The sequence below is a fragment of the Lelliottia wanjuensis genome (assembly GCF_030238365.1).
Lineage (GTDB): Bacteria > Pseudomonadota > Gammaproteobacteria > Enterobacterales > Enterobacteriaceae > Enterobacter > Enterobacter wanjuensis.
Genome location: NZ_JASSOT010000063.1, coordinates 340789 through 456131, shown reverse-complemented (window position 1 = coordinate 456131; position 115343 = coordinate 340789). Strand labels below are relative to the sequence as shown.

Annotated in this window: 109 protein-coding genes, 5 tRNA genes, 1 pseudogene and 1 other annotated feature (2 of these 116 only partly in view); of the genes and pseudogenes, 54 read left to right on the top strand and 61 right to left on the bottom strand. The window is 52.6% G+C overall.

The window, feature by feature from the left end:
• The 22 genes from cpsG to ugd all read left to right on the top strand — a co-directional run.
• Positions 1-479 carry the final stretch of a colanic acid biosynthesis phosphomannomutase CpsG gene (gene cpsG, locus QQF33_RS16055; RefSeq protein ID WP_285158141.1) on the top strand. It extends 892 nt beyond the left edge of the window, so only the last 479 of its 1371 coding nucleotides appear in the window; its start codon lies beyond the left edge, outside the window; its stop codon occupies positions 477-479.
• A 145-nt stretch (positions 480-624) separates the two neighbouring features.
• Positions 625-2019 carry an undecaprenyl-phosphate glucose phosphotransferase gene (wcaJ, locus tag QQF33_RS16050; RefSeq protein ID WP_285144112.1) on the top strand — a complete coding sequence of 465 codons (1395 nt, stop codon included), beginning with the start codon at positions 625-627 and terminating at the stop codon, positions 2017-2019.
• 1 nt (position 2020) lies between these two features.
• Positions 2021-3499, top strand: coding sequence for a colanic acid undecaprenyl disphosphate flippase WzxC (gene wzxC, locus QQF33_RS16045; protein ID WP_285158140.1), 1479 nt, complete (start codon positions 2021-2023; stop codon positions 3497-3499).
• 138 nt (positions 3500-3637) lie between these two features.
• Positions 3638-4918, top strand: a complete 1281-nt coding sequence (wcaK, locus tag QQF33_RS16040) for a colanic acid biosynthesis pyruvyl transferase WcaK (RefSeq protein ID WP_285144114.1) — start codon at positions 3638-3640, stop codon at positions 4916-4918.
• Positions 4915-6135, top strand: coding sequence for a colanic acid biosynthesis glycosyltransferase WcaL (gene wcaL, locus QQF33_RS16035; protein WP_285158139.1), 1221 nt, complete (start codon positions 4915-4917; stop codon positions 6133-6135). Before wcaK ends, wcaL begins: the two co-directional genes overlap by 4 nt.
• A gap of 11 nt (positions 6136-6146) precedes the next feature.
• Entirely contained in the window at positions 6147-7538 is a 1392-nt protein-coding gene (gene wcaM, locus QQF33_RS16030; RefSeq protein ID WP_285158138.1) for a colanic acid biosynthesis protein WcaM, read from the top strand.
• A 177-nt stretch (positions 7539-7715) separates the two neighbouring features.
• A complete protein-coding gene (gene galF / locus QQF33_RS16025) occupies positions 7716-8612 on the top strand; it encodes a GalU regulator GalF (protein ID WP_282493973.1) in 897 nt (298 codons plus the stop codon).
• 387 nt (positions 8613-8999) lie between these two features.
• Positions 9000-10085, top strand: coding sequence for a dTDP-glucose 4,6-dehydratase (gene rfbB / locus QQF33_RS16020; protein WP_285158137.1), 1086 nt, complete (start codon positions 9000-9002; stop codon positions 10083-10085).
• Complete coding sequence (gene rfbD, locus QQF33_RS16015) at positions 10085-10984, top strand: dTDP-4-dehydrorhamnose reductase (RefSeq protein WP_285144120.1); 900 nt, start codon at positions 10085-10087, stop codon at positions 10982-10984. The genes rfbB and rfbD overlap by 1 nt, the downstream gene beginning before the upstream one ends.
• Before the next feature lie 50 nt (positions 10985-11034).
• Positions 11035-11913, top strand: a complete 879-nt coding sequence (gene rfbA / locus QQF33_RS16010) for a glucose-1-phosphate thymidylyltransferase RfbA (RefSeq protein ID WP_285144361.1) — start codon at positions 11035-11037, stop codon at positions 11911-11913.
• Between the two features lie 42 nt (positions 11914-11955).
• Entirely contained in the window at positions 11956-12354 is a 399-nt protein-coding gene (locus tag QQF33_RS16005) for a sugar 3,4-ketoisomerase (RefSeq protein WP_285144121.1), read from the top strand.
• Positions 12351-12818 (top strand): acyltransferase, encoded by a 468-nt coding sequence (locus tag QQF33_RS16000; RefSeq protein ID WP_285144122.1) that lies wholly within the window; start codon positions 12351-12353, stop codon positions 12816-12818. Before QQF33_RS16005 ends, QQF33_RS16000 begins: the two co-directional genes overlap by 4 nt.
• The gene (locus QQF33_RS15995) at positions 12811-13914 is read left to right on the top strand and encodes a DegT/DnrJ/EryC1/StrS family aminotransferase (protein WP_285144123.1); all 1104 of its coding nucleotides are present in this window, start codon (positions 12811-12813) and stop codon (positions 13912-13914) included. Before QQF33_RS16000 ends, QQF33_RS15995 begins: the two co-directional genes overlap by 8 nt.
• A gap of 1 nt (position 13915) precedes the next feature.
• A complete protein-coding gene (locus QQF33_RS15990; protein ID WP_285144124.1) occupies positions 13916-15190 on the top strand; it encodes an O-antigen translocase in 1275 nt (424 codons plus the stop codon).
• A 4-nt stretch (positions 15191-15194) separates the two neighbouring features.
• The gene (locus QQF33_RS15985; protein WP_285144125.1) at positions 15195-16229 is read left to right on the top strand and encodes a glycosyltransferase; all 1035 of its coding nucleotides are present in this window, start codon (positions 15195-15197) and stop codon (positions 16227-16229) included.
• A 15-nt stretch (positions 16230-16244) separates the two neighbouring features.
• Complete coding sequence (gene rfbC, locus QQF33_RS15980) at positions 16245-16796, top strand: dTDP-4-dehydrorhamnose 3,5-epimerase (protein ID WP_285144126.1); 552 nt, start codon at positions 16245-16247, stop codon at positions 16794-16796.
• Positions 16797-16858: 62 nt separating this feature from the next.
• Positions 16859-17872 (top strand): EpsG family protein, encoded by a 1014-nt coding sequence (locus tag QQF33_RS15975; RefSeq protein ID WP_285144127.1) that lies wholly within the window; start codon positions 16859-16861, stop codon positions 17870-17872.
• A 4-nt stretch (positions 17873-17876) separates the two neighbouring features.
• A complete protein-coding gene (locus tag QQF33_RS15970; RefSeq protein WP_285144128.1) occupies positions 17877-18905 on the top strand; it encodes a glycosyltransferase in 1029 nt (342 codons plus the stop codon).
• Positions 18902-19783, top strand: coding sequence for a hypothetical protein (locus QQF33_RS15965; protein WP_285144130.1), 882 nt, complete (start codon positions 18902-18904; stop codon positions 19781-19783). Before QQF33_RS15970 ends, QQF33_RS15965 begins: the two co-directional genes overlap by 4 nt.
• Positions 19780-20541: a glycosyltransferase family 2 protein gene (locus QQF33_RS15960; RefSeq protein WP_285144131.1), complete on the top strand. Its 762-nt coding sequence runs from the start codon at positions 19780-19782 to the stop codon at positions 20539-20541. Before QQF33_RS15965 ends, QQF33_RS15960 begins: the two co-directional genes overlap by 4 nt.
• A gap of 142 nt (positions 20542-20683) precedes the next feature.
• On the top strand, positions 20684-22090 hold the full coding sequence (gene gndA, locus QQF33_RS15955; RefSeq protein ID WP_282493983.1) for an NADP-dependent phosphogluconate dehydrogenase: 1407 nt from the start codon (positions 20684-20686) through the stop codon (positions 22088-22090).
• Positions 22091-22342: 252 nt separating this feature from the next.
• A complete protein-coding gene (ugd, locus tag QQF33_RS15950; RefSeq protein WP_282493984.1) occupies positions 22343-23509 on the top strand; it encodes a UDP-glucose 6-dehydrogenase in 1167 nt (388 codons plus the stop codon).
• A 55-nt stretch (positions 23510-23564) separates the two neighbouring features.
• Here the strand turns inward: ugd and QQF33_RS15945 are convergent, their stop codons facing one another.
• Positions 23565-24569 carry an NAD-dependent epimerase gene (locus QQF33_RS15945; protein WP_285144132.1) on the bottom strand — a complete coding sequence of 335 codons (1005 nt, stop codon included), beginning with the start codon at positions 24567-24569 and terminating at the stop codon, positions 23565-23567.
• Between the two features lie 193 nt (positions 24570-24762).
• On the opposite strand from QQF33_RS15945, the gene wzzB reads away from it, so the two are divergent.
• On the top strand, positions 24763-25743 hold the full coding sequence (wzzB, locus tag QQF33_RS15940; RefSeq protein WP_285144133.1) for an LPS O-antigen chain length determinant protein WzzB: 981 nt from the start codon (positions 24763-24765) through the stop codon (positions 25741-25743).
• 39 nt (positions 25744-25782) lie between these two features.
• Here the strand turns inward: wzzB and hisIE are convergent, their stop codons facing one another.
• The 9 genes from hisIE to hisL form a co-directional block, all read right to left on the bottom strand.
• On the bottom strand, positions 25783-26394 hold the full coding sequence (gene hisIE / locus QQF33_RS15935; RefSeq protein ID WP_285144134.1) for a bifunctional phosphoribosyl-AMP cyclohydrolase/phosphoribosyl-ATP diphosphatase HisIE: 612 nt from the start codon (positions 26392-26394) through the stop codon (positions 25783-25785).
• The gene (gene hisF, locus QQF33_RS15930; RefSeq protein WP_285144135.1) at positions 26388-27164 is read right to left on the bottom strand and encodes an imidazole glycerol phosphate synthase subunit HisF; all 777 of its coding nucleotides are present in this window, start codon (positions 27162-27164) and stop codon (positions 26388-26390) included. Before hisF ends, hisIE begins: the two co-directional genes overlap by 7 nt.
• A complete protein-coding gene (gene hisA, locus QQF33_RS15925; protein WP_285144136.1) occupies positions 27146-27883 on the bottom strand; it encodes a 1-(5-phosphoribosyl)-5-[(5-phosphoribosylamino)methylideneamino]imidazole-4-carboxamide isomerase in 738 nt (245 codons plus the stop codon). The genes hisF and hisA overlap by 19 nt, the downstream gene beginning before the upstream one ends.
• Positions 27883-28473, bottom strand: coding sequence for an imidazole glycerol phosphate synthase subunit HisH (hisH, locus tag QQF33_RS15920; protein ID WP_282493993.1), 591 nt, complete (start codon positions 28471-28473; stop codon positions 27883-27885). Before hisH ends, hisA begins: the two co-directional genes overlap by 1 nt.
• Positions 28473-29540, bottom strand: coding sequence for a bifunctional histidinol-phosphatase/imidazoleglycerol-phosphate dehydratase HisB (gene hisB / locus QQF33_RS15915; protein WP_285144137.1), 1068 nt, complete (start codon positions 29538-29540; stop codon positions 28473-28475). Before hisB ends, hisH begins: the two co-directional genes overlap by 1 nt.
• Positions 29537-30598 (bottom strand): histidinol-phosphate transaminase, encoded by a 1062-nt coding sequence (hisC, locus tag QQF33_RS15910; RefSeq protein WP_285144138.1) that lies wholly within the window; start codon positions 30596-30598, stop codon positions 29537-29539. The genes hisB and hisC overlap by 4 nt, the downstream gene beginning before the upstream one ends.
• The gene (gene hisD / locus QQF33_RS15905; protein ID WP_285144139.1) at positions 30595-31899 is read right to left on the bottom strand and encodes a histidinol dehydrogenase; all 1305 of its coding nucleotides are present in this window, start codon (positions 31897-31899) and stop codon (positions 30595-30597) included. The genes hisC and hisD overlap by 4 nt, the downstream gene beginning before the upstream one ends.
• Before the next feature lie 97 nt (positions 31900-31996).
• The gene (gene hisG / locus QQF33_RS15900) at positions 31997-32896 is read right to left on the bottom strand and encodes an ATP phosphoribosyltransferase (protein ID WP_282494001.1); all 900 of its coding nucleotides are present in this window, start codon (positions 32894-32896) and stop codon (positions 31997-31999) included.
• Positions 32897-32931: 35 nt separating this feature from the next.
• Positions 32932-33055, bottom strand: a sequence feature (His leader region).
• Positions 33031-33081, bottom strand: a complete 51-nt coding sequence (gene hisL / locus QQF33_RS15895) for a his operon leader peptide (protein WP_099516347.1) — start codon at positions 33079-33081, stop codon at positions 33031-33033. Its footprint overlaps the feature before it by 25 nt.
• Before the next feature lie 175 nt (positions 33082-33256).
• On the opposite strand from hisL, the gene QQF33_RS15890 reads away from it, so the two are divergent.
• The 4 genes from QQF33_RS15890 to QQF33_RS15880 all read left to right on the top strand — a co-directional run bounded on the left by QQF33_RS15890 (position 33257) and on the right by QQF33_RS15880 (position 36684).
• Positions 33257-34081, top strand: coding sequence for an SDR family oxidoreductase (locus QQF33_RS15890; RefSeq protein WP_285144140.1), 825 nt, complete (start codon positions 33257-33259; stop codon positions 34079-34081).
• Positions 34082-34122: 41 nt separating this feature from the next.
• Positions 34123-35052 carry a LysR substrate-binding domain-containing protein gene (locus tag QQF33_RS15885; protein ID WP_282494005.1) on the top strand — a complete coding sequence of 310 codons (930 nt, stop codon included), beginning with the start codon at positions 34123-34125 and terminating at the stop codon, positions 35050-35052.
• 221 nt (positions 35053-35273) lie between these two features.
• Positions 35274-35336 carry a membrane protein YoeI gene (gene yoeI / locus QQF33_RS25795; protein ID WP_350315468.1) on the top strand — a complete coding sequence of 21 codons (63 nt, stop codon included), beginning with the start codon at positions 35274-35276 and terminating at the stop codon, positions 35334-35336.
• Positions 35326-36684 (top strand): APC family permease, encoded by a 1359-nt coding sequence (locus QQF33_RS15880; RefSeq protein ID WP_282494007.1) that lies wholly within the window; start codon positions 35326-35328, stop codon positions 36682-36684. The genes yoeI and QQF33_RS15880 overlap by 11 nt, the downstream gene beginning before the upstream one ends.
• A gap of 64 nt (positions 36685-36748) precedes the next feature.
• Here the strand turns inward: QQF33_RS15880 and sbcB are convergent, their stop codons facing one another.
• Positions 36749-38185, bottom strand: coding sequence for an exodeoxyribonuclease I (gene sbcB, locus QQF33_RS15875; protein ID WP_285158136.1), 1437 nt, complete (start codon positions 38183-38185; stop codon positions 36749-36751).
• A gap of 198 nt (positions 38186-38383) precedes the next feature.
• Here sbcB and dacD point away from each other — a divergent pair, with 198 nt between their 5' ends.
• The 4 genes from dacD to QQF33_RS15855 all read left to right on the top strand — a co-directional run bounded on the left by dacD (position 38384) and on the right by QQF33_RS15855 (position 41804).
• A complete protein-coding gene (gene dacD, locus QQF33_RS15870) occupies positions 38384-39550 on the top strand; it encodes a serine-type D-Ala-D-Ala carboxypeptidase DacD (RefSeq protein ID WP_285144142.1) in 1167 nt (388 codons plus the stop codon).
• Positions 39551-39670: 120 nt separating this feature from the next.
• Complete coding sequence (gene sbmC, locus QQF33_RS15865) at positions 39671-40144, top strand: DNA gyrase inhibitor SbmC (RefSeq protein ID WP_285149383.1); 474 nt, start codon at positions 39671-39673, stop codon at positions 40142-40144.
• A 98-nt stretch (positions 40145-40242) separates the two neighbouring features.
• Positions 40243-41301: an FUSC family protein gene (locus QQF33_RS15860; protein ID WP_285158135.1), complete on the top strand. Its 1059-nt coding sequence runs from the start codon at positions 40243-40245 to the stop codon at positions 41299-41301.
• 167 nt (positions 41302-41468) lie between these two features.
• Positions 41469-41804: a DUF496 family protein gene (locus QQF33_RS15855; RefSeq protein ID WP_095282548.1), complete on the top strand. Its 336-nt coding sequence runs from the start codon at positions 41469-41471 to the stop codon at positions 41802-41804.
• 78 nt (positions 41805-41882) lie between these two features.
• On the opposite strand, the gene QQF33_RS15850 is transcribed toward QQF33_RS15855, so the two are convergent.
• The gene (locus QQF33_RS15850; RefSeq protein WP_285158134.1) at positions 41883-42785 is read right to left on the bottom strand and encodes a DMT family transporter; all 903 of its coding nucleotides are present in this window, start codon (positions 42783-42785) and stop codon (positions 41883-41885) included.
• 304 nt (positions 42786-43089) lie between these two features.
• Positions 43090-43165: transfer RNA gene (locus QQF33_RS15845), tRNA-Asn, on the bottom strand.
• 21 nt (positions 43166-43186) lie between these two features.
• On the opposite strand from QQF33_RS15845, the pseudogene QQF33_RS25880 reads away from it, so the two are divergent.
• The 3 genes and pseudogenes from QQF33_RS25880 to QQF33_RS15835 all read left to right on the top strand — a co-directional run.
• Positions 43187-43267: pseudogene (locus QQF33_RS25880) on the top strand (hypothetical protein); the annotation flags it as partial.
• A gap of 54 nt (positions 43268-43321) precedes the next feature.
• A complete protein-coding gene (locus tag QQF33_RS15840; RefSeq protein ID WP_285158133.1) occupies positions 43322-44836 on the top strand; it encodes an EmmdR/YeeO family multidrug/toxin efflux MATE transporter in 1515 nt (504 codons plus the stop codon).
• A gap of 80 nt (positions 44837-44916) precedes the next feature.
• Positions 44917-44992, top strand: a tRNA-Asn gene (locus QQF33_RS15835).
• A gap of 107 nt (positions 44993-45099) precedes the next feature.
• Here the strand turns inward: QQF33_RS15835 and QQF33_RS15830 are convergent.
• The 3 genes from QQF33_RS15830 to shiA form a co-directional block, all read right to left on the bottom strand.
• Positions 45100-46875, bottom strand: a complete 1776-nt coding sequence (locus tag QQF33_RS15830) for an aminopeptidase P family protein (protein ID WP_285158132.1) — start codon at positions 46873-46875, stop codon at positions 45100-45102.
• Between the two features lie 18 nt (positions 46876-46893).
• Positions 46894-48348 carry an AMP nucleosidase gene (locus QQF33_RS15825; RefSeq protein WP_282494019.1) on the bottom strand — a complete coding sequence of 485 codons (1455 nt, stop codon included), beginning with the start codon at positions 48346-48348 and terminating at the stop codon, positions 46894-46896.
• 79 nt (positions 48349-48427) lie between these two features.
• A complete protein-coding gene (shiA, locus tag QQF33_RS15820; protein WP_285158131.1) occupies positions 48428-49738 on the bottom strand; it encodes a shikimate transporter in 1311 nt (436 codons plus the stop codon).
• A 224-nt stretch (positions 49739-49962) separates the two neighbouring features.
• Here shiA and pagP point away from each other — a divergent pair, with 224 nt between their 5' ends.
• On the top strand, positions 49963-50538 hold the full coding sequence (gene pagP, locus QQF33_RS15815; RefSeq protein WP_285158130.1) for a lipid IV(A) palmitoyltransferase PagP: 576 nt from the start codon (positions 49963-49965) through the stop codon (positions 50536-50538).
• A gap of 106 nt (positions 50539-50644) precedes the next feature.
• On the opposite strand, the gene QQF33_RS15810 is transcribed toward pagP, so the two are convergent.
• The 3 genes from QQF33_RS15810 to QQF33_RS15800 are packed head-to-tail and all read right to left on the bottom strand — an operon-like array spanning position 50645 to position 55754.
• The gene (locus QQF33_RS15810) at positions 50645-51568 is read right to left on the bottom strand and encodes an acyltransferase (protein WP_285158149.1); all 924 of its coding nucleotides are present in this window, start codon (positions 51566-51568) and stop codon (positions 50645-50647) included.
• Between the two features lie 38 nt (positions 51569-51606).
• Complete coding sequence (locus QQF33_RS15805; protein ID WP_285149391.1) at positions 51607-54669, bottom strand: efflux RND transporter permease subunit; 3063 nt, start codon at positions 54667-54669, stop codon at positions 51607-51609.
• Positions 54669-55754 (bottom strand): efflux RND transporter periplasmic adaptor subunit, encoded by a 1086-nt coding sequence (locus QQF33_RS15800; RefSeq protein WP_285158129.1) that lies wholly within the window; start codon positions 55752-55754, stop codon positions 54669-54671. The genes QQF33_RS15805 and QQF33_RS15800 overlap by 1 nt, the downstream gene beginning before the upstream one ends.
• Positions 55755-56291: 537 nt before the next feature.
• Here QQF33_RS15800 and QQF33_RS15795 point away from each other — a divergent pair.
• Positions 56292-56723: a universal stress protein gene (locus tag QQF33_RS15795; RefSeq protein WP_285158128.1), complete on the top strand. Its 432-nt coding sequence runs from the start codon at positions 56292-56294 to the stop codon at positions 56721-56723.
• A 42-nt stretch (positions 56724-56765) separates the two neighbouring features.
• A complete protein-coding gene (locus QQF33_RS15790) occupies positions 56766-59462 on the top strand; it encodes a cation-transporting P-type ATPase (RefSeq protein WP_282494025.1) in 2697 nt (898 codons plus the stop codon).
• A 92-nt stretch (positions 59463-59554) separates the two neighbouring features.
• Here QQF33_RS15790 and QQF33_RS15785 read toward each other — a convergent pair.
• Positions 59555-59630: transfer RNA gene (locus QQF33_RS15785), tRNA-Asn, on the bottom strand.
• 320 nt (positions 59631-59950) lie between these two features.
• Here QQF33_RS15785 and nac point away from each other — a divergent pair.
• The 3 genes from nac to QQF33_RS15770 all read left to right on the top strand — a co-directional run bounded on the left by nac (position 59951) and on the right by QQF33_RS15770 (position 62579).
• On the top strand, positions 59951-60868 hold the full coding sequence (nac, locus tag QQF33_RS15780) for a nitrogen assimilation transcriptional regulator NAC (protein WP_095282537.1): 918 nt from the start codon (positions 59951-59953) through the stop codon (positions 60866-60868).
• A gap of 96 nt (positions 60869-60964) precedes the next feature.
• Positions 60965-61915, top strand: a complete 951-nt coding sequence (gene cbl / locus QQF33_RS15775; protein WP_282494026.1) for an HTH-type transcriptional regulator Cbl — start codon at positions 60965-60967, stop codon at positions 61913-61915.
• A 124-nt stretch (positions 61916-62039) separates the two neighbouring features.
• Positions 62040-62579 carry a DUF2058 domain-containing protein gene (locus tag QQF33_RS15770; RefSeq protein WP_282494027.1) on the top strand — a complete coding sequence of 180 codons (540 nt, stop codon included), beginning with the start codon at positions 62040-62042 and terminating at the stop codon, positions 62577-62579.
• A 12-nt stretch (positions 62580-62591) separates the two neighbouring features.
• On the opposite strand, the gene QQF33_RS15765 is transcribed toward QQF33_RS15770, so the two are convergent.
• Entirely contained in the window at positions 62592-63275 is a 684-nt protein-coding gene (locus QQF33_RS15765; RefSeq protein WP_285149394.1) for an RluA family pseudouridine synthase, read from the bottom strand.
• A gap of 409 nt (positions 63276-63684) precedes the next feature.
• Between QQF33_RS15765 and QQF33_RS15760 the strand changes: the two genes are divergently transcribed.
• Positions 63685-63990 (top strand): hypothetical protein, encoded by a 306-nt coding sequence (locus tag QQF33_RS15760; protein ID WP_285158127.1) that lies wholly within the window; start codon positions 63685-63687, stop codon positions 63988-63990.
• Positions 63987-64493 (top strand): hypothetical protein, encoded by a 507-nt coding sequence (locus QQF33_RS15755; protein ID WP_285158126.1) that lies wholly within the window; start codon positions 63987-63989, stop codon positions 64491-64493. The genes QQF33_RS15760 and QQF33_RS15755 overlap by 4 nt, the downstream gene beginning before the upstream one ends.
• A gap of 44 nt (positions 64494-64537) precedes the next feature.
• Here QQF33_RS15755 and QQF33_RS15750 read toward each other — a convergent pair whose 3' ends face one another.
• From QQF33_RS15750 to mtfA, 12 genes are all read right to left on the bottom strand, one after another.
• Positions 64538-66289 (bottom strand): caspase family protein, encoded by a 1752-nt coding sequence (locus tag QQF33_RS15750; RefSeq protein ID WP_285158125.1) that lies wholly within the window; start codon positions 66287-66289, stop codon positions 64538-64540.
• 233 nt (positions 66290-66522) lie between these two features.
• Positions 66523-67488 (bottom strand): retron St85 family RNA-directed DNA polymerase, encoded by a 966-nt coding sequence (locus QQF33_RS15745; RefSeq protein ID WP_285158124.1) that lies wholly within the window; start codon positions 67486-67488, stop codon positions 66523-66525.
• Between the two features lie 12 nt (positions 67489-67500).
• On the bottom strand, positions 67501-68472 hold the full coding sequence (locus tag QQF33_RS15740; protein ID WP_285158123.1) for a retron St85 family effector protein: 972 nt from the start codon (positions 68470-68472) through the stop codon (positions 67501-67503).
• Between the two features lie 291 nt (positions 68473-68763).
• Complete coding sequence (locus QQF33_RS15735) at positions 68764-69636, bottom strand: integrase domain-containing protein (protein ID WP_285158122.1); 873 nt, start codon at positions 69634-69636, stop codon at positions 68764-68766.
• A gap of 800 nt (positions 69637-70436) precedes the next feature.
• The gene (locus QQF33_RS15730; RefSeq protein WP_285158148.1) at positions 70437-70634 is read right to left on the bottom strand and encodes a hypothetical protein; all 198 of its coding nucleotides are present in this window, start codon (positions 70632-70634) and stop codon (positions 70437-70439) included.
• Positions 70635-70659: 25 nt separating this feature from the next.
• Positions 70660-71337, bottom strand: a complete 678-nt coding sequence (locus QQF33_RS15725) for a hypothetical protein (RefSeq protein ID WP_285158121.1) — start codon at positions 71335-71337, stop codon at positions 70660-70662.
• An 88-nt stretch (positions 71338-71425) separates the two neighbouring features.
• Positions 71426-71473 carry an ash family protein gene (locus tag QQF33_RS25875; RefSeq protein ID WP_077942703.1) on the bottom strand — a complete coding sequence of 16 codons (48 nt, stop codon included), beginning with the start codon at positions 71471-71473 and terminating at the stop codon, positions 71426-71428.
• Between the two features lie 1285 nt (positions 71474-72758).
• Positions 72759-73265, bottom strand: coding sequence for a DUF2778 domain-containing protein (locus QQF33_RS15720; RefSeq protein WP_285158120.1), 507 nt, complete (start codon positions 73263-73265; stop codon positions 72759-72761).
• Between the two features lie 11 nt (positions 73266-73276).
• Complete coding sequence (locus QQF33_RS15715) at positions 73277-73768, bottom strand: Hcp family type VI secretion system effector (protein WP_285158119.1); 492 nt, start codon at positions 73766-73768, stop codon at positions 73277-73279.
• A 248-nt stretch (positions 73769-74016) separates the two neighbouring features.
• On the bottom strand, positions 74017-75267 hold the full coding sequence (locus tag QQF33_RS15710; protein ID WP_285158117.1) for a tyrosine-type recombinase/integrase: 1251 nt from the start codon (positions 75265-75267) through the stop codon (positions 74017-74019).
• A 165-nt stretch (positions 75268-75432) separates the two neighbouring features.
• A tRNA-Asn gene (locus QQF33_RS15705) sits at positions 75433-75508 on the bottom strand.
• 100 nt (positions 75509-75608) lie between these two features.
• A complete protein-coding gene (mtfA, locus tag QQF33_RS15700; protein ID WP_285144154.1) occupies positions 75609-76406 on the bottom strand; it encodes a DgsA anti-repressor MtfA in 798 nt (265 codons plus the stop codon).
• Between the two features lie 93 nt (positions 76407-76499).
• On the opposite strand from mtfA, the gene QQF33_RS15695 reads away from it, so the two are divergent.
• Positions 76500-76589: transfer RNA gene (locus QQF33_RS15695), tRNA-Ser, on the top strand.
• Between the two features lie 178 nt (positions 76590-76767).
• Here the strand turns inward: QQF33_RS15695 and QQF33_RS15690 are convergent.
• The 4 genes from QQF33_RS15690 to QQF33_RS15675 all read right to left on the bottom strand — a co-directional run bounded on the left by QQF33_RS15690 (position 76768) and on the right by QQF33_RS15675 (position 81429).
• On the bottom strand, positions 76768-77454 hold the full coding sequence (locus tag QQF33_RS15690) for a hypothetical protein (protein WP_285149395.1): 687 nt from the start codon (positions 77452-77454) through the stop codon (positions 76768-76770).
• The gene (locus QQF33_RS15685; protein WP_285149396.1) at positions 77451-78026 is read right to left on the bottom strand and encodes a hypothetical protein; all 576 of its coding nucleotides are present in this window, start codon (positions 78024-78026) and stop codon (positions 77451-77453) included. Before QQF33_RS15685 ends, QQF33_RS15690 begins: the two co-directional genes overlap by 4 nt.
• Positions 78027-78215: 189 nt before the next feature.
• Positions 78216-79865, bottom strand: a complete 1650-nt coding sequence (gene fumA, locus QQF33_RS15680; protein WP_285149397.1) for a class I fumarate hydratase FumA — start codon at positions 79863-79865, stop codon at positions 78216-78218.
• A 55-nt stretch (positions 79866-79920) separates the two neighbouring features.
• Positions 79921-81429, bottom strand: a complete 1509-nt coding sequence (locus QQF33_RS15675; protein ID WP_282495373.1) for an anion permease — start codon at positions 81427-81429, stop codon at positions 79921-79923.
• 615 nt (positions 81430-82044) lie between these two features.
• Between QQF33_RS15675 and QQF33_RS15670 the strand changes: the two genes are divergently transcribed.
• Together QQF33_RS15670 and QQF33_RS15665 are read left to right on the top strand one after the other, a co-directional pair.
• On the top strand, positions 82045-84822 hold the full coding sequence (locus QQF33_RS15670; protein WP_285158116.1) for a flavocytochrome c: 2778 nt from the start codon (positions 82045-82047) through the stop codon (positions 84820-84822).
• An 85-nt stretch (positions 84823-84907) separates the two neighbouring features.
• Positions 84908-85873 carry an FAD:protein FMN transferase gene (locus QQF33_RS15665; RefSeq protein ID WP_285158115.1) on the top strand — a complete coding sequence of 322 codons (966 nt, stop codon included), beginning with the start codon at positions 84908-84910 and terminating at the stop codon, positions 85871-85873.
• Here QQF33_RS15665 and dcuR read toward each other — a convergent pair.
• Complete coding sequence (gene dcuR, locus QQF33_RS15660; RefSeq protein WP_282495376.1) at positions 85854-86573, bottom strand: two-component system response regulator DcuR; 720 nt, start codon at positions 86571-86573, stop codon at positions 85854-85856. The genes QQF33_RS15665 and dcuR overlap by 20 nt on opposite strands.
• A complete protein-coding gene (locus QQF33_RS15655) occupies positions 86570-88186 on the bottom strand; it encodes a sensor histidine kinase (RefSeq protein WP_285158114.1) in 1617 nt (538 codons plus the stop codon). Before QQF33_RS15655 ends, dcuR begins: the two co-directional genes overlap by 4 nt.
• A 164-nt stretch (positions 88187-88350) precedes the next feature.
• Here QQF33_RS15655 and QQF33_RS15650 point away from each other — a divergent pair, with 164 nt between their 5' ends.
• From QQF33_RS15650 to QQF33_RS15630, 5 genes are all read left to right on the top strand, one after another.
• A complete protein-coding gene (locus tag QQF33_RS15650) occupies positions 88351-89214 on the top strand; it encodes an N-acetylmuramic acid 6-phosphate etherase (RefSeq protein ID WP_285149400.1) in 864 nt (287 codons plus the stop codon).
• A 212-nt stretch (positions 89215-89426) separates the two neighbouring features.
• Positions 89427-89696 carry a cell division protein DrpB gene (gene drpB / locus QQF33_RS15645; protein ID WP_285158113.1) on the top strand — a complete coding sequence of 90 codons (270 nt, stop codon included), beginning with the start codon at positions 89427-89429 and terminating at the stop codon, positions 89694-89696.
• Positions 89697-89744: 48 nt separating this feature from the next.
• On the top strand, positions 89745-90440 hold the full coding sequence (locus QQF33_RS15640) for a phosphohydrolase (RefSeq protein WP_285158111.1): 696 nt from the start codon (positions 89745-89747) through the stop codon (positions 90438-90440).
• Between the two features lie 49 nt (positions 90441-90489).
• A complete protein-coding gene (locus tag QQF33_RS15635; RefSeq protein ID WP_285158110.1) occupies positions 90490-91923 on the top strand; it encodes a DNA cytosine methyltransferase in 1434 nt (477 codons plus the stop codon).
• The gene (locus QQF33_RS15630; RefSeq protein WP_285149404.1) at positions 91904-92371 is read left to right on the top strand and encodes a very short patch repair endonuclease; all 468 of its coding nucleotides are present in this window, start codon (positions 91904-91906) and stop codon (positions 92369-92371) included. The genes QQF33_RS15635 and QQF33_RS15630 overlap by 20 nt, the downstream gene beginning before the upstream one ends.
• A 291-nt stretch (positions 92372-92662) precedes the next feature.
• Here QQF33_RS15630 and QQF33_RS15625 read toward each other — a convergent pair whose 3' ends face one another.
• The 7 genes from QQF33_RS15625 to yedA all read right to left on the bottom strand — a co-directional run bounded on the left by QQF33_RS15625 (position 92663) and on the right by yedA (position 101529).
• Positions 92663-94045, bottom strand: a complete 1383-nt coding sequence (locus QQF33_RS15625) for a hypothetical protein (RefSeq protein ID WP_285158109.1) — start codon at positions 94043-94045, stop codon at positions 92663-92665.
• The gene (locus QQF33_RS15620; RefSeq protein WP_285144168.1) at positions 94045-94302 is read right to left on the bottom strand and encodes a PAAR domain-containing protein; all 258 of its coding nucleotides are present in this window, start codon (positions 94300-94302) and stop codon (positions 94045-94047) included. Before QQF33_RS15620 ends, QQF33_RS15625 begins: the two co-directional genes overlap by 1 nt.
• Before the next feature lie 13 nt (positions 94303-94315).
• Positions 94316-95011, bottom strand: a complete 696-nt coding sequence (locus tag QQF33_RS15615; protein WP_285149407.1) for a T6SS immunity protein Tli3 family protein — start codon at positions 95009-95011, stop codon at positions 94316-94318.
• A 3-nt stretch (positions 95012-95014) separates the two neighbouring features.
• The gene (locus tag QQF33_RS15610; RefSeq protein ID WP_285149408.1) at positions 95015-95701 is read right to left on the bottom strand and encodes a T6SS immunity protein Tli3 family protein; all 687 of its coding nucleotides are present in this window, start codon (positions 95699-95701) and stop codon (positions 95015-95017) included.
• A 2-nt stretch (positions 95702-95703) separates the two neighbouring features.
• Positions 95704-97821 (bottom strand): T6SS effector phospholipase Tle3 domain-containing protein, encoded by a 2118-nt coding sequence (locus QQF33_RS15605; protein WP_285149410.1) that lies wholly within the window; start codon positions 97819-97821, stop codon positions 95704-95706.
• Positions 97818-100331, bottom strand: a complete 2514-nt coding sequence (locus QQF33_RS15600) for a type VI secretion system Vgr family protein (protein WP_285149412.1) — start codon at positions 100329-100331, stop codon at positions 97818-97820. The genes QQF33_RS15605 and QQF33_RS15600 overlap by 4 nt, the downstream gene beginning before the upstream one ends.
• Positions 100332-100614: 283 nt before the next feature.
• Positions 100615-101529, bottom strand: a complete 915-nt coding sequence (gene yedA / locus QQF33_RS15595; protein ID WP_285149414.1) for a drug/metabolite exporter YedA — start codon at positions 101527-101529, stop codon at positions 100615-100617.
• Between the two features lie 177 nt (positions 101530-101706).
• Between yedA and QQF33_RS15590 the strand changes: the two genes are divergently transcribed.
• The 3 genes from QQF33_RS15590 (at position 101707) to dgcQ (ending at position 104699) form a co-directional block, all read left to right on the top strand.
• Entirely contained in the window at positions 101707-102618 is a 912-nt protein-coding gene (locus QQF33_RS15590; RefSeq protein ID WP_285144174.1) for a DUF808 domain-containing protein, read from the top strand.
• 78 nt (positions 102619-102696) lie between these two features.
• The gene (locus QQF33_RS15585; RefSeq protein WP_282495385.1) at positions 102697-102879 is read left to right on the top strand and encodes a YodC family protein; all 183 of its coding nucleotides are present in this window, start codon (positions 102697-102699) and stop codon (positions 102877-102879) included.
• A 128-nt stretch (positions 102880-103007) separates the two neighbouring features.
• A complete protein-coding gene (gene dgcQ / locus QQF33_RS15580; RefSeq protein WP_285158108.1) occupies positions 103008-104699 on the top strand; it encodes a cellulose biosynthesis regulator diguanylate cyclase DgcQ in 1692 nt (563 codons plus the stop codon).
• Here the strand turns inward: dgcQ and QQF33_RS15575 are convergent.
• Positions 104666-105493 (bottom strand): mannosyl-3-phosphoglycerate phosphatase-related protein, encoded by an 828-nt coding sequence (locus QQF33_RS15575; protein ID WP_285144176.1) that lies wholly within the window; start codon positions 105491-105493, stop codon positions 104666-104668. The two genes, dgcQ and QQF33_RS15575, sit on opposite strands and share 34 nt — an antisense overlap.
• Before the next feature lie 292 nt (positions 105494-105785).
• Positions 105786-106013 carry a YodD family peroxide/acid resistance protein gene (gene yodD / locus QQF33_RS15570; protein WP_282495388.1) on the bottom strand — a complete coding sequence of 76 codons (228 nt, stop codon included), beginning with the start codon at positions 106011-106013 and terminating at the stop codon, positions 105786-105788.
• Between the two features lie 128 nt (positions 106014-106141).
• Between yodD and dsrB the strand changes: the two genes are divergently transcribed.
• Entirely contained in the window at positions 106142-106336 is a 195-nt protein-coding gene (dsrB, locus tag QQF33_RS15565; RefSeq protein ID WP_181826524.1) for a protein DsrB, read from the top strand.
• A gap of 92 nt (positions 106337-106428) precedes the next feature.
• On the opposite strand, the gene rcsA is transcribed toward dsrB, so the two are convergent.
• The 13 genes from rcsA to fliG all read right to left on the bottom strand — a co-directional run.
• Positions 106429-107052 carry a transcriptional regulator RcsA gene (gene rcsA / locus QQF33_RS15560; RefSeq protein WP_282495389.1) on the bottom strand — a complete coding sequence of 208 codons (624 nt, stop codon included), beginning with the start codon at positions 107050-107052 and terminating at the stop codon, positions 106429-106431.
• Positions 107053-107336: 284 nt separating this feature from the next.
• Positions 107337-108131, bottom strand: a complete 795-nt coding sequence (fliR, locus tag QQF33_RS15555; RefSeq protein WP_282495390.1) for a flagellar biosynthetic protein FliR — start codon at positions 108129-108131, stop codon at positions 107337-107339.
• An 8-nt stretch (positions 108132-108139) separates the two neighbouring features.
• On the bottom strand, positions 108140-108409 hold the full coding sequence (fliQ, locus tag QQF33_RS15550; protein WP_282495391.1) for a flagellar biosynthesis protein FliQ: 270 nt from the start codon (positions 108407-108409) through the stop codon (positions 108140-108142).
• 10 nt (positions 108410-108419) lie between these two features.
• Positions 108420-109157 carry a flagellar type III secretion system pore protein FliP gene (fliP, locus tag QQF33_RS15545; RefSeq protein WP_282495392.1) on the bottom strand — a complete coding sequence of 246 codons (738 nt, stop codon included), beginning with the start codon at positions 109155-109157 and terminating at the stop codon, positions 108420-108422.
• Positions 109157-109531 (bottom strand): flagellar biosynthetic protein FliO, encoded by a 375-nt coding sequence (fliO, locus tag QQF33_RS15540; protein WP_285158107.1) that lies wholly within the window; start codon positions 109529-109531, stop codon positions 109157-109159. The genes fliP and fliO overlap by 1 nt, the downstream gene beginning before the upstream one ends.
• A gap of 2 nt (positions 109532-109533) precedes the next feature.
• Positions 109534-109947: a flagellar motor switch protein FliN gene (gene fliN / locus QQF33_RS15535; RefSeq protein WP_282495394.1), complete on the bottom strand. Its 414-nt coding sequence runs from the start codon at positions 109945-109947 to the stop codon at positions 109534-109536.
• Entirely contained in the window at positions 109944-110948 is a 1005-nt protein-coding gene (gene fliM, locus QQF33_RS15530; protein WP_282495395.1) for a flagellar motor switch protein FliM, read from the bottom strand. Before fliM ends, fliN begins: the two co-directional genes overlap by 4 nt.
• 4 nt (positions 110949-110952) lie before the next feature.
• Positions 110953-111420, bottom strand: coding sequence for a flagellar basal body-associated protein FliL (gene fliL, locus QQF33_RS15525; protein WP_282495396.1), 468 nt, complete (start codon positions 111418-111420; stop codon positions 110953-110955).
• Positions 111421-111525: 105 nt separating this feature from the next.
• On the bottom strand, positions 111526-112749 hold the full coding sequence (fliK, locus tag QQF33_RS15520) for a flagellar hook length control protein FliK (protein WP_285158105.1): 1224 nt from the start codon (positions 112747-112749) through the stop codon (positions 111526-111528).
• A complete protein-coding gene (fliJ, locus tag QQF33_RS15515) occupies positions 112746-113189 on the bottom strand; it encodes a flagellar export protein FliJ (protein WP_282495398.1) in 444 nt (147 codons plus the stop codon). The genes fliK and fliJ overlap by 4 nt, the downstream gene beginning before the upstream one ends.
• Before the next feature lie 21 nt (positions 113190-113210).
• Positions 113211-114581 (bottom strand): flagellar protein export ATPase FliI, encoded by a 1371-nt coding sequence (gene fliI / locus QQF33_RS15510; RefSeq protein ID WP_282495399.1) that lies wholly within the window; start codon positions 114579-114581, stop codon positions 113211-113213.
• On the bottom strand, positions 114581-115294 hold the full coding sequence (gene fliH / locus QQF33_RS15505) for a flagellar assembly protein FliH (protein ID WP_282495400.1): 714 nt from the start codon (positions 115292-115294) through the stop codon (positions 114581-114583). Before fliH ends, fliI begins: the two co-directional genes overlap by 1 nt.
• A protein-coding gene (fliG, locus tag QQF33_RS15500) for a flagellar motor switch protein FliG (RefSeq protein ID WP_282495401.1) crosses the window boundary here: on the bottom strand, positions 115287-115343 show its end. 939 nt of this gene lie beyond the right edge of the window; the window shows 57 of its 996 coding nt (coding positions 940-996); its start codon lies beyond the right edge, outside the window; the stop codon is at positions 115287-115289. The genes fliH and fliG overlap by 8 nt, the downstream gene beginning before the upstream one ends.

Genomic DNA, 115343 nt, shown 5'->3' with positions numbered 1-115343 from the left:
GCGCCGCGGGCGGCACGCCGGTGATGTCGAAAACCGGTCACGCGTTCATCAAAGAGCGCATGCGCGAAGAAGACGCCATCTACGGCGGCGAAATGAGCGCCCACCACTATTTCCGCGATTTTGCCTACTGCGACAGCGGGATGATCCCGTGGCTGCTGGTGACGGAACTGCTGTGTCTGAAAGGGCAGACCCTGGGCGAACTGGTCCGCGACCGTATGGCGGCGTTCCCGGCGAGCGGCGAGATCAACAGCAAACTGGAACTACCCGCCGAGTCCATCGCCCGCGTGGAGCAACACTTTGCCCTGCACGCGCTGGAGATCGACCGCACGGACGGGATCAGCATGTCGTTCCCGCAGTGGCGCTTCAACCTGCGCTCGTCGAACACGGAGCCGGTGGTGCGCCTGAACGTGGAGTCGCGCGCCGACGTCCCGCTGATGGAGGCACGAACGCAGGACATTCTGGCGCTGTTGAAGGCGTAATGATATTTCGTCGCCCGTGACACTCCCCTCACCCCGGCCCTCTCCCCAGAGGGGCGAGGGGGAAAGACCGCACCGAGCGATCCCCTCTCCCCTCTGGGGAGAGGGTTAGGGTGAGGGGTTACGGGAAACTCAAACAGGAACAACGATGACAAATCTAAAAAAGCGCGAGCGAGCCAAAACGAATGCATCGTTAATCTCTATGGTGCAGCGTTTTTCTGACATCACCATCATGTTCGGTGGGCTGTGGGTCGTGTGTCAGCTAAGCAACCTGTCGTTTTTATACATGCACCTGTTGATGGCGCTGCTGGCGCTGGTGGTCTTTCAGATGATTGGCGGGATGACGGATTTTTACCGCTCTTACCGCGGCGTCAAAATGACCACCGAGCTGATGCTCCTCCTGCAAAACTGGACCTTGAGCCTGATCTTCAGCGCCGGGCTGGTGGCATTCAGCAGTGACTTCGATAACAGCCTCAAAACCTATCTGTGCTGGTATGCGTTAACCAGCGTCGGGATGGTGGTTTGCCGCTCCCTGATTCGTTTCTTCGCCGGGTGGCTGCGCAATCGCGGCTATAACAAGCGTTATGTGGCGGTGGCCGGGGATTTACCCGTGGGTCAGGCGCTGCTGAACAGTTTTCGCAAAGAGCCGTGGCTGGGCTTTGACGTGGTGGGGGTGTATCACGACGCCAAACCGGGCGGTGTGACCTCGGACTGGGCGGGCAACTACGAGCAGCTGATCGAAGATGCGCGCGCGGGCAAAATTCATAACGTCTATCTCGCCCTCAAGATGAGTGAAGAGTCCTGCATCAAATACCTGATGCGCGAACTCGCCGACACCACCTGCTCGGTGATCCTGATCCCTGACGTCTTTACCTTCAACATCCTGCACTCGCGGATTGAAGAGGTGAACGGCGTGCCGGTGGTGCCCCTGTACGACACGCCGCTCTCCGGGATTAACCGACTGCTGAAACGCGCGGAAGATATCGTCCTTTCTTCTCTGATTCTGCTGCTGATCTCCCCGGTGCTATGCGGGATTGCGCTGGCGGTCAAAATGACCTCGCCCGGCCCGATTATCTTCCGCCAGACCCGCTACGGGATGGACGGCAAGCCGATCATGGTGTGGAAGTTCCGCTCCATGAAGGTGATGGAAAACGACAGCGTCGTGACCCAGGCCACGCAGAACGATCCGCGCGTGACCCGCGTGGGGAACTTCCTGCGCCGCACATCTCTGGACGAACTGCCGCAGTTTATCAACGTGCTGACCGGCGGGATGTCGATTGTCGGGCCGCGTCCCCATGCGGTGGCGCATAACGAGCAGTACCGCGCGCTGATTGAAGGCTACATGCTGCGTCACAAAGTGAAGCCGGGCATTACCGGTTGGGCGCAGATCAACGGCTGGCGTGGGGAAACCGATACCCTGGAAAAAATGGAAAAACGCGTTGAGTTCGACCTGGAGTACATCCGCGAGTGGAGCGTCTGGTTCGATATCAAGATCGTGTTTCTGACGGTGTTCAAAGGTTTTGTCAACAAAGCGGCCTACTAACATGAGCTTACGTGAAAAAACCATCAGCGGGGCCAAGTGGTCGGCGATGGCAACCATCATCATCATTGGCCTCGGGCTGGTGCAGATGACGGTGCTGGCGCGCATTATTGATAACCATCAGTTTGGTTTGCTGACGGTGTCATTAGTGATTATCGCCCTGGCCGATACCCTGTCGGACTTCGGGATTGCCAACTCGATCATTCAGCGCAAAGAGATTAGCCATCTTGAACTCACCACTCTCTACTGGCTCAACGTCGGGCTGGGGATCGCGGTGTGCGTGGGGGTATTTTTGCTGAGCGATGTTATCGGCGATGTGCTGAATAACCCGGACCTCGCGCCGCTGATCCGCACGCTGTCGTTTGCCTTTGTGCTGATCCCCCACGGCCAGCAGTTCCGCGCCCTGATGCAAAAGGAGCTGGAGTTCAACAAAATCGGCATGATCGAGACCACTTCGGTGCTGGCCGGTTTTACCTTCACCGTCGTCAGCGCTCATTTCTGGCCGCTGGCGTTAACGGCGATCCTCGGGTATTTGGTCAACACCGCCGTGCGCACGCTGCTGTTCGGGTTCTTTGGCCGCAAGATTTACCGTCCAGGCCTGCATTTCTCGCTGGCGTCGGTCTCATCCAATCTGCGTTTTGGTGCCTGGCTGACCGCCGACAGCATCATTAACTACGTGAATACTAACCTCTCCACCCTGGTACTGGCGCGTATTCTCGGGGCGAGCGTCGCGGGGGGCTATAACCTGGCGTACAACGTGGCGGTTGTCCCGCCGATGAAGCTCAACCCAATCATCACCCGCGTGCTGTTTCCGGCGTTCGCCAAGATTCAGGACGACACGGAAAAGCTGCGCGTGAATTTCTACAAGCTGCTGTCGGTGGTGGGGATTATCAACTTCCCGGCGCTGCTCGGGCTGATGGTGGTCTCCAACAACTTTGTTCCGCTGGTGTTTGGCGAGAAGTGGAGCGGGATCATCCCGATTCTGCAGCTGCTGTGCGTGGTGGGCCTGCTGCGCTCCGTCGGCAATCCGATCGGGTCGCTGCTGATGGCGAAAGCGCGCGTCGATATCAGCTTCAAATTCAACGTGTTTAAAACCTTCCTGTTTATTCCGGCGATTATCGTCGGCGGCCAGACGGCGGGCGCGATTGGCGTGACGCTGGGCTTCCTGCTGGTGCAGATCGTCAACACAGTGCTGAGCTACTTCGTGATGATTAAACCGGTGCTGGGCTCCAGCTATCGTCAGTACATCCTGAGTTTGTGGCTGCCGTTCTACCTGTCGCTGCCGACGCTCGCGGTGAGCTACGGATTAGGGATTGTGCTCAACGGCCATCTGCCGCTGGGCGTACTGCTGGCGGTACAGATCGCCGCCGGGGCGCTGGCGTTTGGGGTGATGATTGTGCTGTCCCGCAATGCGCTGGTGGTGGAGATGAAGCGCCAGTTTTGTCGCAGCGAGAAGATGAAGACGTTGCTGAGGGCGGGGTGATTTTCCCCCTCACCCTAACCCTCTCCCAAAGGGAGAGGGGATAGTCCGTGCATTTTTCACCCTCTCCCTGTGGGAGAGGGCCGGGGTGAGGGCATCAGGCCGCACCTGTTATGTGAAGAACCCCTTTTAGAGGTCATTATGAAATTATTGATTCTGGGCAACCATACCTGCGGCAACCGTGGCGACAGCGCCATTCTGCGCGGTCTGCTGGATGCCATTAACACCCTTGAGCCTGAGACAGAAGTGGATGTGATGAGCCGCTACCCGGTGAGCTCATCGTGGTTACTCAATCGCCCGGTGATGGGCGATCCGCTCTACAGCCAGATGAAACAGCACAACACCGCGGCGGGCGTGGTGGGGCGCGTGAAGAAAGTGCTGCGTCGCCGCTATCAGCATCAGGTGCTGCTGTCGCGCGTGACCGACACCGGCAAGCTGCGCAATATCGCCATCGCGCAGGGCTTTACCGATTTTGTGCGCCTGCTGTCGGGCTACGACGCCATTATCCAGGTCGGCGGATCCTTCTTTGTCGATCTGTACGGCGTGCCGCAGTTTGAACATGCGCTCTGTACGTTCATGGCGAAAAAACCGCTGTTTATGATTGGTCACAGCGTCGGGCCGTTCCAGGATCCGCAGTTTAACCAGCTGGCAAACTATGTTTTTGGTCACTGCGACGCGCTGATTCTGCGGGAATCCGTGAGCCTCGATCTGATGAAACGCAGCGAAATTGATACGTCGAAAGTGGAACACGGCGTGGATACGGCCTGGCTGGTGGATCATCAGAATGACAACTTCGAGGCCAGCTACGCGGTTCAGCACTGGCTGAACGTGGCAGCAAAGCAGAAAACCGTCGCCATCACCCTGCGCGAACTGGCGCCATTTGATAAGCGTCTGGGAACCACCCAGGCCGCCTACGAACAGGCGTTTGCCGAAGTGGTGAATCGCGTGCTCGACAGCGGGTATCAGGTGCTGGCGCTCTCGACCTGTACCGGGATCGACAGCTATAACAAAGATGACCGCATGGTGGCGCTGAACCTGCGCAATCTGGTAAACGATCCGTCGCGGTATCACGTGGTGATGGACGAACTCAACGACCTGGAGATGGGCAAACTGCTTTCCGCCTGCGACCTGACGGTGGGCACGCGCCTGCACTCGGCGATTATCTCCATGAACTTTGGTACGCCAGCGATTGCCATCAACTACGAACACAAATCGGCGGGCATCATGCAGCAGCTCGGCATGCCAGAGATGGCGGTGGATATTCGCCATCTGCTCGACGGTTCTTTGGGCGCGATGGTCGGCGATACGCTGGGTCAGCTTCCGGAGGTCAACGAACGCCTGGCGCGCGCGGTGAAAGCGGAACGCGAAAACGGCATCAGCATGGTCAAATCCGTCCTCGACCGCATCGGGGAGGGCAAATGAAGGTTGGATTCTTCTTACTGAAATTCCCGCTCTCGTCTGAAACTTTTGTGCTCAACCAAATCACCGCGTTTATCGATATGGGATACGACGTGGAGATTGTCGCCCTGCAAAAGGGAGATACGCAGAATACCCATGCGGCCTGGACGCAGTACGATCTTGCGGCGAAAACCCGCTGGCTGCAGGATGAGCCGCAGGGCCGTCTTGCGAAGCTGCGCTACCGTGCAACCCGGACGCTGTGCGGGTTGCATCGTCCCTCGACCTGGCGGGCGCTGAATGTGTCGCGCTACGGCGCGGAGTCGCGCAACCTGATCCTCTCGTCGATTCGCGGGCAAACCGCGCGGCCATTTCGTGCCGATGTGTTTATCGCCCACTTTGGCCCGGCAGGCGTCACGGCGGCAAAGCTGCGCGAGCTGGGCGTTATTGAAGGCAAAATCGCGACCATTTTCCACGGGATCGACATCTCCAGCCATGAGGTGTTGAACCATTACACCGGTGAATATCAGCAGCTGTTTCGTCGCGGCGACATGATGCTGCCGATCAGCGACCTGTGGGCCGGACGGCTGAAAACCATGGGCTGTCCGTCCGACAAAATCACCGTGTCGCGAATGGGGGTGAACATGGAGCGCTTCACCCAGCGCCCTGTGAAAGTGCCGGGCAAACCGCTGCAGATCATCTCCGTGGCGCGTCTCACCGAGAAAAAAGGGCTGCACGTGGCGATCGAAGCCTGCCGTCAGCTCAAGTCGCGCGGGGTGGATTTCCACTATCGCATCCTCGGGATTGGCCCGTGGGAGCGCCGCCTGCGCACGCTGATCGAACAATATCAGCTCGAAGGCGTGGTGGAGATGCCGGGCTTTAAACCGAGCCACGAAGTCAAAGCCATGCTCGACGAAGCAGATGTGTTTTTACTGCCGTCCGTCACCGGCGCAGACGGCGATATGGAAGGGATCCCCGTTGCGCTAATGGAGGCGATGGCGGTCGGTATTCCGGTCGTGTCCACCGTGCACAGCGGTATTCCGGAGCTGATCGAGCCCGGCCATTCCGGCTGGCTGGTGCCGGAAAATAACGCCTCGGCGCTGGCCGACCAACTGGCGGCGTTCAGCGATATCGATCAGCAGGCGCTGGCCCCTGTGCTGCACAACGCGCGGCAAAAAGTCGAAACCGAATTTAATCAGCAGGTGATAAATCGTCAGTTAGCGAGCCTGTTACAAACGCTATAAGCCGAGGTGGTATGCTGAAAAAAATAACCCGACGCTCTTTCGTGACCTCCTGCTCTTTGCTGGCCGCGACGCCGCTGCTCACCTCCCGCCTTGCGCGGGCGGCGGGGGGCGGGACGGTCGACATTAGCCAGTATAATCGTAAGGACTGGATCGCGGCCTTTAAGCAGGCCTTCGTCGATGGCGACACGGTGGTGGTCCCGGCGGGACTCACCTGCGAGAACATCAACACCGGGATTTTTATTCCCGACGGCAAAACCTTGCTGATCCGCGGAGCGCTGACCGGAAACGGTCGCGGGCGTTTCGTGCTGCAGGAAGGCAGCAAAGTGATCGGCGAAGGGCAGGGCCGCACGGAAAATATCACCCTGGATGTGCGCGGTTCTGACTGTGTGATCCAGGGGCTGGCGATGAGCGGCTTTGGCCCGGTGACGCAGATTTACATCGGCGGTAAAAAACCGCGCGTCATGCGTAATCTGCTGATCGACAACATCAGCGTGTCGCAGGCCAACTACGCCATTCTGCGGCAGGGATTCCATAATCAGGTCGACGGGGCACGGATCACCAACAGCCGTTTCAGCCATCTGCAGGGCGATGCGATCGAGTGGAACGTGGCCATCAACGATCGCAATATCCTGATCTCCGACCACGTCATCGACAACATCAACTGCACCAACGGGAAGATTAACTGGGGGATCGGCATCGGCCTGGCCGGGAGTACGTACGATAACGACTACCCGGAAAAGCAGACCGTGAAGAACTTTGTGGTGGCGAACATCACCGGGAGTAACTGCCGCCAGCTGGTTCACGTCGAGAACGGTAAACACTTCATTATTCGTAACGTCAAAGCGAAAAACATCACTCCGGATTTCAGTAAGAAAGCGGGGATTGATAACGCGACGGTGGCGATATACGGCTGCGATAATTTTGTCATCGACAACGTCGAGATGGTCAACAGCGCCGGGATGCTGATCGGTTACGGGGTGATTAAGGGCGACTATCTGTCGATTCCGCAGAACTTCAGGCTCAACAACATCCACCTGGATAATCGTGAGCTGGCGTATAAACTGCGCGGCATTCAGATTTCGTCCGGCAATGCGACCTCATTTGTCGCCATCACCAACGTCGAGATGCAGCGTGCTACGCTTGAACTGCACAACAAACCGCAGCACCTGTTTTTGCGGAACATCAAAGTGATGCAGGAAGCGACCGTCGGACCCGCGCTGAAGATGAATTTTGACCTGCGCAAAGACGTGCGCGGCAAGTTTATGGCGAAAGACGAGACGTTGCTGTCGCTGGCAAACATCCACGCTGTGAATGAGAAAGGGCAGAGTTCGGTGGATATCGACCGGGTGGATCAGCAGGTGGTGAATGTGGAGAGGTTGAACTTCAAATTGCCCCACAGATAGGTTTTGCGCCAGCCATTTTGCGATTATTCTGGGGCAAAACTGTGACGTATTCGGACAACAACTACTGTATTTTGTGGGTCGAAAGCGTACCATCAGGTCCAGAATTACCGCAAAACATGCTGGCGAAAATAGGTTTAACAGCTATAATTCGGCAACCATTTTAAGGTGGAAGAAATAATGATTAATTTGAAAGCAGTCATTCCGGTAGCGGGTCTGGGCATGCATATGCTGCCAGCCACGAAGGCGATTCCAAAAGAAATGCTACCGATCGTCGACAAGCCGATGATTCAGTACATCGTTGACGAGATTGTTGCTGCAGGGATCAAAGAAATCGTTCTGGTGACCCATTCATCCAAGAATGCGGTAGAGAACCACTTCGACACCTCTTACGAACTCGAAGCGCTGCTTGAGCAGCGTGTTAAGCGTCAGCTTCTGGCCGAAGTGCAGTCTATCTGCCCGCCAGGGGTGACCATCATGAACGTTCGCCAGGCGCAGCCGCTGGGCCTGGGACACTCCATTCTTTGTGCTCGCCCTATCGTGGGTGACAACCCGTTTATCGTCGTGCTGCCAGATATCATTCTGGACAATGCGTCTGCCGATCCGCTGCGTTACAACCTGGCCGCTATGGTCGCGCGTTTCAATGAAACGGGCCGCAGCCAGGTGCTGGCAAAACGCATGAAAGGGGATCTGTCCGAGTACTCTGTGATTAAAACCAAAGAGCCGCTGGATTCAGAAGGGCAGGTGAGCCGTATCGTCGAGTTCATCGAAAAACCCGATCAGCCGCAGACTCTGGCTTCCGATCTGATGGCGGTGGGTCGCTACGTGCTGAACGCTGATATCTGGGCCGAACTGGAAAAAACAGAACCGGGTGCGTGGGAACGTATTCAGCTGACTGATGCAATCGCCGAGCTGGCGAAGAAACAGTCCGTTGATGCGATGCTGATGACCGGCGACAGCTACGACTGCGGTAAGAAAATGGGGTACATGCAGGCGTTCGTGAACTACGGGCTGCGTAACTTGAAGGAAGGGGCGAAGTTCCGGAAGAGCATTGAGAAGATGCTGACGAGCGAGTGATTCTTCAGTCCTGTTAAGCGCCACGAGCAAAGTAGCGGCAACCGTCATCCTGAGCGAAGCAGAATCCTCAAGATTGATAGTTGCCGTTTTTTGCTTTTAAAGTCCCAGAATTACAATGAGTTACCTGTTGTTTTTTTGGACTACTTGATAAGGATTTCTACTTGTTTCTGGGGGCGATAAGGACGACAATTAACGTTCTTCTGTGGTTATCCACTGGTTTTTTTACGTCCGAAAACTGACCGCAGAACACTCATTTTAAGCAATCGCTCAGTGCACTGGTAGCTGTTAAGCCAGGGGCGGTAGCGTGTCAATTTTCTGTTTTCGTCCCTATTATCCTGAATTCAGAACATCAATATCTCGATATATTCAATCTACGGAATAGCTAACGTGAAAATTCTTGTTACTGGCGGTGCCGGTTTTATCGGTTCAGCTGTAGTACGGCATATTATTAAAGATACCCAGGATGAAGTGGTCAATGTCGACAAATTGACCTATGCCGGTAACCTGGAATCCCTTGCTGAAGTGAGTGATAGCGAGCGTTATGCGTTTGAGCAGGCAGACATTTGCGACAAAGCGGCGATGGAGCGCATTTTTGCGGCTCATAAGCCTGATGCGGTGATGCATCTTGCGGCGGAAAGTCATGTGGATCGTTCTATCACTGGCCCGGCGGCGTTTATCGAAACGAATATCGTCGGCACTTATGTCCTGCTGGAGGCCGCTCGCGCCTACTGGTCAACGCTGAGTGATGAAGCCAAAGCCGCATTCCGCTTTCACCACATTTCGACTGACGAAGTGTATGGCGATCTGCCTCATCCTGACGAGCATCCGGCGTCAAGCGAACTACCACTGTTTACTGAAACAACCGCTTATGCGCCGAGCAGCCCGTATTCTGCTTCTAAGGCTTCGAGCGATCATCTGGTCCGCGCCTGGCTTCGCACCTATGGTTTCCCAACCATGGTGACCAACTGCTCTAACAACTACGGTCCATACCATTTCCCGGAAAAACTGATCCCGCTGGTTATCCTGAATGCTCTGGACGGTAAAGCACTGCCTATTTATGGCAAGGGCGACCAGATCCGCGACTGGCTGTATGTGGAAGATCATGCCCGCGCGCTCTATACCGTAGTCACTCAGGGTAAGCCTGGCGAAACTTACAACATCGGTGGTCATAACGAGAAGCAAAATCTCGATGTCGTTCATACCATCTGCGACCTTCTGGATGAAATCGTTCCTAAAGAAGGGTCATATCGCGATCAGATTACTTACGTCACAGACCGTCCGGGACATGACCGTCGTTATGCGATCGATGCCCATAAAATTGGCGAAGAGCTGGGCTGGGAACCGCAAGAGACGTTTGAGAGCGGGATCCGCAAAACAGTCGAATGGTATCTCAGCAACCAGGATTGGGTGAACAACGTGAAAAGTGGCGCCTACAAAACCTGGATTGAACAGAATTATGGAGAGCGTCAATAATGGATATTCTCCTGTTCGGCAAAACAGGGCAGGTGGGCTGGGAACTGCAACGCGCTCTGGCCCCGCTGGGTAATGTCATTGCACTGGATGTTCACTCTAAAGAGTATTGCGGTGATTTTAGCAATCCTGAAGGTATTGCTCAGACTGTGCGCGCAATTAAGCCTGATGTAATTGTTAATGCTGCCGCGCACACCGCAGTAGACAAGGCTGAATCCGAACAAGCATTTGCCCAGTTGCTCAACTCCACAAGCGTTGAAGCGATCGCGAAGGAAGCTGCAAAGATTGGTGCATGGGTAGTTCACTATTCTACCGATTATGTGTTCCCGGGTGACGGCGAAACACCGTGGCAGGAAAGTGATGCAACTGCACCGTTGAACGTATATGGTCAGACCAAACTGGATGGCGAAAAGGCGTTGCAGGCACACTGTGCTAAGCATCTGATTTTCCGCACCAGTTGGGTTTATGCTGGCAAAGGCAATAACTTCGCGAAAACGATGCTGCGTCTGGCGAAAGAGCGAGCAGAGCTGTCGGTGATCAACGACCAGGTGGGAGCTCCAACAGGGGCTGAACTGCTCGCCGACTGTACCGCTCATGCTATTCGCACTGCGCTGGTTAAGCCTGAGGTAGCAGGGCTTTATCATCTGGTAGCGTCTAACACGACAACCTGGTATGAGTATGCCGCGCTGGTGTTTGCTCAGGCGCGTGAGGCGGGTATCGAGCTGGCAATCGAAAAGCTGAACGCGGTTCCTACTTCGGCCTACCTGACTCCAGCAAAACGTCCTCAAAACTCGCGACTGAATACCGAAAAGTTCCAGCGTAACTTTGATCTGGTATTGCCGTCCTGGGAAGTTGGCGTGAAACGTATGCTCGCTGAGCTGTTTGCAGCTCAATCTATTTAAAAAATTTTAAATGCCCTTCAGAGGGCATTTTGCGTTTATAGAGAAAAATGATGACTACGCGTAAAGGTATTATTCTGGCTGGTGGTTCTGGCACTCGTCTTTATCCGGTAACGATGGCGGTAAGTAAGCAACTGCTGCCAATATATGACAAACCAATGATTTATTACCCGTTATCGACACTGATGCTGGCGGGGATTAAAGACATTCTAATCATCAGTACGCCACAAGATACACCGCGTTTTGAGCAATTGCTTGGCGACGGCAGCCAATGGGGACTTAACCTGCAATATAAGGTGCAGCCAAGCCCGGATGGCCTGGCACAAGCCTTTATTATTGGCGAAGAGTTTATCGGTGATGACAGCTGTGCGCTGGTGCTGGGTGATAATATTTTCTACGGCCACGACCTGCCAAAACAGCTTGAAGCTGCGCTGAACAAAGACGACGGAGCAACCGTGTTTGCCTATCACGTTAATGATCCTGAGCGTTATGGCGTGGTTGAGTTTGATAAGAGCGGTACCGCAATTAGTCTGGAAGAAAAACCGCTGGAACCGAAGAGCAATTATGCCGTGACTGGGCTTTATTTCTATGACAACGATGTTGTAGAAATGGCGAAAAATCTGAAGCCATCTGAACGTGGCGAGCTGGAAATTACTGATATTAACCGTATCTACCTGGAGCAGGGGCGTTTATCTGTTGCCATGATGGGGCGCGGTTATGCGTGGTTGGACACCGGCACGCACCAGAGCTTAATTGAAGCCAGTAACTTCATCGCGACAATTGAAGAGCGTCAAGGCCTTAAGGTATCTTGCCCGGAAGAAATTGCGTATCGCAAAGGGTTTATCGACGCAGAGCAGGTTAAAAAACTAGCGGAGCCACTTAAGAAAAACGCCTATGGTCAATATTTACTGAAAATGATTAAAGGTTACTAACTTCCGGCCTCGTGTAATTTAATATAAGAAATAGAGACATTCATGAAAATCGAACTAATTCCATTGCAACAACACGGGGACGAGCGTGGACTACTTATCGCCCTAGAGGAAGAACATAACATCCCGTTTCCTATTAAGCGTGTTTATTATATGTTTGATACTTTGCAGGGTATTCGCCGCGGATTTCATGCACATAAAAAAACAAGGCAATTAGCGATTGCAATAAAAGGCAGTTGTTCATTTCTTTTTGATGATGGGAAAGAGAAAAAAAATATCATTCTAAATGACCCAGCTCAAGGACTGATGATTGAGCCCTATGTTTGGCACGAAATGTATGATTTTAGTGATGACTGCATTTTGATGGTGCTGGCAGACGATGTTTATGATGAATCCGACTATATTAGGAACTATCAAGATTTCATTTCTCGAGTAATACTATGAAATTGCATAAATTTAGTGATGTGAAAAGCCAAAATATCGGTGAAGGAACATCGGTATGGCAATTTGTAGTCATAATGGATAACGCTGTTATAGGAAAAAACTGCAATATTTGTGCGAATTCCTTGATTGAAAATGATGTCGTCATTGGAGATAACGTAACAGTAAAAAGCGGTGTGTATATTTGGGATGGAGTCGTACTCGAAGATAATGTTTTCATTGGTCCATGCGTCGCTTTTACTAATGATAAAAGACCCAGGTCTAAAAAATATCCAGAAGCTTTCCTCAAGACGATAGTTAGGAATGGAGCTTCAATAGGAGCAAATGCAACAATTCTGCCTGGCATAGAAATTGGTGAAAAGGCCATTATCGGTGCAGGCAGTGTTGTCACAAAGAACGTTCCCGCCTATGCGGTAGTTGTTGGAAATCCTGCTAAAATAATCGAGTGGATTGAAAAAGATGAATAAAGTTGATTTTCTTGACCTTAAGAACATAAATTTAGCACATGAAAAAGAATTGAAAGATGCTTTTGAACGTGTACTTCATTCTGGTTGGTACATCATGGGACAGGAGTTGGCACAATTTGAAGAAAATTTTGCTGAATATTGTGGTGCTAAACATTGCATAGGTGTTGCCAATGGCCTAGACGCTCTCATTCTGGTTATTCGTGCCTGGAAAGAAATGGGGAAAATAAAAGAAGGGGATGAAGTTATTGTTCCAGCTAACACTTATATTGCTTCAGTTTTAGCTATTACTGAAAATAATTTGAAACCAGTTTTCGTAGAGCCAGACATTAATACCTATAATTTAGATCCTAAAAAAATAGAAGATGCTATTACTAGTAAAACTAGTGTGATTTTACCAGTGCATTTATATGGTCAAATTTGTAATATGTCAGAAATTAAAAAAATTGCTGACAAGTATGGTTTACTAATACTTGAAGATTCCGCTCAATCTCATGGTGCTTTACTCGAAGGAGTAAAATCTGGGGCATGGGGCGATGCATCTGGATTTAGTTTCTATCCTGGTAAAAATTTGGGGGCCATTGGTGATGCTGGTGCCATAACTACAAATGATCAAGAGCTTGACAAAGTACTTCGCGCATTAAGAAATTATGGCTCACATAAAAAATATCACAATATTACTTGTGGTGTTAATAGCCGATTGGATGAGTTGCAAGCAGCATTGCTGAATGTAAAGCTTAAATATTTAGATGCTGATACCCAAGCTCGAAAAGATATTGCAGAACGCTATATCAATGAAATCAGAAATAGTAAAATAATATTACCACAAGTTAATGATGTTGATGGCCATGTATGGCATTTATTCGTAGTTAGGAGTCAGGAACGTGATGGATTACAACGTTACCTTCAGGAACAGAATATTCAAACACTAATTCATTATCCTATTCCTCCGCATAAGCAAGAAGCTTATAAAGAATATAACAGCCTTACTTTACCTATTACTGAAATGATTCATAGCCAAGTTCTCTCGCTGCCAATTAGCCCAATCATGACCTTTGAACAAGTTAAAAAAGTTATTGATGCAATGAATGCATTTTAATATGAATAAATTCTTTAAAGTTACTTTATTCTCGGCTTTATACACGCTTTTAAAAATGGTTGCAGGGTTTATCATAGGGAAAATAGTTGCAGTTAATACTGGACCAACAGGAATAGCAACTTTAGGGCAATTACAGGGAATTGTTAATATATTAAACGGTATTGTCACAGCACCCGTTGGAAGTGGTGTTGTGAGATATACCGCTGTAAATAGAGATGAAGGTCTTGAATCTTGCGCGCCCTGGTGGCGCGCTTCAATTCGCGTATCTTTATGTATCTATATATTTTTATTGATAACAATATTGGTATGTTCTAAACAAATAGCGCAATATTTTTTTGGAAGCGAGTATTACAAATGGCTTATTGTTTTCGCTAGTGTTATTTTACCCTTGTCAATAATTAATACTTTTCTCGCCTCAATATTAAATGGGTTACAGAAATATAAAAAATATATTTTCTTAGGTATGCTTTCTGTTAGTCTTTCTACCTTAATGATTGTTGTGTTTGTCTTGAAGTTTTCCCTGTGGGGAGGATTGATCGCGACTTGTATGAATACATCTTTAGCAGGGATACTACTTCTCTTATTCTGCCGAAAAGAGATATGGTTCCGTTGGGGGCATTTTTTTGGAACAGCACACAATGAGAATTTAAAGGGAATATTAAATTTTTCACTTATGGCCTTTGTTACCGCAATATCAACGCCAGTAGCGCTTTTATTTGTGAGAAATATTTTAATTAGAGATACTGGATGGCAGGAAGCGGGAGAATGGCAAGCCGTTTGGAAAATATCGGAAGTGTATTTGAGTGTGATGACTATGGCGTTGAGTACTTACTTTCTTCCTCGTCTTGCATCTCTTAAGACAAGCTATAAAATAAAAAAAGAAGTAAACAGCTTAAGTGTTTATATCGTTATTGTAACTTTATGCATGTCCGCAATTGTTTACCTATTGCGTGATATTATCATAACTATACTATTTACATCAGATTTTAAAAACGCCCGCGATTTGTTCTTCTATCAGTTAATTGGAGATATATTAAAAATCTCTGGATTTTTGTACGCTTATCCAATGATAGCTCAAGGAAGAGTTAAAACATTTATTATTTCAGAAATTATTTTCGCTGTAAGTTTCGTGTGTTTGGTTGATGTATTTGTAAAGTATCATGGTGTTCAAGGCGCAAATTTAGGTTATATGTTTAATTATTGTGCCTATTTCATATTTGCTTTTATTTTCACTAATTATTTCAACGTGAAAATAGACCATAAATTTAATGGATGAAAGAATGAAAATCGCGATTCCCCTTTTAGGCTTTGGCCGTGCCGGAGGGCAGCGTGTTCTGTCCAGGCTTGCGAGTGAGCTATCCATTTTAGGCCATGATGTCTATATTTTTGTGCCTGGTGATGGAGTGGAACCATATTACCCTACTAGTGCGACAATTATAAACACAGTTAAGAAAAAATCGCGCTCAAAAATATTCAATCTGTTACATAATTACTTTAAACTATGGTTAGCAATAAAGGATAAAGATGTTGATGTTGTTATTGCCAATCATCACCTTACAGCTTATATAGTAGCTTTGCTGCCAAACAAGGTCCAAAAATATTACTACGTTCAAGCTTACGAAGTGGTATTTGGATATAATATAATTTCTAAAATGTTAGCTTACTTCACTTATTTGTTACCTTTGAAAAAAATCGTTAATAGCGAAACAATATTACCACCACCAATAAATAAATTTATAGGCGTCGTACCTGCTGGTATAGACATGGATATATTCTATCCTCGGGATAATGTTAGTTGCGATATTAAAACTATAGGTTTAGTTGGTCGAAAAGAACCTCATAAGGGAACCCGAGATATTATACAGGTGCTCTGTCGCTGGGGACAAAATAAAAATATCATAGTTAATATTGCCGTATATCTTTCTAACAGTGATAAAGCTCTTTTAGATAGGCATGGGATTGAATATCATTTTTATGAAATATCAAATGATACTCAGCTCGCTAATTTTTATAGACTAAATGAACTAGTTATTGCGACTGGTTTAGTTGAAGATGGTGCCTTCCATTATCCATGTGCGGAAGCAATGGCATGTGGTTGTTTAGTTATCTCTAATTACGCACCATTAACCTCGTCTTCGAGTCATTATAAGCTAGCAACTTTTGATCCCACAATCCTTGAGCAGAAGCTGAATAAATATATAGATGCTACTAGGTTTGATATAGATGCAGAATTGAAAGATAACCATAAAATAATATCAAATTATTCTTGGGAAATTGTTTCAAAGAAATTTAATTCCTATTTACATAAAATATAAGATGAAGGTAAATCTGTGAAAATCATCGCAACAACTATTAAAGATCTTATTTTATTAGAACCTCGCGTGTTTAATGATGAGAGAGGTTTTTTTATGGAAAGTTTTAATCAGGAGGCGTTTAACAATATTGTTGGTAAATCTATTAACTTTGTCCAAGACAATCACTCCAAATCAGTTCATGGTGTGCTTCGTGGAATGCATTACCAGATAAATCCATATTCTCAAGGAAAATTAGTAAGGTGTGTTGCTGGAGAGGTTTTTGACGTGGCAGTTGATTTACGTAAAAACTCCCCGACGTTTAAGCATTCATACGGGACCTTACTTACCTCTGAAAATAAACGGCAGCTTTGGATCCCTGAAGGTTTTGCTCACGGTTTTTTAGTTTTGAGTGAAACTGCAGAATTTTTGTATAAAACTACCAATTACTATTCTCCTGATTCAGAGCGATGCATCAAGTGGAATGATCCTGAAATAAATATTGAATGGCCAGAATTAGCTAAAATAACAGTTTCAGAGAAGGATCAGAATGGAATGAGCTTTTCAGACTTATATGATGAATTTTATTAACATAGAGCTTAAATTTTTCTTTCACAAAATAATGTAATGTGAATTTATTTATTGAGCCAATAATGAATACAACAAGATCAACTCAACACAATAGTAAACTGCAACTATTTGTGCTCTGCGCAGTATCACTGCTTTTATTTTTGATCGCTGGTTTTAGGCCAATAGGCATTGACAATGATTCATTGACATACCAAGCTGAAATCTTAGCCTTTCATAAAGGCACCAGTGAAATTAAAGAACCCATATTTCTTCTTTTTTGCTATATCAATGATATATTCTTTAATGAGAGCGTACGAAGCGTTTTTGTCATGTATGCTTTGTTTGCTGTTTTTTTGAAAACATATGCCATTGCAAAGTATTCTACGAATATCCTTTTATCATTGCTGGTTTATGCGGGGATGTTTTTCATTCTGCATGACATGACTCAAATTAGAGTTGGGCTGGCATCTGCATTCTTCCTTCTCTCGTTACCCGATCTGATTCAAGGTAACAAAAAAAAGTTTCTTATTAAGATATTTGCTGCATGTATATGTCATCTTAGTGCTATTATTCTTTTGCCGCTGGTTTTGTTATCATCAAAAAAAATAAATTTTACAGTCTTATTTTTTTCACCAATGCTTATGCTAGCTATAGTATTAGCTATTGGTGACATGAATCCCATCTTAATATCCCTCTTTAGATATTTACCAGAACCACTTTCAACTAAAGCAATTTCTTATATCATTGGTGTGCAAGAATTTGGTCGATTTGATGCAGTAAATATATTTAGTAAGTTTACTCTTTCTGCCTTTTTCTTCTTTACTTTATATTTATTTTCATTAGTTAGACATAATAAATTGAATTCTGATGATATTATATATTTAAAACTTTTCAGTATAATGCTGTCTGTGTTTTATCTGTTTTCTTCAGTACCTGTACTCGCTTCGCGTTCTTTTGAGTTATTTGCAGTATCTTTCATATTATCTTTTCCTGCTATCGCATCAAAATTTAAACCCGCATGGGTTCTGTGTGCTTTTATATCCCTCTGGGTATGTTTGTATTGCTATTTAGTGAATTTAAAATTAATTGGAATGTAGAGTTATGAATGATATTAGAACATTAATAGTATTACTGAACTGGAATGGCTCTTTAGATACGCTGGATTGCTGTGAGAGTCTAAATCAAATTCATCGGGTTTCTCAAGGTTCTACAGATGTTTTGATTGTTGATAATAACTCAACTGAACAATCACTCAAAGAGTTACGTGATGGATTAGAACTAAAGTTTGGACATGCTCATCAATATGAAATATCGTCTTACTTGAAAGAAGAATATTCATTATATGAAATATTGTCGTATGGGAAATTTTCTTTATTTTGCTCGAGAATTAATCATGGATTCTCTCGCGGATGTAACATTGGGGCGAGATATGCCCTTGAGCAAAATTATGAATATATTTTATTTCTGAATAACGATACAATTGTTGAACCAAATTTCTTAGAACCACTATTTAATAGTGTTGAAAATTCTGACGCAGTCATTCCGCAAATTCGTTATCATCATGACAAAAACCTTATATGGAATTGCGGAGGGTCTATATCAAAATTTGGATCTAGAAAATACAATTACGCTAAACAAAATATCCGAAACATAACATTCCCAGCCAATATTTTTCCTGTTTCATTTGCTACTGGTTGTTGCATTCTATTTAGAACTAAATATTTTAATGAAATAGGTTTATTCAGCGAGAAATTTTTTTTTGGGGAAGAGGATATCGAATTAGCCCTTCGATTGCTAAAAAGAAAAGCAAAAGTGCTGTGCAACATAGACTCGATAATTTATCACAAGGTAGGTGCCAGCTTACAAGGGAATCCAGAAAAATTGTTGCGAAAAGCGTACATTCACTATTTGAATCGTTTTGTAAATATGAAAATGCATTTGGGGAAGTTGTGGTATTTATGGCTAATACCTTCTACATTGAAAGTTTTTCTGAATTTGTTAGTGATTAATAAAGCCACGATTAGCACTTCTATAATATTTATTAAAGCTTTGCTTTTAGATTCGTTTTCACTCTGGGAAGTTAATAAAGATAAATTTGAGTCCATACTAAAATGTGGCATAAAAAAATGACAAAAAAAATATTACGCAGAATATATTTACTGACAAATTCATTTATTTTGACTGTTGTATTTTTCTTTAAAGCCTGTTTGTCGCGAGAAAACTTAGCAAACGGTAATAAAAACTTTATCATCTCTATGACCACCTTTGGATGGCGTTATAATTTTGTATTCCTGACTATTGAAAGCATATTGTCTCAAGACACAAAACCTTCAAATATTTATCTTTGGGTATACAAAGATGATAAGCCATCGTTTGTTGCAAAATGGTTCTTAACCAGGCAATTAAATCGCGGGCTTGTTATAAAATATGTTGATAGGGATGTGAGGTCTTATAAAAAATTATCTTATGTTTTGAGTGACACTGATTGTAATTTTAAGTACGTTGTAACAGCTGATGATGATGTATTTTATCCAAAAAAATGGTTAAGGAGTTTCGTCGAGAATCCTAATGTCAGCTCGCACATACTCTGTAATAGAGGACGAGTTATTACCTTTAAGCAATCAAGCGAAGCTCCAGTGATTTATAAAGAATGGCCTCTTGCATCAACGAGCGATAATTTAAATAATTGCATACTACCAACAGGTGTTTCTGGAATTTCATATCCTCTTGCTGCTCTTGATGCTAGGATATCAGACTTTGATGCTATCGAAAATTTATGTCCTTACGCTGATGATATATGGTACAAGCTATTAACTACCGCAAATGGCTATAACTCGTTAATTATTGATGATAAAGTTATCCATTTTACTCCTGTCATTACATCATTGACTAAAGGTTTAGAAAAATTGAATGTCAATGGGGACTTAAATACTACACAATTTACTAATTCCTTAAAATATTTCAATCTTAAAAAAAATGCATTCGAAGTGAGTAATTATAAGTTATGAATGAATTAATTTCTATTATAATGCCCAGCTTTAACTCCGCAAAAACCATTGGTGATACTATAGACAGTATAGTAGGACAGTCTTACACTAATTGGGAGTTATTAATCACGGACGATTGTTCAACTGATGAAACGATTGATATTGTCAAACGATATGCTAAAAAAGATTCGCGAATTAAGTTGTTTTGTAATGCTGTGAATTCTGGCGCGGCAGTAAGTAGAAATAATTCGATTGAGAATTCTGCTGGAGATTACTTGGCGTTCCTTGATAGTGATGACCGTTGGTTACCTAATAAACTTAATGATCAATTAACGTTCATGATATCCTATCCGGAAAGAGATTTTACCTTTACAGCATATGAGCTTATAGATATATCAAGTACTAAAATTGGAAAAATTGTTGATGCTCAGGGAGACAATCTTTCATTTGACTATTCTGATATGTTGCGAAAAAAAGCAACTCTAGGTTGTTCTACTGTGATGTTTAGAAAGATGGCATTTCCTGATTATAAAATGCCATTAATCCGTACAGGACAAGATTATGCATTATGGCTAAAGTTGCTTAAAACAGGTAAAAAAGCATACTTAATTAATAAGGTATTAACGCAATATCGTATATTACCTAACTCAATATCTCGGAATAAATTTAAAAAATGCAAACGGCAATGGCAAATTTATAGAAGCATAGAGAAACTGAATATCTATCAATCTTCAGTTTCGTTTGCCCATTATGCTTGGAGAGCTATTTTTAGACGATAAGCCTTGGCATCGTCTATTATTGATTGTTTTACCTTCTTTACGAACAGGTACAACTATTCAATTATGCCTAACATGAGTTAACATGAACGACACATTCAAGCCGCGCATATGTCGCGGTGACCACACCTGACAGGAGTATGTAATGTCCAAACAACAGATCGGCGTTGTCGGTATGGCAGTGATGGGGCGCAACCTGGCGCTCAACATCGAAAGCCGTGGTTATACCGTCTCCGTTTTCAACCGTTCCCGTGAAAAAACCGAAGAAGTGATTGCCGAGAACCCTGGCAAGAAGCTGGTTCCCTTCTATACGGTGCAGGAGTTTGTTGAATCCCTGGAAACGCCGCGTCGTATCCTGTTAATGGTGAAAGCAGGCGCTGGCACTGATGCTGCCATCGATTCCCTGAAGCCGTATCTGGATAAAGGCGACATCATCATTGATGGCGGCAATACCTTCTTCCACGACACCATTCGTCGTAACCGTGAACTCTCTGCTGAAGGTTTCAACTTCATCGGTACCGGTGTGTCCGGCGGTGAAGAGGGCGCCCTGAAAGGCCCATCCATCATGCCTGGCGGTCAGAAAGAAGCCTACGAGCTGGTAGCTCCGATCCTGACTAAAATCGCCGCTGTTGCTGAAGATGGCGAGCCGTGCGTGACCTATATCGGTCCGGATGGTGCGGGTCATTACGTGAAAATGGTTCACAACGGTATCGAATACGGCGACATGCAGCTGATTGCTGAAGCCTATTCTCTGCTGAAAGGCGGCCTGAATCTGTCCAACGAAGAGCTGGCGCAGACCTTCACCGAGTGGAACACCGGCGAGCTCAACAGCTACCTGATCGACATCACCAAAGACATCTTCACCAAGAAAGACGAAGAGGGTAAATACCTGGTTGATGTGATTCTGGACGAAGCGGCCAACAAAGGTACCGGGAAATGGACCAGCCAGAGCTCTCTGGATCTCGGTGAGCCGCTGTCTCTGATTACGGAATCCGTGTTCGCACGCTACATCTCTTCTCTGAAAGAGCAGCGCGTTGCCGCATCGAAAGTGCTGTCAGGCCCGCAGGCTAAACCTGCCGGTGACAAAGCGGAGTTCATCGAGAAAGTCCGTCGTGCACTGTACCTGGGTAAAATCGTCTCCTACGCACAGGGCTTCTCTCAGCTGCGTGCCGCGTCTGACGAAAACAACTGGGATCTGAACTACGGCGAGATCGCCAAGATCTTCCGCGCAGGCTGCATCATCCGTGCTCAGTTCCTGCAGAAAATCACTGATGCATATGCACAGAATGCAGATATCGCGAACCTGCTGCTGGCACCGTACTTCAAGCAAATTGCTGACGATTACCAGCAGGCGCTGCGTGATGTTGTGGCTTACGCGGTTCAGAATGGTATTCCGGTTCCAACCTTCTCTGCCGCTGTGGCCTACTACGATAGCTACCGCGCAGCGGTGCTCCCTGCCAACCTGATTCAGGCGCAGCGTGACTACTTCGGCGCGCATACTTATAAGCGTACCGATAAAGAAGGTGTGTTCCACACCGAATGGCTGGATTAATCTGATTTAAGTCAGTCTGATAGCAAGGCCCGGTTATTGTTACCGGGCTTTTTTATGGCCTCTTTCCCCGTGTCTTCTCGCTTTGTACAGCCTCCTGCGGAAATTGCAGAATAATTCACGCTTTTATCCCGCTCCGCTAGCAAGGGCTTTGCCTTGACAGTACATAAACATAAGAGGTAAAAACCTCAACAGTTGTTTACTGCGGTGGCGCTGTAAGGCCTCCTGACACTCATACTTGAAGAAGTTGAACGAATGAAAATTACAATCTCCGGAACAGGCTATGTCGGTCTCTCAAACGGTATTCTGATCGCGCAAAACCACGAAGTGGTCGCGCTGGATATCGTGCAGGCCAAAGTGGATATGCTTAACCAGAAGATCTCTCCGATTGCCGATAAAGAGATCGAGGAATACCTGGCCACTAAGCCGCTTAACTTCCGCGCCACAACTGATAAAGAAGATGCTTATCGCGGTGCAGATTATGTGATTATCGCCACCCCAACGGATTACGATCCTAAAACGAACTACTTCAACACCTCCAGCGTCGAGGCCGTCATCAAAGATGTTGTCGCTCTCAACCCAAGCGCGGTGATGATCATCAAATCAACTATCCCGGTCGGCTTCACCCAGTCGATTAAAGAAAAACTGGGCATTGATAACGTGATCTTCTCTCCAGAATTCCTGCGTGAGGGCAAGGCGCTTTACGACAACCTGTATCCATCGCGTATTGTTATTGGTGAGCGTTCCGAACGTGCGGAGCGCTTTGCGGCGCTGTTGCAGGAGGGGGCGATTAAGAAAGATATTGATGTGCTGTTCACCGATACCACTGAAGCTGAGGCCATCAAGCTTTTCGCCAATACCTATCTGGCGATGCGTGTTGCCTTCTTCAACGAACTGGACAGCTACGCAGAAAGTCTGGGCCTCAACACCAAACAGATTATCGAAGGTGTTTGCCTGGATCCGCGTATCGGAAATCACTATAACAATCCGTCCTTCGGCTACGGCGGTTACTGCCTGCCAAAAGACACCAAACAGCTGCTGGCAAACTACCAGGCTGTTCCGAACAACCTGATTTCCGCGATTGTTGAAGCCAACCGCACGCGCAAAGACTTTATCTCTGACTCCATTCTGGCGCGCCAGCCAAAAGTCGTGGGTGTGTATCGTCTCATCATGAAGAGTGGTTCAGATAACTTCCGCGCGTCCTCTATCCAGGGGATTATGAAGCGTATCAAGGCGAAGGGTGTTCAGGTCATCATCTTTGAACCGGCGATGAAAGAAGATGAGTTCTTCCACTCGCGCGTGATTCGCGATCTCGATGCCTTTAAGCAAGAAGCCGACGTGATTATTTCAAACCGTATGGCGGAAGAGCTGGCGGATGTGGCGGACAAAGTCTATACCCGCGATCTGTTCGGAAGTGATTAAGCTTTCTTGTTAAGCTCATTAAGAAAATGCCCGGCGATGCCGGGCATTGTCGTTTTTAGGCCTTGTAGAAATCGCGGTACCAGTCGACGAAATTCTTCACACCTTCTTTAACGGAAGTCTGAGGTTTAAAACCAATCACCTCATACAGCGCTTTGGTATCTGCGCTGGTTTCCAGTACATCACCCGGCTGAATCGGCATCATGTTTTTTTCTGCTTCGATGCCTAACGCTTCTTCCAGCGCCGTGATGTAATCCATCAGTTCAACAGGCGAGCTGTTGCCGATGTTGTAGACGCGATACGGAGCGGAGCTGGTTGCTGGTGAGCCTGTTTCCACGGTCCAGTTGGCGTCGGCCTGAGGGATAACATCCTGCAGACGGATAATGGCTTCGGCGATGTCATCGATGTAGGTGAAATCGCGCTTCATCTTGCCGTAGTTGTACACGTCAATGCTTTTGCCTTCGAGCATCGCTTTGGTGAACTTGAACAGCGCCATATCCGGACGGCCCCACGGTCCATACACCGTAAAGAAACGCAGGCCAGTTGTTGGCAGATTATAGAGATGCGAGTAGGTGTGCGACATCAGCTCGTTGGCTTTCTTGGTCGCTGCGTACAGGGACACCGGGTGGTCTACGGAATCGTCGGTGGAGAAGGGCATTTTGCGATTCAGGCCGTAAACAGAGCTGGAAGAGGCATACAGCAGGTGCTGAACTTTGTTATGGCGGCAGCCTTCGAGCACGTTCAGATGACCGACAAGGTTCGCGTCCGCGTAAGCATGTGGGTTTTCCAGCGAGTAGCGCACGCCAGCCTGGGCGGCCAGGTGGATCACACGGTCAAACTTCTCGTCGGCAAACAGCGAGGCCATCCCTTCACGATCGGCCAGATCGAGTTTGTGGAAAGTGAAATTCCCGGATGTCAGCAGATCCAGCCGCGCCTGTTTCAGATTCACATCGTAATAGTCATTGAGATTGTCAATCCCGACAACCACGTGCCCGGCGTCCAGAAGTCGCTTGCTGACGTTGGAGCCGATAAAACCTGCTGCACCGGTGACCAGAAATTTCATATTCATCCTCTGTATAATCAAAAAATCGCTTTCTGTTTAGCCTAAAACCTATGACGCACATCATACCCCTAAGCGCTAAGTAAGCAAAACTTCGCCAGTCAGCAGATAACTCACAGGATTCTTATAGAAAAATTGCCAACAAGCGATACACTAGCTAAATAATATTTTTGTCTATTCTTTCGTTAAGGATTGTATGTCCCAGTACAGCAATAATGAGGTCAGCAGTCGAAATGACCCGGAGCAGATTGATTTAATTGATTTAGTGATGCAATTGTGGCGTGGGAAGTGGACGATTGCTGCATTTGTTGCCGTCGCGATTGTGCTTGCTGGTGTTTATGTTGCTACTGCGAAAGAGAAATGGACCTCTACCGCGATCATCACTCAGCCTGATGCCGCGCAAATTGCCACCTATACTAACGCCCTGAACATTCTTTATGGTTCTGCCGCACCGTCGATGAACGATACTCAGTTGCGCGTCATCGGGCGCTTTAACTCCGCATTCTCAGCGTTGGCTCAATCCCTGGATAATCAGGAAGCACCTGAAAAGCTGACCATTGATGCCGCGGTAAAAGGGCAACCTTTACCTTTAAATGTCACCTATGTGGGCGAGTCGGCTGAAGCCGCACAAAAACAGCTGGCGCAGTACATTCAACAGATTGATGAGCAGACGGCGAAAGAGCTGGATATTGACCTTAAAGACAATATCAAACAGCAGATTACTACGCTGAATGACTCCCTGGAAAACCAGGAGAAAGTTTCTCAGGAGCAAAAAGATCTGCGTATCAAGCAAATCACTGAAGCGCTGAAATTTGCCCAGGCGGCAAAAATCACCGCTCCACAGATTCAGCAAACGCAGGATGTTACTCAGGACACCATGTTCCTGTTGGGTAGCGAAGCGCTGAGCTCGATGATTCAAAACGAGTCCACACGTCCGCTGGTCTTCTCTGGGGCCTATTACCAGACCAAACAGAACTTGCTGGATATTCAGAATCTGAATGTTGATCCGGCCACCATCCATGCCTATCGCTATGTGATGAAGCCCAATCTCCCTATCCGTCGCGACAGCCCGAAGAAAGCGATTACGCTGATTCTGGCCGTGCTGCTGGGCGGGATTATCGGTTCCGGTGTGGTGTTGGGGCGTAACGCGCTGCGTAACTACAAGCCAAGAGCCTGATCGTCAGACAAAAAAAGACCGGGTCTCCCCGGTCTTTTTTTATTTGTGCCTCTTACGCAAATTCTCAATCACCGCCGTTAAATCCAGCTCCTGATCCTGGAGCAACACCAGCAGGTGATACATCAAATCCGACGCCTCATTGGTCAGCTCATCGCGATCGTGCACCGTCGCGGCCAGCGCCGTTTCAACGCCTTCTTCACCGACTTTCTGCGCGATACGCTTGGTCCCACTCGCGTACAGTTTCGCGGTGTATGAGCTCTCCGGGTCAGCGGTTTTGCGCTCTGCCAGTAGTTGTTCGAGCTGATACAGGAACAGCCACTGGTGGCTCGCGTCGCCGAAACAGCTGCTGGTACCGAGGTGGCAGGTTGGCCCGATCGGGTTTGCCAGCACCAGTAGGGTGTCGTTATCACAGTCAGGGGTAACGCTCACGACATTGAGGAAATGGCCGGACGATTCGCCCTTAGTCCACAGGCGCTGTTTAGTGCGCGAGAAAAAGGTCACTTTCCCGCTTTCAAGCGTTGTGTTCAGCGCATCCTGGTTCATATACCCCAGCATCAGCACTTCGCCGGAAACCGCATGTTGCACAACCACCGGCAATAATCCGTCCGTTTTTTCCCAGTCCAGCTGCGCCCGTTGTTGTTCAGTTAACATACCCTAATCTCCACGCCCTGATTGACCAGGAACGTTTTTAACTCGCCAATATTAATAATCTGCTTGTGGAACACGGAGGCGGCCAGCGCCCCGTCGACATCCGCGTCGCGGAAGGCTTCCAGAAAGTGTTCCATGGTTCCCGCGCCGCCGGAGGCAATCATCGGCACGCGGCATACGGCGCGCACTTTTTTCAGCTGCTCCAGATCATAGCCGTTACGCACGCCGTCCTGATTCATCATGTTCAGTACGATTTCACCCGCGCCGCGTTTTTGCACTTCCTGCACCCAGTCCAGGGTCTCCCATTGGGTGACGCGGGTGCGGTTTTCGTCGCCGGTATATTGATTGACGTGATACTTGCCGGTGGCGGCGTCATACCAGGTATCAATCCCGACCACAATGCACTGCACGCCAAAGCGATCCGCCAGGCGGGTAATCAGCTCGGGGTCCGCCAGGGCAGGGGAGTTGATGGAGATCTTGTCCGCGCCGAAGGAGAGGATCTGCGCGGCGTCTTCCGCCGATTTAATCCCGCCCGCCACGCAAAATGGAATATCAATCACTTCCGCCACGCGCTCGACCCAACTCTTATCCACCACGCGACCATCGCTGGAGGCGGTGATATCGTAAAACACCAGTTCGTCGGCGCCTTCGTCAGCGTAGCGTTTAGCCAGCGGCACGATATCGCCGATGATTTCGTGATTGCGGAACTGCACGCCTTTCACCACCTGGCCGTCGCGCACGTCCAGACACGGGATTATCCGTTTTGCCAGCATTGAATCGCCTCCGTCACAGTAAACTTCTCTTCCAGTAAAGCGCGTCCGACAATCACGCCGCGCACGCCAGTCCCGCGCAGGGCGGCGATATCCGCCAAATCACCAATGCCGCCCGAGGACTGGAACGCCACCTGCGGGTAACGGTCGCACACTTCCTGATACAGCGAGACGTTAGAGCCCGCCAGCGTGCCGTCGCGGGAGATATCCGTACACAGCACATGTTTCAGCCCGACGGGGAGGTAGATCTCGACCAGCTCTTCCAGCGTTACGCCAGAGTTTTCCTGCCAGCCGCTGACCGCCACCTGCTTATTGCCTTGCTCGTCAATGCGCACGTCAAGTGCCAGCACCAGCGCGTCGGCGCCAAAGCGGCGGAACCAGCCTTTGACCTGTTCCGGGTCTTTCACCGCCGTCGAGCCGACCACCACGCGCGCCACGCCCGCTTCCAGCAGGGCGGCAACATCCTCTTCCGTGCGCACACCGCCGCCAACCTGTACCGGAACGTTCACGCCCGCAACCAGGGTTTTCAGCAGGGATATTTGACGTTTCGCCGGGTCTTTTGCCCCCGTGAGATCGACCAGGTGCAACACTTCTGCGCCCTGGGCTGCATAATCCTGCAAACGCGGCAGCGGGTCGCTACCGTAATCGCGCTGCTGGCCGTAATCGCCCTGATGGAGACGGACAACGGTGCCGTCAATTAAATCTAATGCGGGAATGATCATCACATCTCCAGGAAGTTTTTCAGCAGCTGTGCGCCCGCCGCACCCGAACGCTCCGGGTGGAACTGCACGCCAAAGAAGTTATCTTTATTGACCGCAGCCGTGAACGGCTCGCCGTAATTGCACTGGGCGATCGTGTACGGGTTCAGCGGCATGGCGTAGCTGTGCACGAAGTAGAAGTAAGACCCGTCTTCAATGCCGCGGAACAGGCGGTCACCCGCTTTCGGATACACACGGTTCCAGCCCATGTGCGGCAGAGGCAGACCAAAATCGGTCATCTTCGGCACGTCTTCTTCAATAATGCCCAGCAGGTCCACGCCGTTGCTCTCTTCGCTACGACGCCCGAGGATCTGCATCCCCAGGCAAATGCCCAGCACCGGCTGGGTGCAGGCTTTGATCAGCTCGACCAGCTCACGCTCGTGGATCTGATCCATCGCCGCCTGTGCAGTGCCCACGCCCGGTAAAAAGAGTTTGTCGGCGCGGAGCACCACGTCAGGGTCACGGCTGACGACGGGATCGTAGCCGTGCCGGGCGATGGCAGATTTCACCGAGTTGAGGTTGGCGCATCCGGTATCCAGAATCACCACGTTCATCACAGCACTCCTTTTGACGAAGGCAGGGTATCGCCCTCCACGCGGATCGCCTGGCGGAGCGTGCGGCCAAAGACTTTGAACAGGCTTTCAACGCGGTGGTGGTCGTTTTTGCCCTTGGTTTTCAGGTGCAGCGTCACGCCCATGGTGTAAGAGAGCGAGCGGAAGAAGTGCTCGACCATCTCGGTGCTCAGGTCGCCGACGCGCTGATAGGTAAAATCAGCTTTGTATTCCAGGTGCGGGCGACCGGAAATATCCAGCGCGCAGCGGGCCAGACATTCGTCCATCGGCAGCACAAAGCCAAAACGGTTGATGCCGCGCTTATCGCCGAGAGCCAGTTTCAGGGCTTCGCCCAGTGCCAGGCCGGTATCTTCCACGGTGTGGTGATCGTCGATGTACAGATCGCCTTTCACGTTGATCTCCATACGGAATCCGCCGTGGGTCGAGATTTGATCCAGCATGTGATCGAAGAAGCCGACGCCGGTGTGGATTTTGCTGCCCCCTTCGCGGTCCAGCCACACTTTGACATCAATCTGCGTCTCTTTGGTGTTGCGCTCGACGTGGGAGTAACGGTCGCGCTTCGTCAGCTGCTCGCCAATCATCGCCCAGTTCAGTTCGTTGCGGTTAAAACGCAGACCCTGAATGCCCATGTTTTCAGCGAGCTGAATATCAGTGGCGCGATCGCCAATCACGTAGCTGTTGGATTTATCCAGCACGCCTTCGGCAAGATACCCCTCGACCAGCTTCACTTTCGGTTTGCGGCAGTCGCAATTGTCCGCCGGCAGGTGCGGGCAGATCAGCACCTCGTCAAAGGTGATGCCCTGTGAGGTGAGGATCTGCATCATCAGGTTGTGCGGGCCGTCGAAATCAGCCTGCGGGAAGCTGTCGGTGCCCAGTCCGTCCTGGTTGGTGATCATCACCAGTTTGTAGCCCGCTTTTTGCAGCTTAAGCAGAACCGGGATCACGTCAGCTTCAAAAGCCAGTTTGTCGAATCGATCGACCTGATAATCACTCGGGGGCTCGGCAATAATGGTGCCGTCGCGATCGATAAAAAGGGTCTTCTGGCTCATACTTTCTCCGCTTTCAGGGCGTCAATCACGCGCTGACTCTCTTCCCGGGTGCCCACGGTAATGCGTAAACAGCCGCTCAGGGAAGGTTGTTTGTTTTGGTCTCGTAAGATAATGCCCTGATCCCACAAAGATTTAAATACGGCGCTGGAAGCGGTGAAGCGCACCAGGATGTAATTGGTTTCCGAGTCAAAGACCTGCTCGACGCACGGCAGCGTTTTCAGAGCCGTGACCAGATACTGACGTTCCACCAGGATCTGCGCCACACGCTCGCGCATCGCATTGATACCCTGCGGAGCCAGCGCCTGGGCGGCGATGTCGGCGACCGGCGTCGAGAGCGGATACGGGGCGATGACTTTCATCAGCAGATCGATCACTTCTTTATTGGCCAGCGTGAATCCGCAGCGCAGACCGGCCAGCGCAAAGGCTTTCGACAGCGTGCGCAGCACCACCAGGTTCGGATACTCTTCCAGCCAGCCCGCGAGCGTCGCCTGCGGACAAAACTCAATATAGGCCTCATCGGCGACAACCAGCGCTTTGCCGCGCGTCATCTCCAGCAGGGTGCGGATATCCTGCGGATTGATGATTTGGCCGGTCGGGTTGTTCGGGCTGCAGACGAAAATCACTTTCACGCCGTCAAGATTCTCGGCGATGGTCGGGAGGTCGAGCTGCCAGTCATCCAGAGACAAAATGTTGCGACACTCCACGCCAAAGGTTTCGGCGCTGACGCTGTACATGCCATAGGTCGGCTGACAGTACAGCACGGCGTCTTTACCCGGCTCGCAGAAGGCGCGGATCAGCAGCTCGATGCCTTCGTCGGCCCCGCGGCTGACCAGCACTTGCTCAGGTTTCACCCCGGCATACTGGGCGTAATTCTCAATCACAGCTTTCGGCTGGCACTCCGGGTAACGGTTCAGGGTTTGCTGTGACAGTTCGAAGGCGACCGCCGTCGGGAATTCGTTGGCATTCAGCCACACATCACCGTTACCGCCCAGGCGGCGAGCAGATTGATAGGGCGTCAGTCGACGAACGTTTTCGCGGGCTAATTCTTCAATGCTCATGCTTGCTCCTTCAGGGCGGCAACGCGCAGCGTCACGGCGTTTTTGTGGGCGGTCAGGCGCTCGGCGGCGGCCAGCGTTTCAATGGTGGAGGCGAGGGCGGCAAAACCTTCGCGGGACAACTCCTGCACGGTCATGCGCTTCTGGAAATCCGCCAGCCCGAGGCTGGAACAGGTCGCGGTGTAGCCGTAGGTCGGCAGCACGTGGTTGGTGCCGGAGGCGTAATCGCCCGCGGATTCCGGCGACCAGTCACCGAGGAACACCGAACCGGCGCTGGTAATGCTGTCGACCAGAGAACGCGCGTCGCGGGTCTGGATGATCAGGTGCTCCGGGCCGTACTGATTGGAAATCGCGATGCACTGCTCAAGCGACTCCGCCACAATCAGACGGCTGGCCGACAAGGCCTGGCGCGCCGTCTCGGCACGCGGGAGTTCCGCCAGCTGGCGCTCTACCGCTTCACCCACGCGTTTTGCCATGTCGGCGTCCGGCGTCAGGAGAATCACCTGGGAATCAGGGCCATGCTCGGCCTGCGAGAGCAAGTCGGAGGCCACAAAATCCGGCGTAGCGCCGCTGTCGGCAATCACCAGCACTTCCGATGGACCGGCTGGCATATCAATCGCCGCACCGTCCAGACGCTGGCTGACCTGGCGCTTGGCTTCGGTGACATACGCATTGCCCGGCCCAAAAATTTTATCGACCTTCGGCACGGATTCGGTGCCAAAGGCGAGGGCGGAAATGGCCTGCGCGCCGCCCACTTTAAAGACTTCCTGCACGCCACACAGTTTTGCGGCATAGAGGATTTCATCGGCAATCGGCGGCGGGGAGCAGAGCACCACTTTCTGACAACCGGCGATACGCGCCGGGGTTGCCAGCATCAGAACCGTTGAAAACAGCGGAGCAGAACCGCCGGGAATATAGAGACCGACGGAGGCCACCGGGCGCGTCACCTGCTGGCAGCGCACGCCGGGCAGGGTTTCGACATCCACCACCTGCAGCTGCTGAGCAGTGTGGAAGGTATCGATGTTTTTCACCGCCACGGCCATCGCCTGTTTAATGTCATCGCCAAGACGTTCGCAGGCGTCATCAATTTCCTGGGCGGTCACTTTCAGTGCGCCGACGTCGGTCTTGTCAAACTTTGCGCTGTATTCGCGCAGGGCATCGTCACCCCGGGCTTTCACGGTGTCCAGGATCTCCGCCACGGTGCGGGTAATGCTCTCTGAGGCAGAAATAGCCGGGCGCATCAGCAGTGCACGTTGTTGTTCAGTGCTGCAGGTGTTCCAGTCGATGATGGTGTTAAAGCTCATGATCGTTTTCCTTTCTTGCCGGATGCGCTTCGCTTATCCGGCCTACGGGTCTTGTAGGCCCGGTCAGTGTGAGCGTCACCGGGCATTATGAGTGGAATTACTCCATCATCTTCTCAATCGGCAGCACCAGAATGGAACTGGCACCCAGGGCTTTCAGTTTTTCCATGGTTTCCCAGAACAGGGTTTCGCTGCTGACCATGTGCATCGCCACGCGCTGCTGGTCGCCCGCCAGCGGCAGAATGGTTGGACGTTCCGCGCCTGGCAGCAGGGCAATGACTTCATCGAGACGTTCGGTCGGAGCGTGCATCATGATGTATTTCGATTCGCGCGCCTGAATCACCCCCTGAATGCGGGTCAGCAGGCGGTCGATCAGCTGCTGTTTGGCCTCCGGCATGTCGCCGTCGCGCTGGATCAGGCAGGCTTTGGAGCGATAAATCACTTCCACTTCACGCAGACCGTTGGCTTCGAGCGTCGCGCCGGTCGAGACCAGATCGCAGATGGCATCGGCCAGACCCGCACGCGGGGCCACTTCTACAGAGCCGTTCAGCAGACAGGATTTAAACTGCACGCCTTTCTGGTCGAGGTAGCGCTTGAGCAGGTGAGGGTAAGAGGTGGCAATGCGCTTGCCGTTCAGACCGGCCGGGCCGTCCCAGGCTTCATCCACGGCGGTGGCGAGCGACAGGCGGCAGCCGCCGAAATCGAGACGACGTAGGGTGAAATAGCGCGGGTCTTCGCCCTGCGCACGGCGGGTCAGCAGCTCTTCTTCCAGCACGTTTTCGCCGATGATGCCGAGGTCAACCACGCCATCCATCACCAGGCCCGGGATATCGTCATCGCGAACGCGCAGGATGTCGATCGGCATATTCTCTGCGAGGGCAATCAGGCGCTGGGTGTGCAGGTTAATTTTAATCCCGCAGCGGGAGAGTAATTCGCGTGAATCGTCGCTCAGGCGGCCTGATTTTTGAATAGCTATGCGTAAACGTGAGTTATCTAACATTCTGTTGTCCTTATTACCCTGTCTGGATACGGTCCAAAAAAAAGCCCCCGGAAGATGATCTTCCGGGGGCTCTCTCTTGCGTTCTCGCACCACTGGAAGATCTGAATGTCTTCCAGCACACATCGCCTGAAAGACTAGTCAGGATGATGGTGATGATGGTGGTTTTTAAAAGGAACGCGTGTCATATAAATTCTCTGTGAATGCTTATGCATCTGATGTCTTTTAACCTAAACCACATTCACGGTGTAAAGCAAGGGCTTTTTTTAATCATTAATTCATTTCATATTGATGCTATGAATTGTCAGTTCCGCACTGCTGGCGTAGCCTTAAGTCAGACGCGTGAAAGCCAGGAGAAAACGCATGAAGAAGGTCGCAATTGTCGGTTTAGGATGGTTAGGCATGCCGCTGGCGATGTCGTTAACGGCGAGAGGCTGGCAGGTGACCGGCAGCAAAACCACGGTGGACGGCGTCGAGGCCGCGCGGATGTGCGGAATTGAGGGCGTCGAGTTACGCCTGGAGCCGGAGCTGGTTTGCGATACGGACGATCTCGACAGCCTGATGAACGTCGACGCGCTGGTGATTACGCTTCCCGCGCGGCGCAGCGGGCCGGGCGAGGAGTTTTACCGCCAGGCGGTGCAGGAGATTGTCGACAGCGCGCTGGCCCATCACATTCCGCGCATTATCTTTACCAGTTCGACGTCGGTGTATGGCGACGTCGAAGGGACGGTGAAAGAGAGTACCGAGCGCACGCCCGTTACCGCCAGCGGTCGGGTGCTGAAAGAGCTGGAAGACTGGCTGCATAATTTGCCGGGCACCCAGGTGGACATTTTGCGCCTGGCCGGTTTAGTCGGGCCGGAGCGTCATCCCGGTCGCTTCTTTGCCGGAAAAACGGCTCCGAACGGGCAACATGGCGTCAATCTTGTCCATCTTGAGGACGTTATCGGCGCAATTACGCTCCTGTTGCAGGCTCCTAAGGGCGGGCACATCTATAATATATGTGCGCCCTCTCATCCGGCGCGAAGCACATTTTACCCCGTCATGGCCCGACAGCTTGGGCTGGAGCCGCCGCAGTTTCGCGACGCATCCGGGGAAGGGCAAGGCAAAGTGATTGATGGCAATCGTATTTGTCGTGAACTGGGATTTGAGTATCAGTATCCCGATCCGCTGGTAATGCCAATGGAATAACCCCGCCAGCGGGTTCTATCGCACACCGTTTGGGGGCGAACATGAAACCGCTGCTGGATGTTCTCATTATCCTCGATGCACTCGAAAAAGAGGGGAGCTTTGCCGCCGCGTCGGCGAAGCTCTACAAAACCCCCTCGGCCCTAAGCTACACCGTTCATAAACTCGAAAGTGATCTCAATATTCAACTGCTCGATCGCAGCGGACATCGCGCGCGTTTCACGCGAACGGGCCAGATGCTGCTCGAAAAGGGTCGCGAAGTGCTGCACACGGTGCGCGAGCTGGAAAAGCAGGCGGTGAAGCTCCATCAGGGCTGGGAAAATGAGCTGGTCATCGGCGTGGATGATACCTTTCCCTTCTCGTTGCTCTCCCCGCTGATCGAAGCCTTTTACCAGCGCCACAGCGTGACCCGACTCAAATTTATCAACGGCGTGCTAGGCGGCTCGTGGGAGGCATTAACGCAGGGCCGGGCGGATATTATCGTCGGCGCATTACGCGACCCGCCCCAGTCGAGCGATTTTGGCTTTTCGCGTATCGGCACCCTTGAGCAGGTGTTTGTGGTGGCCCCGCATCATCCCCTGGCCCAGGAGCCAGAGCCCATTCCGCGTCGCGTAATAAAAGGCTGTCGGGCGATTGTGGTGGGTGACAGCTCTCTGCCGGAGTGCGCGGTCTCTTCCCAACTGCTCGACGATCAGGAAGCCATCACGGTGTTTGACTTCAAAACCAAGCTGGAGCTGCAAATCAGCGGGCTCGGCTGCGGTTATCTCCCGCGTTATCTGGCCCAGCGATTTATCGAAAGCGGTGCGCTGGTGGAGAAACAAGTGCTGGCGCAAACCAACAGCGAATCGGTGTGGGTAGGGTGGAATGAACAGACCGCCGGGCTTGCCAGCGCGTGGTGGCGGGATGAGATTTTAGCAAATAGTGCTATCGCTGCCGTTTACACTTTGCCCGAGGGCGGAATATCAACCGCTTAGTAAAAAGAAAAGCGCGATCGGCTTCTGAATCTATTGCCTTTTATGCCAAAGATGGGGCAAAATGCGCCGCTGCAAAAAAATGAGATTAACCGACGATATAAAAGGCGTCGGTTATTTTTTTTGCATGTAACAAACGCCATTTAAAAACAAAGAGGCCGGGCTTCGTACCGGATAGATACTTACTAAAATCCGACAGTTGTTGTCGCTGAGGAATCCAGAAAATGGGGCAATCTTTTGCTTACGCGGCGGTTTTCACCGTTAAGGAGAAATCCTGTGTCGCATAACGCTACTCCAAAAACCTCTCGCGTGGAATTACGTAAAACACTTACGTTGATTCCGGTTGTCATGATGGGCCTCGCCTATATGCAGCCGATGACGCTGTTCGATACGTTTGGTATCGTTTCAGGCCTCACTGACGGTCACGTTGCAACGGCGTATGCCTTTGCGCTGGTCGCTATTCTCTTTACGGCGTTGAGCTACGGTAAACTGGTTCGCCGTTTCCCGTCCGCAGGCTCAGCGTACACCTATGCTCAGAAATCCATTAGCCCGGCTGTTGGCTTTATGGTGGGCTGGTCATCTCTGCTGGACTACCTGTTCATGCCGATGATCAACATTCTGCTGGCAAAAATTTACTTCGAAGCGCTGGTGCCTTCCGTACCGTCGTGGATCTTCGTTGTCGCGCTGGTGGCCTTTATGACCATCTCTAACCTGCGCAGCATCAAGACCGTGGCCAACTTCAACACCCTGATCGTGATTCTGCAGATGGGCATCGTGGCGGTTATCGTCGGGATGATCATCTATGGCGTGGCGCACGGTGAAGGCGCAGGTACGCTGACCAGCACCCGTCCGTTCTGGTCTGAAGGCGCGCACGTGGTGCCGATGATTACCGGCGCGACCATCCTGTGCTTCTCGTTCCTCGGCTTCGACGGTATCTCTTCTCTGTCCGAAGAGACCAAAGACGCAGAGCGCGTGATTCCGCGTGCGATTCTGCTGACTGCGCTGCTGGGCGGCCTGGTGTTCATTGGTGCCTCTTACTTCCTGCAGCTGTACTTCCCGGACATCTCTCGCTTTAAAGATCCGGACGCGTCTCAGCCAGAAATCATGCTGTACGTGGCAGGCAAAACCTTCCAGTGGGGCGTGCTGATTTTCTCCAGCGTCACCGTACTGGCATCCGGAATGGCCGCTCACGCAGGCGTTTCTCGTCTGATGTACGTGATGGGTCGCGACGGCGTGTTCCCGACTCGCTTCTTCGGCTACATTCATCCGAAATGGCGTACTCCGGCATGGAACGTGCTGCTGGTTGGCGCGATTGCTCTGCTGGCGATCAAATTTGACCTGGTAACAGCGACGGCGCTGATTAACTTCGGTGCGCTGGTGGCCTTTACCTTTGTTAACCTCTCCGTGATCTCTCAGTTCTGGATCCGCGAGAAGCGCAACAAAACGCTGAAAGACCACTTCAACTACCTGTTCCTGCCACTGTGTGGCGCGATGACGGTGGGTGCACTGTGGATTAACCTGGAAGAGAGCTCAATGATTCTGGGCCTGATCTGGGGTGCTATCGGTCTGGTGTACCTGGCTTGCGTGACCAAAAGCTTCCGCAACCCTGTGCCACAGTACGAAGATATCGCGTAATCACTCAGCAGTGACGCAAAAAAAACCGGAGCACATGCCTCCGGTTTTTTTATGCCTGCAATCCTCAGACAATCTCTTGCGCGTACTGATACAGCGCTTTCAGCAGCGCCTGTTTCTCCGCATTGCCTTCATACTGCGTGTACAACATCTCCAGCTCCTGGGCGTACTGCTGCAAAAACTCTGGCGTAAAGACGTTACGGCGGTGCTGCAGCCAGCGCTCCTGCTCGGCTTCATCGAGGGTGCCAGGGAAGTTACGCGCCCGATAGTTAAACATCAGCTTCTCAATCCGTTTATCGGCGAAGGTGATGTCCAGCGCCGGTAAATTTTGCGGATCGGTCTGCAACACGATGTTCATAGCGGCGCGGTCGGCGTCACTGAAAAAGCCGTTATAGAGCTGCGCATCGACGTTATCTGAGGGCACAAACGGCTCGGCTTCAGCGAAAATCGCCACCACTTTGTCGCGCACCTGCGGATTCTCACGCAGCACTTTCAGGTTATCGAGGCAAAGCTGACGATTCACACCCAGCCGGTCGGCATCTTCCGGACGCAATGTATTCGCCTGCGCCAGCACCGGGCATTTGTTGATATGCACCAGCTTGACGGGCACGGCGGCGTTATCGCCCAGCTCGTTTTTCGGCGTGTACAAACGCTCGCGCAGGGTGTCGCTGTCGAGTTCCAGTAGCGGCGAAATATCACCGGCCAGATCGACCATGATCACCGCGTTGCGATTGTCAGGATGCCACGCCAGCGGCGCGACCCAGCTGGTATTCCCGCGCCAGGCACCAAACATCCCGGAGATATGCACTAGCGGTTTCATCTGCGGGACGTCAATCAGGGTCATCAGTTTCTGCTTGCTGCGATGGCTGAGCAGATAATCAAAGAGTTTTGGCTGAGCGGTCTTCACCAGCTTCGCCATAGCGATAGTGGCATACACGTCCGCCATGGCATCGTGGGCGTTGCTGTGCTCAATGCTGTTGGCGCGCGTCAGATGTTCAAGGCGGAAGCTCGGCAAACCGTCGTCATTCTCGGGCCAGGTGATTCCCTCAGGGCGCAGAGCGTAGCAGGCGCGCATAACGTCGAGCAGATCCCAGCGCGAGTTGCGGTTCTGCCAGCTCCAGGCGTAGGGATCGTAGAAATTGCGGTACAGGATATTACGCGTGACTTCATCATCGAAACGGATGTTGTTATAGCCCACCACGCAGGTATTGGGCACGGTAAACAGGTCGTGAACGCGACGGGCAAACTCGGCTTCGTTCACGCCTTTTTCGCGCGCTTCCTGCGGCGTAATGCCGGTGACCATCACTGCGCCGGGCTGGGGCAGATAGTCGTCGGCAGGCTTACAGTAAAAAACCTCCGGCTCGCCGATGATATTGAAATCCGCATCGGTGCGGATCGCCGCAAACTGCGAAGGTCGGTCCAGCGACGGGCTGGTGCCAAAGGTTTCGTAATCGTGGAAGAGAAATGTGGGGAGCGCGGCGGAATCAGACACCAGTAATACCATCCTGTTGAAAAGTGACCTGGCTATGGTAAACGATCGGCGGCGACACGCCGAACAAAAAGCGTTTTTCAGCGCCAGTTTTGCGCGCTGCCTTCCGCTAAATCTCTGCGCGCCGTCACATTTTTTTGCAATTTAAACAGGTAACGAACTGAGATTTTCCGTAAAAAGGGCAACGATTTTAAATGACCTGAGGAAATATCGTTGAAACGCCGTCTGTTTATTGCTGTTTCTTTACTCGCTTCGAGTATCACCTCCGCACTGGCTGCCGATCCCCTGGACTTCTCGCCGCAGCCGCCGGCCATTCAGGCCGGGTCCTGGGTGCTGATGGATTACACTACGGGTCAAATTTTAACGGCAGGCAACGAGCATCAACAGCGCAATCCGGCCAGTCTCACCAAGCTGATGACGGGCTATGTGGTCGATCGCGCGATCGACAGCCATCGTATTACGCCGGATGACGTCGTTACCGTCGGGCGCGATGCGTGGGCGAAGGGCAATCCGGTGTTCGACGGTTCATCGCTGATGTTCCTGAAAGCGGGCGATCGCGTGACCGTTCGCGACCTCAGCCGCGGCCTGATTGTGGACTCCGGGAACGACGCCTGTGTGGCCCTGGCGGACCATGTGGCGGGCGGTCAGCCGCAGTTCGTCAGCATGATGAACGACTATGTTGAAAAGCTAAACCTGCGCGATACGCACTTTGAAACCGTACATGGGCTGGATGCGCCGGGCCAGCACAGTTCGGCTTACGATCTGGCCGTTCTGTCGCGAGCCATCATTCACGGTGAGCCCGATTTCTATCACATGTACAGCGAAAAGAGTCTGACGTGGAACGGTATCACCCAGCAAAACCGCAACGGTCTGCTGTGGGATAAAACCATGAACGTTGACGGGCTCAAGACCGGGCACACCTCCGGGGCGGGCTTTAACCTGATTGCCTCGGCGGTGGATGGTCAACGTCGCCTGATCGCGGTAGTGATGGGGGCAGACAGCCCGAAAGGTCGCGAAGAGCAGGCCCGCAAGCTGCTGCACTGGGGGCAGCAAAACTTCGATACGGTGCAGATCCTGCGCAGCGGCAAACAGGTCGGGACGGAGCGCATCTGGTACGGCGACAAAGAGCAGATCTCTCTCGGAACGGATCAGGATTTCTGGCTGGCACTGCCGAAAGCGGAAGTCGCCAATATCAAAGCCAAATACGTGCTCGATAAAAAAGAGCTGGAAGCGCCGATTGCCGCCCATCAGCGCGTCGGGGAAATTGAGCTGTATGACCGCGATAAAGTCGTTGCCCACTGGCCGTTAGTGACCCTCGAGCCGATTGGCAAGGGCGGTCTGTTCTCCCGTCTGAGCGACTATCTGCATCACAAAGCCTGACGCCTAAAAGAGCAGACTGGCACTCCTGCGAGTCTGCTCGCATAATAAACATCTCGTGTTTGCCGGACATAACGAATCTGCTTTATAGTGTATAAATATACAGTAATAAACGGAGGCAGTATGGACTACAGCATCAAGCAGCAACCTAAGCGTAAAATTGCCGGTTTTCATCTGGTTGGCCCGTGGGAGCAAACCGTTAAACAAGGCGTTGAGCAACTGGCGATGTGGGTCGATGGCAACAAAATCGAGCCCCTCGAATGGGTGGCGGTTTATTATGACAATCCCGATGAAGTGCCCGCCGAAAAACTGCGCTGCGACACAGCCGTGACCGTGCCAGAAGATTTTCAAATCCCGGCGAATAGCGAAGGGGTGATCCTCACCGAAATCGCGGCAGGGGACTACGCCGTCGCCGTAGCGCGTGTCGAAAATCATGATTTTGGCACGCCCTGGTACAGCTTCTTCAACAGTCTCCTTGAGGACAACCGCTACGGGATCGCGCCGAAGCCTTGCTTCGAGCGCTATCTGAATGATGGCAATATAGATGGTTACTGGGATATCGAAATGTACGTTGCAGTGCAAAATAAGGCCGTTTAAGTCCGGGCCTGTTATTTGTAGGGTTTTTCTGTCGGACGTGATGCGTCCGGCAGAAAACACAGTACAATTGTGGTTTGCCGTGTAGCTGGAGAGCGGGTGTGCGTCCCGACAAATCATTAACTCCCTTTGAAATCCGTTTGTACCGGAATTACCGCGCTGTGCATGGTTGCCGCATCGCGCTGGCGTTCATTCTCACTTTCCTGCTGGTGAGGCTGTTCCACATCCCTGAGGGGACCTGGCCGCTCATCACGTTGGTGGTGATCATGGGGCCGATCTCTTTCTGGGGAAACGTGGTCCCGCGCGCTTTTGAGCGCATAGGCGGCACTATTTTTGGCTCGGCGCTGGGGCTGATTGCGCTCAAGCTGGAGCTGATTTCTCTTCCCGTAATGTTGCTGTGGTGCGCCGGGGCGATGTTCCTGTGCGGCTGGCTCGCACTCGGTAAAAAACCGTATCAGGCGCTGCTGATTGGGATCACGCTCTCAGTGGTCGTCGGTGCCCCGGCAGGCGACATGGCGACAGCCCTGTGGCGAAGCGGCGATGTAATTCTGGGTTCCCTGCTGGCAATGCTGTTTACCGGCATCTGGCCGCAGCGGGCATTCCTGCACTGGCGCATCCAGATGGCGAACTACGTCACCGCCGTTAATCGCGTCTATCAGGCAGGTTTTTCGCCCAATCTGGTTGAACGACCGCGCCTTGAAAAACATATGCAAAAAATTCTCAACGATGTCGTCAAGATGCGCGGCATTATTGCGCCTGCCAGCAAAGAGACGCACATTCAAAAATCCATCTTCGAAGCCATCCAGACCGTCAGCCGTAATCTGGTGTGTATGCTCGAACTGCAAATCAACGCCCATTGGGCATCCCGCGCCAGCCACTTCGTGCTGCTGAATGCGCACACCCTCAAGGAAACCCAGCAGATGACGCAGCAAACGCTGCTGACCATCGCTCACGCGCTGTATGAGGGGAACCCGCAGCCGATTCTGGCGAACAGCGAACGTCTGAACGAAATCACGGCAGAACTGCGGCAGCTGATCAATGACCATCAGGGTGACAATGTGGCGGAAACGCCCATCCACGGCTATGTATGGTTGAGCATGGAAATGGCGAGGCAACTGGAGCTGTTGTCGCATCTTATCTGCCGGGCGCTGCGCAAATAAAAAGCAGCCATCGCCTGTTGTGACGGCTGCTGCTTCGATTCAGCAGCGATTGGGGTTATGATAGGATCAAACGATATAGTCATTGTCATTCGCAGCGGCTGTCAGTAAGGTTATCTGTACAGCGGTTGCTTAACGAATCCGAATCTTACATTAGCAGGGGTATCAAAATGGAAACTACCAAGCCTTCGTTCCAGGATGTTCTGGAATTCGTCCGCCTGTTCCGCCGCAAAAACAAACTGCAGCGTGAAATCCAGGACGTTGAGAAGAAGATCCGTGACAACCAGAAACGTGTTCTGCTGCTTGATAACCTGAGCGACTACATCAAGCCAGGCATGAGCGTTGAAGCTATCCAGGGCATCATCGCCAGCATGAAAACCGACTACGAAGATCGCGTAGACGACTACATCATCAAAAATGCTGAGCTGTCCAAAGAGCGTCGCGACATCTCCAAAAAACTGAAAGTGATTGGCGAAATCAAGAACGGTGAAGCCAAAAGCGAGTAACTGTCGCGAAAATTGATAAGGCCTCTCTGCGAAAGCAGAGGGGCTTTTTTTTGGGCTGTTATGTGCGAGTCGGGAGGGCTACACCTTCTGAACCTTATTGCTCGTTCTTCCTGAACAAAGAACAATGCCTAAGATAATCAGCAATAACGTTAAAAAATGATAGAAATGGAACTGTTGGTTAAGTAATACGATACTCAGCAGTCCGCCAGAGATAGGGATAATATGGGTGAAAATCTCACTTCGTGTTGTCCCGAGCAATTGCACGCCTTTATTCCAGAAAACATAGGCAAGCCAGGAGGGGAATATGACCAGATAGATTGCCCCCAGCACAGGATAAAGTGAAGGCGTATGGTTGAACATAGTCAGTGAACCTGCGCTGTAACAATAAATAAAATACACAGGTACTAATATAATCGTTCCTATTAATGAGGTGAAGCCAACGAAAGCTGTATTAGTAACGCGCTTATCTTTGAGTCTGAGCAAGGCGCAATAACAGGCCCAACTTACCGCGGATATAATGGTCAGCAAGTCTCCAATACCAAATGAAGCTAAACCTCCACTATGAGCATTCGAAAAAGCAAGATAGATAACCCCCGCTGTACTTACGATGACACCTAATATATTGCGCCAGGAGATTTTCTCATGAAAAAACAGGGCATTGATCAAAAGGACAAGGCAGGGCGTACTCGAGATATAAATAGATGCATTTAATGAGCTTGTATACTGCAGGCCGATATAGAGAGTCAGTGGGAAGGTGATCTGACCAAGCAGTGCGTAGATGGCATTTATTTTTATATTACTCATCAACAAGTACCACTCTTTTGCAATGGTCCGCCAGTACAATGTAAACATCAAAACAGTGGTCAATCCCCATCTAAAAATACTGAGGGCGTAAGGGTTGATATAATGAACGAGAATGCTACCTGCAACGTAGTTTCCACCCCAAAAAATAGCTGCAAGTATCAACAGGATGTAAGGCATAATTCTTCCCTAAATTTCAACTTATCTCTGAAGAGAGTTGGCCCTGTCCATTTTGAAGGTTTTGAACGCTTTTTTTGAGTCATTTATCACAAATTTATATTTGTGATGAGAGCCGAATAAACCCTATTTGTATCCTTATGTAAGTTAAAATTTAATTGCGTTTAAAGTGAGTTATCGTTTTTAGCCGTTGATTATCACTCATGTACGAAACCCGGCACGTAATGCTATGTGATGACTGGCGGAGGTATGAAAATGCCATCTCAGAAAAGCAAAAAGCCTGCTTTAAAAGCAGGCTTTTCAAATTTGGCTCCTCTGACTGGACTCGAACCAGTGACATACGGATTAACAGTCCGCCGTTCTACCGACTGAACTACAGAGGAATCGGTTAGGAGGCTTATCTTAGCGGCGAAAAAACTTTTGTCAAACCTGATCTTACACTCGGTTGTTCAACTGCTGATTCTGTCGTCAGTTTGTCGTCATTCTCGACAATTTTTTGTGGAAAATACTTTGCAGGATTAGCGTTTCTCCCTCATCATTTGAAATGGAGTTTCAACTTTCTCTCGTTAAGGTCCATTTTGAACGTCACTTCCGCTCTGCGCCAGGCCGTTAAGCGTACGCCCTGGTATGCCAAACGTAAAAGCTATCGTGTTCTGTTCTGGCGTGAAATCACCCCCCTTGCTGTGCCTATCTTTCTGGAAAACACCTGCGTCCTGCTGATGGGCGTGCTCAGCACGTTTCTGGTGAGCTGGCTGGGCAAAGAGGCGATGGCGGGCGTGGGGCTGGCGGACAGCTTTAATATGGTGGTGATGTCGTTCTTTGCCGCTATCGACCTCGGGACAACGGTGGTGGTGGCCTTTAGTCTGGGCAAACTCGACCCGAAACGCGCACGCGAGGCGGCGCGGCAATCCCTGATGATCATGACTGTCTTCTCAATCATTCTGGCGGCGGTGATCCACTATTTCGGTCAAGAGATTATCGATATCGTGGCGGGGGAGGCAACCAATGAGGTGAAAGACCTGGCGCTGACCTACCTCGAAATGACGGTGCTGAGCTATCCGGCGGCGGCCATCGCCCTTATTGGCAGCGGCGCGTTGCGCGGTGCGGGCAACACTAAAATCCCTTTGCTGATTAACGGTGGGATGAACATCCTCAACATCATCATCAGCAGCATTCTGATTTACGGTCTTTTCTCCTGGGACGGACTAGGCTTTGTCGGTGCAGGGCTTGGGCTGACTATCTCCCGCTACATCGGCGCGATCGCCATTGTCGTGGTGCTGATGATGGGCGTAAACCCTGCGCTCAAGCTCTCGTTAAAGAGCTACTTCCGCCCGTTCAATTTCGCCATTATCTGGGAAGTGATGGGGATTGGGATCCCTGCCAGCATTGAGTCGGTGCTGTTCAACGGCGGGAAACTGCTCACGCAGATGTTTGTCGCCGGAATGGGCACCGACGTCATCGCCGGTAACTTTATTGCGTTCTCTATTGCCTCGCTGATTAACCTGCCGGGGAACGCCCTCGGGTCGGCGTCGACCATCATCACCGGTAAACGGCTCGGCAAAGGGCAGATTGCCCAGGCGGAGCGGCAGCTGCGCCACGTTTTCTGGCTGTCGACGATTGGCCTGACGATTATCGCGTGGGGAACCGCGCCGTTCGCGGGGCTGATGGCCTCGTTCTACACCCATGAGGACGACGTCAAAGAGGTAGTCAAAATCCTTATCTGGATGAACGCCGCGTTTATGCCTATCTGGGCGGCGTCGTGGGTGCTTCCTGCGGGGCTCAAAGGGGCGCGTGACGCGCGCTTTGCGATGTGGGTATCGATGCTCGGCATGTGGGGCTGTCGCGTGGTGGCGGGGTATGGGCTCGGGATTATGCTCGGGATGGGCGTGGTGGGCGTCTGGCTGGGGATGTTCCTCGACTGGGCGGTGCGCGGCGCGCTGTTCTACTGGCGTATGGTTAGCGGTCGCTGGCTGTGGAAATACCCGCGGGTCAAAGCCCAAAATGAGGCGCCTGACGCGCCTGAACGGTTGACAAGTGTGCGAACTGAGGAATAAAGCAGCAAACGAACATTTTTGTGCATTCTGTCTTTGACAATGCCGGGTGGCGTCGATAATATGCGCCCCGTTCACACGATTCCTCTGTAGTTCAGTCGGTAGAACGGCGGACTGTTAATCCGTATGTCACTGGTTCGAGTCCAGTCAGAGGAGCCATATTTAAGAAGCCTGCTCAGGAAACTGAGCGGGCTTTTTGCTTTTCTGCGTTTGGGGAAATTGCCGGGTGGCGGCTTCGCCTTACCCGGCCTACAGAATCGTACGGATTACCCCGCCTGCACGCGAATCGGCGCGGTGGCTGCAAAGAGCCACGGACGCGCATCGCTCTCGACCAGCGGCGACAACACTTCCCGCACCTGCTGATGATACTCATCCAGCCACTGCTTCTCCTGCTCGCTGAGCAGATGCAGCTCCACCTGGCTTAAATCAATCGGGATCAGCGTCAGGGAGGCAAACTTGCAGAAGCCCGGCATGCTCTCAACGATCTCCACCTGATTCTCAATGCGAATACCGTGACTGTCGGCCTGATAGTAGCCCGGCTCGATAGTGATGATATTTCCCGCCTTCAGCGGCCACGGGTTTACTTTCTTGGCAATGCGCTGCGGGTTTTCATGGATCAACAGCTGGTGCCCCACGCCATGCCCGGTGCCGTGATCGTAATCCAGCCCCAGCTCCCACAGAGGACGGCGGGCAAAGGCATCGAGCTGATGTCCCTGCGTACCCGACGGGAATTGCAGCGAGATCAGGGATAAGAAGCCTTTCAGCACCGCGATATAGTGCAGGCGCTGCTGCGCATCCAGCTTGCTGTACGCCAGCGTACGGGTCGCATCGGTGGTGCCGTTGTGATACTGACCGCCGGAATCGTTCAGATAAAAATGCCCGCTGGTGATCGCTTTATTCGAGGCGGCGCTTGAGTGGTAATGGCACATCGCGGCGTTACTGGCGGAGGCGGAGATGGTCTCGAAGCTCTGCTCGATGAATCCGCTTTGCTGCTCGCGGAACTTAAGCTGCTGCGCCTGGGCTTCCAGCTCGGTCAGCGGCTTGCCTGCAGCCTCGCGCTGCGGCACTTCACGGGACAGCCACGCGAGGAAGTTCACCCACGCGGCGCCGTCCTGCTGGTGGCATTCGCGATAGCCTTCCAGCTCAACCGGATTTTTATGCGCTTTCAGGAGCGTCACCGGATCGGCCTGCCAGAGGATCTCTCCCTGCGGCTCAATCGCAAAACGCAGCGCGACCGGTGCGGAATCCGCATCCAGCCACACGCGTTTGCCTTCGCCGAGCTGTTTGCAGCGCGACACAAAATCATCCTGCGGTGAAATCACGATCCCTTCCACGGCAGAGGCCGGCAGTTCGCGAAGCTTGTCGCCTTCGACGAACCATTCGACGTCGCCCTCGCGGCTCAGCAGCGCGAAGGAGAGCGGCACCGGGCTGGTCGGAATATCAGACCCACGCACGTTCAGCAGCCAGGCGATGTTATCCGGCATGGTCAACGCCAGATAATCCGCGCCGTTACTTTGCAACAGTTGCGCCACACGACGGCGTTTATCGGCGCTGCTTTCACCGCTCACGTCTACCGGCATCTCGCGGATCACCCCCGCCGGGGCTGCAGGACGGTCGGTCCAGAGGGTGTCGAACGGCGACGCGTCGAGGGCCACGAATTCACAGGCAGTAGCGGCCAACTGCTGATACTCGTTATGGGTCATCAGCAGCGGGTCAAACGCGATACGCGTTCCCGCGCTGGCATTGGCGTCAAGCCACTGGGCCAGCGGTTCGTTGTGCAGATGATGGATGGCAAAATCGTCCATGTTGACCTGAACGCGAGCCTGCACCTGATAGCGTCCGTCGACGAACAGCAGGGCGCGATCTTTCAGAACCAGCGCCAGCCCCGCCGAGCCGTCAAAGCCGGTCAGCCACGCCAGTTTTTCGAAATGGGGCGCGCAGTATTCGCTCTGCCACGCATCGGTGCGCGGGACGATCATCCCGTCGAGATTATTTTCCTGTAGCCACTGGCGAAGCGCCGTAAGCGGTGTGGTGGTGTGCATGATTTTTCCTTGTTGTTTTTAGCGGAACGGCGGCTCGTTAAAGGTGCGCAGTTTGCGCGAATGCAGCTTGTCGCCTTCCGCACGCAGTAAGTCGATCGCCCGAATGCCAATCTGCAGATGCTCGGAAATCGCCCCCTCGTAGAAGCGGTTAGCCTGGCCGGGGAGTTTAATCTCGCCGTGCAGCGGTTTGTCCGAAACGCACAGCAGCGTGCCGTACGGAACGCGGAAACGGTAGCCCTGGGCGGCAATGGTGGCGCTTTCCATATCGATGGCCACCGCGCGGCTTAGGTTAAAACGCAGGGCCGACGCAGAGTAGCGCAGCTCCCAGTTGCGGTCGTCGGTGGTGACCACCGTCCCCGTGCGCAGGCGCTGTTTAACCTCTTCGCCCGGCATGCCGCTCACCTGCTTGGTGGCGTCGTACAGGGCGCGCTGGACTTCGGCGATGCTCGGGATCGGGATGTCCGGCGGCAGCACCGCGTCGAGCACGTGGTCGTCGCGCAGATAGGCGTGGGCGAGAACGTAATCACCGATCAGCTGGCTTTCGCGCAGGCCGCCGCAGTGGCCGATCATCAGCCACACGTCCGGGCGCAGTACCGCCAGATGGTCGCAGATAGTTTTGGCATTCGACGGGCCGACGCCGATGTTAATCAGCGTAATGCCCTGGCCGTCGGCGGTGATCAGGTGCCAGGCTGGCATCTGATGTTTTTTCCACGCCAGATCGGAAATCGCCATCTCAGGCGCTTCGGTCTCGGCGGTGATCCAGATCCCGCCCGCGCAGGAGAGCGCCACGTACGGGCTGTCCGGATCGAGGATCTGGCTGCAGCCCCAGCGCACAAACTCATCCACGTAGCGGGTGTAGTTGGTAAACAGCACAAAGGGCTGGAAATGTTCGACCGGCGTGCCCGTGTAGTGGCGCAGTCGTGCCAGCGAGAAATCAACGCGGCGCGCATCGAAGTGCGACAGCGGGGAAAACTCCGCCGGATGGTAAATCCCGTCGGCGGTCTCATCGCCAATCTGCGACAGCTCGGTGGTCGGGAAGTGGCGCGTCAGCCCGGCACTCATCGAACGGTCCAGCGTCAGCGCCGAACCGTCAATCACGTACGGGTACGGGATTTCGTGCATCGAGGGTTCAACGGCGATATGCGCGTCGTAATCCTGATACAGCAGCGTCAGTTGCTCTTCAAGATAGGGGCGGAACAGAGAAGGGCGGGTAACGGTGGTGGAGTAGCATCCTGAATGGGTAAAGCGGGCGTAGGCACGGGTTTTTGGTGTGTTGGTGGTGCCGCCGTCCCAGGTTACCGAGAGCGAGGGATAAACAAAAAGGCCGTCGAGTCGGGCCTTTTCATCAGGAAGCGTTCCGTTTTCAATGTACTCGCTAATGGCGGTGCGCAGGGCGTTGACAGATTGCTCGTACAACGCCTCCAGCTTCTCCAGCGCCTGAGCAGGTGTCAGGCTTAAGCCCTTATTATTCATGTCTGTCTCCTTGATCCACAGATGTGCGACGTCACTCGATAGTATGTCACTCACATGTGAAAAAAAAGTCAGGACATCATCAGTGGGACTCTTTCATCAGCAGTGCCGTGGCGGCGGAGATCAGGCAGCCCGCCAGCAGGTAAATCGCCACGCTCTGCCAGTTGCCGCCAGAGAAGGTGACTAAGGCCGCGGCGATAAACGGCGTAAACCCGCCGCCGACCACGCTCGCCACCTGATAGCCCACGCCCGCGCCACTGTAGCGATAGCTCGCGCCAAACATCTCCGTAAACATCGGCTGCTGCACGCACACCACCATGTCATGGGCGATGTTGGCGAGCATAATGGCAAAGAACACAATCCAGAACATCGACTGGGCTTCGAGCGCCATAAAGAACGGCCAGGCGCTGAGGCTGCCGATCAGCGCCCCGGTGATGTAGACGCGTCGACGGCCAAACCGGTCCGCCAGCCACGCAAAGCAGGGAATACTGAAACAGCTAATTCCCCCCACCAGCAGGCCAATATTCAGAAAAAGCTCACGCGGCAGGCCGAGGTTTTGCGTCGAATAGTTCAGGGCGAAGGCGGTGACGATATACATCGTCAGCAGCTCGCACAGGCGCAGAGCGATGATCTTCAGGAACGCGCCTGGATGCTGGAGCAAGGCTTCCATCACCGGCAGACGTTTTTTCGCCACCGGTGGCTCGCTCTGCTGCTTTTCAAACTCGGCGGACTCTTCCATGCCGTTGCGGATCCACAGGGCGGCCAGCACCAGTACGATGCTGAACAGGAACGGAATGCGCCAGCCCCAGCTCAGGAACTGCTCGTCGGTGGTCATTTGGCTTATCAGAGAAACCAGCCCGGTGGAGAGCAACAGGCCGACGCCGTAACCCACCTGCACGCCGCTGCTGTAGAAGGCTTTCTTGTGTTTCGGCGCGCTTTCAACGGAGAGCAGCGCCGCGCCGCCCCATTCACCGCCCACGGCAAAGCCCTGAATGGCTCGCAGGGTCACCAGCAGGACCGGTGCCCACCAGCCGATGGTGTCGAACGACGGCAAAATACCGATCAGCGCAGTGGCGATGCCCATCATCCAGACCGTGAGCATCAGCATCCGCTTGCGGCCCAGCTTGTCGCCGAAATGACCGAAGATCACGCCGCCGAGCGGGCGAAACAGGAACCCGACGCCAAAGGTGGCAAACGCGGCGAGGGTGCCCATTGCCGGGCTGACCTGAGGGAAGAATTCGCGGTTAAATACCAGAGCGGCGGTGATGCCGTAGAGCAGAAAGTCATACCAGTCGACGACAGCTCCGGCGAAACTGCCGAGGGCGGCGCGTCGGGCGCGATTAAGCGATGGTGTCTCCTCGTTGGGGCGTTCGGAGATGAGGGTGGAGTCCATTTTTAGTCCTGTCTGTACCGTATTTTTCATTATTAGTATGGGGAAAAGGTTACTCACATCGTGCCCGCCGTGGAGACGGGAACCATGAGACTACCCCGACAGGCGGCAGGTGAAAATGATTTTATCCGCCCTGTACGGTAAAATTTCCGAAACGCGACGACGGGGTTTCCAGAAAAGGGATTACAGTATTAGTTATCGCATAACGATTTGCAGAGGGATTAACTATGCACGCGCTTCGGATTGCCTTACTCATTATGTTGATGTGGTTTGTGGCCCCTTTATATGCTGAGCCGGGCGTTTACGGGGAACAGCGCATCACCGGCTGGTGGAACAACTTCACCAACGATGTCTCCCGGACGTGGAATGAGCCGCAAAACTACGATCTCTATCTGCCCTTTCTGAGCTGGCATGCGCGCTTTATGTACGACAAAGAGAAAACCGATAACTACAACGAAATGCCGTGGGGCGGCGGGTTTGGGGTTTCTCGATATAACGAAGAGGGGAACTGGAGCTCTCTCTACGCGATGATGTTTAAAGATTCCCACAACGAATGGCAGCCAATTGTCGGCTACGGCTGGGAGAAGGGCTGGTATCTGGATAATGCGCAGGATTTCCGCCTCGGGCTTGGCGTCACGGCGGGGATCACGGCGCGGCAGGATTTTGCGAACTATGTGCCGCTGCCGATCATTTTGCCGCTGTTCTCCGCCGGGTATAAACGGCTGAACGTGCAGTTCACCTATATTCCGGGGACTTATAACAACGGCAACGTGCTGTTTGCGTGGCTGCGGTATGGGTTTTAAATTCGGAGCCTGAAGCCGGGTGGCGGCTGCGCCTTACCCGGCCTACTTGAGCTGGCCGTTGTAGGCCCGTGCAAGCGCAGCGCCGCCGGGCGAAGCGCGCACGGTCTCAAAGGGTGATGATCTTCTTAACCGTCGAATGCGACAGCGCCAGCATCGAAATCAGCACCGACGCCACAAACGTCAGCCCAATCAGCAGCAGTTTGGTGGTGAGTGAGGTCACGGGGATCAGCGACGTAAGCAGGTGAAACACCGAATAGTGCAAAATATACACCCCGGTCATCGTCTTACTGACCGCGGCTAAAATCGCCTCTTTGAATTCGATATTCCTGCGAAACCGCACGCCGTTGGCGGCAATTACCAGCGCCACGATCAGGATGTAAATCTGCGAGCCGGTCAGAATAAATGCGTTGCGATCCGCCTTGAACAGGGCGAAAAAGAAGTGCCGCTCATAAAACCAGGTGAACAGATAAATCACCGGAATCGCCGCAATGGCCGCTTTCACCACTTTGTCTTTGCTGATCCAGGCGGAAACCAGCGGGTCGAAAAAAATCTGACCGGTGAGATAAAACAGCAGCCAGGTCCAGAGCCGATACTGCGGTGCCAGCGACAGCAGATGCTTTTCGGGATAGAGCGCCGATAGCAAATCATAGCCATAGGCAAACACCAGCAGGGCGAAAATCACGCCGAAAAACAGACGTCGCCGCTGGCTTAGCCACTCAATCAGCGGGTGGAAGGTGTAAATCACGATAAAGGTGAAGACAAACCACGGATGGATTAAATACCCGCGCTGATACGGCTCCCACAGGTAATAGACCGTCATCCAGAACAGAAACACCACCACCACCGCTTTGATCTTTCCGAGCTGCCAGCGCGAGCCGTGCCGCGACTGAGCGTCCAGATAACCCGCCACCACAAAAAACAGCGGCGTGGCGATGGTGGAGATAAAGGTCAGGAAACCGAGGATCCAGTGATAATCGTAATCGTAGCGATCCCAGGTGTGGTACAGAGTGAAAAAGGTCACCGCCGTCATGCATCCCAGCGTTTTAATAATGTTCAGCCCGGTTGGGTTCATTGGGGTTCAGCCCTCTCCGTGGGGTGGAAACAGGCATAAATAACCGGAAGTACCAGCAGCGTCAAGATAGTGGCAAAGCCCAGGCCAAACATGATCACCACCGCCATGCTCTGGAAGAAGACATCGCGCAGCAGCGGGGCCAGCCCCAGCACCGTGGTAAAGGCCGTCAGCAGAATAGGGCGCAAGCGCGAGGTGGCGGCATCGACGATCGCCTGATGCTGGGCTTTGTGCTCTTTCTGCTGCTCAATCTCTTCCACCAGCACGATGCCGTTACGGATGAGCATCCCGCTCAGACTCAGCAGCCCAATCAGCGCCATAAAACCAAACGGAATGCCAGTGAGTAAAAAGCCCGGCGTCACGCCGATCAGCGCCAGCGGCACCGTCAGCCAGATCGCCACCGCGTTTTTCACCGAGCTAAACATCAGGATGGTGATGATGAACATCACCAGGAAACCGATCGGCAGGGTGGTGAAAATGCCCTGCTGCGCCTCGCTGGAGTTTTCCGCGTCGCCGCCCCACTCAATGCTGTAGCCGTGCGGCAGCGGCAGGGCATCAATTTCCGGTTTCACCCGGGCCAGAATATCGCCGGACGTTTCGTTACTGAGCGGGTCGGGGTCGGTCTGCACCGTCAGCACCCGGCTGCGGTCCCGGCGCAGGATCAGCGGATCTTCCCACTCCAGCGCAAAGCCGCTCACCACGTTGCTCAGGGGAATGTACTGCTGGCGGTTTTGGCTCCACACCAGCACGTTGTTGAGATGATTGGCATCCTGGCGCTCGCTCTCCGGCGGGCGCACCACCACGGGCAGCAGGTCCGAACCTTCCCGGTACAACCCGACGCGGCTGCCGGAGAAATTCATCTCCAGCGCGCTGTCGATATCCTGTTTATCCACCCCCAGTTCGCGCCCGGAGGCGGCGACGTACTGCGGGCGGATGACTTTGCTGCGGTTCTGCCAGTCATTACGGACGCTGTCCGTCGCCGGATCGCGGGCCAGAATGTCATCCACCTGGCTGGCAATCAGCCGTAGCCGATCCGGATCCGGCCCTTTGATGCGCACTTCAATGGCGCTGTCGCCGGACGGGCCGAACATCACCCGTTTGGTGCTGGCGTTAATCTCCGGATAGTGGCGGGCAATATCCTCGTCGACGTGGCGGGTCAGGGGGGCAATGTTACGCTGATCGTCCATGCGCACCATGATTTGCGCGTAGTTGCTGTACTGCCGCTGGCCGCTGTAGGTGAGGATAAAACGCATGCTCCCCTGACCAATGGTCGAGACGGTAGTGACCACGCCCGGCTGGCCGTTGATCGATTTTTCAATCTCGCTGGTGATCCTTTCGGTCTGGACGATATCCGTCCCATAGGGCAACCACAGGTCGACAAAGAAAATCGGCGTATTCGACGACGGGAAGAAGTTTTGCCGGACCGCGCCGAAGCCCCAGATAGCGCCAGCCAGCAGAACCGCCATCAGCGCCAGGGTGATCGTTTTGCGCACCAGCAGCGCGTTGAGCATGTTCTGGTACAGACGGTAAAAGCGCCGGTTGTAGGGATCGACCTCCGCCGGTGTGTCGGCGGTTTGCTGGCCCTTAAACAGCCACCATTTGATCATCACCGGGGTGAGGGTCAGCGCCGAGAACCAGCTCAGCAGCAGGGAGATCAGCAGCACCTGGAACAGGGATTTACAGTATTCGCCCGTCGAATCCTGCGACAGCCCAATCGGCGCAAAGGCGAGGATCGCGATCACCGTCGCGCCCAGCAGGGGCAGGGCAGAGCGGCGAATGACGTAGTTAATCGCCGTCATCAGCGTGGAGCCGCGCTGCCGGGCGATCAGGACGCCTTCCACGATCACAATCGCATTATCCACCAGCATACTCAGGGCGATAATCAACGCCCCGAGCGAGATGCGCTGTAGCTCTATGCCCCACAGGTACATGATCAGCAGCGTGCCCAGCACGTTCAGGGCCAGCGACAGGGCGATGATAATCCCGCTGCGCAAGCCCATAAAAATCAGCAGCACGCCGATGACAATCGCCAGCGCCATCAGGAAGTTAATGATAAATCCGTTCACCGAGTGGCCCACTTCGGCTGCCTGGTCATAGAACAGATCGATGTTAATCCCCGCCGGTTTTTCCGCTGACATCTGCTGCAGTTTGGCCTCCAGCGCGCGGCCCACGTCGATAACGTTCACGCCCGGAATAAACGAAACGCCCATGGTCACGGCCTGACGACCGTTGGCATGGTAAATACTCGACGGGGAAACCGTCAGCCCGCGCGAAATGGTGGCGATATCCCGCAAACGCGTCGCCGCGCCCACGCCGGGCGGGGTGATAATCAAATCCCCGAGTTCATCAAGATTTTCAAACTCGCCCGTCGGGTGCAGACGAATGGATTCGCTCCCGGAGGCGATCTCCCCGGCGTTGGCTACGCTGTTCACCCGCCCCAGCAGCGTCGAAATCTGCCCGAGGGTGACCCCGCGCGCTGCCATTTTCGCGAGGTTGATATCCACATTAATCTGCTGCGGCACCGCGCCGCCAATCGCCACTTTCCCGACGCCGGGGATCAGCACCAGCTCGCGGCGCAGCTGGTCGGCATACTGAGACAGCTCCGGATTGGTAAAATTATCCCCCGAGATGGCAAAGAAAAAACCAAACACATCGCCGAAGTCGTCATTGACGAAGGGCGTCACCACCCCCGGTGGAAACTGGCGCGACGCGTCGCCCACGCGGCGGCGAAGTTCGTCCCAGATTTGCGGCAGCTCGTTGGAGTGGTAACGCGAGGCGATATTCACGGTGATTTGCGACAGCCCGTTGGAGGAGATCGAGCTGACGTTATCGAGGTAGGGCAACTGTTGCAGGGCATTTTCCAGCGGCAGCGTGACCTCCTCTTCCACCTGCTGGGCCGAGGCGCCGGGGTAGTGGGTGACCACCACCGCCGTTTTAATGGTAAACGCCGGATCTTCCAGTCGGCCAATATTGAGCAGGGCAAAAATCCCGCCGACGCCGAGGAGCAGCACCGTCAGCCAGACGCGAATCGGGTTGTCGATAAACTGGCGAGAGATATCCATTACAGACCTCGCTCACGCGTCCAGATCCGTACCGGCTGCTGGGCGTGTAATTCGCCAACGCCCGCCGCGACGACGCGCTCTCCGGCTTTCAGACCCTCGGTGATGATCACCCCCTGAGCGGTGACCTGGCCGACCGTCACCTGGCGATCTTCCAGCTGCAGATTGTCCCCTTCGCCTTTTACCACCCAGACGTGCGGCTGGTTGCGCGGGCTGTTATCCGGATTGAATACCGCTTCCACCGGCACCACCAGCGCATTGCGCCCCGCGCCCGCCGGGAGATTCGCCAGATTGACCGTCACCGTGCCGCTCACGCCGCCCACCGCCGGAAAATCATCCGGACGCGGCATGGTTAAAATCACCTGCCAGGTGAGAGTATTGCTGTCGCTGCTGCCGGTGTGTTCTTTGTATACCGCGCTAAATTCGCGGTCCGGAATCGAATTGATCTTCACCACCGGGCGATAGTCGGCGTTACGGATATCCAGAGTTTTGAAGAGGTTCTCCGGAATGCTAAACACCACGTCGAGCAGATCGGTGCGGGTCAGGGTCACAATCGGCTGCCCGGCAGAAACGACCTGATGATTGCGCACCTGCACGCTGGCCGCCGTGCCCGCGAAAGGGGCGGTGAGCGTCATCTGGCTCAGCTCCTCCTGGGCGATTTTCAACGCCGCATTGGCGGAATCGCGGGTGGCACGCTGCACGTCCATCTCGGCTTTGGAGATGGCCTGGCGTCCGGCCAACGTCTGGAAGCGATCGAACTGGCGCTGGGCCAGAGTGGCGGAGGTTTGTCTGTCTCTCAGGCGCTGCTGAGCTTCCCGCGCGTTGAGGCTCGCCAGCTGCTGGCCCTGTTTTACGGGAGTGCCCTGGCGAATATCGAGCGTTTCAATCTGGCCGCCGCGTTTAAAGGAGAGGTCGGTGGCGTCGCCGGACTCTATTCTGGCGGGAAACACGCGCTGCTGCGCCTGGCCTGCGTCCGTCACCGTGGCGACTTTCACCATTCTCGGCTGGGGTGTGGCTTCTGGCGCTTTTTGATCGCAGGCAGCAATGAAAAGAATAAGAACTGGTATCAGCGCAACGTAACGATTCACACTATTCCCCTAATAAATAAAAACGCTATTTATTACGAACACTTACCTTGCACGGTTTTATTCCGCGAGAGCCGAAACCACCAGATAAGTCAATAATCCCACGGCGGCGCTGGACACTATGGCCAGGGCAATAAACAACGCGAGGCGAATCAGGCTATATCCAAACATCTTTCCTCCCTTTCCAATACCTGCAAGCGAGTCAGGCATGCTCATCCAGCGTCGGTAGTGGATTGTTAAGCAAGCCAGAATGTCTTTTTATGAGCATAGCCTGTGAAGTGGGAAAAGGTTAAGCCGAGCCTAAAATTGGCAGGCCCGCGGAATTCATGCCTTTGAATGAGAGATGAGAAAGTACTTAGGTGTTAATCCATGATTATTCAGATAATGAGTGCGCGGCAGTAAAATAACGAGAGTCCTGTGCTACGTTTAATAACATCCCTTTCATTTCTTCGTACCCGGTGGTGGTGCTTATTCCTCTGTGTTCCACGACCTGTAGTGTTATTCATTACTTTTCTTATTGGTAATAAAAGGATGCTCACTATGTACAGAAATATTCTGGTTCCGGTCGATGTCTATGAAATCGGCCTGGCCGATAAGGCGCTGGCCCATGCCCAGTTCCTCGCGCAATCCTCCTCGGCGGATATTCATTTACTGCACGTCATCCCCAAATTCTCGCCGGAACTGACCCGCGGGTTTATCTCCGACGCGCGGAAAATGGATGACTACATGATTAATAACGCAAAAGAAAAACTCACCGCCCTGGCGCAAAAAAACGCTTTTCCGCAGGATCGCATTCATTTTCACGTCCGCAGCGGCAACGTCCGCGATGAAGTGACAAAACTCGGCGACGAGCTGACGGCGGACGTGATCATTATCGGCTCGCGCAACCCCAATATTCAGACCCATTTACTCGGCTCGGATGCGGCCAATATTGTTCGCTACGCGCACGTGCCGGTATTTGTTGTGCGTTAAGGGCAAAGGGCGATTTTCGTTGCAGGACGTGAGGACGAAATAATGAATACAGAAAAACCGGGCCAGCCGTTTTACCGGCTCTCCGTAGAAGAAACCCTGGCACAAACCAACAGCTCCGCCGACGGCATTTCCGGCGCGGACGCCACGGCGCGTCTCGCGCAGTACGGGGAGAATGCCCTGCCGCAAAAACCGGGCAAGCCCGCGTGGTTGCGGTTTTTAGCGCACTTCAATGATGTGCTGATCTATGTCCTGCTGGCCGCGGCGCTGCTCACGGCGGTGATGGGCCATTGGGTGGATACCCTGGTGATCCTCGGCGTGGCGGTAATCAACGCCCTGATCGGTCACATTCAGGAGAGCAACGCTGAGAAATCCCTGCAGAGTATCCGCAATATGCTCTCAAGTGAGGCTGTCGTGGTGCGTCAGGGGAATCACGAAACCATCCCGACCACCGCGCTGGTGCCGGGCGATATCGTGGTGATCCGCGCGGGTGACCGTATTCCCGCCGACCTGCGACTGCTCGAAGCCCATAACCTGCGGGTGGAAGAGGCGATCCTGACGGGGGAATCGACCGTCGTGGAAAAAGGCACCGAGCGGCTGGAAGGGGAGTTACCGCTGGGGGATCGCACCAACCTGCTGTTCTCCGGCACTACCGTCAGCTCGGGCGGCGGGAAAGGGATCGTCGTGGCGACGGGGGGCGATACGGAGCTCGGCCATATCAACCAGATGATGGCCGATATCGAAAAACACCGCACCCCGCTGCTGGTGCAGATGGATAAGCTCGGCAAAGCCATCTTCATTATTATCCTGGTGATGATGGCCGCGCTGTTTGTCTTCAGCCTGCTGTTCCGCGATATGCCGGTGTCGGAACTGATGCTGTCGCTCATCAGCCTGGCGGTGGCCTCGGTCCCGGAAGGTCTGCCGGCGATTATCTCGATTATCCTTTCCCTCGGCGTGCAGACGATGGCGCGGCAGAAGGCGATTATCCGCAAACTGCCGACGGTCGAAACTCTGGGTGCGATGACGGTGATCTGCTCGGATAAAACCGGCACCCTGACCATGAACGAGATGACCGTCAAAGCGGTGATCACGGCGGATAAAATCTACCGCGTCGAGGGCGACAGCTACGAGCCGGTCGGGAATATTCATCCCATCGATGACCCTACGCCGGTGACGGTGGCCCACGGCTCGCTGCTGGAGCGCTACCTGCGCACCATCGATCTCTGTAACGACAGTCAACTGATGAAAGACGATCAGGGGCTGTGGAAAATTACCGGCGGGCCGACGGAAGGGGCGCTGAAAGTTTTAGCCGCCAAAGTGCCACTCCCACCTGTGCAGACGGAGCTGCGCAGCAAAATCCCGTTTGATTCCCTCTACAAATACATGTCGACCCTGCATCGCATCGGCGATGAGGAGATGATTTTGATTACCGGCGCGCCGGACGTGCTGTTCAGGCTCTGCCAGCACCAGCAGACGGAAAATGGCCTTGAGCCGCTCAACCAGCCCTACTGGGAAGCGCAGATCGAAGAGTACGCGCGTGAAGGGTTGCGCATGGTGGCGGCGGCCTGGAAACCGGCCGGTGTGGATCAAACCACGCTCGATCACCCGGATCTGCAGCAGGGCGTGATCCTGCTCGGGATTGCCGGGATGATGGACCCGCCGCGACCGGAAGCCATTACCGCCATCGGCGACTGCCTGCAGGCGGGCATCCGCGTGAAAATGATCACCGGCGACCACCCGCAAACGGCGATGAGTATCGGCAAAATGCTGGGCATCGGTAACGCCGGGAACGCGATCACCGGGCGCGAGCTGGAGGTGATGGATGACCAGCAACTGAGCGACGCGGCGCAGAAATTTGATATCTTTGCCCGCACCAGCCCGGAGGATAAATTCCGCCTGGTGCAGGCCCTGCAAGCGAAGAAAGAGGTGGTCGGGATGACCGGGGATGGCGTTAACGATGCGCCTGCCCTGAAACAGGCTGACGTCGGTATCGCCATGGGTATCAAGGGCACGGAGGTGACGAAAGAGGCGGCGGATATGGTGCTCACGGATGACAACTTCGCCACCATCGCCAGCGCGGTTCGCGAAGGCCGTCGGGTCTACGATAACCTGAAAAAAACCATTCTGTTCATCATGCCGACTAACCTGGCGCAGGGGCTGCTGATTATTATTGCCCTGCTGGCGGGCAACCTGATTCCGCTGACGCCGGTGCTGATCCTGTGGATGAACATGGCGACTTCCGCCACCCTGTCGTTCGGCCTGGCGTTTGAGGCGGGCGAGAAGAACATCATGAAACGCCCGCCGCGCAACCCGAATCTGCACGTCATGGACGGGTTTGCCATCTGGCGTGTGATCTTCGTCGGGTCGATGATCGCCGTCAGCGCCTTTGTGCTGGAAGCCTGGCTGCAACCGCGCGGCTATTCGCCGGAGTTCATCCGCACCGTGCTGCTGCAGACGCTGGTGACGGCCCAGTGGTTCTACATGCTGAACTGCCGCGTCTCGGACGGATTCTCATTAAGCAAAGGCCTGCTGGCGAACCGGGGTATCTGGATCGTGACCGGCGTTCTGCTGGTGCTGCAACTTTTAATCATCTACGCGCCGTTTATGCAGATGCTGTTCGGCACAGAATCGCTGCCGTTCCGCTACTGGGTGATCACCTTTATTATCGGTTTTGTGATGTTCTTAATTGTCGAAATCGAAAAACCGCTGACGCGCAGATGGCGGGTGGAAGCGAAGGGGTAGAACGGTAGGCCGGGTAAGGCAAAGCCGCCACCCGGCAATTTACCAAACGCAGAAAAGCAAAAAGCCTGCTTTAAAAGCAGGCTTTTCAAATTTGGCTCCTCTGACTGGACTCGAACCAGTGACATACGGATTAACAGTCCGCCGTTCTACCGACTGAACTACAGAGGAATCGTGTGAACGGGGCGCATATTATCGACCCCGATAACGCTTGTCAAAGGGGAGATCGACCTCCTGTGATCGTTTGCTGACAATTTCAGCAAAGTGCTCTCTTTCCCGACAAAATGCACACTTCTGGTGCAGCCATACCCCTAATGGGGCAGATCGCAAACCACTGTTTCCGTCATCAAACCGCCTCCAGTGATTAGATTTCCTTATTTTCAGCCGCTTAGCGCACTCATCGGTCCTCCTGCAAAAACTGGCACCCATATTGCAAAAACCTTCTTAACAATGAGCGCCAGTACCGGCACTGTATTTTAACAGGGGGCAAAATGAACTTAAGACGACTGAAATACTTCGTAAAAATCGTCGATATCGGTAGCCTGACCCAGGCCGCGGAAGTGTTGCATATCGCGCAGCCTGCGCTGAGCCAGCAGGTGGCCACTCTGGAAGGTGAACTGGACCAGCAGCTGTTGATCCGCACCAAGCGCGGCGTCACGCCAACCGAAGCCGGTAAGATCCTCTATACCCATGCGCGCACGATTCTGCGCCAGTGTGAACAGGCGCAGCTGGCCGTGTGCAACGTCGGCCACACCCTGAGCGGGCAGGTGTCGATTGGCCTGGCGCCAGGCACTGCCGCCTCGTCCATTACCATGCCGCTGCTGCAGGCCGTTCGCGCCGAGCTGCCGGAAGTGCTGGTCTATCTGCATGAAAACAGTGGGTCGGTGCTGAACGATAAACTGCTTAACGGTCAGCTGGATATGGCCGTGCTCTACGATCGCTCGCCGATTGCAGGGATCACCAGCCAGCCGCTGCTGAAAGAAGATCTCTATCTGGTAGGGACGCGCGACTGTCCGGGTCAGAGCATCGATTTAACGGCGGTTGCCGAGATGAATCTGTTCCTGCCGCGCGACTACAGCGCCGTGCGTCTGCGCGTCGACGAAGCCTTCTCCCTGCGCCGACTGACGGCCAAAATCATCGGCGAGATCGACTCTATTTCCACCCTGACCGCCGCGATTGCCAGCGGAATGGGCGTCACGGTGCTGCCGGAATCTGCCGCGCGCTCCCTGTGCAGCGCCGCGAACGGCTGGATGGCGCGGATCACCACGCCGTCCATGAGCCTGCCGCTGTCCCTGAATATGTCCGCGCGCGGCTCCCTGTCACCGCAGGCACAGGCGGTGAAAGAGATCCTGATGTCGCTGGTCAGCCGTCCTTCGCTGGAGAATCGTGAACTGCAGCTCGTGAGCTGATATTCCATAAAGGAATAAGATGCTGGTTTTTATTATTTGTTCTGCAGGTCTGCTGACTCTAACAATAGGGCTATGTCAGATGCGCCGGAGTGAATCGTGAATTTCCAGCAACTTAAAATTATCCGTGAGGCGGCCAGGCGGGACTACAACCTGACCGAAGTCGCCAACATGCTTTACACCTCTCAGTCAGGCGTCAGCCGCCACATCCGCGAGCTGGAAGAAGAGCTGGGCATCGAGATTTTCATCCGTCGCGGGAAACGTCTGCTGGGGATGACCGAGCCCGGCAAGGCGCTGCTGACCATCGCGGAGCGGATCCTCAACGAAGCCAGCAACGTCCGCCGTCTGGCGGATCTCTTCACCAACGATGCGTCCGGGGTGCTGACCATCGCCACCACCCACACCCAGGCGCGCTACAGTTTGCCGCCGGTGATCAAGGCGTTTCGCGAGCTGTTCCCGGATGTTCGCCTGGAGCTGATTCAGGGCACCCCGCAGGAGATTGAAGTCCTGCTGCAAAACGGCGGGGCGGATATCGGTATCGCCAGTGAACGTCTGAGCAATGACCCGCTGCTGGTGGCGTTCCCCTGGTTCCGCTGGCACCACAGCCTGCTGTTGCCCGTCGACCATCCTCTCCATCAGGTTTCGCCTCTCACCCTCGAAGATATCGCCAGATGGCCGCTGATCACCTATCGGCAGGGCATCACCGGGCGTTCACGCATCGACGAAGCCTTTAACCGCAAAGGGTTAACGCCGGATATCGTGCTCAGCGCGCAGGATTCGGATGTGATCAAAACTTACGTTGAACTCGGACTGGGTATCGGGCTGGTGGCCGAACAGTCGGGCGGCGAACGTGAGCTGGGCGATTTGGTGCGACTGGACACGCGTCATCTGTTTGATGCCAACACCGTCTGGCTGGGGCTCAAGCGTGGACAGCTGCAGCGCAACTACGTCTGGCGCTTTATCGAACTCTGTAACGCCGGGCTGTCGGTGGATGAAATCAAGCGTCAGGTCATGGAGACAGAAGAGGTGGCGATCGATTACCAGATTTGATCGCTAAACGGACGAAAGCCAGAAGCCTGCCCGCGTGCAGGCTTTTTGTTTTGGGGCGCGCTTAGCCAGCCTGACCAATTGCAGGTATAATCCCTGCAAATATTGATCAGGTTCAGATACGAAGATGACAAAACTTACCTTACAAGAGCAGATGCTCAAAGCCGGACTCGTCTCCAGCAAAAAAGTGGCCAAGGTTCAGCGAACCGCCAAAAAATCCCGCGTTCAGGCCCGTGAGGCCAGAGAAGCCGTGGAAGAGAATAAAAAAGCGCAGATGGAGCGTGACAAACAGCTGAGCGAGCAGCAGAAACAGGCGACGCTGGCGAAAGAGTTTAAAGCGCAGGTGAAGCAGCTGATTGAGATGAACCGCATCGATGTTTCAAGAGGCAACATCGACTTCAACTTCACCGACAATAATCTGATCAAAAAAATCGCCGTCGATAAGCAGACGCAGGCGCAGCTGATCAACGGTCGTCTGGCAATTGCCCGCCTGGTGGTGGACAGCAGCGGCAAGAGCGAATATGCGATTATCCCTGCCAGCGTGGCCGATAAAATCGCCCAGCGCGATGCGGACAGTATCGTCCTGAACAGTGCGTTGAGTCAGGAAGAGCAGGACGAAGACGATCCGTATGCAGATTTCAAAATCCCTGACGATCTGATGTGGTAAGGATTTTCGCCGTTAGAACGGTGGAGTATGGCGGGCGCAGACCCCCTCCCCGCTGACGGGATGCACGAAATCCAGCTCGCTGGCATGCAGCATCAGCCGCGGCGTCTGTTCTGTACCCGGGAGCAGAAGGCCGCCATACAGATCGCAGCCCAGAATAGGGTGGCCCAGCTGCTGGCAGTGAATGCGCAGCTGGTGGGTCCGCCCGGTCTCCGGGGTTAGCTCTACCCGCGTCAACGGCAGTAACTCACGGTAAAAACGATCAACCACCCGGTAGCGAGAGCGGGCGGGTTTGCCGCTAACAGAACATATCGACATCAGCGGGAACAGGGCCGGATCTTTGGCTATCGCCGCGTCTATCACCCCTTCATCATTATCCAGATGCCCGCAGAGCAGGGCGCTGTACACCTTCGTCACCGTGCGTTCGCTGAACTGCTGGCACAGTGCGGCGTTGATCGCTTTGTTGCGGGCCACCACCATCAAACCAGACGTACCGAAATCCAGACGGTGAACCAGCGTGCAGCCGGGGAAGATCTTCACCAGCCGGTGATGCACCGAATCGAGATTCTGCGGGTTTTTCCCCGAGAGGCTCAGCAGCCCGGCGGGCTTGTTGATCAGCACCAGATGTTCGTCCTGAGAGACAATTTCAATCTGGTCATGGCACGGTGGGGCAACAAAGGTATCGATAATGGGTGACATCAGGCTGACCGGGCAGAGAAGGGGAACGGATGATAACGAATTTTCAGAACGCTGGCGAACATAACAAAAAGCCCGCTCAGGTTTACCTGAGCGGGCTTCTCTAAATATGGCTCCTCTGACTGGATACAATATTTCACATATCTAATTGAATTTTAATTATTTTTTTATGGCACGATTAAATACGAGCCCTCAAATAAGCCCCCATACAAATTTTGAGTCAAAAGTGTGATTTATAGCAAATTTAAGATATAACATTGTTATCACTTAGCAGTGATTTGTAATTAGTGTTAGTTCATGGCTATACACAATGTAGATAGACGTACTAATTATCAGCTTAAAGACATGTAACTATTTCATTTAATAGAAAAAATATTGTATGATTCTATTATAGATCTACAGGAGAAAATATATGGTAAGTGATATGTCATACGATTCGTATGTGTTACGTGTAGTAAATGCAGCTGAAAAAGAGAGATTAAGTGAACTAAGAAATGTACTGTTAGAACTAGGTTTAGCTATTCGGATCAGGAAGATATCACAAAAGCAAAAAAACGCAATTATTCACGAAATAAAGAAAACTATAGCGAATGAACAAGGCAACCTGTCTGATAAGAATAATGATTCAATAAAAATTAATACTCGTGGAGACAATTATGCAAGCAATGATGATTTAATAGATTTAATTGCAATGCTCAATAGAGGACGACATCAATGAGTTCAGATAGCTATAACTTGTATTCCTTGGGGGTTTCTATAATTGCTCTATTGTTATCTATCTATACATTTATTAAATCTAGACAAGATGTTAAGGTCGCGCAGCAGAATGCAAATGAGGCTTTGAAATTGCAGCATGGAGCAATTGAATTACAGATCAGAACTGGTATAACAAGTGCTAGAAATACAATAAACAATATGACACCAATTTTGTCTCCTTTCTTAGCGAAAAAGAAATCTGGCTCTTTGACTAATGAAGACGAATATGCGCTTGAATTATTATATAAAGCTTATGATTCTTGCGTTGAGGATCTTTTGAATCAATATGACGAAGCTTGCCAGAAATATTTAGATGGCAAGGTTGATAAAATGATGTTTAAAGAGACATATATTAATGAAATAAAAAACATAATGTCAAGCCCGGACCTTTTTTCATACTATAATATATCTGCAAAAAAATATAAGGCCACTTTGACTGTTTGTAACGAATGGGAGCAGGAGTAAAAATTAAGCGCCTTTATATAAAATAATGGCGCTTTAGCTAAGTATTAATACCAATGTAATTGTGATACGCCTTTTAAGTATTCATCTGCTACTGTAGAGAATCTCGTAATATCTCCTCCAAAAAAACCACTTTTCAATGGTGCCCAATTTTGGCCTTGCGCTTTGGCTTCACGAATCATATTAGATAGAGGGGCGTTGTTACCGCGCTGTTGTTTCCAACCAAAACGACCGATAGGTCCCCATACTGTACGTTCTTGTTGATTTTTTAAATCAGCAACAACAAGTGAAAATAGGCATTCAAACTCATCAAATGTATTTTCATAATTCTTTCCAATGAAAAGAGTGTCATCAATCAATGGTTGTAATATTGTATGGAGATGTTCACTCATTGGTGTGTAAAACCTTTCAAAACCGGGGAGTTGCTTAAAAGTGTCGTGTCGAGTTAATTCTAAAATAGCATTGGCAACAGCTTCTACCAAGTAAGATTGCTTTCCATCATAAGAAAGTGATGAATCTAATTTTATAAAGAATACCTCGAATAAGGTATCATATTGCTTATTTTCAAGGGCTGATATCCCTAATGAGTATAATTGCATTATTAAAGGATACCATCGGAGATTTAACCATAAAGTGAGCCCCCCCCCTCTCTCAAGTCGATCGGTTGAACGAGCTAATGCTTTTCTTAATAATGAAATATGTAAAGGGCGTGCCCAATATGCTATACATGAAATGATCAAGTTTATGTTTTGAGAATGCTGTTCATATTTTGAAATTCTCTCAAGGAGTACTTCTTTTGTGTACTGACCATTTACAGAAAAGAAATCTTCACTTGTTTGAGAAAGATAATTTTTTACTTCATCGATGACAAAATCATGCAATTCAATGGATGATGAGTCATTTGCCAATAGTTTCTTTGTTTTCCTAATTTTATCTTCAATTTTTAACGGGGAGAACTCTTCTTGAATATAAGGTATTGAAATCAATCTATCATTTTCAGTCATTTTTTCTGAGTCATTATCAGACCATGATGGGGAAGTAAAAATAAAATCACCATCGCCATCAATATAACCATAATGTGGTGTCTGATTCGATGTTTTATCATTAGACACTTTGTTATACACATAAGTCATTAAACCATTAGCAGTTAAAACCCCATTATCTGTTACTGCTTTTCCTTTGAGCCCTTCAATTAAATGACCGGTAAATACGGAGTGATTGGATAAGGGGCCACCGGAGTCAGCTACGGTTTCATCAGCTTTACCGGCGGTAAGTACTTGTCTTGAGTAACGTAGCATCATGTCGTTTAAAAAACGAGTACTACCTGGCCCTATACCCCGGGTTAAAGCCAAGCCTCCGTAGCAAGCATCCATGATGAATAGAATATGTTTGGCTCTTATTAACTCTGCATTTTTAGTAAGCTCATCCCAACGAATAAATGTCGATAATTCCTCAACAATAGCATCGTGCGGAACTAAGAAACCAACTTCACCATATATTCCTGTACGAGTTTCACCATGCCCAGCGTAAAAAATAAAAATTCTTTCATCAAGTTCAATATCATCTCTGGTCAGTCTTGCAAATGACCGCAATATATTATCTTTGCTTGCTTCTTCATCTAGCAGAAAAGAAATATTTTCTTCTAAAAAACCGAATTCACTAATGAGTAAATCTCTTATTTCTGTTGCATCATTTACTGCATACGAAAGAGGAGATATGTTTTTATATATATTTATGCCAATAACTAATGCTCTGCTATTGCTATATTTTTCTTTAAGGAAGTAACGAAAGTCTCTCATATGAAAATTCCATTATTTAAATTTTTGGTTAATTATATCTTTTTGTATTATATCACATTTTAAAAGAAGGGCTAGTGTTCACTTTTTGCCCCACTTCATAGCGTTGAATTCTATCTCGGTAGAGAACATACCGATAATATACATAATTTTAAGTGATTATGGGAAAAAAGTTATAAGCTTTTGGACTCAAATATACCTCCCCTTAATATTAAAGCGTGAGGAGGTAATAAAAATTAATTATTATATCCTCTTTTATTCTCTAAAATTCGGCAAGAGTCTTTTCCAAGTTTTTTAAACAAATCGTCCCCATGGATACTGACTAACGCTTCGTAATATGCTGGCTCAATATTTTTTATATGCGCTAACATTCCTAATAGGTATGGGATGTCTCTCTCCGAGAGCTTATGGTTAGAATATAGATGAGTTAAGGCTCTTATTTTTTTTCTTAGAAACCTACCTACACCAAGTTCACCTGCATTAGAGATTATAACCCCTGTAACACGTCGAGATCTTCCTTTTCCAATAATCTTTGTTTTACCTGAGTTTATTTTAAGTTCAGGTTTTTTTAAATCAGAAACTACTCTGGCAATGAAACTATATGCATCTTTGATTTTTCCGTAGCTTTCAGATGAAAGCGTTATATCGTCTGCATATCTGGTATACGCTATATTATTTGAATTACAATAATTAGATAAAATACAGTCGAAGTCATACATAACTATATTAGATATAATAGGTGATGATGGAGCCCCAATACATAATCTTAATTTTTTTTCTCCTTTTTTTCGTCTGAAAAGATAATGGCTAATGATTTCATATTCAAACTGAGTAAGTTTAATTTCTCCTCTTAAAAGATAGAAGTATAAATCTTGTGGCTTAATTGAATAGAAGAAATTTTCAAAATCAACTTTAAGGATGTATTTATTTTTTCTATGAGGCTCAGCATTGTTAAGTATTGATGTTTCTTTAATATAAGCTTTTGCACATTCATGTACAGGTAACATAGCAAGTAACGTGCTTACTATTGCTCGCTGAACTTCTTTAACATCGGGAGATGGCTGTGCTATTTCTCTAAGCCCTTTACCATTTTTCTTTTTTATATAAAACACTTTATATTTTTTAGGTGCTTTGATATAGCCGGAGATTAAACTCATTACAGAGCAATTTAGCACTCTGGATAAATTATCAATATAACTCATATTATTCTCCTGTTACCTATTTAAAGCATCATTCCGAGAAATATCACGTTCTCTATAGAATAGGATGATTTTTGTTTTTACATCATCAATATCTGAGAAAGATGTTATCTTTGTTTTTTCAGAATTATATCTATACTTTATAAAACCAAGATTATTTTCGGATGCTACATAAAAAATATCACCAGAATCGACCCTGTTTATAAACTCTAAGTTTTCAAGAATATAAAGATACTCTTTGATTTTTTTCACAGTAAGTTCAATAGAAAAACCAACGGAAAGGTATATCTTTATTTCACTAACTTTTAGTGCGGAAAAAACATAAATTAGATCTGCAATTGCTAAACAGATGTGTCCTTTCCGCTCACGATCAAATTTCACAGTTGACTGTGTCTTTATAGAAATCTCTTGTTTTAATCTATCTAAGATAATATCTGCTTTATTGTTTATTGCGGCAAGATTATTAGTAAAACGCAAGTTGACTTTTTTACGGTCCCCTGATACTACATATTCCACGCCCCATTTATATTTAAGCACTAATTTTTTATTATCTTCTAAGAATTTAATAACTCCGAGATTTATAAATGATTTATCAATAATAGTATCAGTATTGAGAACAGTGATAAGTTTCTTTGAAATTGATTCAATAATGCTAAACGCACCAAGCTCTGCGTAAGCACCCAATCCCTCAACGATTAAAATAACAGCACTTGCTAAATCAGCCAAAACGATTTCAAGATCGATCAAATTGTCTATTTTAGAATGCTCAAGCCAATCTTGAAATTCCTCAGCTTCGCGTATACGAGAACTTAGCGTTCTATCTGTCAGTTCAATGCGTCGTAGCAACGCATCTCGCATGGAACCGGGCAACTCTTCATCAATGTTGTTTCGCACGCCGCCACAGATGAACACAAAGTTTGGAAGATTTTCTAATCTTAGTTCTTCCGCATCAATGCACAGTATGAAGTCGTCTCTGATATCGTCCATAGAGAAGCCAAATATGTTATAAAAAACCCCGGAAACCCGGGGTTCGGCTCTTTACCTAGAAGGGCACGGCCTGAGTAAAAATCGAAGATTTTTGGGAAGGCCGTGGCATAAATGACCACAATCAAAAAATTCCAGTGATACACCGGATGAAGCGAGTACGCCTCTATCGCGTAAAGAGTGTTCGTTACATTAACTCAAGGAAATTAGGGAATCAAGAACATACATTTTTTTATATACAATAAAATAACCATCAGGCGATATTCCTTGGATGTTAAACGTTTTTGAAAGTGACTATGCACACCCATAAACCTGAGCTACATACCGCCCACGCCCGTCACCATGTCCCAGATTTATAGCGACCATTGCCAGCGCCTCTTTCCTGCTGAACCCCTGCGCCAGATAGTGACTAATAGCATCCTGTGCCCAGGCATAACGCAGTGAATGCGGAGAATATACGCCAGTGAGGCCAATCCGTGCCGCCTGGTTGTGCCAGTAATCCATCGCTGTTTTCAGGTCGGACTTGTTGATAAGTCGGTTATTACGGCTTTCTGCTACAGCTAACGCTTTATTCAGTGCTTTTTTGACTGCGTCAGTATCCAGAATCACCGTCTCACGGGGTCGTCCACCTTTGGTGCCGAAAACCACGGTTAAGTGCGTGTCGCCACGTTCGACAGCCTGTTTCCACGTTTTCAGCGACTGAGCGCTTTGTACCGCTTCCTGTGAACGCAATCCCATCAGCCGTGCCAGCTCCAGCACAGCCGCCAGCCCCTGATCTTTTATACGTGCATTCTCTAGCACATGACGATAATGTTCTGGCGTGATCGGCTGTCGAGTACCGTTGCGCGATGCACCAGACAGCCCCAACGATTTATTACTCAGCCGTTCATGCTCTGCCACCTGCTTACGCCCGGCTTGTTGCAGGACGGCACGTAGTGAAGCCATTTCATTTTGCAGCGTGCGTTCGCCGATCCCTTGCGTCAGCCTTTCATGAATGTAGCTTTCTATATGGCGAACCTTAATCTGCGTCACCCGCTGGATCTGGACGTTCAGCGCCCGTAAATGGTGGTCAAAACGTTGCACAATTTGGATACGATCGTTCACCGTTTTATGACTACCGCCACAGTGCTTTGCCAGCACCTTCATTTCACCGCCTAACTTGCCCATATACTTCCCCCATAATGTTGAGAACACAAACAGTCTCCGGCGTATGCTTTTTGGTTGCGCCAGAACGATACCTTCACGCCGGAGTGGCAGCTTGTTGAGGTATAGGGAGTTTCAGCCAGTACAGGGTACGGACTGCCTGCGTGAGCAGGAATTCTCCGGGGCGTCATGCCCCCCTCGATATCGATCTTTTTCTCCTCTTTTTTGCTGACAGCGGCCCCAAAAAAGCGTGTCAGATTCGGGAATGAGCGCCGGTTTCCTGAAATCAGGGGGATAGCGCGGTGTGGTGGTTGTGCGTCACTTTGTCGCTTTGCGCGACGCAAAGTGACGCACCGGTTGAGTGCCGTGCGCGAAAGATCGCGGATTCTGGCGCAGATTTACGGTCACGCGGCAGCAAAGCCTGGCGGCAATGCAAGCCGCAGCCCTTAACGTAAAATATGCTGATTGCCAGCCGGGCACGGATTTACCCGGAGGTTTCAGATGTCGTGGAGTGCTGGCCAGAGAACTGGCGCAGCAAAAAGAGATGTTGTCTGTGAAGTATGACCTCTGTGGCAGTTATCTGCGACCCGGCGTTTGCGGAGGTATTCACCGGTAGGGGCTGCCATCCTGAGTTCCTCAGGCGCTTCTTTCAGGCCATGAAGCGTGGGCGCTGTCAAAGACAGCATCGTGCAATCCGGAGCTTACATCCGGTCTGCTGGCATGGAAAGGGGAAACTCTTTTTTATCAAAAAAGAGTTTCCCCTTGATTTTTTAACTATATCGTGATTTAGAAAACACCTTCCGGTTCAGCAAGCCCGGGAACGGTTATAAGGGGAGCTTATCCTCCTGCATCCTGCGGACCTCAGCTGCTTCGAAAATATCGCGCAGGCGCTGAAGCTTTTCGGCGAGGATGAGCAACAGGACAAAATTCGGACCGGTTTCATCGGGGTTTTCCAGCATCACCCCCGCCAGAATGCGGGCGCGGTCCACCAGTTCACGGGCATCGGGTTCAACAGGTTTCAGGTTTCAGGTTCATGATTTCCCCTTTTCACTGCCGCCAGCAGCCGCCGCGCACCAGGGCGATATCCAGCAAAAGCGATTTCATTGCCGCACTGACGGCACTGAGTTCATCGGTGGCTGACTCATCCCCCTGAAAACTGCCCGGCTGCAACAGCATTTCATCAAGGGTGATAATCCGGAGGGTGAGTGACTGCGCCAGATTGTCCAGCCAGGCTCTTTCCACGAGGAGCTGCTGACCGTGGCCGGAAAAAACCACATCAGCGAGCCGGAACAGGGATTCCGTCAGGGCGTACAATCCCCCCTGTACCTCGTGATAACCACAGGCAATACGCACTTCAGCAAGCCGGAACCCAAACCCGTAAAGTACCGATGACAGTGATAGTCTTATCTGGCGCAGGTCATCGGGAGAATAAAAATCAGTATCAGCCAGTTCACGGATAACGGATGCCTGGTTAAGGGCATGGCTGCTCAGAATTTCAAGGGCCAGACGAAAGGTGGAGGTGTGATGATGAACTGGCCCGCCAGGAAAACGCTCCCGCCAGGCTTCAGCATTGTCCAGCCAGCGAATAGCGCATTCTTTATGCAGGACACCGCAGGGCTTACGGTTAATATCGAGGATAGTGAGCTGTTCATCTGACTCCCCACAGAGGGAGACGCTGTAACAGTAATACTGAAGGCGTTCTTTCAGCGCAGAAAGAGAAGACATAATCATATTCTCCTGTCAGTGGTTGAAGGACCACCACAGGAGTTCTCACGCTCATGGCGATGGCCCAGAACAGGGGTGAGAAACCGGCCTAACAGGACACCGGCCAGCCCGAAGGCTGCCCTGCCTGAGCCACCATTGAACGTCGTGCACAGAAAAACACTGCACACATCAACAGCAGTTCAGGGCAATAGCAGATGGCTGCTATTGCCTGTCAGTCGCGGGTTCTCACGCCCGGCAGCCCCTTCGGGACTGCGCGGGTATTGTAGTCCATTACGGTTTGGCAGAAAAGCGACATCCGGCATACGGGGAGCGGACAATCAAAAAGAAACCTGCCTGATGTGAGGTGTGTATCAAAATACACACCTCACATCAGGCAGGTGCGTAAACATCCTAGGCCTGTCACTGAGCAGGCAATATTGCTGGCTGGACAGACAGCCGGGAAATTCAGTCTGAGCTCAGAGTTCTGCATCAGTCCGGCCTTTTGGGTTTCAGGCTGGCTATCTTTTCGGATAGGGCTGTTACCCTTATACGCCATTACCCTTCAGCTTTTTCTGGCCTTTTATTTCTGTCAAGGTTGTATCACTATATTATGAGCATCTGCATCAGTAGATAGTTGAAGCTAAAAACAAGCCATAAATATAGCCTGGCAAGCCTCGGTGTATGATTATATTAAACTTTGCATAAATGCAGCATGTATCCATTAGAAGAAAATATGTACCAGAAAATTAAAACATTGCAATATAATAAGCATTGTGCTTTTTAATAGAGAACATTTGCTCTTTCAAGCAAAGAGGTGGAAAGCCAGTCAATTAAGTATCTGACTGACTTTCTAGCACATGTATTGGTGTTTCTCTGCCCTCCAGTTCTTGACTGTTTATGCTTAAAACCAAAACATTAAGGATTATTATGTGGTGAGCCTGAAAAACCGACTGATGAATCTGGTTGCTAAGGTTGAAAGCAAAGTGTTTCCAAGAAAATAAATTATAGACATCAAAAGATCTCGACTATTTTTTTGACTTGTGATTGCTTCCGGGCTTAGTGCATCTTTGAAACTCCAGCTCCCTGCGTAATGAAGGACGTATTCAACAATTATTTTTAACCATATGACGATATCAGTCATACTGAAGAGGATAAATAATATCTGGAACACTACCAGGTATGTAATGCCAGTTATAATTGCATTTCGTGACCATGTTTTTGTCAGCGTCAGAATGAACAAGTATATCAGTATCAAAAATACCAGTGAGATGAAAGTATCCATACAGGCTGATAAATATAACTGTCCATGGCTTCGTGCAAATCCATTCCATGCGTAACTACTGAAATCCAGGTTCATTAAGCCAAGAATAAACACCAGAATAAAGCCAAGCGGGGCGAGACAGATCCGTGTCACTATCGGTACATATCTTTTCATTGAAGATCTATGCACGTCGCATACCGATGACGTTGATTTCTCCATACGCTTTCAAGGTACTGTATGGAATGGGTTGCATTGGACTATCTTGTAATGAGTGTCGAACGCGATCAAAATCAGCCTGATTAACGAATGTTATGCAACCATCAGATACACCCGTTCCATCTGGACGCAAAGGATGAAGCCGGAAACTACCGCGTTGTACACCATCAACAAACGTTTTATCGTCTATCAGACCATCCTGGCGGTACAGAGCAAACCATTGCCAGTAGCGGTTTCCGGTCTTCATCCATTTTTCAGCCATCCTTTCCATCGATCCGATGCCACCCATTGGTCTGTCCACTATCCAGTATTTACCCAGAGGAATGGGACCATTTTTTCGACCGGAGAATTCAGGAATATTTGTGAACGCTCCCAGCCCCGAAAAAACAGGAAAAGTTCCAACGCCAGCACAGCGTAGCTTCAGTCTGTTATCCAGTGTCTTTTCGTTATAATTCAGTTCACAGTAAATCACGTGCTGCATCCTTACGCACAAGTGCGGGAGTTCCATTCATCCGTAAACTGGATATTACCATCCAGGTACTTCCAGGTAATACGACCATAACCCAGACCTAATGACTCTGTTGGTACCGCCATCTGTCCTTCCGGATGTTTAAAGTTTTGCATGGATGGATGAATATGAATGACTCGTACCTTTTCAAGCTCAATATTGAAGAATTCCTCTTCAGCACCAGCATCATTTATACGATACCAGCGAATAATTGCTTTTTGCAGGTTCTCGCTTTGTGCAACTGCACGGTATAAGTAAGGCGTCGCTTTATCAAACTCTTTTTCGATGCTCATGATATTGTGAACGCGGGTTGATGTCAGTCTGCCAGTATTCCCGTCAAAAGGAATATTTAAGCCGTGGATGAAACTCTGGATTTCTATACTACCCTCCCTGCCGATAACTTTACTGTCTCCATAAATAAGGGAGCCATTAGTATCATAGAGCCACAAATGTGCTGGAACGCCCATATTTTAACTTCCATATTCGAATAAACGTAGGCTTATATTACCGCCAGTAGAGAACAGGTGATAAGAAAGCAATTGTTACTAAATTTGTGATGATTTGACTGGTTAGCAAGGTACTTTGCTAACCAGTCCAGCTTACCAGCGCGGTAATGCTTGCGGCTAAGGGGGCAGAAGTGTTCGTCGCAGAGTCACTCCTTAATTCTGTGTAACCCCCACCGACATCAGCATTTTTTTGAAACATATTCAGGTTTTTACAGAACACTGGCATATTGATAGGGTGAAATATATTTACCACAATTAACATCAAGATAATCCGCCCACCATTGCATCATGGCGATCCGTTCCTCCAGATATTCAGCCTTGTGAATATAGGCGGCACGCACACTGTTTCTCTCCTGATGGCTCATCTGCTTTTCGATGGCTTCTTTGCTCCACAATCCCGACTCACTGAGCGCACTGCACGCCATCGCCCGGAAACCATGTCCGCAGACATCTTTTTTGGTGTCATAACCCATCACCCGCAGCGCCTTATTCACGGTGTTATCGCTCATGCACTTATCCTGGTCGTATTCGCCGGGGAAGATAAAGGCCAGATGCCCGGATAGGGTTTCGATCTGTCTGAGGATCTCTATTGCCTGATCCGACAGTGGTACGATGTGCTGAATTTTCATTTTGGAACCCCGGTAAGAGAAACGCACGTTTTCGATCTGCTCGCGTTCTTCCGGGATCACCCACAGTTTTTGCTGCCAGTCGATTTCACTCCAGTGGGCAAAACGTAGCTCGCTGGAGCGTACAAAAAACAGCAGCGACAGCTTAAGGGCGTATTTCGTCAGCAGCCTGCCACAGTAGTTATCTGTCCGGGACAAAAGCTCAGGCAATTTATCCAGCGACAGGGCCGGGTAGTGATTCGTTTCTGGTGTGGCAAACTCACCGTCCAGATACAGCGCCGGGTTTGCTTTGAGCAACAGCTTTTTCACCCCATAGTGCATGATATCGGTGACGTAGTTTTTCAGCCGGGCGGTGATTTCCAGAAAACCTTTGCTCTCCACCTTACGCAATGTGAATAGCAAATCCTCCGTTTCAATCTGATCGATCAGGCGATCCCCGATATCCGGGAAGACGTACATTTCCAGCCTGCGCTGGACAGTCGTCGCATAATGTTCAGACCAGCGCCGGTGATCGGCATGCCAGTTCATGGCGATCTGGCGGAATGTCTGTCCGTTTTTCTTTTTCTGCTGTGCGATTTTTTTGTCAACGGAAGGATCGACCCCTTCACGCATTTTACTGCGTGCCGCATCGCGGAGCTGGCGTGCCGTAAGCAGGGAAACATCCGGGTAAGGGCCAAAGGCCAGCTTCTTCTCTTTCCCGTCAATGCGGTATTTCATATACCAGAGTTTTGAGCCGTTAGGTTTGATCAGCAGGTACAGTCCGGAACTGTCGCCGAGTTTGAAGGGTTTGTCTGTGGGTCTGAGCTTGCGGATAGCGGTATCAGTGAGTGCCATAGCGGGGGGCTCCATTCGTTCAACGAACCGTGAGGCCCCCGATTAAGCCCCCAAAAACTACAGATGTCAAGAAACCCGGCAATCCTTACCAGGACAGCCGGGTCAAACTAACTATTTGTTTTTAAAACATCTCAAGACTCACTGGGATGTCTCAAGACTAAAATTTGGCTCCTCTGACTGGACTCGAACCAGTGACATACGGATTAACAGTCCGCCGTTCTACCGACTGAACTACAGAGGAATCGTGTGAACGAGGCGCATGTTAATGGCCTCGCTATTTTGTGTCAACACTAAATTCAACACGCTGATTCAAATGATTAATTAAGACTCAACCTGCTGTTTTAGTGTACTTGAGTGGGGGATTGTCCGTCAGGCCCTGCATTTTCACGCAGGCGCTGTAGCGGGTCCTGCTGATAAAAATGGCAAAAACGCTGCCACAGCGCCGGGAAGCGCGGGGCGAACAGTTCGGGCGCGCTGAAGAAATATTCCGACAAGACGGCAAAGCACTCCGCCGGATCGGTCGCGGCGTAAGCATCAATGCTGGCCGCGCTTTCACCGACCAGATCGATCTCATCCTGAATGTTATTCATCGCTGCATGCAGATCATGCTCCCAGCCCGCCACTTCCCGCAGAGGAATAAAGGGCACGCCGCTGGCGCGATCGCCGTTGCGGGTATCGAGCTTATGGGCCACTTCATGAATAATCAGGTTAAAACCGGAGGCGTCGAACGAGTCCTGGATGTCCAGCCAGTTGAGGATAATCGGGCCCTGCTGCCAGCTCTGCCCGGACTGTACGACGCGCTGATTGTGCACCAGCCCAATATCATCTTCCCACTCGTCATCGACCACGAAAGGCGCGGGGTAGATCAGCACTTCATGGAAGCCGTCGAGCCACTCAAAGCCCAGCTCAAGCACAGGCAGGCAGAAGAGGAGGGCGATACGCGCGCTTTTTAGCGCATCCAGCTCAAAACCCTGAAGCGGGACGAGGCGTTTTTGCTGTAAAAAACGATCGGCTAATTGAACCAGTCGGGTTTGCTCATCGGGGTCAAGACTGGCGAGTACCGGAATTGCCAGCGCCTCTTCCCAGGGAAAAGTCGTGTTCGGTGCGGTTTCGTTCGATTTCCAGGGCCACTTAATCATCGCTTCGCTCGCAAACTCATCACTTGAACATAAATGCAGGATAAGGAACTTTTAAAATGCCAAATTACCTGGCATCATGGCAACCACTAAAACGGAGAGATGCCAGAGCGGCTGAATGGACCGGTCTCGAAAACCGGAGTAGGGGCAACTCTACCGGGGGTTCAAATCCCCCTCTCTCCGCCATTTCCTTGCTTTATCGTCATACCTTTCATCAGACATCCCGCACCGCCCTCATTCTGACTGAGATCGGAACCAGGATGCGCCGGAAGTTCGCAGGAGTCTAGCCTTACTACTTTTTCAAGTCATTGATGTTTTATGTAACTTGAGAGAGATATCTAGCTTTTAACGCTTTTATCACTTTTCAGACCGCCCCTTTGCCATACTGGTGCCGACACAGCGTCCCGACATTGCGCTTGTGACTTTTGGTGCCCGTGTGCAGGTAAAGCGGTTTGGCCTCATGTACCCAAAAGCTGTCACCTGCCTGCATCTGCTCATTAAATATCGTCGCTTCAGGATACAGCGCGCGCAACCGACCGCTGCTCAGGCCAAACCACTGGCGCGAAACCGCGCGTAATTCCTGCGTGGTCAGAAGCTTGCCGCCGAGACGGGCGCAGTGCTCGCGGGCGCTGGCGAAATTTTTATCCAGAAGGCCATCCCCTGTCAGCCAGGTGTCGATGAAAAAGTCGTGGCTCTGGGTATTGCCGGTCTTGAGATTTTTCAGCGTTAGCGTCATAGCTCTTTCATCGGCGCGCGGCTGGCGGACCATCTGCAGCTTTACGCGTCCCTCCGCTGGCTGCGGTTTAATCACCATCCAGTCGTGATTCACGCTAAATTTGACGTCGTTGAGATTGAGCGATTCACGGGTGCTGCTCATCGTGACATAAGCCCCGGTAAACCCCGTGCTCAGCATATCCACCGTTCGAAATCCTGGCATGCTGGGCGAGTGAAAGCTGATATGACGGAGGTAGTCAGGGGCCACAGGCTCCGCCGATACGCTCAGCGGGAGCAGCAGGGGAAGCGTCGCGGCGGCGTGGCGGAGAATATTCATGACACCGATCCCTCCAGGCGGCCAGCGGAGACTTCCTGGTCAAGCACGCGGGCCTCTTTATTCTGAATCGTGCCTGCGGATCTCAGCACAATAAAGATCAGCAGCGTACAGGCGAGAAAGGCGGCTAAATAATAACCGCTCATCAGCAGATATCCCGCCAGCGAGATATAGATCAGTCCGCTCACGGCGCTGGTCAGGGCCACATTGACGGCCACTTTTTCGCTTCGCCTGAAGGAGATGCCAATCAGTGCGGCGATGAAGATCAAACTGAGGACAACGCCCACGGCGGGAATGCTGCAGATTGCTGCCGCGATGATAAACAGCAGCGTCTGATATTTGCGCAGCAGGGGTTTGTTGGCAAAGAAGTCGGTTTCATAGAGGGTTTGCGTGGAAATGTTGAACAGCCTCACCAGACACTGTTTTCGCAGTAACAGACGCACGCGTTGACCGGTTTTGAGTTGCTTCAGGACGTTCGCCGGGATCTCAAAGACTTCCCTTTGCTCGCCGCATCTGAGGACAACAGAATTCCACTGGATGTGTTCAATCTCGCCGATCAGGAGTTTTTTTTCCATTTACCATTATCATCGTTAACAGAGTAACTGCTTGAATTTCCTGCGCCCGATTGTAGGGAATCGAGCCTGTAGAAATGTAAATAACTCTGCGGGATTCATAAGGTATTGTGGAGATTGTTCAGGCCGGGAGAGCCGGCCTGTAAAACTTGAAGGCCCGGCAAACGAGGTGCCGCCGGGCGAGGGTTTCAATCAGCGCTGCGCGCAACCCGCGCACTGCTTGTTCTGGATCTGCTGGAAGAAGTCGTTGCCTTTGTCATCCACCAGGATAAACGCCGGGAAGTTCTCGACTTCGATTTTCCAGATCGCTTCCATCCCCAGTTCAGGATAAGCCACGCACTCCAGACTCTTGATGCTGTTCTGCGCCAGCACCGCCGCCGGGCCGCCGATGCTGCCGAGGTAGAAACCGCCGTGCTTGTGGCAGGCATCCGTCACCTGCTGGCTGCGGTTGCCTTTCGCCAGCATCACCATGCTTGCGCCGTTTGCTTGCAGTAAGTCCACATACGAGTCCATACGACCCGCGGTGGTTGGGCCTAAAGAGCCAGAGGCGTAACCTTCTGGGGTCTTCGCCGGGCCCGCGTAGTAGATCGGGTGATCTTTCACGTACTGCGGCAGTTCTTCGCCGTTATCCAGCAGCTCTTTCAGCTTCGCATGAGCGATATCACGCGCCACGATAATGGTGCCGTTCAGGGACAGACGAGTCGAAACCGGATGGGCAGAGAGTTGCGCCAGGATCTCGCTCATCGGCTGGTTCAGGTTAATGCTGACCACTTCGCCTTCACCCTGCTGACGCAGTGATTCAGGAATGTACTGGCCCGGATTGTGTTCCAGTTTCTCAATCCAGATCCCATCGCGGTTAATTTTCGCTTTGATGTTACGGTCAGCCGAGCAGGAGACGCCCATGCCGACAGGGCAGGAAGCACCGTGGCGCGGGAGGCGGATCACGCGGATATCGTGGGCGAAGTATTTGCCGCCGAACTGCGCGCCTAAGCCTAAGTTCTGCGCTTCCAGCAGCAATTCCTGTTCCAGCTGAACATCGCGGAACGCCTGACCGTGCTCGTTACCTTCCGTCGGCAGGCCGTCGTAATAGCGAGTCGAAGCCAGTTTCACGGTTTTCAGGGTGCTTTCCGCGGAAGTCCCGCCAATCACAAAGGCGATATGGTAAGGAGGGCAGGCCGCTGTCCCCAGGGAACGCATCTTCTCGACCAGGTAATTTTTCAGTTTGGCTGGGGTGATCAGCGCTTTGGTTTCCTGATAGAGATAGGTTTTGTTCGCGGAACCGCCGCCTTTCGCCATGCACAGGAACTTGTACTCATCCCCGTCCACGCTGTAGAGGTCAATCTGCGCAGGCAGGTTAGTGCCGGTGTTCACCTCTTTATACATATCCAGCGCGGCGTTCTGAGAGTAGCGCAGGTTATCTTCGATGTAGGTGTTGTACACGCCCTGACTCAGGGCCGCTTCGTCACCGCCGCCGGTCCAGACGCGCTGGCCTTTTTTACCCATAATGATCGCGGTACCAGTGTCCTGACAGGTCGGCAGCACGCCTTTGGCCGAGATTTCAGAGTTGCGCAGGAACTGCAGGGCGACGTATTTATCGTTCTCGCTGGCTTCCGGGTCATTCAGGATCGCCGCAACCTGTTTCTGGTGCGAAGGGCGCAGCATAAAGGCCGCGTCGTGGAACGCCTGCTGAGCGAGTAAGGTCAGGGCTTCGGGCGCAACCTGGAGAATTTCCTGGCCGTTGAATTCCGCTACAGAGACGTGCTCTTTGGTCAGCAGATAGTATTCGGTGTCGTCATGGGCGAGAGGGAACGGATTCTGATAGTAAAAGGCTTTGTTCGACATTGCGTATCACTCCATAAAATTAAACCGCCGGAGGCTGTCCCCCGGCGGTTATGAATCAGAACATCATGGACATCCACGGATAACCAATCAGCAGCAGGGCCGCCAGGAAGATGGCGCCAAAGATAGTCCCGAGACGCCAGTAATCTTTGGTCGGCAGGTAGCCGCTGCCGTAGTAAATCGGGCTTGGGCCGGTGCCGTACGGGGTGATGATCCCCATGATACCCAGAGAGGTCACCATCAGCAGGACGAACACTTCCATGTTGATACCTGGGATGGTGGCGGCGATGGTCAGCATCGCTGGCAGCAGCGCGGTGGTGTGCGCGGTGGTGCTGGCAAACAGGTAATGCAGCAGGTAGAACGCCAGCAGCAGCACGATAGTCGCCACACCCGGCGAAATACCGCTCATCAGCAGGCCGCCTTCTTTACCCAGCCAGGCGATGAAGCCGGTGGAGGAGAGGCCGTCCGCAAGGGCGACTAAGGTAGCGAACCAGACAAAGGTGTTCCACGCGGCTTTGTTGCCGGTGATGTCGTTCCACTCCAGCACGCCGGTCCACAGCATCAGGCCAACAATCAGCAGGGCAGCCAGGGCCGGTTCAATCCACGCGGCGGCGAAAATCCACATCATCAGCGCACAGCAGACGAAGACCAGCAGCAGGATTTCGTTACGCGACAGTTTGCCCAGTTTCTCCAGCTCACGACAGGCCCACAGCGGCACTTCGTCGTTGACTTTGACTTCTGGCGGGTAGAACCAGTAGGCCAGCAGCGGCATCACCAGAATCAGCAGCACACCCACCGGCAGGAAGGCGATGAACCAGGTGCCCCAGGAGATGTTGATACCGACGATGCTTTTCACCAGCGCCAGGGCCAGCAGGTTAGGGGCCAGCGCCGAGAGGAACATGGAGCTGGTGATACAGGCCGCGGTGATCGCCACCCACATCAGGTAAGAGCCAATTTTGCGCGAGCTCGGGTCGTTCGGTTTTGAACCGTACAGCGGCGGCAGGTTAGCGATGATCGGGTAGATAGTCCCGCCGCTGCGCGCTGTATTGGACGGGGTGAACGGCGCCAGCAGCAGATCCGCGAAGGTGATTGCGTAACCGAGCGTCAGGCTGCGACGGCCGAGATATTTCACCAGAATCAGCGCCAGACGGCGGCCGAAGCGGGTTTTATCGTAGCCCGCGGCAAACATAAAGGCACCGAAAATCAGCCAGACGGTAGAGTTACCGAAGCCGCTCACCGCCCACTTAAAGGAGGCACCGGCCAGCTTGAATTTCGGGTCAGCCAGCTGTTCCGGGCTGAACAGCACCCACTGGCTGCACAGGGCGATGGCGACGACGCCGGTCAGGCCAATGACGGCACCCGGCAGCGGTTCGAAGATCAAACCGACGATCACGCCGACAAAGATCGCGAAATAGTGCCAGGCATACGGCGGTAATCCTTCAGGCACCGGCACAAACAGGAGCAGGACGGCAACGATAATGGGCAGCGCCATCATCAGCAGACGTTTATTGTTTCCGTCTTTTGGCTTGCTCGCCACTGGGGGCGTTACAGCAGTTTTATCATTCATAGGATTGCTTCTTAAGTTGTCAAAAATTCGGGTGATAAAAAACACAGCGCGACTTTTTTAATTTATTTACTTTTTTTAGTTTTAAAAGGTGCGTTGTGGTTATTTCGTAAAAGGCTATTTAACGCATTTTGCGAAGCGCTAAATTAAAAATTAATGATGTTTATATACTGCGCCTTTCGATGCCAGTGGAATTGATCGCGATCAATAAAATAGAAATGCAGAGGAGTTTTTAAGCTATTTATAATAACCCTATTGAGTTATGTGGATATTATCCATTTTGTTTGGTTGGCTGCACTTAACAGATATTCTACGCAAACGGTTATTAATCTAATTATTCACTAAAAACAGTATGTTAGGTAGGTATGGAGTTGTCCGGAAAAGTAATCAAAAAGTTAACGTTGTTTATATTATTGTGAACGCGACACCCTAATATCAATAACACCAATGTAGTAATAATGTTATTGAAGGGATTAAATAGTTTTTTAACTAACGTAATAACTTTAGTAACTAAAAATATCGTTATATTAATACCATGACATCGGCAAAAAAATTAACCAGAAACATAATCCGATAAAGAATTCTCAGATTTCAATTTTAAAGTTTGGAGTTTCTATTATGAGCACTAACGAACGAATTCTTAGTCCTTTCACATTACCGAATGGTACCGAACTCAAAAACCGTCTGTTAATGGCACCGATGACCACCTGTACCGGGTATTACGACGGTACGGTGACCAGCGAGCTGGTGGAATACTACCGCGCCCGCTCCGGCAGCATCGGCACCATCATCGTTGAATGCTGCTTTGTCGACGATCTGGGCCTGGCATTCCCTGGCGCCATCGGCATCGACAACGACGAGAAAATTGCCGGGCTGGCAAAAATTGCCGACGCCATCAAATCCAAAGGCTCAAAAGCGCTGCTGCAGATCTACCACGGTGGTCGCATGGTCGACCCGAAACTGATCGGCGGTCGTACTCCGGTCGGCCCAAGCGCCGTGGCCGCACCGCGCGACGGCGCCGCCACGCCGGTGGCGTTAACCACAGAAGAAGTCGAAGGCATGATCGGCAAGTTCGGCGAAGCGGTTCGCCGTGCGATTCAGGCCGGCTTCGACGGCGTCGAAATTCACGGCGCAAACACCTATCTGATTCAGCAGTTCTACTCCCCGAACTCCAACCAGCGCGACGACGAGTGGGGCGGCAGTCGCGACAACCGCGCTAAATTCCCGCTGGCAGTGCTGGAAATTACCCACAAAATGGTTCGCCAGTACGCGGATGACGCTTTCATCATTGGCTATCGCTTCTCACCGGAAGAGATGGAAGTCCCGGGCATCCGTTTCGACGACACCATGTACCTGCTGGAAAAACTGGCCGCCCGCGGTCTGGACTATCTGCACTTCTCCGTTGGCGCAACGCTGCGCCCGTCCATCGTGGACACTCAGGACCCAACCCCGCTCATCGAGAAATATCGTGCCATGCGTTCTGAAACGCTCGCGCAAATTCCGGTGATGGGCGTGGGTGGCGTGGTGAATGCTTCTGACGTTAACGAAGCCCTGGACCACGGTTACGATCTGATTGCCGTGGGCCGCGCGACGATTGCTTATCCGGACTGGACCGATCGCATCGGCTCCGGCGAAACCCTCGAGCTGTTCATGGACAGCACCCAGCGCGAAGCGCTGAACATCCCGGAACCGCTGTGGCGTTTCTCGCTGGTGGAAGCGATGATTCGCGACATGAGCATGGGCGAATCAAAATTCAAAGCGGGCGTGTTTGCTGAAACTGTGCAGGACGACAGCAACGAGCTGGTGATCAACGTCAGCCTTGAAACCGACCGTATCGCCGATATCGAACTGGCGTCCGGCCCGACGCAAGACGTGGAGTTTGTCGCGAGCTTCGAAGAGATCCGCAGCCGCATTCTCGACGCCAACACCCCGCACGTGGACGCCATCACCGGCGCGACCAGCCAGAGCGAAGCGGTGAAAAAAGCCGTATCCAAAGCGATGGTCAAATCCAGCAAAGTGCTGGCGGCGGAAGAGGGCGTGGACCCGAACGCAGCGAAACAATTTGACGTGGTGGTTGTCGGTTCCGGCGGTGCAGGTCTGGCGGCGGCGATTCAGGCGCACGACGAAGGGGCCAGCGTCCTGATCGTTGAGAAAATGCCAACCATCGGCGGGAACACCATTAAAGCTTCTGCCGGGATGAACGCGGCAGAAACCCGCTTCCAGCGCGTACAAGGCATCCAGGACAGCAAAGAGCTGTTCTACCAGGAATCCCTGAAAGGCGGCCACAACAAGAACAACCCGGAACTGCTGCGTCGCTTTGTCGAAAACGCGCCAGAAGCGATTGAATGGCTGGCGACCCGCGGGATCATGCTAAACGGCATCACCACCACTGGCGGCATGAGCATCGAACGTACGCACCGTCCAAAAGATGGTTCTGCGGTGGGCGGATATCTCATCAGCGGCTTGGTGCGTAACGTCACCAAACGCAACATCGACGTGATGCTCGATACTTCCGTCAGCGACATTATCTTTGAAAACGGCGAAGTGACCGGGGTGCGTCTGACCACCGAAGAGAACGAAACGGTAACTGTTTCAACGCGCAGCGTGATCATGGCGACCGGCGGTTTCAGCGCCAATAGCAGCATGGTCGTCAAATATCGCCCGGATCTGGATGGTTTTGTGACCACTAACCACAAAGGTGCCACCGGCGGCGGTATCGCGCTGCTGGAACGTCTCGGCGCGGCGACCGTGGATATGGGCGAAATTCAGATCCACCCGACCGTGGAGCAGAACACCTCATACCTGATTTCCGAATCCATCCGTGGCGGCGGCGCAATCCTGGTGAGCCAGAAGGGCAGCCGTTTCTTCAACGAAATGGAGACCCGCGACAAAGTCTCAGCGCAGATCATCGCTCTGCCAGAGAAATACGCCTACATCGTGTTTGATGAGCACGTTCGCGCGAAAAACAAAGCGGCGGATGAGTACATCGCCAAAGGTCTGGTGACCAGCGCCAGCTCGCCAGAAGCGCTGGCCGAAACCTTAGGGATGGATAAACAGACCTTCCTCGACACTCTGGAGCGTTACAACGGTTTTGTGGCAAAACAGCACGACGATGATTTTGGCCGCACCACCGCGCTGCGTGCGCCGATCAACGAAGGCCCGTTCCACGCGATTCGTATCGCCCCAGGCGTACACCACACCATGGGCGGCGTGACCATCAACACCGACACCTGCGTGCTGAACAGCGACAAACAGATCATTCCAGGCGCCTTCGCGGCGGGTGAAGTGGTCGGCGGCATCCACGGTGGGAACCGTATCGGCGGTAACGCCGTGGCAGATATCATTATTTTTGGTACCCTTGCCGGACACCAGGCGGCGATGCGCGCGAAACAGTAGTATCAATGCCCGGCGCTTGCCGGGCACGGTTTTGTAGGCCGGATAAGCGCAGCGCCATCCGGCAATTTAACCGAGGAGCTTTGCCATGTCTGACGACCATCGCGTCTACAGCTACACCGCCACCCTGATGGGCTCCCCCATTCTCCTGAAACTCTTCTCGAACAACGAAGCGCTCGCCTCGCGGGTGTTTCGCCTCATCAAACAGTACGAAGATCTGCTCACCGTCAACCGCGCGCCCTCGCAGGTGATGGACATCAACCACGCCGCCGGAAAACACCCGGTCAGCGTCAGCCGTCCGGTGTATGAACTGATCCGCATCGCAAAAGCTGCAAGCCTGCTCGAGAACAGCGCCTTCAACCTGACGATTGGCCCGCTGGTGAAGCTGTGGAAGATTGGTTTCCAGGGCGACAGCGTCCCGCCCGCCGATGAGATCGCGGCGCTACTGACAATCACCGATCCAGCGGAAGTTGTGCTCGACGACGCGGCCAGCAGCGTGTTCCTGACTAAATCAGGCATGGAGATCGATCTCGGGGCCATCGCCAAAGGCTATATCGCCGATCGGGTGCGGGATTACCTGCGTAAAGAGGGCGAAACCCTCGGGCTGATTAACCTCGGGGGCAATATTCAGACGCTGGGCGCGCCGGAAGGGGGCTGGGCTTTGGGGATCAAAACGCCGTTCGGCGGGGCTGACGAACTGATCGGCACGCTGAATGTGGAGAATAAATCGGTCGTCACATCGGGCACTTACGAACGCTTTTTTGAACGGGACGGAAAGCGCTATCACCACATTCTGAACCCGCGCACGGGCTATCCGCTGGATAACGAACTCGACAGCGTGACGATTATCTCGACGAACTCCATCGACGGGGATATCTGGACCACGCTGATTTACGGGATGGGGGTGGAGAAGGGCTGTGCCGCGCTGCGCGCGCGGCCTGATATCGAAGCGGTCTTCGTCACCAAAAGCAAAGAGGTGGTGGTCTCCTCAATGCAGCATTTCCGCTTTACGCTTCTGGATAACCGCTACCGCCTTACTGGCAATACTGCCTGAGCAGCCCGACCTGTTCCGGCTGCAAACGGTAGCGATACACCGGACGTCCGGTGGCCCCGTAGTGAATGCTGGTGAACAGGATAGTGATCTGCGCCAGCCAAATCAGATATTTACGGCAGGATACGCGGGAAATACTGACCGCGTTCGCCAGGTCATCGGTCGAAAACTCCGCGTCAGGATGGGCATCAATCCACTGGCAAATAGTGCGCAGGGTCTGCGGCGTTAAGCCTTTCGGCAGACGCTTGCTGTCCGCCAGCTCCGGCGCGCCGCCGTGGAGCAAACGATCCACATCCGCCTGCTCATAATATTGATGCGCGCCCATCAGCTGCTTCTTCTCCTTCCAGCCGTTCAGCGCCTCTTCAAAGCGCGGGAACTGGAAAGGCTTGATCAAATAATCCACCACCCCGTAGTGCATCGAGGTCTGAATGGTGGTCGCGTCCGACGCCGATGAAATCATGATCACATCAATCGGGCGACCGGATGCGCGGATAATAGGCAGCAGATCCAGCCCGTTATCCTGTTGCATATAGACATCGAGCAGCACCAGGTCGACAGGCTGGGCGGGATTATTAATCACCGCCTCGGCCTGATTCAGCGTAGAGGCCACGCCGCAGCAGCTAAATCCCTCAACCCGGTTCACGTACAGACGGTTAAGGTCGGCCACCATGGCATCATCATCGACAATTAAGACATTTATCACGCGATTTTCCTCTCGCTATCCCAGGGGATCTGTACAAAAAATTGAGTAAATACGCCAGGCTCGGATTCGACGGCAATCTCACCGCCCAGTTTTTCGAGCTGCTGGCGAGCAAGGAAAAGCCCCACGCCGCGGTTTTCACCTTTGGTGGAAAAGCCCTTCGTAAAAATATGTTCCAGTCGTTCAGGCGCAATGCCTGGACCGTCGTCGCTGATTTCACAGCTAAGCCAGCCGTTTTGATAATGCATCAGCAGACCGACTTCGCCCTCGGGCTGGCCGGTCATGGCGTCCAGCGCGTTTTCGATCAGATTGCCAAGCACGGTGATCAGCACCGTTACCTGCTCGGTATTCGGCGTGTCCGGCACCAGACACTCTTCCGCCAGCGTCAGGGTAAAGCCTGCCTCCTTGGCGCGGTTGATTTTGCCGAGCAGGAACCCGGCGATCACCGGTGATTTAATTTTATGCTGAATCGCGCCGATATCGGTCTGATAATTCTGCGCGGTCTGAATGACATACTCCTCGAGCTTGTCATAGCGCTTCATGTGCAGCAGACCGAGGATCACATGCAGCTTATTCATAAATTCATGGGAGTGAGTGCGCAGGGCGTCGACATAGCTCACCATGCCATCCATTCGCTGCATCAATTCCCGCACTTCGGTTTTGTCGCGGAAGGTGCTGATCGCACCAATGACCGCGCTCTGGCTTCTGACCGGGAAGGTGTTGCACAGCAGCAGACGCCCGTTGCAGTCGATCTCCTGATCCTGCAAGGCTTTGCCGGTTTGCGAGACGCGCCGCAAAGAAGCCAGCATCGGCATATGGCGTGGCTCGTCCGTGTTGCCCGCCGGCAGGAGGAGGATCTGGCGGGCGGCGTGGTTAATCATCGTGACGCGCCCCTCGCTGTCGACGGCAATGACGCCTTCTTTCAGGGATTGCAGCATCGCCTGACGCTGTTCAAAGAGGGTGGAGATTTCATAGGGCTCCAGCCCGAACAAAATCCGCTTCAGAAGATGCACCAGCCCCCAGGTCCCCAGCGTGCCCATCAGGGCGCTGAAGAGTATCGCCCAGATAGCGCCCCAGCGGCTGCGGCTGATCTGTTCATCCACTTTGTTAAGCGAAATCCCAATCGCGACCACCCCAATCTGCTGGTGCAGATCATTATAAACTGGGGTAAACACGCGTAAGGCTTCGGCCAGTACGCCGTGGTTGACCGCCACATTTTCCTTCCCTTCCAGCGCCGGTCTGATGTCTTCCCCGATAAAGCGTTTGCCGAGCAGGGTGTTATTCGGGTGAGAGTAGCGCACGCCCTGCATATTGGTGACGACGGCGAAGAGCAGGTCGTTGCGGCGGGTGACGGCATCGGCGACGGACTGAATCGGGCTGTTTTCAGGAGAGTGCTGTAAGCCGCGTTTGACATCGGGGCTGTCGGCAAGCGTACGGGCAATCGCCAGGGCGGTATCTTTCACGCCGTCGCGCGTGGCGCGGGTGACCTGCACAAAATAGAGCGCAAAAATCACCAGTAACACCGACCCCATCACGCCGCACACCATCAGGGTGACCAGTGTGTTGAGTTTCATCGGGCGCTTGCGCGTCGTGGCTAAAGGCTGCAAATCGCTCATCGAAACCCCGTGGATAATTAGAAAGGGGTAATTATCGCTGATGACGGCGCTTTCTTAAAGCGATGTAAAAGCTGACGAATGCTGCTCTTTTCGTGACCCCCCTCGCAGGTCATCCATATAAAACACTTTATAGTGTGGGGGAATTCATAACAAGGAGGCAGTTTATGAGCGTTAAGCTGAACGGTTTGGTCACGGAGAGACGCCACGCGGATACGGCGGATATCGACAGGTTGTCGACCCTGGACATGCTGAATGTGATTCATCAGGATGATAAATGCATTACCGACTCCATCACTCCCTTTTTACCTGTCATCGCCCGCGTGGTGGATAACGCCGCGGCCACTCTGAGCCACGGCGGACGGCTGTTTATTGTCGGCGCCGGGCCGTCCGGTCGCGCCGCGCTGCATGCGGCGCTGGAGTACGCCCCGGGCAAACATCCGGTCATTGGCCTTGATGCCGGAGACGGCGCGGGAAATTACGATCGCGGGGTGGCCGATCTGCAGGCCATGAATTTTGGCGAGCACGACATGATGCTCGCGCTCTCCGTCAGCGGCAAAACGCCGTGGGTCTGGGGAGCGATGCGCCACGCCTGGTCCCTGAGTTCGCCGGTTGCCATCATCACCAGCGATGAACAGAGCGAAGCTGCGCAGCTGGCGAGCATGATTATCGCGCCACAAACCGGACCAGATGTGGTGGCGGGCTTTAACAACGCCAAAGCGGGCATGGCGCAAAAACTGATCCTCAATATGATTGCGACGGGACTCGCCGTTCGCACCGGGCGGGTTTACAGCAATATGCGTGTGGATCTTGAAGCGAAAAGCATCAAGTGGGCCGAACGGCAGATCGCGATTGTGATGGAGGCGGGGGGCTGCACGCGCACGGTTGCCAAAGCGGCGCTGGAAAGCTGCAACCACCACTGCAAAACCGCCGTGCTGATGGTGATGACCGGTCTGGACGCCTGGCAGGCGCGTGAATTGCTGGAGCAGAATAACGGGTTTATTCGCGTGGCGTTGCAGGAAGCGCCGTAACCGCTTGAGCTCGTGAACAAAAAGGCCGCAGATGCGGCCTTTGGTGTTTTTGAGATTCTGATTTTTACTTGCGTCCGATCAACTTAAGATAAATCCCTCGACCTTTACCATCGCATGACGACGCAAAGAGTGCCAAAATGTGACTTTATTCACACTTTTGGACTCGCAATGTGAGAGCGGTAACGCCATTACCGCGGCAGTAAAGGTTAAACATGGAACAGAACAACTCGCGTGGCCTGGGAGGCAAACTCGCCCTGTGGGCGTTTTACACATTTTGCGGATACTTTGTCTGGGCGATGCTCCGCTATCTGTGGGTGGTCAGCAAAATTCCCTCCGTGCCGAATATGGTCGTCGAGGGCGATTTAGGATCGACTAGCGGGAAGTGGCTCGGGGCGTTTCTCGGGTTCCTGGTGCTGGGCTCGGTGGGCGGCATTCTGGGCGCTATCGCCTGGTACACGCGCCCGCGCGACAACAACGAGTGATTGGCCTGCGGAAAGTTGTTAAGGTGAGCGTTTCGTAAAGGAGAGATCATGGAACTTGCTCACTGGCCGCAACGCTTCGAAGCCTGGTTAATGGAACATCACGAAACCGATGACGCGGCGCATGACATTTCACATTTCCGCCGCGTGTGGATGACCGCGCAGCGCATGATAGACGGGCAACCCGTCGACGCGCTGGTGGTCCTCACGGCCTGTTATTTCCATGACATCGTCAGCCTGCCTAAAAATCATCACCAACGCAGCCAGTCTTCAAAGCTGGCGGCGCGCAAAACCCGGCTGATCCTCACGGACGATTTCCCGGATTTCCCCGACGCAAGCATTCCTGCGGTTGAACACGCCATCGAAGCGCACAGCTTCAGCGCGGGAATCGCGCCGCAAACTCTTGAGGCCAAAATTGTACAGGACGCGGACCGGCTAGAGGCCCTCGGCGCGATCGGTCTGGCGCGCGTCTTCGCCGTATCGGGTTCACTGGGTGTGGCGCTGTTCGATGCCAACGATCCCTTTGCCGATGCGCGCGACTTAAACGACAAACAGTTTGCCCTCGACCATTTCCAGACCAAACTGCTGCGCCTTCCGGAGACCATGCAGACCGAGATGGGCCGCGAGCTGGCCCGTCACAACGCCAACTTTTTAGTGCAGTTTATGGCGAAATTGAGCGCCGAGCTGCAGGGCGATTGTCTCGGGATAGATACGCAGGCGCTGCGCCGATTCCAGCGCGATGTGTAAAGCGGAACTATGGTAATCTGTCCTCAGTCTCTTTTGCCCGGTTAAAGGTATGCAGGAAAAACGATCAGTGATAGCGCCCGCACTTCTGCTGGCAGAGAAATCCACGGCCACGGTGCAGGCGTTATTGAGCAAACTGCTGACCATCTATGATGCGAAAACCCTGGTCAATGAGCTGAATGCGCAGGGTGAAAGCCACTGGAGCCCGGCGATCCTCAAACGACTGGTCACCAGCGACAGGGCAGGGCACCGCCTGAGTGAGCGGGAATTTACTTACCTGCAAAACCTGCTTCCGCGCCCACCGGCCATTCATCCCAATTATGCTTTCCGCTTTGTCGATCTGTTCGCCGGTATCGGCGGGATCCGCAACGGTTTTGAGGCCATCGGCGGCCAGTGCGTGTTTACCAGCGAATGGAACAAACACGCGGTGCGCACCTACAAAGCCAACTGGTATTGCGACCCGCACACGCACCATTTCAACGAAGATATCCGCGACGTCACCCTGAGCCATAAACCTGGCGTCAGCGACGACGAGGCGGCGGAGCACATCCGACAAAACATTCCTCAGCATGATGTGTTGCTCGCGGGCTTCCCGTGTCAGCCGTTCTCGCTGGCGGGCGTGTCGAAAAAGAACGCCCTGGGCCGCGCTCACGGTTTCGCCTGCGATACGCAGGGCACGCTGTTTTTTGACGTGGTGCGGATCATCGACGCCCGTCGACCGCCAATTTTTGTGCTGGAAAACGTCAAAAACCTCAAAAGCCACGACGGCGGGAAAACCTTCCGCATCATCATGCAAACGCTCGATGAACTGGGCTATGACGTGGCGGATTCGCAGGACATGGGCGCGGACGATCCCAAGATTATCGACGGCAAACACTTCCTGCCGCAGCACCGGGAACGCATTGTGCTGGTGGGCTTCCGCCGCGATCTGAACCTGAAGGGCAACTTCACGCTGCGCGATATTCCGTCGCTCTATCCCGCGCATCGACCTTCCATTGCCGAGCTGCTCGAACCGGTGGTGGACGCCAAATTTATCCTCACGCCGGTGCTGTGGAAATACCTTTACCGCTATGCCAAAAAACATCAGGCGAAGGGCAACGGCTTCGGGTTTGGCATGGTCGACCCGACTAATCCGCACAGCGTCACTCGCACGCTGTCGGCCCGCTATTACAAAGACGGTGCCGAAATCCTGATCGACAGAGGCTGGGATAAAGCGCTGGGCGAAGTGAATTTCGACGACCCGAACAATCAGCAACATCGCCCGCGCCGCTTAACGCCGCGCGAGTGCGCGCGTCTGATGGGCTTCGAATCGCCGCAGGGCTACCGCTTCCGCATTCCGGTGTCGGATACCCAGGCCTATCGCCAGTTTGGCAACTCCGTGGTGGTGCCGGCCTTTGCGGCGGTGGCAAAACTGCTCGAGTCGCGGATCAAACAGGCCGTCAAACTGCGTCTGGGCGAGGCCGTCAATGACGGATGTGCACAGTAAGGCGACGCGCAGTAAGAACATGCGTGCCATCGGCACGCGTGACACCGCAATTGAAAAACGGCTGGCGGGGCTGCTAACCCAGAGCGGTTTTGCGTTTCGCGTGCAGGATGCGGCGCTGGCCGGCCGCCCCGATTTTATCCTCGACGATTATCGCTGCATCATCTTCACCCACGGCTGTTTCTGGCACCATCACGACTGTTATCTGTTTAAAGTCCCGGCGACGCGCACCGAGTTCTGGCTGGAAAAAATCGGTAAGAACGTGACGCGCGACCAGCGGGATATCACCACGCTGATGGCGCAGGGTTGGCGGGTGCTGATTGTCTGGGAGTGTGCGCTGCGGGGCAGGTTAAAGCTTGATGACGCTGCGCTGATTGAGCGGCTGGAAGAGTGGATCTGCGGCGGTGGTCAAACCGCGCAGATCGACACCACGGGGATTCGGCCCGTTTAATGTGGACGTATTTCTCTTCCAGCGCGCAGGCGATATTCCCAATAACATTGTGATACTAAGGAAGTTTTTGTTAAATTCCGTGCACAAGGCTAACGGGCAGGAATATCGGAATTATGATGAGCTGATCACCGATTTGCGAAAAAATGGACATGGATGGTGGCTGCTTGGCGCAAACCGCCAATGGCATGGCGGTATTCACATTGGAAGCTATTTCCTGTCTGTTCGGGGAATAACCGACAAGTAACATAATAAGATATGTGACTTACGATGACTCCAATTGCTTCATTCATATCAACACCTCATATCTCTATAGGCTGCGTTGCTTTTTAATATAAGAATAGAAACACCGATAGAAATAAAAACAATTAATGGGACTATAACATATGCAAGAAGTGTCCAGATAGATGGATGGCTATTACCTTCTGAGAAGGTTATATAATAAAACAGTATAGAGAATATAAAAAACAATCCAGCCATGAATGCAGGTAAAACAGGATTCTGCCAGTTTCCCCAGGTAAGATTGCTCGGAATAGTGGTTCTCTGGGAAGAGAGCGCTGTTATGCCAAATTTGTTTTTTTCTGAGGTCGCAACCAACTGCTCACCCTGAGCGTATTTCACCGCATCCGCAGCCAACGCCAACGTAAGCCACCGATATCCGGCACTTTTTTCACCCAGCGACGCATCCACATCCAGCCTGTCCGCTGCCAGCCCTTTTTGGTCCAGAGCCTGCATTAACGGATACTTCTCGGTACGGGATAACCCTGTATACCAGAGCGTTTTGGGCGTTTTAACGGAACCGACTTCCAGATATATGGGCATTTTCTCTTCAACATCCGTTACACCAGACATTGGCTGATAGAGATACACCGGTTTTTCACCTTCGACCCTGGAATAGTGGTTAGTCAGCAAGAAAGCACTCGCATTTTCCATACACTTCGATTCGCATCCTTCTTCATGCAAATCGACGATAATAATCAACCGGTTCACTATGTAGTCATTCGATATGCTGACCAGTTTCCCGATCAGTTCATAATCGGGGCAATCGGCACTGTACTCAATTTTGCGGATTCTGGTATCCTCAACCCCCAGCCGCTCAAGTGAGCGCCTGAGTTCTTCAACACAGCTATCATCACTTCCGCGAACCCAGACAAAAGTTTCAATATTACGGTAGTGATACCCCTTTAGCTTTTCTTCCATCGGGGCCAGAAGACGGGCAAACACTTGTTCATTGCGGGTTTGATCAAACATCTCTTCTAACTGGATTTTTACCGGTGTTTTCGGGGCCAGTGGAAACTCGCCTTCCAGTTTCAGCATGTTCAGTGCAGGTTCTGCCAGCGGCGTGATTGCAGACCATGCCACGATAGCCATATTTTGCCGGGCATGTGCTTTTAAATTAATTTCCCGCTCTTGTGCAACAAATTTACGGGTTTCAGCATAGTGGATATCGGCATCCCTCATCATAAAACCAAGGAATACAAACACTGAGAGCAGGCAGGCGGGAAGGAAAAAGGAGGGCACGAGAAAAATAGCGGTGACATGCTCCTTTTCAGGCCAGGTAAAAGCCCGTATCAGCAGGCAAAAAGCTATCGTAGCCACATATAAAATGATGATAGCCATTACAGGTACGTCAGTATCTGGTTCAGGCTGTTTCTTGTATAACCACCACTCTCTCATCACGCAGCTCCCGCAACAGGCAGGGTGCTTTTGATTTCGCAACCGCACGCAGCGTGACACCCATCCACCACAACCCCCCGGCCGTTCATGGTCCAGGTCGGATGGCATTCATTGATCGGGAACGTCCCTTTATGTTCCGGGCACGTCACCTGATCGTTTTTCAGGGCTACGGGTTTACCCATAAAGTCCGCACCTGACGCTTTAATCACTTTTCCACCGCTCACCAGTGGATCGTTCAGTCGAATTACGCCTTTCATCGTTTTTATCTCCTTATCGTCCTGCATCCATATCACAACGCATGTGATCCCAGCCGGTGTAGCCCTTCACTTCTGGAGTTTTGTCTGGGAGATCCTGATAGTTTGATTCATGACGAACTACCTTCCCCTCCAGACCTTCTTTGGTAAAATAAATCAGCCCCCAGGCCCACCCAGGATACTCTGGAGTTATTTCATCAGGCTCACCACTATCTAAACGATATTTAATACCCGGACCGCCTGGGAGAATACGCGGGTCATCAAACGGCTTTGACGACATATACAGCCGGTGTTTGGTCTGCAAAAAAGCTTGATCGTTAACGACTGTGAAAGACACTGCATCTTCTCTTGGTGGCCTGTTATCGCCATTTGGCTCATTTTCGCCAGGAGAAAAACCAACTCCTTCCCATGTTTGCCCATAGTCTTTAGAAACCATAAACCCATCCACCTCCCAGTTTGGGATAGCGATATAACGCTGAGATGGATGTTCGAACTTTTTGGGAAATATCCGGTAAAACTGGAAAAATGGCTGAGAGTGGATACCTTTTTGCGTGTCCGTATACCAGAGTTCACCTTCACAGTCCCAGCCTTTCAGCTCAAGATATCGATGGTCATCAAACCGATAAACTACCTGCGTTAGTGGCGCCTTCGCCTGGCATCCGGCCACCAGCAAAATACTGGTGGCTGCCAGACCTATACATAGTCCTCTCATGGCCTATTTCCCTAAGTCCATGTCACAGCGCATATGATCCCAGCCGGTGTAACCCTTCACTTCTGGAGTTTTGTCTGGGAGATCTTTCCAACTGGTTTGAAGCTCCTGAATAGTGCCCTTCAACCCTTGCCTAGTCATATAAATCAATCCCCAGGCCCATCCGGCGGAACCAGACTGAATATCTCCCTTTACCCCATCTTCAAGTTCGTAATGGATCCCCGGACCACCGGGGAGAATACGCGGGTCATCAAACGGCTTTGACGACATATACAGCCGGTGTTTGGTCTGCAAAAAACCCTGATCGCCAACGACAGTAAAAGAGAGGATGTCATCGTAAGGTGGTCGGTTGTCACCATTTGGCTCATTTTCTCCCGGCGAATAGTGAGCCCCGCTCCAGGTTTTCCCGTAATCTTTTGAAACTGTAAATCCTCCCCCCCACGACGAAATTGCCATATAGCGTTCGGAAGGATGAATGAATTTCTTGGTAAATATCCGATAAAACTGGCTCCATACCTGACTATGGATACCTTTTTGCGTGTCCGTATACCAGAGTTCACCGTCGCAGTCCCAGCCCTTCAGTTCCAAAGAGCGATGGTCATCAAATCGGTAAACCACCTGCGTTGGCGGCTCCTTTGCCTCACAATTCACGGCCACCAACAGTGCTGCAAGCGCTAAATAAAGTCCCTTCATCTTTAATCCCTCTTCGCTAAGGCAGCATCGCTTTTAGCTTTAGGCATATCCCATTGGAGGTTAGTAATGGCCTGGTTCCCTACAGACAAATCACGGGACGGTTTGAATTCAGTGGCATGGTTATACTGATTAACCACATTTTCTGGTAATACCTCGTCGGGTTTATTCATATAACGCTTTGTTTCATCTAAAGGTAGTTTTCCTGATCGGTAATATTCCTTGGCATCAGGGTTTTTATTCAACGGATCACGCCAGTCCGCTCGGTGCAACAGGTCTTCCCAGAATTTACCCGCTTTAAAGTCAAACGATCGGCATTGACCGATTGCCAGGTCATACGCCATCGCATGAGACGGCGCGAATTCACTGGCGACGATAGAAGAGTGCTGGCTATACCCAACCGGATCAGCTTTCCGCCACTCTTTTTCCAGTTCCTCGCGAGAACGAAGCCAGGTCAGCGTGACGTTTGGAAAAGCATTTGATCCTGTGACTACACCGCGAATCACCGTCACTTTCCGGTCGATGCTTTCTATTTTTAGTTCTTCAGGCGTAAGAACGTGGCCGGGCCGCCAGCTGATACGTTGGTAACTGTTCACCGCATAAGTTGCCGACTGGGTAAGTTTGATTGTGTGGGCTTTTGCAGAATACGAAATGTAGGCATCCGGGCTGTCCGGGTCGATGTTAGCTGTGTAAGGCTTATCGCTGGTTTTCGGATCATTATCGGGGTGATTATTCTGTCCCTGGAGTTCAAAGATAAACGTCTCCGGTAGTTCTTCACCGTTCACGATCACACCCGAGGCAGACGTGGGATAATTGGTATTCGCGAGACTGCTGTAATCCGCATCCCCCGTCATACGAGGCGGCAGCGTAAACTCTGTTCCTGTCGGTGCCAGCCCGACCTCACCATGCTGGTAAAAAACTCGCTGATATAAGTTTGAGATACCGGCAGCGATGGTTTTGGGGATGCCTCGCCAGCCAAAACCCTGAACGTTTGTCAAAGACACGACACCATCATTAGGGCAAAAGTAGTTATAGACCTTTCCGTTATTATCGCGGCAAAATTTGGCGTCTTTTCGCAACGGATTATCAGACGGTTTACGCAGCGTACAGGCCCCTTCCATTTCCTTCAGAGCGGCTTCATCCAGCACACCACCTTTGTACTGTGCGGCCATCAGACTGCAGAAATTTTTAAATGTATCCTGACGGGCTTTATCTGTCTGGTGATGGCCGGGCTGAATATTTTCAGCGCTGCGGGATTCCAGTGAATACGGAGAATGATTCAGGATCGTGCAGTTCACCGGCTTCAAACCGGCTTTCACCACAAGCATATTTGCAAGCATGGTGATGATCGTTCCCTGACTGTGCGCCACAATATTGATAACATCATCCTTCGTTTCCAGTGGCTGCCTAATCTGAATAATCAAATCGGCAAGGCGCTGAGCCGCAAAAAACTGATAGATCCGGTGCGGATTATTAAAAATAGGGTGTGTAAAGTCGCCGCCGTTAGCGTGCAATGATAGAAACCCCGCAGCTCCCAGAGCTGCGCCGCCAGCGCCCGGCCCAAGCATATCGGGGATGTTGGTTGTCGCGTTTGCGAATGTGCCACCGCCTTTGGCAAAATTCGCTTCCAGAGCATTACCGAAGTTATCGTTCTGGTACTTCAGCGTGCTGAATCCGTCATTCCCGAGGTCGGCTTTTTTATCGGCGTTATCTTCCTGATACGTATCAAACGGCAGGTGAGCCGCATCTTTCATCTTTTCTACTTCTTCCCGATAACGCTTCTGATCTGCCCGATAGTCGTCATGCGTAACGGGTTTATATCCCCAGAAAAAAGGGATAATGGGTGAGCGACCAGGATCGGTAACTCTGTAGTCCTTCCATTCGTGGGGGTAAAAATCCTGCCGATTAAGCCGTTTACCCAGCCCCTGAAGAATGCCCTTTTCTTGATTCTGATAGGCTTCACCCACGTCGTTCACACCATGTACCAGAATCACGATACCCGGCATAGGGCGCGGCACTCCCACGCTGCAGGTCTGGGCAGTTTCACCTAGGCTTTTATGTACCGGAATATCCCCTTCAGATACCACGCGAGGGGCATACGGTTTTGTCTTCGTATCCGTCATTCCATCAACTCCATTTTGTAACTGTCGAGATCATCAGCATCGAGCAACGGTGAATGACCGCTGCTGTCGGTCACACCTTCCACCACCTGTCCGGACGAACTGGTCAGCCTGAATTTTTTGTTTGCCAGAATTTGCTCCGGATCATCACCTGCGTGCAGCTTGTAACGGAGTTTAAATGCCCCCTTCTCAAAGGACGGTGACTGTACCGACGCACTCTCCGGTCCGTCGTATTTCAGGTTCGGTGCTTTCAGCTCGATGCCCGTCGGCGAGAAAATCGTGACCAACCCGTTCGGACTGATACGTATCCCGCCGCCGCCGCAGACAAACTGCATCCCCTCTTTAGCGCTGCCGTTCATCTTTCCGGCGGTACTCGTCAGCGTGAAATCCTGCTGAGACAGCATGTGCATTTCGCCGCGCTGCGCCTGCGTTGTAATATCCCCCGCACCGGCAATCATCTGAATGCCGAGTTTGCGGGCAAACAGTGAGAGTTTTTCCCCTACGGCCAGCGAGAATTTTTTCACGATGTTCACGCTGGCATCGCTGCCCGCCGTGGCGATCAAATCTTTGCCCGCTGACAGCTGCAGGTTGTCCGGCGTAACGTGTGCCTGCCCTTTATCGGCATAGGTCAACAGGCCCGGACCGGTCAGGTTAGTTAGTGTCTGGATGAGGGCATTCTGCTGATCGGTTTCCACATTACTGGCTCCAGCCGTTAGCGCGCTTTGTTGCAGGGTCATCGCCAGCGACAGCGCTTTTTCCAGCTGCGCAATGGCGGCCGTCATATCCAGCTGTTTGCCCGCTGCGCGTGGCTGTGCTTCCGTGGTAAGCAGTATCCCTTTAGCCGCACGTAGCGCCATATGGTTGTCGGTTCTGGCTTCCACACCTTCACCGCGCTGTTTTCCCTCCGAGTCAACAAGGTGGCCAGCGCTAACCTGGCTCTTGCCGTACTCCGTGGCGATCTTGATATGCTCCTCTCCGCGCTTGTCCTCCAGGCGAATTTTGTTAAAAGCAGCCGTGCGAATAACGTTGCGGGTATCGTTACGGTTCGTGACCAAATCCGTACGGCGGCCGTCATGCAGGACGTGGGCGATAAACGGGCGGTCAGGATCGCCACCTTCAAAATCAACGGCCACCTCAGTCCCATCCAGAAGCGGGAAGTGAAAACCAAAGGTGTCACCGGCATACGGTCTGCCGAGACGTATCAATGCGCTTTCAAATCCGTCTTTTTTTTCTTCAAGGTCAAAATCAAACTTCACCCGGTAGCGGCCTTTCGCATCGAGTCCGGCATAAACCTTATCTCCACCGATGGCCGCCACTCTTGCGGGCACCGTCCCGGCAATCACCGGTCGGGGCAGATGTTCAGGGCGGAAGCTGTAACCGTTGATGTAGGGGATCCCCGTCAACACAGCGCGGTAGTGTTCCGCACGGCTGCTGCGAATGGCCATCGTCGTTATCAAAAATCCGGGCTTAAACCCGTCAGGAATAGTGCCGGTTGGGTTAAACATAATGCCGGGCTGAAGCGCCGGATCGCTGGTTGTCGCCCCGAGCACAGTTTGCCCGTTCAGCAGGCGCTCATAGCGCAGGCGGGCGTAAAACGTGGCTGTTTCCGCCTCTTCGCCGTAAAAATCGCCGTCGGCCAGGTAGTGATCGGCATAGTGGTATTCCTGGCCTGTCGTTACGCCTTCCGGAATATCACTCGTTTCAATGGTTTTATCAGTTTGTGGCGATTGTGGATCACGGTAGTTGTACGTGCGGACCAGTACGTTTTGAGGGATCAGACCATGCTGTTCTTCCAGATCGGTAATGTATTCGTCATAGCTGGTCATACCGGAATTTCGAACATACGGTATCTGTTTGTCGCTGAAAATGTAGCGGCTACCAGAATCCCCAAAAATGACGACGGTTTCGCCCTGAACCTTGTCGTGATTTTCAAAGCGGAACCAGATCCCCACTTCCGCCAGCAACCGGCGGATAAACTGCAGATCGGTTTCTTTCCACTGAATAATCATTTCCCGACTCGGGTAGCTGTGACTCAACCGGTCAAAATCGATGTTGTACCCGTCAAAATGACCGCTGTCCTTCATCAGCTTCGTGACGAGCTCCGGAATCGTCATATTCATGTACACAGCTGAGCGATAATTTCTGTCCAGCAGCGCCAGCTCATGCTCCAGCTCGCACTCATACAGCGCTTCGTCACCTGACGACTTCAGGCGAGAGAATTTGGTGATCGTGCCATTAATCTGGCGCACCGGCAGCCAGTGGGTCTGCCCGTGCCAGGTGGCTTTCGGATTCGGGGCGCGCAGAATAAATTCGGCCATCTGGTTAAGAACGGCATTGATGCCAATGTTCTGATCCGGGCTGGTGAAGCGGATGGTATAACGGTAGGGTTTACTTAATGCCTCTTCCCCCGTAAACGAGTGAACATCGGGGATAACGCCTTTACTACGGGGAAAATATAACAAATATCGGTTTAGAGTATCCTGCTGCTGAACTGTTTCGGATCGTCCTTCCATAATTAAATTCCTTTTAATTACTATTTGTTTTTACAAAAAGAATACTCACTCACGCCTATAATTAAAACGGCATTCCACAATAAAAAATACTTTGTTACATAAAGGAATCTGGATATGTGTCATCTCAATATGGAAGCGTGTCGATATCATTTTATGGCTCAGGTTTTTCATGAGACGAGCCGGAAACACACTCAAAGCAGAGAGACAGAGAAGAAAATCTGAAGTGAAAGGACTATTCTCCAGCCCCTGGAAAGGGCTGGAGAAAAACCAAAAATATACCCGTTTACCGCTTCTCCACCTCACACGCCGTAACCACCGGTTTTGCCGGGAACAGATACTTCCCGAGCGTCACCAGCACCACCGCCATAATAATCACTCCCAGCGCCAACCATTCAACCGACGATAAAACCTCGCCCGCAAAGGTGGTGCCCAGCAACACGGCCACCACCGGGTTAACGTAGGCGTAGCTGGTGGCAACGGCAGGGCTGACGTTGCGGATCAGGAACATGTACGAGTTGATAGCGATAATCGAGCCAAAAATTGCCAGATAACCGACAGCCAGGAAACCGGAGAGCGTCGGCATCGTCGTGAGTTTTTCACCGGTGAGGATCGAGACGATGAGCAATACAATGCCCGCCGCCAGCATCTCAATGGCACCAGCCATCATCCCGGAGGGTAACTCCACTCTTGAACCCAACACCGAGCCAAAGGCCCAGCTCATGGAGCCAATCAGGATCAGCACCGCGCCCCACGGATTACCGCTCAGGTTGCCGCCGCTGTTAAGTAGAATAATCCCCGCCAGACCAATGCCGATCCCCATCCACTCCAGCTTGCGGGTGCGGATGCCGAACAGTCGGCTAAAGCAGAGGGTAAACAGCGGCACAGTGGCGACCACCACCGCCGCAATACCGGACGGCACGTTCTGATGCTCCGCCACCGTCACGCCGCCGTTACCGACGGCCAACAGCAGCAGGCCGATCAGCGCCGCGTTCATCATCGGGCGCAGCGGCGGGAGTTTATGCCCGCGCATCAGCAGAAACGCTAAAAGCAGTACACCGGCAGAGAAGAAACGCACGCCCGCCATCATCAGCGGTGGCCAACTCTCCACGCCGATACGAATCACAAAGTAGGTCGAACCCCAGATGATGTAGAGCGAAAATAGCGCTCCAATAAGGGGTAATAATTGCCGGAAACGCATAATCCCTCACAGCGATTTAAAAAGGTCGCTCATAGTAAACGTGAAAACTATCGGGCTGGCGAGTCCTTTAATTGTGCCAATGGTGTGAATTATTTGTTGACTTGCGGTGCCTGTTTCAGGGTTTCGCTTTTTGCTCCATACTATTCACTTAATTATCAAAATAAGAAGGATCAGATTTTGGCAGGAAGTAGCTTATTAACATTGCTCGACGATATTGCCACCTTGCTGGATGACATTTCGGTGATGGGAAAACTAGCCGCCAAGAAGACGGCCGGTGTGCTGGGAGATGACTTGTCGCTCAACGCGCAGCAGGTGACGGGCGTTCGCGCCAACCGCGAGCTGCCGGTGGTGTGGAGCGTGGCGAAAGGGTCCTTTATCAACAAAGTGATCCTGGTGCCGCTGGCGCTGCTGATCAGCGCCTTTATCCCGTGGGCGATCACCCCGCTGCTGATGATTGGCGGCGCGTTCCTCTGCTACGAAGGCGTTGAAAAAGTGCTGCACTCCTTCGGCTCGCACAAGGACGAAGAGACCCCGCAGGCGCGGCAGCAACGCTTAGAAGCGCTGGCCGCCAAAGATCCGATGGCCTTCGAGCGCGATAAGGTGAAAGGGGCGATCCGCACGGACTTTATCCTCTCGGCGGAAATCGTGGCGATTACGCTTGGGATCGTGTCGGAATCACCGCTGCTCAACCAGGTGCTGGTGCTCTCGGGGATCGCGATTCTGGTCACCGTCGGCGTGTATGGCCTGGTGGGCGTGATCGTGAAGCTTGACGACATGGGCTACTGGCTGGAGAAAAAATCCAACGCCGTGGCGCAGGCGGTCGGCAAAGGTCTGCTGGTGCTGGCCCCGTGGCTGATGAAATCCCTCTCGATTATCGGCACCCTGGCGATGTTCCTGGTCGGCGGTGGGATCGTGGTACACGGCATCCCGGTTCTGCATCACGCCATTGAACATTTCAGCGCGGGATTCGGCGCCATTGTCGCGGCGGTACTGCCGATGGTCGCTAACCTGGTGATTGGCTTTATCATCGGGGCCATCGTCATTGCGGCGGTGAAGGGCATCGAAAAAGTGCGTGGGGTTTCGCACTAATTGCCCCATCGGCGACTACGCAAAAACGCCATTCCTCGTCTAGATTGAAACAGTTTCACCCTGATACTGGAGGCGGATATGGTCTTTGTGGTCAGTGATGAAGTTAAGCCGAAAAACGGTGGTCCATCGATGATTGTCACCGGCTATTCCAGCGGTATGGTGGAGTGCCGGTGGTACGACGGGTACGGCATCAAGCGGGAAGCGTTTCGTGAAGACGAGCTTCTGCCCGGTGACGGACGACAACGGCGAGAAACGGCTTAATCACGCAACGCCCGGCATGTCCGGGCGTTTTTGTTGACTATCCTCAAGCGCGGTGCTTGTCTTAAGATATCGGAACCGCCGGGCGTGGCTTTTGTGCGGGTGATGCAAGTTTTCAGCAGGGAGTGTCTGTGCAGCGCGATGTCTATAAAGCCAAAACGCATTTTCTTGAACGGTTACGTCACCAGCCCGGGAAAATCGTTAATCTCTGTTTTGTGATTGTCCTTATCTTTTCAACGATCCTCACCTGGCGCGAAGTGGTGGTGCTGGAAGATGCTTACATCTCCAGCCAGCAAAATCACCTGAAAAATGTGGCCAGCTCTCTCGACCGGCAGCTCCAGTTCAGCATCGATAAACTGCTCTTTTTTCGCCATAGCATGGGCGATGCGCTGCAAACGCCGCTCGGCTTTCGCGTGCTGCAGGATGCCGTTACCAAATTTAACCGTCTGCGCAATCAGCCGTTCTGGCAGCTTGATGTCGACCAGCAGCGCACGCTGCCGATAAGCGGCGTCTCAGACGCGACGGTGGAGCGTACCACGCTGCTGGCGCGCGACGGTCAGCGCATCGGCAACGAGCTCTCTGCCGCGCTGGAGGTGGGGTATCTGCTGCGTCTCGCCACCTCGACAACCGGCAAGGAGAGGCGCGTCTCTTATGTCTCGCGCGCCGGATTTTTTCTCTCCACCGATCCTTCGCCTCTTGATTACACGATTGTCTCCCGTTACTACGACCTGGTGACGCGCCCGTGGTTTACCCAGCAGAACGAGCGGCAAAACCGCTCGCGCGGCGTGCGCTGGTTTATGGCACCCCTGTCCGACGACCGCGAGGAGAGGGTAATCACCGCCAGCCTGCCGGTCTATCAGGATCACTACTGGTACGGCGTGCTGGCGATGGATTTCACCCTCCCGACCATGAAGCAGCTGCTGACGGAAGCCGTCGATCGCCGCACGGACGGAGAGTATCAGCTGTATGACAGCCGCCTGAATCTGATCACCACTTCCGAGCCGCCGGACGGGCTGGTCAATCAGTTTGACGAACTCGAGCGGGCGCAGATTGCCCATGCCATCGAAAGCGATACCCAGGGCGGCATTCGTCTGAACTCGCGCTATATCAGCTGGGAGCGACTCGACCATTTTGACGGCGTGGTGCTGCGCGTGCATACCTTGCAGGAAGGGGTAAACGGGGATTTCGGCAGTATCAGCATCGCGCTGGCGCTGCTGTGGGCGCTCTTTACGGCGATGCTGTTGATCTCCTGGCTGGTGATCCGCCGGATGGTCAGCAACATGTCCAGCATGCAAAACTCTCTCCAGTGGCAGGCGTGGCACGACCCGCTGACGCGGCTGAACAACCGTGGTGCCCTGTTTGATCGGGCCAAAACCCTGGCGCAAGAGTGCCGCGAGCAAAACATTCCTTTCTCGGTGATTCAGCTCGATCTGGACCATTTCAAAAGCATTAACGACAGATTCGGCCACCAGGCCGGGGACAAAGTGCTGTGTCACACCGCCGGGCTGATCGCCAGCGCCCTGCGCAGCAGCGACGTCGCCGGGCGCGTCGGCGGCGAAGAGTTCTGCGTGGTGCTGCCGGGAGCGACCACCCGGCAGGCCGCAGAAGTGGCGGAGCGCATTCGCGCCTGTATCAACCGCAAAGAGATTCTGGTGAGGAAAAGCACCACCACGCGGATCAGCGCCTCGCTGGGCGTGAGCAGCACGGAGGAGAACGAGAATTCCGACTTCGAGCAGCTGCAGTCCATTGCCGATGCGCGCCTGTACCTGGCGAAACAGCAGGGGAGAAATCAGGTGGTGTGGCGCGACGCCGATAAGAAATGATCGAGTCCTTCACGCCAGCCTTCCGGTCCCGGTTGGGTGGTGTGGTAGACCCGCTCAGGAATATCTTCCTGGAGCTGAATACCGTGGCGGTTAATGCCTTTCACCACCACGGCGTAATCGACGTTATCGAGCAGGGGGGCGTCGTTGGGTCCGTCGCCCAGCCCGATCGTTGTCGGTACAAAACCTTCGCGTTTGCGGTACTCATCAATCAGCCAGTTGACCGCCTGATCCTTCCCGCCCCGCGCATCCAGAATGTGCCAGAAGCGCGCGCCCTGCACGAACTTCAACCCGAGCTGCACCAGCTCAGATTCAAACTGCGTCATCCGCTCGTCGCTGTCGCGCCAGATGAGGGTGATTGAGGCTTCGTGCAGACGGGCCAGTGCCGAACGCTCGCGGTTTAGCCCGGTCCATTCGCCGATCACCCGTTCGTCGACGTCATCGAAAGTGGTGAATTTATACCCGCTGCGTTCGCGAATGGGATCGATGAGGCTGCGGATTTCACTGTGCGGCGTGCCGTTGATCAGGCGCGGGGCGTTGGGGTGATCGTCCCAGCGCACATCCAGCTGGATCACCGCCCCGTTTTCGGCAATAAAGGGCAACCCTTCCAGCCCCAGATCCTGCTGGATTTCGAGGGTCTCCGCCGCCGTTTTACTGCTGCATAAAATGACCGGGATCTGATGGTCCTGTAGTTTATCCAGCCAGGGCGCGGCAGGTCGCCAGTCGTAGGTGTGGATATCCAGCAGCGTACCGTCCAGATCGGTAAATATCAGCAGTGTCTCCTTAAGTAAGGACATAGCGTCTCCTGAAGCCTGTGTGCCTGAGATTAATCCTAAAACCGGGTAAGCATAAGCTCTCCCGTTTTCGGAACCGATCCCGCTGACCCGCATGCGGCAAGGGCCGCGATTCATAACTAAAACTGAAGGTTGTGACGGAAATCATTTTCGACAGGAATATATCCTTGTCATGCAATTTTATTGGGGATAAGGTAAATCCCACATCAGATTTCCTGGTGTAACGAATTTACAAGTGCTTCTTGCATAAGCAAGTTTCATCCCGGTCATCCCCATGACCGGGATTTTTTTCGCCTCAACGGTTCACTTCGCTGATGCTGAAATCATGAATATCCAGCTCAAACGCCTCGGCCAGCTCGCGGTAGGTGTGATAGTCACGCCCGTCGATGCTCACACGCGTGGGATCTTCCTCCGAGCGGCGCACTTCGCCTTCGCTGATTTCATTAATCGCGGCCAGCAGGGCATCGACATCGACGCTGACTTCGCGTTTCGCGGTGTCGCTGTACTCTTTCGCGGTCTTCATTCCTCGTACCTCATTTCGCCGTCTTCAGGGTTAAGTATAGACTGCCCACAAAAGCGTCACTCACGCGTGCACCCGCTGCCAGTTGCTGCGTTTTGTTCTACACTGGCTCAAAACCACAGGAGGATTTTATGAAGGTCAACGATCGGGTCACCGTCAAGACGGACGGCGGACCGCGCCGCCCAGGCGTAGTACTGGCAGTGGAACAGTTTAACGAGGGCATCATGTATCTGGTGTCGCTGGAAGATTACCCGCTCGGCATCTGGTTCTTTAACGAGATTGGTCATTCTGACGGGATCTTTGTGGAAAAAGCGGAATCTGAATAATGGCGCGTCGGGTGAGGGCGAACTTACCCGGCCGTTAAAACGAAAAATCTCTGGCCAGGCCAGAGATTGATATTGTGTGAAGAGTTTAAGAATTAGCGCATATTGACAAAAATACCGTTGGTCACATTATCCGTCAGACGAACAACATGATAGATGACCTGTTTATTATGCGTTTTTATTTTCCTTTTAATATTACCCTTATGTGACGAAACCGTTTTTGCTTTGATGTTCATCTGGTCGGAAATTTGAATTGTGCCCTGTCCGGCCATCCACATTCGCAGCATACTTGATTCAGTGCGGCTTAATGATAGCGTGGGTATGTTAAACTCCGCTACACTCTTTGTCTCTTTATTCAAATAATCACCCAAAATGTCATCCAGCGACTCGGGTTTAATTGATTTAGAACTGATTAATAGGTTTTTACGGACTAACAGATATTCATCGAAATGGATATTTGCGATCGCCATAAAAACAATAAACAGGGTTTTAGGATGTTGATTAATGATCTGCTTGATGTGCTGACTGTTGGCTGGATCGTGAATGAAACAGTCCTCATTAATAAACACCACGCCGGGCTTGTAAGTATCACAAGCGGCTTCAAGTTCACCAACATCATGCACATCGTTGATGTCTCGCTTTTTAACCCCTCTGCTTGCCAGGTACCCGGTTAGCCCTAGCCGGGTGTAACTGCATAAATCCATAATGATCGTTGACATGGCATACCCTCACTCAATGCGTAACGATAATTCACCATCTGCCTGAGAGCTCATAAACAGCCATACGGGATGGAAACGGTTATTAACCTGTGAGCAAAACAAAGACTTTCAGGCGGACTCACTATCCCGTAAAGTTACGTATAATTTGCCAGGAATCATCTTAAAGTAAAGTAAATGTTGAGTATTGTGAGGGGCATAAAAACAAATAAACCGCACCAGATATATCCTGGTAGATGTTTTTCATGTTTTATTTTAGGAATATCCTCACAGAGACAATATAAATATCAGGGATTAATATTTCTGGGTAGCTCGTGAACAATATCCGTCAATAAAGTAAACAATTCGCCAAATAAATGTTCGCAGAAGGGGGCGATCAGGGGCATTAACAGGGCCATCAATATCAGGCCGACGGTCAGGGTGACCGGGAAGCCGATGACAAATACCGACAGCTGCGGCGCCATACGGTTCAGGAGTCCCAGCGCCAGGTTCACCGTGAGGAGCAGGGTGATGACCGGCAGGGCCAGCATCAGACCATTGAGGAAAATCAGCCCGGCGGCGCGCACCAGCGCCAGGAAGGCATTGCTGTTGACCGGGTTGCCGCCAATCGGCAGCGTGTGGAAGGTATCCACCAGCATCGAGATCAGCCACAGGTGACCGTTGAAGCTCAGGAACAGCAGCATCGCCAGCATATCGATGATACGCGCCAGCACCGGCATGTTGAGGTGGCTCGCCGGATCGATGAAGGTGGCGAAAGAGAGCCCCATCTGCAGGCCGATAAGTTCACCGGCGGTACGCACCGCCGCAAACGCCAGCTGCATGGTAAAGCCAATCGCCACGCCGATCAGGATCTGCTGCAGCGCCATCCAGACCGCCTGAGGAGAGAAAATCGGCACGTCAACGGGCGGGAGCGTCGGGGCAACCACAAAAGTAATCGCCATCCCCAGACCGATTTTCACGCGTTTGGGGATCGATTTTTCACTGAAGATGGGCGCGCTCATGATCAGCGCCATGATGCGCAGCAGCGGCCAGAAGTAGAGGCCGAGCCAGCCCATGAACTGATCGCTGGTGAAATGTAGCATTCAGCCCGTCAGCCGATGATGTAGGGCAGGTTGGTAAACAGGTTGCGCATGTAGTCCAGCAACAGGTTCAGCATCCACGGCCCGGCAACGATAATGGTGACAAACACAGCGATGATTTTCGGAATGAACGACAGGGTCATTTCGTTAATCTGCGTCGCCGCCTGCAAAATACTGATAACAAGACCGGTGATCAGGGCCACCAGCAGAAGAGGAGAGGCAACGGAGATGGCGATTTTCATCGCCTCCGTGCCCATCATCATGACCGATTCAGGAGTCATTGGGCGCGCCTCAACTGTAGAAACTCTGCGCCAGCGACCCGACCAGCAGTTGCCAGCCGTCGACCAGCACAAAGAGCATGATCTTAAAGGGCAGGGCAATGGAGGCGGGGGGCACCATCATCATCCCGAGCGCCATCAGGACGCTGGCGATCACCAGGTCGATAATCAGGAACGGAATAAAAATGGTGAAACCAATCTGGAACGCGGTTTTCAGCTCGCTGGTCACGTACGCAGGCAGCAGAATGCGCATCGGCACCGCTTCCGGGCCTTGCATCGGGCCGGCATTCGCCAGACGGGCAAACAGGGCGAGGTCCGCTTCACGGGTCTGACGCAGCATAAATTCACGCAGCGGCTGAGCGCCTTTTTCGAGCGCCACCTGCATCGAGATTTTGTCTTCACTGAACGGCTGATAGGCGTCGGCGTAAATCTTGTCGATCACCGGCGACATAATAAAGAAGGTCAGGAACAGGGCTAAGCCAAGCATCACCTGGTTCGGCGGCGCAGACGGCGTACCGAGCGCATTTCGCAGCAAACCAAAGACGATGATGATGCGGGTGAAGCTGGTCATCATCAGCAACACCGCCGGAATAAAGGTCAGGGCGGTGATAAACACCAGCGTCTGAACCGGCAGAGACCAGCTCTGGCCGCCGCCCGCCATCGGGGTTGAAATCAGACCGGGTAACTGGGCATGCACGGCAGGAGCAAACAGGCAGAGGCCTGCCAGCGTAAGGGATAACACACGGCGCATCAGGATCTCCCGGAACGCTTAAGCAAACTCTTCATAACGGACTGAAAATCCGCTGAACTCTCTGCACTCTCTGGCACGGTTTCCGGCGCAGGAGGCAGTTTATGCAGCACATTAATTTGCGTTGCAGTCACGCCCAATACCAGGCGCGCATCTTCTACTTCAACAATCACCACGCGTTCCCGCGGGCCGAGCGACGTACTGGCGCTCACTTTCAGACCGCGCGTGAGGGCGGTTTTACCCGCCAGGCCAAAACGTTTGACCAGCCACGCGGCAATCAGAATAAAGGCAATAATACCGAACAGCGCACCGCTCACCTGGAGCAGCGGCGAGCCGGGCACCGCAGAGGGTTGAGATACTGTTGCCTGGGTTTTCATACTTAGCGGCTCAGACGACGCATACGTTCGGACGGGGTAATGATGTCGGTAATACGCACGCCGTATTTATCGGCCACGACCACCACTTCTCCCTGGGCAATCAGATAGCCGTTGATCAGGATATCCAGCGGCTCACCGGCCAGACCTTCCAGCGCCACCACGGAACCCTGCGTCAGGCGCAGCAGCTCTTTGATGGTCATCCGGGTACGACCCAGCTCAACGGTCAGTTTTACCGGGATATCCATAATCAGATCGATATCCTGCAGCGTACCGCTGACGTCACCGCCGCCTAACTGCTGAAACACCGCTTCCGCCGCGCTTTTGCTCGGGGTAGCCTGTTGCTCGTTTAACGCATCAGCCCACAGATCGTCCAGTGCTCCGCTGTTTTCATCGGACGGATTGTTCATGTCACTCATTTGGGCTGTTCCTCATTCAGCGAATTCAATATCGGATTGATCAAGTGCTCAACGCGTAGCGCGTATTGACCGTTAACGGTGCCGTACTGGCTGGTCAATACCGGGACGCCATCCACATGGGCAATAATGCGGTCCGGTTTTTCTATCGGCAGCACATCGCCGGGTTGTAATTTCAGGATCTGGGACAAACGCAGCGGGATATCCGCAAAGCTCGCCACCAGTTCAAGCTGTGAATGCTGCACCTGACGCACCAGATTCTCGCGCCAGTTCTGATCCTCATGGCGTGAGTTTTCCAGCGGTGGGTTCACCAGCACTTCGCGCAGCGGCTCAATCATGCTGAACGGCAGACAGATATTAAACTCACCGGTCAGGTTGCCGATTTCCACGTGGAACGGGGTATTGACGACGATGTCGTTTGGCGAGGTGGTGATGTTGGTGAATTTCACCTGCATCTCCGAACGCACGTACTCCACTTCCAGCGGGTTAATCGCTTTCCAGGCGTCGCTGTAAGATTCCAGCGCCAGCTTCAGCATGCGGTTAATCACACGCTGTTCAGTATGGGTAAATTCGCGTCCTTCGACTTTCGTCGGGAAGCGACCGTCACCGCCAAACAGGTTATCCACGGCGATAAAGACCAGGCTCGGAGAAAACACGAACAGCCCGGTGCCACGCAGCGGTTTCAGGTGGATCAGGTTAAGGTTAGTTGGCACCGGCAGGTTGCGGGCAAACTCATGATAAGGCTGAATGCGGATTGCCCCGACGGTAATGTCCGGGCTACGACGCAGCAGGTTAAACAGCCCCATACGGAACTGACGTGCAAAACGTTCGTTGATGATCTCCAGCGCCTGCAGGCGCTCGCGCACCACGCGACGCTGGGTATTCGGGTCATAGGGGCGAATATCAGATTCGCCACCCTGTCCCGGTACGGGATCATCGCTCTTCTCGCTGTCGCCGTTGAGCAGCGCATCGATTTCCGCTTGAGAAAGAATACTATCGCCCATGTCTCTACCGCAGGATGAAAGCTGTGTACAGAACGTCAGTGACTTCCTGCTTAGGTTGACCTGCTACCAGTGGCGCTGCCAGCGTTTGTTTGATGGCCTCGACCAGCTTTTGCTTCCCGTCATCGGTGGCAAGCCCGGAGGCGTCCTGACGAGAGAAAAGCAGTAACAGGCGGCTACGCACTTCTGGCAGGTATTCGCTCAGACGGGTGCGAGTTGCGTCATCTTTCAGGCGCAGGGTAATGCCGACATACAGCACACGATCCGCATCACCGAGGTTAACGGTGAAGGTATCCAGTGCGAAAAAGACCGGTGCCGGAGGCGGCGGGGGTTCTGCATGGGCAGCGGCTGACGGCGCTTGTTGTGAACGCCAGTAACTATAGCCAGCGGTCGCACATGCGGCGAGTGTAATTAACACCAGCAGCGGCACCCAAATGGAGCGCTTGCTTTTTTTGGTGATAGCGGAGTCAGTCATCTGATACGAGCTTCCTGTTTCGGTACAGCTAATACAGTGATTATCCCGCGTCCTGCTTTGGTCAAAGCGTGGAAAAGACGGAGATAATCACGCTACCTCTGGCGTTTAGGCAAAGATGTCTACGGCGCTGTTGCCACGCGCGGCGGACTGCAGTGCCGCAGGCGTTGCCAGCAGTTCTTCACTTTCGTCGTTAAATCCACCCTGCTGGCCGGAGCGCGAGGCCTGCTGTTGCTGCTGAGAGGACTGCTGCTGTTGGCCTGCGAAGCTTTCACTGCTGATGGTGCTTTGCGCCAGCTGAATGCCATTCTCGGCAAGCGAGGTGCGTAGCATCGGCAGCGCCGCTTCCAGCGCAGCACGTACGCTGCCGTGGGCGGAAACCATCTGCAGCTGTGCCTGGTTATCATCAAGTTTAAGCGAAATTTGCACTTGTCCCAGTTCTTCCGGGTGTAAATGCAGTTCCGCGCTCTGCTGGCCCTGTTTGGTATACAAAGTGACGTGCTGGCTAATCGCCTGCTGCCACTCGTGTGTCCCCAGCGGCTGGCTGATCACCGCCGCAGGTGCCGCAACGGCAGGGGGCGGTGCGCTGATACTGTTCGCCAGAATCGGGGACAAGGTTGCGCTCGATGTCGTCGAAGAGGCGGCGCTGATCGCTTCATGCTTCGCGGCGACCGCTTCCGCCACCGGCGTTAACGGCTGGACGCTGGCCGACAGGGTGGAGCGCTCGGCATCCCCGGTATTGGCCTGCACTTTGCTGTTGATGGCAACATCGGCATTCAACATCGCATTGCGTGATGAAGAGGAGGCGACGCCCGCAGGCTGTGTCGCGATCTCACCGGCGGTGGTCGATGGCGAGATGGCCGCCGTCGCCGTCTGCTGGTGCGGCAGCATCGCCATCAGGGCGCTCAGCCCGGCGAGCTCTTCATCGTTCAGGTCAGTTTTAGTCTCTTCTTTTTGCGCCTGGCCGGTCAGGGCTTTCAGCGCATCGCCGTGGGTGGCAGGCAGCAGGCCCCCCACCAGACCTTCCAGCGGTGCGGTTTTCGCGGCACCGTCGGCGGCGATCTGATCCTGACGCGCCAGCAGAGAGGCGAGTTTGGTCTGAAGGGTGCTATCGCCGTCCTTCAGGATCGCCTCTTTCGACAGCTTGCTGGTGGCAGCTTTCAGGGACGCCAGCGTCAGCGGGGCGTCTTTGCCCTGGCCCTGGCCTGCGGTGTCCGTTAAGGCACCCGCCAGCAGGGAGAGAAAATCTTGTGCGCCCTCGGCGCCTTTACCCGTCTGCGTGCCGCCGGACAGGTCAGGGTCGGTCATCAGCAGTTGTTGCAGTGTGATCATTCCGTTTTCCTCATTGATGCGCGCTGGGCAAACTCATCCATTTTCTTCTGATCGAGGCGGTTTTCGGCAAGCAGGGTCGCGGCGGTCTGTCGATCCTGAAGCGTAGTCCAGGCCTGAAGTCGCTGCTTCTTTTCTCGCCAGAAATTGAGTGCCTTATCGACTTTCTGGTCCCACTGGGTCAGCTGCTGGCGATGCTGTTCGATCGCCTTTTCCAGCGTCTGAATAAACTGCTGATAGTTAATCCAGCGCTGGCTGCCAATGCCCTGTGACATATCGGTATTGAGGTTGGTGCGATATTCGTGCTGATAGTCGATTAACATCGTCAACTGTTCTTCAGCCTGCTGATATCCGCGTCGCATTGCGCCAAGCTGCAGTGCGGCATCATCAACTTCTTTTTCAGCCAGATCTTTTAGCGTCGCTAATGCGCCATGTTGCGCCATGATCTTCGCCCTCCACCTGTGTTACACCTGCGGGAATATCAGATCCAAAGCCTGGAGAGAATCTTCCCAGTCGGCACGTTCAAAAATACCTTGTTGCAAGAACGCCTCCAGCTGAGGCCAAAGCGCAATCGCCTTGTCGAGCATCGGGTCGCTGCCTTTGGCATAGGCCCCGACGCTCACCAGATCGCGGTTACGCTGGAAGCTGGAAAGCAGTTGTTTAAAGTTACGCACGCGGGCGTAATGTTTTTCGCTAATCAGCGCGGTCATCGCACGGCTGATTGAGGCTTCAATGTCGATCGCCGGATAGTGGCCCGCTTCCGCCAGATGACGGGAAAGCACAATGTGACCGTCGAGGATCGCACGCGCCGAGTCGGCAATCGGGTCCTGCTGGTCATCGCCTTCGGTCAGGACCGTATAAAACGCGGTGACCGAACCGCCGCCGCTCACCCCGTTCCCTGCGCGTTCAACCAGCGCAGGCAGTTTGGCAAACACCGACGGCGGATAGCCTTTGGTCGCCGGGGGTTCGCCGATCGCCAGCGCGATTTCACGCTGGGCCATCGCGTAGCGGGTCAGGGAGTCCATAATCAGCAGCACGTGCTGGCCGCGATCGCGAAAATCTTCGGCAATACGGGTCGCATAGGCCGCACCCTGCATACGCAGCAGCGGGGAGACATCCGCCGGAGCGGCGATCACCACCGAACGCGCGCGGCCATCGGCCCCGAGAATGTTCTCGATAAAATCTTTAACTTCGCGGCCACGTTCGCCGATCAGCCCCACGACAATCACGTCGGCTTCGGTGTAACGCGCCATCATCCCGAGCAGTACCGATTTACCGACACCGGAACCGGCGAACAGGCCCATACGCTGCCCGCGACCGACGGTCAGCAGGGCGTTGATTGGGCGCACGCCCGTATCCAGCACGTGTTCGATGGCGGTACGTTGCAGCGGGTTAAACGGCTGAGTGATCAGCGCCCCGGTTTCGGTGGTGTCCGGTGCGGGCAGTCCGTCGAGCGGTTTCCCTGCACCGTCGAGGACACGGCCTAACAGCGCCGGACCGAGGGGTAATTGCTTACCGCTGTGCAGCCCGTCGCCGGAGTTGTTTTTCGCGTACACACGCGCGCCGGGGAGAATGCCTTCCACCTCTTCGAGGGGCATCAAAAACAGGCGCTGGCCGTTGAAGCCGACGACTTCGCTTTCGACTTCGCGCGTTTCGTTCTGGTCCTGGCGTTCAATCACGCAGGTTGCGCCGAGCGGCAGCTGTAAGCCGGTGGCTTCCAGCACCAGCCCGGTGGCACGGGTCAGACGGCCATAACGACGAACAGATGGCAGTTGCGCCATCTTCGTTTCAAAGTTGTCGAGCGTGTTCAGCCAGCGCGTCAGACGGGCGGTCATCAGACAACTCCCGGTGCGGCCAGGCGGCACAGTTCCTGCCAGCGCGTGGCGACGCTGGCGTCCAGATCGCCCTCATCGGCGGAGACTTTACACCCGCCGTGATGAAGCGACGGATCGCCGCGCAGACGCCAGCCGTGCAGGCTCAGCGTGGCGCCCAGCATCTCTTCGACGCGCTGCAGATCGTCCGGATGGACGCGCAGCTGCGGTTTGCCGCTGAACAAAGGTTCTTGTTGCAGCAAGCCCTGAATCTGTTTAATCAGCGCCGAGTTATCCACCACCGGCGTATGACCAATCACCTGGCGTGCCGCTTCGAGCGCCATCTGCATCAGGCGCGAGGCGATGACGCTGTCGAGCGCATCGAGCGTGTTCTGGAACTCGCTCACCAGCTGCTGCATCCGCGCATGGACCGGGGCCTGCTGCTGGCGTGACTCCTCCAGCCCTTTCTCAAGGCCCTGGGCTTTGCCTTCCTCGTAACCCTGCTGATGGCCAAGCTGGCGACCTTCATTCATGCCCGCGTTATAGCCTTGCTCATGCGCCTGCATTTGCAGATGCGCCAACATCTGCGCGCGCTGCTCTTCTTCGCTCAGCTCTGGTACATCTTCGTCTGCGCTCTCTTCGCTGGAGGAGGAGGGCAGCAGGGCAGGCATAAACTCCGCCATCGGCGGGGCCAGATCGTCAGGAGTCCAGCGCTTCCACGGCAACTCCTTAGACATACGCATCGTCTCCGCCGCCAATCACCATCTCGCCGGTTTCGGCCAGACG

Bases quoted from the DNA above. Each gene is read 5' to 3' on its own strand.
- wcaJ (WP_285144112.1), top strand. From the start codon at position 625: ATGACAAATCTAAAAAAGCGCGAGCGAGCCAAAACGAATGCATCGTTA.
- wzxC (WP_285158140.1), top strand. From the start codon at position 2,021: ATGAGCTTACGTGAAAAAACCATCAGCGGGGCCAAGTGGTCGGCGATG.
- wcaK (WP_285144114.1), top strand. From the start codon at position 3,638: ATGAAATTATTGATTCTGGGCAACCATACCTGCGGCAACCGTGGCGAC.
- wcaL (WP_285158139.1), top strand. From the start codon at position 4,915: ATGAAGGTTGGATTCTTCTTACTGAAATTCCCGCTCTCGTCTGAAACT.
- wcaM (WP_285158138.1), top strand. From the start codon at position 6,147: ATGCTGAAAAAAATAACCCGACGCTCTTTCGTGACCTCCTGCTCTTTG.
- galF (WP_282493973.1), top strand. From the start codon at position 7,716: ATGATTAATTTGAAAGCAGTCATTCCGGTAGCGGGTCTGGGCATGCAT.
- rfbD (WP_285144120.1), top strand. From the start codon at position 10,085: ATGGATATTCTCCTGTTCGGCAAAACAGGGCAGGTGGGCTGGGAACTG.
- rfbA (WP_285144361.1), top strand. From the start codon at position 11,035: ATGACTACGCGTAAAGGTATTATTCTGGCTGGTGGTTCTGGCACTCGT.
- QQF33_RS16005 (WP_285144121.1), top strand. From the start codon at position 11,956: ATGAAAATCGAACTAATTCCATTGCAACAACACGGGGACGAGCGTGGA.
- QQF33_RS16000 (WP_285144122.1), top strand. From the start codon at position 12,351: ATGAAATTGCATAAATTTAGTGATGTGAAAAGCCAAAATATCGGTGAA.
- QQF33_RS15995 (WP_285144123.1), top strand. From the start codon at position 12,811: ATGAATAAAGTTGATTTTCTTGACCTTAAGAACATAAATTTAGCACAT.
- QQF33_RS15990 (WP_285144124.1), top strand. From the start codon at position 13,916: ATGAATAAATTCTTTAAAGTTACTTTATTCTCGGCTTTATACACGCTT.
- QQF33_RS15985 (WP_285144125.1), top strand. From the start codon at position 15,195: ATGAAAATCGCGATTCCCCTTTTAGGCTTTGGCCGTGCCGGAGGGCAG.
- QQF33_RS15975 (WP_285144127.1), top strand. From the start codon at position 16,859: ATGAATACAACAAGATCAACTCAACACAATAGTAAACTGCAACTATTT.
- QQF33_RS15970 (WP_285144128.1), top strand. From the start codon at position 17,877: ATGAATGATATTAGAACATTAATAGTATTACTGAACTGGAATGGCTCT.
- QQF33_RS15965 (WP_285144130.1), top strand. From the start codon at position 18,902: ATGACAAAAAAAATATTACGCAGAATATATTTACTGACAAATTCATTT.
- QQF33_RS15960 (WP_285144131.1), top strand. From the start codon at position 19,780: ATGAATGAATTAATTTCTATTATAATGCCCAGCTTTAACTCCGCAAAA.
- gndA (WP_282493983.1), top strand. From the start codon at position 20,684: ATGTCCAAACAACAGATCGGCGTTGTCGGTATGGCAGTGATGGGGCGC.
- ugd (WP_282493984.1), top strand. From the start codon at position 22,343: ATGAAAATTACAATCTCCGGAACAGGCTATGTCGGTCTCTCAAACGGT.
- QQF33_RS15945 (WP_285144132.1), bottom strand. From the start codon at position 24,569: ATGAAATTTCTGGTCACCGGTGCAGCAGGTTTTATCGGCTCCAACGTC.
- wzzB (WP_285144133.1), top strand. From the start codon at position 24,763: ATGTCCCAGTACAGCAATAATGAGGTCAGCAGTCGAAATGACCCGGAG.
- hisIE (WP_285144134.1), bottom strand. From the start codon at position 26,394: ATGTTAACTGAACAACAACGGGCGCAGCTGGACTGGGAAAAAACGGAC.
- hisF (WP_285144135.1), bottom strand. From the start codon at position 27,164: ATGCTGGCAAAACGGATAATCCCGTGTCTGGACGTGCGCGACGGCCAG.
- hisA (WP_285144136.1), bottom strand. From the start codon at position 27,883: ATGATCATTCCCGCATTAGATTTAATTGACGGCACCGTTGTCCGTCTC.
- hisH (WP_282493993.1), bottom strand. From the start codon at position 28,473: ATGAACGTGGTGATTCTGGATACCGGATGCGCCAACCTCAACTCGGTG.
- hisB (WP_285144137.1), bottom strand. From the start codon at position 29,540: ATGAGCCAGAAGACCCTTTTTATCGATCGCGACGGCACCATTATTGCC.
- hisC (WP_285144138.1), bottom strand. From the start codon at position 30,598: ATGAGCATTGAAGAATTAGCCCGCGAAAACGTTCGTCGACTGACGCCC.
- hisD (WP_285144139.1), bottom strand. From the start codon at position 31,899: ATGAGCTTTAACACCATCATCGACTGGAACACCTGCAGCACTGAACAA.
- hisG (WP_282494001.1), bottom strand. From the start codon at position 32,896: ATGTTAGATAACTCACGTTTACGCATAGCTATTCAAAAATCAGGCCGC.
- QQF33_RS15890 (WP_285144140.1), top strand. From the start codon at position 33,257: ATGAAGAAGGTCGCAATTGTCGGTTTAGGATGGTTAGGCATGCCGCTG.
- QQF33_RS15885 (WP_282494005.1), top strand. From the start codon at position 34,123: ATGAAACCGCTGCTGGATGTTCTCATTATCCTCGATGCACTCGAAAAA.
- sbcB (WP_285158136.1), bottom strand. From the start codon at position 38,185: ATGGTATTACTGGTGTCTGATTCCGCCGCGCTCCCCACATTTCTCTTC.
- sbmC (WP_285149383.1), top strand. From the start codon at position 39,671: ATGGACTACAGCATCAAGCAGCAACCTAAGCGTAAAATTGCCGGTTTT.
- QQF33_RS15855 (WP_095282548.1), top strand. From the start codon at position 41,469: ATGGAAACTACCAAGCCTTCGTTCCAGGATGTTCTGGAATTCGTCCGC.
- QQF33_RS15850 (WP_285158134.1), bottom strand. From the start codon at position 42,785: ATGCCTTACATCCTGTTGATACTTGCAGCTATTTTTTGGGGTGGAAAC.
- QQF33_RS15830 (WP_285158132.1), bottom strand. From the start codon at position 46,875: ATGCACACCACCACACCGCTTACGGCGCTTCGCCAGTGGCTACAGGAA.
- QQF33_RS15825 (WP_282494019.1), bottom strand. From the start codon at position 48,348: ATGAATAATAAGGGCTTAAGCCTGACACCTGCTCAGGCGCTGGAGAAG.
- shiA (WP_285158131.1), bottom strand. From the start codon at position 49,738: ATGGACTCCACCCTCATCTCCGAACGCCCCAACGAGGAGACACCATCG.
- pagP (WP_285158130.1), top strand. From the start codon at position 49,963: ATGCACGCGCTTCGGATTGCCTTACTCATTATGTTGATGTGGTTTGTG.
- QQF33_RS15810 (WP_285158149.1), bottom strand. From the start codon at position 51,568: ATGACGGCGGTGACCTTTTTCACTCTGTACCACACCTGGGATCGCTAC.
- QQF33_RS15805 (WP_285149391.1), bottom strand. From the start codon at position 54,669: ATGGATATCTCTCGCCAGTTTATCGACAACCCGATTCGCGTCTGGCTG.
- QQF33_RS15795 (WP_285158128.1), top strand. From the start codon at position 56,292: ATGTACAGAAATATTCTGGTTCCGGTCGATGTCTATGAAATCGGCCTG.
- QQF33_RS15790 (WP_282494025.1), top strand. From the start codon at position 56,766: ATGAATACAGAAAAACCGGGCCAGCCGTTTTACCGGCTCTCCGTAGAA.
- nac (WP_095282537.1), top strand. From the start codon at position 59,951: ATGAACTTAAGACGACTGAAATACTTCGTAAAAATCGTCGATATCGGT.
- QQF33_RS15770 (WP_282494027.1), top strand. From the start codon at position 62,040: ATGACAAAACTTACCTTACAAGAGCAGATGCTCAAAGCCGGACTCGTC.
- QQF33_RS15765 (WP_285149394.1), bottom strand. From the start codon at position 63,275: ATGTCACCCATTATCGATACCTTTGTTGCCCCACCGTGCCATGACCAG.
- QQF33_RS15760 (WP_285158127.1), top strand. From the start codon at position 63,685: ATGGTAAGTGATATGTCATACGATTCGTATGTGTTACGTGTAGTAAAT.
- QQF33_RS15755 (WP_285158126.1), top strand. From the start codon at position 63,987: ATGAGTTCAGATAGCTATAACTTGTATTCCTTGGGGGTTTCTATAATT.
- QQF33_RS15750 (WP_285158125.1), bottom strand. From the start codon at position 66,289: ATGAGAGACTTTCGTTACTTCCTTAAAGAAAAATATAGCAATAGCAGA.
- QQF33_RS15745 (WP_285158124.1), bottom strand. From the start codon at position 67,488: ATGAGTTATATTGATAATTTATCCAGAGTGCTAAATTGCTCTGTAATG.
- QQF33_RS15740 (WP_285158123.1), bottom strand. From the start codon at position 68,472: ATGGACGATATCAGAGACGACTTCATACTGTGCATTGATGCGGAAGAA.
- QQF33_RS15735 (WP_285158122.1), bottom strand. From the start codon at position 69,636: ATGGGCAAGTTAGGCGGTGAAATGAAGGTGCTGGCAAAGCACTGTGGC.
- QQF33_RS15725 (WP_285158121.1), bottom strand. From the start codon at position 71,337: ATGTCTTCTCTTTCTGCGCTGAAAGAACGCCTTCAGTATTACTGTTAC.
- QQF33_RS15715 (WP_285158119.1), bottom strand. From the start codon at position 73,768: ATGGGCGTTCCAGCACATTTGTGGCTCTATGATACTAATGGCTCCCTT.
- QQF33_RS15710 (WP_285158117.1), bottom strand. From the start codon at position 75,267: ATGGCACTCACTGATACCGCTATCCGCAAGCTCAGACCCACAGACAAA.
- mtfA (WP_285144154.1), bottom strand. From the start codon at position 76,406: ATGATTAAGTGGCCCTGGAAATCGAACGAAACCGCACCGAACACGACT.
- QQF33_RS15690 (WP_285149395.1), bottom strand. From the start codon at position 77,454: ATGAATATTCTCCGCCACGCCGCCGCGACGCTTCCCCTGCTGCTCCCG.
- QQF33_RS15685 (WP_285149396.1), bottom strand. From the start codon at position 78,026: ATGGAAAAAAAACTCCTGATCGGCGAGATTGAACACATCCAGTGGAAT.
- fumA (WP_285149397.1), bottom strand. From the start codon at position 79,865: ATGTCGAACAAAGCCTTTTACTATCAGAATCCGTTCCCTCTCGCCCAT.
- QQF33_RS15675 (WP_282495373.1), bottom strand. From the start codon at position 81,429: ATGAATGATAAAACTGCTGTAACGCCCCCAGTGGCGAGCAAGCCAAAA.
- QQF33_RS15670 (WP_285158116.1), top strand. From the start codon at position 82,045: ATGAGCACTAACGAACGAATTCTTAGTCCTTTCACATTACCGAATGGT.
- QQF33_RS15665 (WP_285158115.1), top strand. From the start codon at position 84,908: ATGTCTGACGACCATCGCGTCTACAGCTACACCGCCACCCTGATGGGC.
- QQF33_RS15655 (WP_285158114.1), bottom strand. From the start codon at position 88,186: ATGAGCGATTTGCAGCCTTTAGCCACGACGCGCAAGCGCCCGATGAAA.
- QQF33_RS15650 (WP_285149400.1), top strand. From the start codon at position 88,351: ATGAGCGTTAAGCTGAACGGTTTGGTCACGGAGAGACGCCACGCGGAT.
- drpB (WP_285158113.1), top strand. From the start codon at position 89,427: ATGGAACAGAACAACTCGCGTGGCCTGGGAGGCAAACTCGCCCTGTGG.
- QQF33_RS15640 (WP_285158111.1), top strand. From the start codon at position 89,745: ATGGAACTTGCTCACTGGCCGCAACGCTTCGAAGCCTGGTTAATGGAA.
- QQF33_RS15635 (WP_285158110.1), top strand. From the start codon at position 90,490: ATGCAGGAAAAACGATCAGTGATAGCGCCCGCACTTCTGCTGGCAGAG.
- QQF33_RS15630 (WP_285149404.1), top strand. From the start codon at position 91,904: ATGACGGATGTGCACAGTAAGGCGACGCGCAGTAAGAACATGCGTGCC.
- QQF33_RS15625 (WP_285158109.1), bottom strand. From the start codon at position 94,045: ATGAGAGAGTGGTGGTTATACAAGAAACAGCCTGAACCAGATACTGAC.
- QQF33_RS15620 (WP_285144168.1), bottom strand. From the start codon at position 94,302: ATGAAAGGCGTAATTCGACTGAACGATCCACTGGTGAGCGGTGGAAAA.
- QQF33_RS15615 (WP_285149407.1), bottom strand. From the start codon at position 95,011: ATGAGAGGACTATGTATAGGTCTGGCAGCCACCAGTATTTTGCTGGTG.
- QQF33_RS15610 (WP_285149408.1), bottom strand. From the start codon at position 95,701: ATGAAGGGACTTTATTTAGCGCTTGCAGCACTGTTGGTGGCCGTGAAT.
- QQF33_RS15605 (WP_285149410.1), bottom strand. From the start codon at position 97,821: ATGACGGATACGAAGACAAAACCGTATGCCCCTCGCGTGGTATCTGAA.
- QQF33_RS15600 (WP_285149412.1), bottom strand. From the start codon at position 100,331: ATGGAAGGACGATCCGAAACAGTTCAGCAGCAGGATACTCTAAACCGA.
- yedA (WP_285149414.1), bottom strand. From the start codon at position 101,529: ATGCGTTTCCGGCAATTATTACCCCTTATTGGAGCGCTATTTTCGCTC.
- QQF33_RS15585 (WP_282495385.1), top strand. From the start codon at position 102,697: ATGGTCTTTGTGGTCAGTGATGAAGTTAAGCCGAAAAACGGTGGTCCA.
- QQF33_RS15575 (WP_285144176.1), bottom strand. From the start codon at position 105,493: ATGTCCTTACTTAAGGAGACACTGCTGATATTTACCGATCTGGACGGT.
- yodD (WP_282495388.1), bottom strand. From the start codon at position 106,013: ATGAAGACCGCGAAAGAGTACAGCGACACCGCGAAACGCGAAGTCAGC.
- dsrB (WP_181826524.1), top strand. From the start codon at position 106,142: ATGAAGGTCAACGATCGGGTCACCGTCAAGACGGACGGCGGACCGCGC.
- rcsA (WP_282495389.1), bottom strand. From the start codon at position 107,052: ATGTCAACGATCATTATGGATTTATGCAGTTACACCCGGCTAGGGCTA.
- fliR (WP_282495390.1), bottom strand. From the start codon at position 108,131: ATGCTACATTTCACCAGCGATCAGTTCATGGGCTGGCTCGGCCTCTAC.
- fliQ (WP_282495391.1), bottom strand. From the start codon at position 108,409: ATGACTCCTGAATCGGTCATGATGATGGGCACGGAGGCGATGAAAATC.
- fliP (WP_282495392.1), bottom strand. From the start codon at position 109,157: ATGCGCCGTGTGTTATCCCTTACGCTGGCAGGCCTCTGCCTGTTTGCT.
- fliO (WP_285158107.1), bottom strand. From the start codon at position 109,531: ATGAAAACCCAGGCAACAGTATCTCAACCCTCTGCGGTGCCCGGCTCG.
- fliN (WP_282495394.1), bottom strand. From the start codon at position 109,947: ATGAGTGACATGAACAATCCGTCCGATGAAAACAGCGGAGCACTGGAC.
- fliM (WP_282495395.1), bottom strand. From the start codon at position 110,948: ATGGGCGATAGTATTCTTTCTCAAGCGGAAATCGATGCGCTGCTCAAC.
- fliL (WP_282495396.1), bottom strand. From the start codon at position 111,420: ATGACTGACTCCGCTATCACCAAAAAAAGCAAGCGCTCCATTTGGGTG.
- fliK (WP_285158105.1), bottom strand. From the start codon at position 112,749: ATGATCACACTGCAACAACTGCTGATGACCGACCCTGACCTGTCCGGC.
- fliJ (WP_282495398.1), bottom strand. From the start codon at position 113,189: ATGGCGCAACATGGCGCATTAGCGACGCTAAAAGATCTGGCTGAAAAA.
- fliI (WP_282495399.1), bottom strand. From the start codon at position 114,581: ATGACCGCCCGTCTGACGCGCTGGCTGAACACGCTCGACAACTTTGAA.
- fliH (WP_282495400.1), bottom strand. From the start codon at position 115,294: ATGTCTAAGGAGTTGCCGTGGAAGCGCTGGACTCCTGACGATCTGGCC.